Source organism: Castellaniella sp., from assembly GCF_049671645.1.
Taxonomy (GTDB): domain Bacteria; phylum Pseudomonadota; class Gammaproteobacteria; order Burkholderiales; family Burkholderiaceae_B; genus Castellaniella.
Genome location: NZ_JBATVG010000019.1, coordinates 230151 through 345493 on the forward strand (window position 1 = coordinate 230151; position 115343 = coordinate 345493).

Sequence of the window (115343 nt, forward strand, 5' to 3'; positions counted from 1 at the left end):
GCTGCTGAACCTGTGCAGCAATCTGGCGGCGGTGATCTTCTTCGCCCTGCACGGCAACATCGTCTGGGCCTATGGCCTGCCGATGCTGGCCGGACAATGGGTGGGCGGCACCATCGGCGCCCGGCTGGTGGTGACCCGCGGCCATCAACTGATCCGCGTCCTGATGGTGACGATGGCGATCATCGTGTCGGTGAAGATGATCCTGGACCAGTAGCCGGCGCGACGCCCGCACGGCAAAGCCCGCTTCATCCCCCACGGTCGCGGGCCGGAGACCGCCTGTGGCGTCTCGGCGAGCACCGTCCTATCATGATCCTTTCGGCAGACGATTCATGATCAGGTGGTTCCCATGTCCACGATACCCGACGCAGCCGCATCCGGCACATTCCTGATTGGCGGCGACATCCCCATCCACCGCCTGGGCTACGGCGCGATGCGCATCACCGGCCCCGGCATCTGGGGGGCGCCGACGGACCCGGCGGCCGCCCTGGCCACCCTGCGGCGCCTGCCCGAACTGGGCGTGAATTTCATCGACACGGCCGACAGCTACGGGCCGTTCGTCAGCGAAGACCTGATCCGCGAGGCCCTGCACCCCTACACAGGATTATTGATCGCCACCAAGGGCGGACTGCTGCGCCACGGCCCGGACCAGTGGGTGCCGCTGGGAGATCCCGGCTATCTGCGCCAGTGCGTGCTGATGAGCCTGCGCCGTCTGGGGGTAGAGCGCATCGACCTGTGGCAACTGCACCGTCTGGACCACGGCGCATCGCGCCAGGCGCAGTTGCAGGCGATTGCCGACATGCGCAAGGAAGGCCTGATCCGCCACGTGGGCCTGAGCGAGGTCCACCCGGCCGACATAGAGGAAGCCCAACGGTATTTCCCCGTCGCCACCGTCCAGAACCAGTACAACCTGGGCGAACGCAAAAGCGAGGCGGTGCTGGACTACTGCGCCAAACACAATATCGGCTTCATTCCCTGGTATCCGCTGAATGCCGGCCGCCTGGCCCAACCTGGATCGAAACTGGCGGACATCGCCCGGCAGCATGGCGTCACGACCAGCGCCATCGCCCTGGCCTGGCTGCTGAAACGGTCGCCCGTGATGCTGCCGATTCCCGGGACCGGCAGCCCCGACCATCTGGCCCAGAACGTGGCGGGCGCCCAGGTGGTCTTGAGCGATCAGGAATTCGAAACGCTGGACCGGGCGGCCGTCTGATCCGGCGCGTCCGCCCCTGCCGGACAGCCGGACCGATCATCCCTTGCAAGCGCCGGGGAGAACAGCCATCCGCCGGCGCTCGCCGGGCGAGGCCTGCCCCACACGCGGCTTATTCCGGTTCGCGCAGGCTGAGCACATCCAGGCTGACGTCGCCGCGTTCGCAGGACACCCAGGCGCTGCGGTCGGTGATGTTGATGCTCAGCGTCATGTTGCGGTCCGCCAACGCGGCCAGGGTTTTCGTGGCATCCGCATCCAGGGCGTAGACCCGCAAGTTGCCGGCGCGCGCGACCTTGTTGCGCACCCCCGCCCACCAGACGTCCACGCCGCGCCCATAGGCCAGGACCATGACCTGGCCGGCGCGACCGCAGGCCTTCAGCAGGCGGCGATCGTCGGGCAGGCCGATCTCGACCCACTGCTGCACGGCGCCCGTCAGGTCCAGATTCCACAGATCGGGTTCATCGGTATCGCTCAGGCCTCGCGTGAAGACCAGCCGCTCGTCGGCCTGCACCCACAAGGCATAGGCCAGCAGGCGCACCATCAGGCGCTCGTCGGTCTCGGACGGATGGCGCGCCACGGTGACGGCGTGGCTGCCGTAATAGCCGCGGTCGTTGTCCGCGACATTGAGTTCTGCTTTGTAGATGGTGGCGCGCAGGGCCATGATTATTTAAATGCCGTTTCGATGAAGCTGCGAAGTTTACGTGAATGCAGGCGTTCGCCGGGCATCTCGCGCAGGCGCTCCAGCGCCCGGATGCCGATGTGCAGATGCTGATTGACCTGGGTACGGTAGAAGGCGCTGGCCATGCCGGGCAACTTCAATTCGCCATGCAGGGGCTTGTCCGACACGCACAGCAGCGTGCCGTAGGGCACCCGGAAGCGGAAGCCGTTGGCGGCGATGGTGGCCGATTCCATGTCCAGGGCGATGGCCCGCGACTGCGACAGGCGCTGCACGGGCTCCTGCTGGTCGCGCAGTTCCCAGTTGCGGTTGTCGATGGTGGCGACCGTGCCGGTGCGCATGATCTTCTTCAGTTCCCAGCCCGACAGACCGGCGACCTCGGCCACGGCGTCTTCCAGGGCCACCTGGACTTCGGCCAGCGGCGGCACCGGCACCCACAGGGGCAAGTCATCGTCCAGTACGTGATCCTGGCGCACATAGCCATGGGCCAACACGTAATCGCCCAGGCGCTGGGTGGTGCGCAGCCCCGCGCAGTGACCCAGCATCAGCCAGGCCGACGGCCGCAGCACGGCCACATGGTCGGTGATGGTCTTGGCGTTGGACGGCCCCACCCCGATATTGATCAGCGTGATGCCGGTGTGACCCTCGCGCTTCAGGTGGTAGGTGGGCATCTGCGGAGTGAAGGCCAGCGGCGGGGCTTCCTGGGCAGCGGTTTCCTGCGTGACGATGTGATTGCCGGGTTCCACCAGCGCGGTATAGCCGCCCGCCCCGGTCGCCAGCGTGGCCCGCGCCCATTTCACGAATTCATCCACATAGAACTGATAGTTCGTGAACAGGACGAAATCCTGGAAATGCGTGGGCGACGTCCCTGTGTAATGCTGCAGGCGCTGCAGCGAATAATCGATGCGCGGCCCCGTGAAGGGCGCCAGCGGCCGAGGCTGGTTCGCGCGGCCGCGCCAGGTGCCGTTGACGATGGCATCGTCCGTGACCGCGAGGTCGGGCACATCGAAATGATCGCGCAGCGTATGGCCCGGGACTTCGGAGTATTCCCCCTGGGCATATTCGCCTTCCGGGAAGGCGAAATGCAAGGGGATGGGGAGATCCGACTCGCCGATTTCCACCGGCACCCGGTGATTGCGCAGCAACAGCCGCACCTGTTCGCGCAGGTAGTCGCGAAACAGCGCCGGGCGCGTCACCGTGGTCATGTAGACGCCGGGCTCGACCAGATGGCCATAGGACAGGCGGCTGTCCACGTCGGGGTAGGTGTTGATGCGGATGCGGATGGCCGGATAGCAGGCCCGCACGCGCTGGCCGACGTCCAGCGTGCCCGCGCCGTATTCCCGGAAGGCGTCGCGGATGAACGCGGTGTTGCGCTGATACAGGTGGATCAGTTGGTCAACGGCCGCATCGGCATCGTCGTAGCTGGCGAACGGGACCAGCGGCGGCAGCCGTGTCGGGCGTGGGGTATCCATGAATTTTTCCATGCGTCCGATTATGGCAGGTCTTTGTGACGCATGGAGGATGTGATGGCGGCCACATGTAGCCGGCCGCGACTCATCCGTGCAGTCTGGCGACCGCCTCATCCGCGATCGCCAGGGCCGACGTCAGGCCCGGCGATTCGATGCCATACAGATTGACCAGGCCGTCCACGCCATGATCGCGCGGCCCCTGGATGATGAAATCGGCATCCTCGCCGGTGGCCGTGGCGACCTTGGGACGTATCCCGGCGTAATCGGCATGCAGGGCATCATCGGGCAACCCGGGCCAGTACCGCCGGATCGACTCGTAGAAGCTCTTTGCGCGATCCGGATCCACGTCGTAGGCAATCTGGTCGATCCATTGCACATCCGGGCCGAATCGCGCCCTGCGCCCCAGATCCAGCGTCAGGTGGACGCCCAGCCCGCCTCCGACCGGGACCGGGTAGATCAAATGGGAAAAGGGCGACGCCGCGGACAGCGCGTAGTAATTGCCTTTTGCCAGCCGCATGGATGGAATCGAGGCCGTCGGCAGGCCATCGATCCCGGCGGCCAGCGCCGTGGCCTGCAGTCCGGCGCTATTGATCACATGCCGGGCGCGGATTTCCATGGGCTCGCCCCCCCCCACCTGCAGGACAATGCCGCCAGTCACGGCCTGCCCCGACAGCACGGGAGAACACAGCGCCAGCAGACCGCCGGCGGCCTCCAGGTCGCCCAGCAGCGCCTGCATCAGCGCGTGGCTGTCGATGATCCCTGTGGATGGCGACTTCAGCGCCACGACACAATGCAGGGCGGGTTCTTCCTGTCGCGCCTGACCGGCATCCAGCCACTGCAGATCATTGACGCCGTTGGCGGCCGCCCGGGCCGCCAGGGATTCCAGAGTGCCGCGCTGCCCGTCGACCGTGGCGACGATGAGCTTGCCGCACCGCCAATAAGGCACATTCCGCGCATCGCAATAGGCGTACAGCGCCTGGCGGCCCTGGACGCACAATCGTGCCTTCAACGAACCCGGCGGGTAGTAGATGCCGGCATGGATAACCTCGCTGTTGCGCGCGCTGGTGCCCGTGCCGATGGCGGATTCCGCCTCCAGCAGAATGGTTTCGTGACCGGCCTGCGCGCAGGCGCGCGCCACGGCCAGCCCTACCACTCCGGCCCCCACCACGACGCAATCGACTTCTTCCAGCATCAAGATCAATCCGTCAGTTGAGCATGCGACAGCGCCCGATCCGCATGCAGGACCTCCCAGCGATGCCGCGTGGGTTGCATGTGATCCACCACGAGCCTGGCCAGCGTGTCGCGGTCCTGCCGCTCGATCGCCAGGATCATCGCACCGTGTTCTTCCACCGCCTGGCTCAGCCAGCCGGCATCGACGATGCCGTACGAGCGGATGGGGTTGGAAACCTCGGTATAAAAAGCAATCGCCTTGCACAGTTCCCGATTGCCGCACAGGGCGAATAAACGGTCGTGAAACTCATCATTGAGCTGGTGGATCAAGCCGCCGTCCGCCCCCGCCGCCACGGCTGCGGCATGCCGGTCATAGGTCGCCTTGAGCGCCGCCAGGCCATCGGCCGGAACGGGCTGCGGCATGATCCGCACGGCGTCGCGCTGCAGGAGTTCACGCATGTGATAGATCTCGCGCACCTCGTCCAGCGTGAAGTCCTTGACCCTGGCCGATCGGGACGGCGGCTTGGTGACCACCCGGCGCGAGACGAGTTCCTGGATCGCCGAACGCACGACATGGCGCTTGACCGAAAAACGCTCCATGAGCGCATCCTCGGTCAGTTCCTCGTTGGGGCGCAGCCGGCCGAAGATGATGTCGGCCTCCAGGTCCCTGATGACGGTACGTACGGTCGCCGAGCTGGCGGGTTGATGGTTCATTGCTTCAACGGCCTTGGCAATTGCTGTTCACGCCAATTGTGACAGATCAGGGGCCGATCCCACCCCGAAAACCTGCTCAATGGCAACCGCGATATCGAGCAGGGCCGAATCCGAGAACGGCGCCCCCACCAGCTGATAGCCGACCGGCAATTCACCGGCGCCCCGCTTCAATGGCATGGAAACGGCACATTGCCCCAGATAATTGGACGGCTGCGTGTTGCGCGTCATGCCCAGGGCATGCGTCATCGCGGTGTCCGGATCATCGAAATCATCCACGCAGGGGGGAACCAGGGCAGCCGTCGGGCAGCCGATCACATCGACCTCGGTGAAATAGCGCTTGGCCGCCTCGATATGATGCGCACGCCGGTCGCGCAGGCGCATGAAATCCACCGCATCCACACCGACCCCGGTCGCGACGCGCGCAGCAACCACCGGGTCGATCAACGCCCGGGATGCCTCGAAGGTGTCCTTGCCCATCATGGCCAGCAGCGACACCGGCATGGACTTCGGGAAATACTCCGCACGCTCGGCCGCTTCCGTGACGACCACGTCCTGGAACTTGCAGCCAGCGGACCGCAGCGCGTCATTGGCCAGACCGACGGCGGTCTCGACCTCGGGGGACAGGCCTTCATAGAAATAATTCGCAGGCCGACCGATGACGAGCGTGTCCAGGCGCACTTCCCTGGTCGAGTGCGGCGCACGCTGGCCAAACAGTTGTCTTTCCAGGGTATCGAAAGCGACCCTGGCATCCTTGGCCGAACGCGTCAGCAAACCGATGGTATCCACGCTGGGATCCAGCGGCACGGAGCCCGCCGTCGGCCAATGGCCAAAGGTCGTCTTGAGCCCGAAAATCCCGTTGAACGCGGCCGGCACTCTGACCGATCCGCCCGAGTCCGAACCGATGGCGAATACGCACAGGCCGGCGGCACAGGCCACGGCGGACCCCGAACTGGACCCGCCGGGGACACGGTGCCGCGTCGCATCCCAGGGATTCCAGGGCGTACCCAATGTCGAGGACACCCCTACGATACCCAGACACAGCTCAACCGCCTTCGTGGTCCCCAGGATGACCGCGCCGCAACGCCGCAGCGCATCGATGAATGGACCTTCCTGAGTACCGACGACGGGCGTCAGATCGAGACGCGACCCTGCTTTCGGGGCTGGATACCCCCGCATGACGAACACATCCTTGACTGCGACGGGAACCCCCATCAAGGGCCCCAGATCCACCCCCGCCGCCCACAACAGATCCATGGCCTTGGCCGATGCCAGCGCCTTTTCGGCATCCACGTTCTGGTATGCGCCCAGCTTCTTGTCCAGGGCTTCGATGCGCGCCAGATACGCCTGCGTCGCCGCCAGGGACGTGATCTTGCCACTGCGGAAATCCCGAGCAAAGCCGGTAAGCCCACCCTCGCCGGCAGGGTCTCGTGGAATGTTCATCATGGACAGCTCTCCAGAATATTCGGCGCCGCCCTGCAGGCGGCGTCTCGGTTTGATCATTCATGCGGCTGCAGGCGTCCGCCTACAGGCCAAGATATGCCTTGCGGATCAAGGGGTCCCCCTCGAGTTTGGCGGAAGGCCCCTCCAGGACCAGCCGGCCGTTCTCCAGCACATAGGCCCGGTCGCTGAACTGCAGGACTTTCTTGATGTTCTGCTCGACCAGCAGCACCGGCAGCCCCGTGTCCGCCACGGCGCGAATCGCCTTCATCATCTGCGTCACATAGAGCGGCGACAAGCCCAGGCTGGGTTCATCCATCACCAGCATGACAGGGTCCAGCATCAGGGCCCGGCCAATGGCGACCATCTGCTGCTGGCCCCCGGACAGCGATGCCGCAGCGCGCTTCTGCAGAGCGCTGAGGTCCGGGAAAAGATCATAGACCTTCTCCAGCAGGCCGGCGCGCCGATCCCGGGGGTTCACCTGCGAGGCCCCCAGCAGCAGATTCTCGTGCACGGACAGATTGGGAAAAAGCTGCCGCCCCATGGGGACATGCGCCAGGCCCCTGCGCGCAAGCTTGTGCGGCGGCAGCTTGTCGACCCGCTCTCCCGCAAAATAGATGTGGCCCGACATGGGGTGGATCATGCCCGAGGCCGCCCGCAGAATCGTGGACTTGCCGCTGCCGTTGCCGCCGACCAGCCCGACCAGTTCCCCCTGGCGAACCTCCAGCGACACGTCAAACACCACCTGCAAAGGCCCATAGCCCAGGCTGACCCGATCGACCTTGAGCACAGGCGTGGAAGTTGATGCATTCATTCGGAATCGGTCCCCAGATAAGCTTCGACCACCTGCGGCAGCGCAATCACCTGCTGCGGTTCGCCCTCGGCGATCAGATTGCCACTGGCCAGCACCAGCACATGATCGGACAGTTTGATGATCGCTTCCATGATGTGTTCGACCATCAGGATCGACAGGCCGCTCGCGGTCAATCCTTTCAGCAAATCGATCATGGCCGCCAGGGCGGGCGGGTTGAGCCCCGCCATGATTTCGTCCAGGAACAGCACCTTGGGCTTGGTCGCCAGCGCCTTGGCCAGTTCCAGGCGTCGCAGACGGGCCAGGTTCAGGTCGGATGCCGGTTGATGCGCGCGATCGACCAGGCCCACCACTTCCAGTGCCTCCATGGCGGTCTTTTCGGCCTGCGCACGCCTGCGGTGGTGCAGGAAGGCGGGGATCAGGGCGTTTTCCAGCACCGTGAGCGACTCATAGGGACGCTCGATCTGGAAGGTGCGGCCCATGCCCTGCCGCGCCCGTTCATACGCAGGCTGACGCGTGACGTCCCGGCCGAAGAAGGCCACCCGCCCCTGCGCCATCGGCGTGAAACCAGTGGCGGCGTTGAACAGGGTCGTCTTGCCCGCGCCATTGGGTCCGATCAGCCCCAGGATCCCGCCCTGAGGCAGCGTGAAAGAAACATCGTTGACGGCAACCACGCCGCCGAACCTGACTGTGATGTGTTCAGCCTTGAGTGCGGTTTGCATAAGCCCTCCGAATCCGGTGATACAGGATTTCCCCGAGAATCCCCCGCTGGAGGAACAACATGACGATCAGGATCAGCACTCCGTAGACCAGCATATTGGCCTGCGCGAATGTCGTCCTGAACATTTCCGAGGCGCTGACCAGGATCACGGCGCCCAGCGCCGGCCCCCAGACTGTGCCGCGCCCGCCGACGATGGCCGTCAAGGCGATCTGGACTGAAAAGAACAGATTGAACAGGACGTCCGGTTCCATGAACGACAAGTAAAGGCCATAGATGCCGCCGCCCAGGGTCGTCAACCCGGCGGAGATCACGAAGGCCAGCAGCTTGGCCCGCTGGGGATTGATGCCGGCCGCCATCGCGGACTGCTCATCTTCCCGCACCGCGCGCAATTGATACCCCAGCCGGGAGCGGGCCAGGGAGATGACCACCAGCAGCGACACGGCCGCGAACCCCAGCGCCAGATAGAACTGCGTCACCTTGTTGAGCAGGTCAAAACCCATGATGGTGGGCAGCGAGATGATGAAAACCCCCGTCGCGCCGCCGCTGAGCCAGTTCTCATTGATGACGACCAGACGGATGATTTCCGCGATCGCGATGGTGGACATCGCGAAATACACCCCCTGCAGGCGGAAGGTGAGTGTCCCCCAGATGAAGGCCAGCACCATGGCGCAGCCAATCGCCATCAGGATCGTCCACCAGGGCGCCAGTCCGTAATGCTCGGCGCCGACCGCGACGAAATAGGCGCCCAGGCCCACGAACGCCACGTGCCCCAGGCTGACCTGCCCGGTCCAGCCGCCCAGGATGTCCCAGGACGTAGCCCAGCCCACGAACAGCAGGGCCATGATGGGAATCGCCAGGAATTGGGACCCCGTCAGCGGATACAGCGCCGCCGCCAGGATCAGGATTCCGAGGATGATCAGATCGCGTTTCATACTCTTTTCACCTTTTTCCCGAACAAGCCCTCGGGCTTGAGCAGAAGCACCAGCAGGAACGCCAGCAGGCCATAGGCCTCGCGATAGTCAGAGGACAGGTAGGATGCGCCCAGCACCTCCACCACCCCCAGCAGCAGCCCGCCGACGGCGGCTGCCGTGACGTTGCCCAGCCCGCCCAACACGATGACCACGAAGGCTTTCAGGGTGAACAACGACCCCGTGGACGTCGGGGTGGCATACAGCAGCGGGATGAGCGTGACGCCGGCGGTGACGGCCAACAACGTGCCCAGGCCCATGACGATGGCCTGCACCCGCTTGGTGTCGATCCCGACCAGCTCGGCCCCCAGCATGTTCTCGGCCGTCGCCCGGATGGACCGGCCTACTTCGGTGCGATGCAGCAACAGATAGAGCGCCGAGGTCACCACCAGCGTCGCCAGGCCCGCCAGCAGCAGCACCACCGACACATGGACCGACAGGAACCGCAGGGTGTCCGATGCGTATGAGGTGTAGATCGATTTCGGCTCGGTGCCGAACGCCAGCAGCAGCAGATTGCCGACGATCAGCGAAATGCCCAGGGTGACCAGCATGCTGGTTTCCTGTGAAGCATCGATGATGCGCTCCAGAACGGTCTTCTGGATGAGCACACCCAGCAGAAAACCCGCCGGCGCAATGAGGACGAGGCTCAGGTAAGGGTCCCAGCCCAGCAATCCACTCAGGAAGACGGCTGCGTACATGCCCAGGACCACAAAATCGCCGTGTGCGAAATTGATCGTGTTCATGACGCTGAAAATCAGTGTCAGGCCGATGCCGATCATGGCGTACACCATGCCGATCAGCAGGCCATCGGCAAGATTCTGGAATAAAGGAATGAGATCCGGCATGGGGTGGCTCGAATGGGTGATTCTCAGACGGGTTCAGGATGCCGCCCCGCAATTCGGCGCGGGGCGGCGCGCGCACGGCTCGGCGCGCGACTGCCTAGCGTTTATCCCAGTGAGGCACAGGGAACACGGAGGGCGAGGAAGCCAGGTCTTCCGGATAGACGGTGACATGCTGCCCGTCCTTGATCTGGATGATCAGATCGCGGATGGGGTTCTGATTCTGGAATCCGCCGTCGCTCTTGAAGACCACATCGCCGGCAGCCGTCTTCAGATTGGTCTGCAGCAGGGCCTCGCGCACGTCGTTGGGCGCCAGGGACTTGGCGCGACGCAGCGCGTCAGCGGCCAGGCGCAGTTCCTGATAGCCTTCCGCCTCGTAGAAGGACGGCTCCGCCTTGGCGCGATCCGCCAGGCGCTTGGTCAGATCGGCGGTCCCCGGGTACTGCGCGTCCTTGTTCCAGGTGACGGCCGAGGTGAAATATTCGGACGTCGGCCCCAGTTGCTGGACGAAGCTGGGCAGCGATGACGAGGTGTCCAGCGTCATGACCTTGACGTTCAGGCCCACCTCGCGGATCTGGCGCGCGATGGCCACACCGTCGGCCGCATACGTGGACATATAGAGAATGTCCGGTTTTTCCGTGACGAGGCGATTCAGGATGGGCCGGAAGTCGGTCGTGCCCTGGTTGTAGGCCTGATAACCCACCAGTTCATAGCCGCGTTCCTGCGCCAGTTTCTTGCCGGTCTCGGCCAGCGATGCCGGCCATGCGCTGTTGGCGTACACAATGGCGACCTTCTTCAGGCTGTCGTCCTTCTTCTTCAGGCTGTCGTAATAATCGAAGTACGTCGTGGCGACAATGGTGGAATTATGCTTGGCACGGAATACCCACGGCGAGCCCGGCTTGGTGATGCTGTCGTCCGCGCTGCCCAGCACGATCAGCGGCATTTCCTCTCGGGTGGCCAGGCGGGCCAGCGGCCCGGTCATGGACGAGGCGTAGGTGCCGATGATCAGCGCAACCTTCTGGTTCTTCAGGGATTCCAGCGCCGCCAGCGCGCTTTGCGCCTGGGAGGTGTCGTCCTGGGTAATGACTTCAAGCTGCTGGCCGTTGATGCCGCCGTCCTTGTTGATTTCCTCGAGCGCCACATCGATCCCGGTGCGGTATCGCTGCCCGAACTCTGCGAACGTGCCCGACAGGCTGTTGATGACGCCAATCTTCACCTGGGCCTGCGGGGCGGCGGAAAATGCCAGCAGGGTCGCTGCCACCGCAACCGCGCCCGCCTTTGAAAAAGCTGCCTTCATGGATGTCTCCCTTTGTCGACGATCGATATGGTCGCGGTCGTTCGTACTTCATCAGGAACTCCGGCGCCTCAGGGCCCTGGTTCCTTGTTTTTCCGCGAGGATTTGCGAAATCAATAATACTATTAATAATTTTTGATTTCGCAAGTTTCATCGAAAGTAAGGGAAAACCTTGATTCATGAAAGAAACGCACCGCAATGTCGCGGTGACGTCACTTTCGTCGATGCACTTCCCTGCCTGCCGCGTAGGTCGCGGCGATCGCGCGGTCGTCCCCCAGCATGGCCAGGGCGAACAACAGTTCCTCCAGCGATTCGGCGCGCGCCGTGCGGCGTTCCAGCAACGGCGTGGCCTGCGGGTCCAACACGATGAAATCGGCTTCGGCGCCGGCTTCCAGCGTGCCGATCTGCCCGGTCAGGCCCAGGTGCTTGGCGGCGCCCTGCGTCGCCTGCCAGAACATGCGCCGCGCCGTCAGGTGATGGCCCGACAGGCGGGCGACCTTGTGGGCCTCGTTCATGGTCTGCAGCATGGAAAACGACGAGCCTCCCCCCACGTCCGTGGCCAGGGTCACCGGCATGCCGAAGTCCTTGGCGGCAGCGAAATCGAACAGGCCGCTGCCCAGGAACTGATTGGACGTGGGGCAGTGCGCCGCCACCGCCCCGGCATCGCGCATGCGGCGGCGGTCGTCATCGTCCAGCCAGACGCAGTGCCCGTACACGGCGCGGGGGCGCAGCAAGCCGTAGTCGTCGTAGATGTCCAGGTAGCTGCGGTGGCCGGGGAACAGCGACATCACCCATTTCACCTCGTCCTGGTTTTCGGACACGTGCGACTGGATGAAGACATCGGAATAGCGCTGCGCCAGTTCGCGGCAGCGGCCCAGTTGTTCGGGAGTGGACGTGGGCGCGAAGCGCGGCGTCAGGGCGTACATCTGGCGGCCCTTGCCATGCCAGCGCTGCAGCAGCATTTCGCTGTCGCGCGCGCCGGATTCGGCGGTGTCGCGCAGGTATTCCGGACAATTGCGGTCCATCATGACCTTGCCGGCCACCATGCGCAGATTGCGGGCATGGCTTTCCTCGAAGAAGGCCTGGGCCGAACCCGGGTGCACGGTGCAATACACCAGGGCGGTGGTGGTGCCGCAGCGCAGCAGTTCATCCAGGAAGAACTTCGCCACTTCCTGGGCATAGTCCGGGTTTTCGAAGCGCCGTTCCGTCGGAAACGTATAGGTTTCCAGCCAGGGCAGCAGGCCGGGCGCGGGCGACGCGATCATGTCGGTCTGCGGATAGTGGATGTGCGTGTCGATGAAGCCCGGCGTGATCAGGCGGCCGCGCCAATCATGCACGGCGATGCCGGCGGGCAGGTCCCGGGCCAGTTCGTCATAGTCCCCGCACTGCTCGATCGCGCCGTCGCGCACCACCAGCAGGCCGTCCCGGATCCATACACAGGCTTCGTCCTCGGCCTTGGGGGTATCGCGGAAATACAGCAACTGGGCGCGATAAGCCTGTACATCGGGCACGGCTTGGGCGTTTGACGTCGAGGTCATGGGAGTGTCTCCTAAGGATGTTTTACGGCGCCGGCTCGGCGGCCGGTCCTCGTGTTCGAATCAGTGCGTCACCGCGAGGTCCGCCTGCCCGGCGGCGTGCGCGGCGCGATGCGCCAATTGTGTGCGCAGCCGCATCAGTTGCGCCGCCACGGCCACGGCGATCACGGCGGGTTGCTTGCCCTCGATGCCTGGTTCGCCGATGGGGCAGGTGATGCGCGCATAGCGTTCGGGCGGGATGCCGCGCGCCGCGAAGCGCTGCTGGAATTTATGCCATTTGGTGGCCGAGCCGATCAGGCCGAAATAGGCCGCATCATCGCGTTTCATGATCTGCTCGCACAGATGCTGGTCCAGGGCATGGTCATGCGTCATGACCAGGTAGCAGCTGCCGGGCGGCGCCTGATCGATGACGGCCTCGGGCGTATCGGTGGCTTCGATGATGACGTTCGGAGCCACGGTATCCGGGAAAAGCTCGTCCCGGGCATCGACCCAGGTGACGCGACAGGGCAAGGTGCCCAGGATATCGACCAGGGCATGGCCGACATGCCCCGCCCCGAACACCAGTATCTGCAAGGAATCCGGCTGGAGAGGCTCCGTCAGCACGGGGCAGCCCCGGGCATCGGAGGGATCCAGCAGACGGGCCGCCTGGAAACGGTTGGCCGGGTGCGACGCAGCCGCCGGCGCCTGCAAGCCGACCCACGGGGCCACGCCCGGCCCGCCTACGCCGACCTCGCGCTCGAACGATTCCTGGCGCTGCAGGCGCGCGCGCGCATCCAGCAGCCAAACGCGATCCGCGTCCCGCAGGCGCTCGAACAGCAGTGTCACCAGGCCACCGCAGCATTGGCCGGCCGATGCCGCCAGCGGGATGTCGCGGACCCAGCGATCCGGATGATCCGCATCGGTCAGGTGTTCGCGCGCCAGCCGCGTGGCTTGCCATTCCAACTGGCCGCCGCCGATCGTCAACCACTGATGGCCGGCCGACACCAGCATCTTGGCGCCTGCTTCCCGAGGCGCCGACCCGCGCACGGAAGCGACGCTGATCAGCACCGCGGGCTGCCGGCGGTCCAGGCACCAGAGGGCCTGATCGATCCAGGCTGTCATGCCGGCGCCTCGCTCAGGCCGTCGCGGCGCAGCGGCGCCGCAGGGCTTCGGCCGCCATCAGAATGGCTTCCGGGGTGGCCGGGGCGTCCAGGTCGGGCGACTCACGCCCATCGCCCAGCGCGGACACTGCATCGACGATCGCGTTGAAGACGCTGACGCCATGCACCAGCGGCGGTTCGCCCACCGCTTTGGAATGATGGACGGAATCCTGGTGGTTGCGAGCCTTGAACAGCCGCACGCGAAAATCGCGCGGGCAATCGCTGATCGCCGGGATCTTGTAGGTGGATGGCGCATGCGTGGTCAGGCGGCCATCGGCGCGCCAGACCAGCTCTTCGGTGGTCAGCCAGCCCATGCCCTGAATGTAGCCGCCCTCGATCTGACCGATGTCGATGGCCGGATTGATGGACGCCCCCGCATCGTGCAGGATGTCGGCCCGCAGCAGTTTCCATTCGCCCGACAGCGTATCGACGACCACCTCGGACACGGCGGCGCCGAAAGCGTAGTAGAAGAAGGGATTGCCGCGGCTGGTCGCCTTGTCCCAACTGATGCCGGGCGTCTTGTAGAACCCGTCGGACCACAGCTGCACACGGTCCCAATAGGCCTCTTCGACCAGTTGCGCGAACGGCAGGGTCTTGCCATTGACGCTGACCTGGCGCCAGGCGAAGGACACATCCTCGGCCTTGCCGCCGTATTTCCGGGCGGCGAAATCCGCCAGGCGGGCGCGTAGCGTCAGCGCGGCGTCTTCAGCCGCCTTGCCGTTCAGATCGGACCCGGTGGACGCCGCCGTGGCCGACGTATTGACGACCTTGTAGGTGTCCGTGGCGGTGACGCGCACGCATTCCAGATCCAGGCCCAGCGTGTTGGCGACGATCTGCGCGACCTTGGTGTTCAGCCCCTGGCCCATTTCGATGCCGCCGTGGTTCAGCAGCACCGAACCGTCGCGGTAGATGTGCACCAGGGCGCCCGCCTGGTTGAAGGCCGGCACGTTGAAGGAAATGCCGAATTTCACCGGGGTGAGCGCCAGGCCCTTTTTCAGGACGGGGCTATGGGCGTTGAAGTCCCGCACCGCCTGACGGCGGGCGCGGTAGTCGGAAGAGGCTTCCAGTTCGCTGATGATCGGGTGCAGCAGATTGCCCTCGACGACCTCGCCATAGGGGGTCGTATTGCGCGTATCGGTACCGTACAGATTCAGATAGCGCACATCCAGCGGGTCTTTGCCCAACTGGCGGGCCACGCGGTCGATCAGCACCTCGGTGATCAGGGCGCCTTGTGGAGCGCCGAAACCGCGAAAAGCCGTGGCCGACTGGGTGTTGACCTTGCCGCACATGGTGTGGATATCGGCGGCCGGAATGTAATAGGCATTGTCGAAGTGCGCCAGAGCGCGGCTGGCGACGGCCTCGGACAGGTCCGCCGAATAGCCGGAATGCAGGGTCATGTCCAGGCGCACGCCCAGGATGAGACCGTCCTGATCGAAGCCGACGTCATATTCAAAGTAGAACCCGTGGCGCTTGCCCGTGATCATCATGTCGTCGTCGCGGTCGGCCCGCAGCTTCACCGGCCGCTGCAGCCTGGCGGCGCAGACGGACGCCACACAGGCAAAGAGCGCGGATTGGGATTCCTTGCCGCCGAAGCCGCCGCCCAGGCGCCGGCATTCGATCTCGACCTGGTGACGCTGCCAGCCCAGGGCATGCGCCACGGCATGCTGCATTTCAGTGGGGTGCTGGGTGGAGCACAGCACCTGCATGCCGTCTTTTTCACGCGGGATGGCGTAGGCGATCTGGCCTTCAAGGTAGAACTGTTCCTGTCCGCCGCAGGAAAACTCGCCCGTCAGGCGCACCGGGGCGCCGTCCAGCGCCTTTTGCACATCGCCCTGGATCAGGCGCAGTTCGTCGGTCGTGCCGGCGCCGGCCGCCTTGGCCTGCTGAGGCGTCAACAGAAAGGGCAGCTCTTCATAGCTGACCTTCCCGAGACGCGCGGCGCGGCGGGCCTGGTCCACGGTCTTGGCCACCACCACGAACATCGCCTGCCCCACGTACTGCACGACGCCATCGGCCAGGATGGGGTCGTCGGCGACCACCGGACCGCAATCGTTCACGCCCGGGATGTCCTTGGCCGTCAGTACGGCCAGCACGCCCGGCGCCTGGCGCACGGCATCCAGATCCATGGCGGTGATGCGGGCATGGGGCTTGTCGGACAGGCCCAGCGCCGCGTACACGGTATTGCGCAATTCGGGAATGTCGTCGGTGTACACAGCTTCGCCGCTGACGTGCAGCGCGGCCGATTCGTGCGGGCTGGCCGCGCCGGCGGCCGGCTCGCCCACCACGGGGCGCGGGATGCTGTCGTTGCCGATCGCCAGCCGGTCCAGTTCGACCGGAATATTGACGCGCATGTTCATGATGGGCTCCTCAAGCAAGTTCGGCCAGATTGGCCGTATTCACCTGATGCGTCGCCAACGGCGCCCCAGGGGCGGTTTCCAGATAAAAGCGATACAGCAGATTCTGCGACGCCAGCAGGCGGTAATCGCTGCTGGCCCGCATGTCGGTCAAGGGTTTGAAATCCTGGGCGACGGCCTGCATGGCCGCCCGCGCATGGGTTTCATCCCAGGGCTGGCCCAGCAGCGCGGCCTCCACCGCACGCGCGCGACAGGGCGTGGCGGCCACGCCCCCGAAACCGGTGCGCAACTGCCGCACCAGCCCGGCATCATCCAGTTCCACGGCAAATGCGGCGCAGACGGCGGAAATATCCTGGTCGAAGCGCTTGGACAATTTGTAGGCCCGGAACTGGCGACCCGCCACCTGGACCGGCACGCGCAGGCCCTGCACGAATTCGCCCGGCTCGGCAGCGTTTTTCTGATAGGCCAGGTAGAAGTCTTCCAGCGGCATTTCCCGGACCCGGTCGCCCCGGCGCAGGATGATGCTGGCGCCCAGGGCGATGAGCGCCGGCATGGAATCGCCGATGGGTGAACCATTGGCCACATTGCCGCCCAGAGTGCCGGCGTTGCGGATCGGAAAAGACGCGAAGCGTTGACGCAGTTCAGCCAGTTCGGGGATGCGCGCCACCAGGGCATCGTAGGCGTCGTTCAGCAACGCGCCCGCACCGATGATCAGGTCATCGCCTTCCGCATGGATGTCGCGCAATTCGCTCACCTGACCGATGTAGATCAGGTGCGGCAGGTCGCGCTGCTGCTTGGTCACCCACAGGCCGACGTCGGTGCTGCCGGCCAGGATGCGGGCATCGGGGTGATCCAGGCGCAATTGCGCCAGCTGAGCCAGGGTGCGCGGCGCATGAAAGGTGTGACCATCGTGCGTGTAGGAAAACACGTCATCGCGCTGCAAGGCGGCCAGGGCTTTCGCCAGCGCGGCGCGGTCGAATGCGACCGCCGGGAGCTGATACATCTCGTCGGCCGCCCGGATGATGGGCTGATAGCCCGTGCAGCGGCACAGATTGCCCGACAGCGCGTCATCGATCTGCGCGCGGGTAGGGGCCGGGTCCTGCGGGCCATGAGCCAGGTACATGCCCCACAGCGACATGACGAAGCCAGGCGTGCAGAAACCGCACTGTGAACCGTGGCAGTCCACCATGGCCTGCTGCACCGGATGCAGCGACCCATCGGGCTGGCGCAGGTCTTCGACCGTATACAGGGCCTTGCCGTCGAGCGTGGGCAGGAACTGGATGCAGGAATTGACGGCTCGCATCGTCACGCCGCCCCGGCCGTCGGGTTCGGCCACCATCACGGTACAGGCGCCGCAGTCGCCTTCGGCGCAACCTTCCTTGGTGCCCATGCAGCCCAGGTCCTCGCGCAGGTACTGCAGCACGGTGCGGGTGGTGGGCTGATCAGTGACTTCGTGGATCTGGCCACGATACTGAAAGCGAATGGCAGTTGTCTCCATCGTGATACCTTTTTATGTTCAAGCCGGGTGTTATGGTCCAAGATAGCATCAAGCCGCGAGCCCCGGCATTCATGAACGATGATGGCGCGTATCAGGGTCGCTGATCATGGACGCCGACGCCCGCGCCGTGAATAATGGTCCGCATGAGCAAAACCCGCGATTCCATGGACACCCACCTGCTGCGCATCCTGCAGATCCTGTTGACCGAACAAAGCGTGTCGCGCGCCGCGATCAAGCTGGGCCTGTCCCAGCCCGCGATCAGCAATTCGCTGCGGCGGCTGCGCGACATCACCGGCGACCCGATCCTGGTGCGCAGCAAGACCGGCATGGTCGCCACCGAACGCGGCCAGGAACTGCTGGTCCGCGCCAACGAGGCCCTGTCCGCCATCGAACGCATCACCCAGCCGCCGGGCGCGTTCGACCCCGCGCATTCGACGCGCGAGTTCCACCTGGGCGCCCCCGACTACCTGGATGCGATGTTCCTGCCGAACATCGCTGAAATCCTGCGCCGCGAAGCGCCGCATGCCAAATTCATCGTACACCCGATCAATTCGGATTACGACTATGCCGGCGGCCTGGAAGACGGCGGCCTGGACGTGGTGATCGGCAACTGGCTGGAGCCGCCGCCCCAGATGCACATGGCGCGGCTGTTCGACGATGAAGTCGTCTGCATGGTGGGCAGCCAGAACCCCATCGCGCACCGGGACCTGAGCCTGAAGCAATACCTGGAACTGCCCCACCTGGCGCCCTTTCCCTACGTCTCCGAACGGCAGAGCTTCATCGACGGCTACCTGGCCGCCCAGGGCCTGCGGCGCAACATCCAGATGACCATCCCCTATTTCGGCCAGGTCGCCGGCATGCTGCTGCGCACCGACCTGGTCTTCACCACCGGGCGGCAGTTCGCCCAGCACTACGCCCGCTACCTGCCCATCACCATCCTGCCCTCGCCCTTCCCCTTTCCGGCCATGCGCTTCTACCTGCTGTGGCACCGCCGCTGCCATGGCGCGGCCGAGGTCATCTGGCTGCGCCAGTGCATCGTCCGGGTCGCGTCCATGCTGCAGGCCAGCCTGGGGGAACGCGGCGACACATAGGCCGCGGCTGTGGCGGCGCCCTCGATCCAGCGTGCCGATCCGCCGCCCTCCACATCAGCGCAGCTTGATAATCGTCATCAGCGCTGCCCGCTCACAGCGTAAAACCTTGTCCCTAGAATGAATCAGGCCGGTTGCGTTTGCAGCCGCGCGCCCTTCACACAAAGCCGGCCCACGAGCCGGTCGATATTCAGGAGACAAGGCTCATGAGCGAGCAGGAAACCGTTTTGCCTGCGGGGTTCGAGACCTCCGCCACACCGCACCGCATCACCCCCAATACCTGGCTGGAACAACGCTTCCAGTTGACGGCGCGCGGCACCAGCGCACGCCAGGAAACCCTCGCCGGGCTGACGACCTTCCTGGCCATGGTCTACTCGGTCTTCGTGGTCCCCGCCATGCTGGGCAAGGCGGGCTTCGATACCTCATCCGTCTTCATCGCGGTCTGTCTGACCAGCGCCTTCGGCTCCCTGCTGATGGGGCTGTGGGCCAATCTGCCCATCGCCGTGGGCTGCGCGATTTCCCTGACGGCCTTCACCGCGTTCGACCTGGTGCTGGGCCAGGGCCTGTCGCCGGCCGTCGCCCTGGGGGCCATCTTCCTGATGGGCCTGATCTTCACCGCCATTTCCGTGACCGGCGTGCGCACCTGGATCCTGCGCAACTTGCCGGCGGGCATCGCGCACGGCACCGGCATCGGCATCGGCCTGTTCCTGCTGCTGATCGCCGCCAACGAGGTCGGTCTGGTGGTGAAGAATCCCGGCCCGGGCCTGCCTGTGTCGCTGGGCGCCCTGAATGCCATGCCGGCGCTGCTGTCCATCCTGGGGCTGGCCGCGATCTTCGGGCTGGAACGGCGCCGCGTGCCCGGCGGCATCCTGCTGGTCATCCTGGCCCTGTCGGCCGTCGGCCTGATCTGGGACCCCGCCGTCACTTTCAAGGGCTTGTTCGCGTTGCCGTCCTTCGGCGGCGAACATTCGCTGATCGGCACGATGGACGTGGGCGGGGCGCTGAGCGCCGTGGTCATCCCCAGCGTGCTGGCCCTGGTCATGACCGCCGTGTTCGACGCCACCGGCACGATCCGCGCCGTGGCCGGCCAGGCCGGCCAGTTGGACAAAGACGGCCAGATCATCAACGGCGGGCGCGCCCTGACGGCCGACTCCGTCAGTTCCATCGTGTCCGCCGGGCTGGGCGGCGCACCGGCCGCGGCCTACATCGAATCCGCCGCCGGCACGGCCGCCGGCGGCAAGACCGGCCTGACCGCCACCATCGTCGGCCTGGGTTTCCTGGCGCTGATCTTCCTGTCGCCGCTGGCCGCCCTGGTGCCGGCCTACGCCACCGCCCCCGCCCTGATGTACGTCGGCCTGCTGATGCTGGGCAGCGTGCGCAAGCTGCACCTGGACGACACCGTGGACACGATGGCCGGCATGGTCTGCGCCGTGTTCATCGTGCTGACCTGCAACATCGTCACCGGCATCATGCTGGGGTTCACCACCCTGGTCATCGGCCGCGTGTTCGCCGGCGAATGGCGCAAGCTGAACGTCGGCACCCTGGCCATCGCCGTGGCCCTGGCGGTGTTTTACCTGGGCGGCTGGGCCATCTGAAGGCCCTGGCGGCGACGGGCGCACCCTGTCGGCCGCCCCGGAACCTGCGGTTCGCGACGCTTTTCAGCGCCCGGTCCGCAGACCGGGTCTCAAGGCCGGGCCGGCAGCGCCCGGCCGCAATCCCCCAGCAAATGCCTCAACCACTGATGGGAGGGCGCATGATGATTGCGCGCATGCCACAGCTGATAAAAGCGCATCGGCGGGAAATCGATGGGCGACTCCACGATGGTCAGCGGCAGCAAGCCCGCATAGTAGCGGGCGAAATGCCGGGTCGTGGTGAAGACCAGGTCGGTGCCCGGCAACAGGTACGGCGCCAGCATGAAGGACTGCGCCTCGACGCATTCCTCGCGCTGGATGCGCAAGGATGTCAGCACGGTGTCGATCATGCCGCGCTGCGTCATGGAATACGGCGTGGGCACGATATGCTGCACGCGGCGAAAATCCTCCAGCGTCAGCCCCCGCGAGGCCAGCGGGTGATCGGCCGACATCAGGCACACGATGGGATCTTCCAGCAGCACGGACAAATGCATGCGGTCGGGGGGTTCGGGCCAGTTGCCGATCACTACGTCCAGCGTGCCTTCGGCCAGGGAACGCTCGAAATCGAAATCCGGCCCCAGGGCATGCAGCACCAGCCGCGCATGGGGCGCTTCGCGCCGGAACCGCGCCACGACCGACGCGGCGAACGCCGGCGCCAGGTAGTCGGGCGAACCAATGCGAAAGACCTGCCGGCTGCTGGCCGGATCGAAGTCTTCGCCGGTCTCCAGCATGGTGTCGATGGATTCCAGCGCCGACTTCGCATGATCCAGAATCGCCAGCGCCCGGTCCGTGGGCACCATGCCGCCCTTTTCCCGCACCAGCAGCGGGTCCTGGAAAATGAGCCGCAGGTTCTTCAAGGCCACGCTGATGGCCGGCTGGGACTGATTCAGTTTCAGGGCGGTGCGCGACACGCTGCGTTCGGCCATCAGGATGCAAAAGACCTTCAGCAGATAGGTGTCCAGCATGGCGTTGCTGCGTCGTGTAGGCATCGGGATCCGTTCCTTGTTCCGGGAATGCGCTTCAGCTTATACCACTTATACGTTGTCACACCCTTCTTTTGAGGCGGGATACCCCGTAGACTTTCCATCATGACGCACTTGATGATATCCACCATGACCCTGAACGAACTTTCCGCGCTGCCGCAGTCCGAATTTTCCCGGGAGCTCGAGGCGATCTTCGAACATTCCCCCTGGATCCCGGAACGCGCCTGGGCGGCACGGCCATTTGCCGACGTGGACACCCTGCATCAAGCCATGGTGCGTGTCGTGCAGCAAGCCGCTCCGGCCGAACAACTGGCCCTGATCACCGCCCACCCGGAACTGGCCGGCAAGGAAGCCGCCGCCGGCACCCTGACCCACGCCTCCACCGGGGAACAGCGCGGCGCAGGCCTGGACCAATGCAGCGCCGAAGAGCTGCAGCGGCTGAGCGCCCTGAACACCCGCTACCGCGAGCGCTTCGGCTTTCCCTTCGTGATCGCCGTCAAGGGCCGCAATCGCTATCAGATCATGGACGCCATCGAAGAACGGCTGCACAATGACCAGGATACCGAATTCACCACCTGCCTGGACCAGATCGGGCAGATCGCCCGCTTCCGCCTGGACGCCCGGTTTGCGGCCTAAACTATCCATGGTGCCGCGAATCTGCGCACTGGCCGGATGCGTTCGCGTGTGCCGGACATTCACGGAGCCCTACTCATGAGCACAATCACCCCGACCCGCCTGACTATCGAACCCCTGACCCGAAAGGCCTTCGCGCCGTTCGGCGACGTGATCCAGGCGGACGACACCGTCCGGCACTTCACTATCAATGAAGGCAATACCGAACGCTATCACGACCTGGCTCACATCGACCCGGGCGCCGATGGCCGCGCCATCGTGTCGATCTTCCGGGGTCAGCCGCGCACACTGCCGTTCACCCTCACCATGATGGAACGCCACCCCAAGGCCAGCCAGGCGTTCATCCCGCTGTCGGGCCGCCCCTATCTGGTCGTGGTGGCCAAGGCCGAAACCACCCCCACGGTGGATGATCTGCGCGTGTTCCTGTGCAGCGGCGAACAGGGCGTGAACTACGCCCGGGGCGTCTGGCACCACCCGCTGCTGGGCCTGGAGGCCGTGTCGGACTTCCTGATCATCGATCGCACCGGCCCGGGCGACAACTGCGACATCGTGCAGATGGAAGCCCCCAGCATCATCCCCGAACTGGACTGAAAGTAGTATTGCCCCCACGCTGCGCAGCCTGCGGCCGCTTGCTGCCCCCCAAGGGGGCCCTTTTGCCTTGGGGCGGCCCGGCGGCAAAAGCTTTGCCCCCACGCCAGGCAGCCTGCATGCTGCAGGGATTCGCCAAGCACGGATCGGGACAATTACCCGGCGTCAGGCGCCCAGATATTTCTGGCGCGCGTCCGCATCGCCCTTCAGGGCGGCCGAATCGCCGTCCCAGACGATCCGGCCTTTTTCCACGATGTAATGGTGGTCCGCCAGTTGCAGCAGCGGCGCCAGGTTCTTGTCGATCAGCAGGATCGCCATGCCCTCGCGGCGCAGCAGCGCCAACGCCGCCCAGATCTCCTGGCGCACCAGCGGCGACAGGCCCTCGGTGGCCTCGTCCAGGATCAGCAGTTCGGGGTTGGTCATCAGCGCCCGGCTGATCGCCAGCATCTGCTGCTCGCCGCCCGATAGCTGATTGCCGAAATTGCCTGCGCGTTCCTGCAGGCGGGGGAACAATTCGTAGATGCGCGGCAAGGTCCAGGGATTGCGCTTTTTATGACGGTCGGCGGCCGTCGCCACCAGGTTTTCCTGCACCGACAGGTTGGGGAAGATCTGGCGGCCCTCCGGCACCAGGCCGATGCCGCGCTGCGCCACCCGGTAGCTGGGCAGATTCTGGATCTTCGCGCCCTTGAACCGCACCTGGCCCTGCCAGGCCGGATGCATGCCCATGATGCTCTTGATGGTCGTGGTCTTGCCCATGCCGTTGCGGCCCAGCAGGGTCACGCATTGCCCTGCGTCGATCTGGAGATGCATGCCATACAGCACCTGGCTGCGGCCATAGCCGGACACCAGGTCTTCGACCTTCAGCAGTTCGGCGTTCATAGAGCCCCCTTGGCGCCACGCGCCGTCCCCCCACGGGGGAATTCACACTTGGGACGGCCCGGCGTGTTCATACGGGAACCTCCTCGTCGCCCAGATAGGCTTCACGGACTTCCGCGCTCTGGCGGATGGTATCCACGTCGCCGCAGCAGATGACCTTGCCGTAGAACAGCACGCTGATCCGGTCCGCCAGGGAAAACACCGCATCCATATCGTGTTCGATCAGCAGGATGCCGTAGCGGCTTTTCAGGCGCTGCAACAAGTCCACCATCATGTCCGACCCGGTATCGCCGTGTCCCATGCCGGCCATGGGTTCATCCAGCAGCAGGATCTTGGGGTCGGCGGCCAGCGCCATGGCGATTTCCAGTTGGCGCTGCTGCCCATAGGACAGCGACATGGCCGGCGCGTCCCGCCGGGGCGACAGCCCCATCAGGTCGATGAGTTCGTCCGCGCGGCCCGCCAGCGCGGGAGTCTCCACCGCCGGCGTCCAGAAATGAAAGCCGTGCCCCTGGCTGCCCTGGACCGCCAGGATCACGTTTTCCAGCACGGTGAATTGCTGGATCACGGACGTGATCTGGTAGGACCGCCCGATGCCGGCCCGCACCCGCTGCGCCATCGACAAGGCATCGATGGATTGCCCGCCCAGACAAATGCTGCCGGCGTCACTGGGCACTTCGCCCATGATCTGACTGATCAGCGTCGTCTTGCCCGCGCCATTGGGGCCGATGATGGCGTGGATTTCGCCCGGCAGGATATCCAGATCGACGTGATCCGTGACCAGCAGGCCGCCATAGCGTTTCACCAGGCCGCGGATCGAGAGCAAGGGCTGCATGTCAGTGATCCTCCTTGGGTGAAGCGATCATGCCCCAGAGCCCGTTGCGCAGGAACAGCACGATGAGCACGATCACCGGGCCCATGATGATCATCCAGTGGTCGGTCAGGCCTTTCAGGACGTCTTCCAGCAGCAGGAAGCCGGCGGCGCCCACCACGGGCCCGACCAGGGTGCCGGCGCCGCCCAGCAGCACCATGATGATGAGCTCGCCGGAAGCCGTCCAGGCCATGTAGGCCGGCGACGCGAAAGCGGTCAGGTTGGCCAGGAAGAACCCCGCCAGGGCGCACAATTCGGCCGACAGCACATAGGCCAGCAGGCGATATCCCAGCGGCGAAGTCCCCACCGCGCGCACCCGCCGCGCATCCATGCTGGAGGCCCGCAGGATCAGGCCGAAGCGCGACCGGATCACACGGCGCAACAGCAGCAGGCTGGCGCCCAGGCAGGCCAGCAGGGCCAGATACAGGCCGACGTGGCTGCCGGTCAAGGCGCCGAAGCGGCTGAGCTGGCGGATCGGCAGGCCTTCGTCGCCGCCATACTGCTTCAAGCCCACGGCCAGGAAATAGAACATCTGCGCCAGGGCCAGCGTGATCATGATGAAGGCGATGCCATGCGTGCGCAGAGCGATCAGGCCCACGGGCGCGGCCACCGCGGCGGTCACGACCACCACCAGCAGCAGGTGGAGAACCCCGCTGTCCGCGCCGTAATGCGAGGCGACGGCGACGCAATAGGCGCCGAGGCCGATATACATGGCATGGCCGAAGCTGACCAGCCCGCCATAGCCCAGCGCAAGGTTTAGACCCACGGCGGCCAGCGCGAACACCAGGATACGGCTGAACTGCAGCAACACATAGGGGCTGTCGGTCAGGCCGGCATACACCGGCACCAGCAGCAACAGCGCGAAAATGAGGGCCGTCAGCGCGACCGGCCAGGACCAGCCGGCGCCGCGAGGCGTCGCACGCGTATTCATCATCAGGGATTCCATCCTCATCCGGCCGCCCTTAACGTTTTTTCACGGGAAACAGGCCCTCGGGCTTGATGGCCAGCACGACCACCATCAGGACATACACGGCCAGCGAGGAAATCGCGGCGCCCAGCGTGCTGGCGAGTTCCTGCGCCAGCGCCTGGCTGAGCAGCGCCGGCATGACCGTGCGGCCCAGGGTGTCGACCAGGCCGACCACCAGCGCCCCCAGGAAGGCGCCCCGGATCGAGCCGATGCCGCCGATCACGATGACCACCAGCGTCATGATCAGGATCGAATCCCCCATGCCGGGCTGCACCGACAGGATCGGCCCCACCATGGCGCCGCCCAGCCCCGCCAGGCCGGCCCCCAGGGCGAAGATGAAGGTGTTGAGCCAACCGATGTTCACACCCAGGGCCGCGACCATGCCGCGGTTGCTGGCGCCGGCGCGGATCAGCATGCCGATGCGGGTGCGCTCGATCAGCAGATACAAGCCCAAAGCCACCAGCAGGCCCACCAGGATGATCAGCAAGCGGTACAAAGGATAGGGCGTGCCCAGCACCATGATGGTGTTGCTCAGGGCATCGGGCAGGCTCATGAAAATCGGCGCCGAGCCCCAGATCATGCGCGCGGCCTCATTGCAGAACAACATCAGGCCGAACGTCGCCAGCACCTGGTCCAGGTGCGCCCGGGGATACAGGCGGGCGAAGCCGCAGCGGTCCAGCGCCACCCCCAGCGCCATGGCGCCGCCCAGGCCCGCCAGGATCGCCAGCAGGAAGGAACCCGTGTAGCCGAAGGCGGCGGCGGCGAAATACGCCCCCATCATGTACAGGGCGCCATGCGCCAGGTTGATGAAGCTCATGATGCCGAAGACCAGGGTCAGGCCGGCGGCCAGCAGGAACAGCAGGATTCCATATTGCAGGCCGTTCAGGGCCTGCATGAACAACAACTGCGGACTCATGTCCGTCCTCCGTGACGGGCGGCGGCTGCCGCCCGTCGTTCAGGGCTTGCAGAAACGCATCAAGACTTGCAGTTCTTGAAATACGCGTCGGCGTGATTCGTCAGGGGCTTCGCAATGGTCTTCAGCGACACCCGGCCCTGCGCGTCCTTGGCGACTTCGAAGGCATAGAAATCCTCGATCGGGAAGCCGTTGACGTTGAATTTGTAGGTTCCGCGCACGGACGCATAATCGGCTGCACGCAACGCATCGCGGAAGGCTTTTTTGTCGCTGACCTTGCCGCCGGTCTTTTTCAGCGCGCTGTCGATCAGCAGGGCCGAATCATAGGATTGCGCGGCGTACTGCGACGGGATGCGCTTGTATTTCTTTTCAAAGGCGGCGACGAAGGCTTCGCTGGTGGGGTTCTTGAAATCCGGCCCCCAGAACGTGCCCGCATAGGCGCCCAGGGCGGCATCGCCCAGGGCCGGCAGGGTGCTGCCATCCACCGTGGACACCGTCAGGAGCGGAATCTTGCCCATCAGGCCGAACTGCTTGTACTGCTTGACGAAATTCACACCCATGCCGCCGGGCAGGAAGACCCAGACGGCGGTGGGTTTCGCGGCCTGCAGCGCCAGCAATTCCGCCGAATAATCCTGCTGGCCCAGCTGGGTGTAGACCTCGCCCGAGATGCGGCCTTTGTAGAAACGCGTGAAGCCCTTCACCTGATCGCGGCCCGACTGGTAGTTGGGGGTGATCATGTAGACGTCTTTGTATTTCTGGTCGGTGGCGAACTGGCCCATGACCTCGGCCTGCCCGTCGTTCTGCCAGGCGGCGAAAAAGAAACCCGGATTGCATTGATTGCCCGCCAGCGGAGCCGGCCCGGCGTTGGAGCCCACGAAGGTCATGTCGGCATCGGCCAACGGCTTGGCGATGGCCATCATGACGTTGGAAAACGTCACCCCGGCCACCAGATCGACCTTGTCCTTTTCCAGGAATTTCTGCACCGCCTGCACGCCGACGTCGGGCTTGAGCTGATCATCTTCCTTCAGCAAGACGATGTCCTGCCCGCCCAACTTGCCGCCGTGTTCTTCCAGCGCCAGGTTGAAGCCATCCACCATGTCCTGGCCCAGCGCCGCGCCCGAACCGGACAGGGTGGCCAGAAAGCCGATCTTGACTTCAGCCAGCGCCGACCCCGCAGTCAGCCCCAGCGACAGGGTCAGGGCGGCCGTCAGCAATGTTTTGCGAAATGCCATGTTTGTCTCCTGAAGGATTTAATAATTTAGTTTTAAAGTATTGCCGATATTACACGAAAGTCAGCGACGTGCAACCCATGCCCTGCATGTGCAAAGCCACATGATCGCCGGGCTCGACGGCCACGGCTTCGGTCAGTCCGCCGGTCAGGATCAGAGTCCCGGCCGGGATCCCGGCGCCGCGCCGGCCCAGGTGATTGGCCAGCATCGCCACCGCATTGGCCGGGTGCCCCAGCACGGCGGCGCCCGCCCCCAGCGAAACGATCCGGCCGTTCTTTTCCATCACGGCGCCCGTGGTGCGCAAATCCAGGTCGCGTGGATCACGCATGATGCCGCCCACCACGAAACGCGAAGACGAACAGTTGTCGGCCACCACGCTTTTCAGGTCGAACTTGAAATCCCGGTAGCGGCTGTCGATGACCTCGATGCCGGCCAGCACGAAATCGGTGGCGGCCAGGACTTCGGCAATCGAGCAGCCCGGCCCTTTCAGCGGCGCCTTGGTGACGAAGACGATTTCCGGCTCGACCTTGGGGTGGATCAGATCCGCATGGCGGCACTGGCCGCCATCGGGCACCAGAAAGGTATCCGCCAGAAAGCCGAAGATCGGGGTTTCGATCCCCATCTGACGCATCTTGGCAAACGAGGTCAGACCGGCTTTCAGCCCCGCGACCCGAGCCCCCCGGGACAGCTTGCGGCGCAGGATCTCATCCTGCACGGCGTAGGCATCGTCCCAGTCCATCTCCGGGTGGTCCAGGGTGATTTTCAGGGTGTCGCGGGCCTGCAGTTCGCAGGTTTCCAGGCGCTCGGCCAGTTCGCGGATGACGGCGGTGTCCAGACTCATAGTGCCTCCTTGGCGCTACGCGCTATCCACCTCGCGGCCTGCATGTCGCTCCGATTCATCAGGCGCAGGCCAGTCCGCAGGGACTGACCTGCGTCCGGACTCATCCCCCCCAGGGGGAAATCGCGCTTGGGGCGGCCCGGCGCGCTCATGCCGCACCCCGCTGGCGGACCAGGCTCAACGCCGTGTCCTCGATCATGTCTTCCTGGCCGCCGACCATGCCGCGACGGCCCATTTCCACCAGGATTTCCCGCGCCGGGACGCCATAGCGCTTTTCAGCACGGCGAGCGAACAACAGAAAGGACCCATAGACCCCGGCATACCCCAGCGTCAGCGCATCGCGACTCAGGCGCACCGGTTCCTCCATCATCGGGAAGACGACGTCTTCGGCCACGTCCTGCACCTTGAACAAGTCCACGCCGGTTTCGATGCCCATCAGATTGCACACCGCCACCAGGGCCTCCATGGGCGTGTTGCCCGACCCCGCCCCCATGCCCGAGCAAGCCGCGTCGATGCGATTGGCGCCCGCATCGATGGCCGCCATGCTGTTGGCCACTCCCATGGCCAGATTGTGATGGCCGTGAAAGCCGATCTCCGTCTCGGGTTTCAGAGCATCGCGCAGGCGGGCGACTTTTTCCGCGACCTGATGCGGCAGCATGTGGCCGGCCGAATCGGTCATGTAGATGCAGTTGGCGCCATAGCCTTCCATCAGCCTGGCCTGTCCGACGATGCCTTCGGGCGTGTTCATGTGGCTCATCATCAGAAAGCCCACCGTGTCCATATCCAGGCTGCGGGCGACTTCGATATGCTGCTGCGAGACGTCGGCCTCGGTGCAGTGGGTCGCCACGCGCATGGTATGCACACCCAGGGCGTGAGCCATGCGCAGATGATCGACCGTGCCGATCCCCGGCAGCAGCAGCGCCGAGACCTTGGTCTTTTTCATCAGCGGAATCACGGTGGACAGATACTCCTCGTCCGTGTGCAGGGAAAAACCGTAATTGACCGACGAGCCGCCCAGGCCATCGCCATGGGTGACTTCGATCATGGGCATGCCGGCCTCGTCCAGCCCCCGGGCCACGGCCTTCATCTGGTCCAGCGTGATCTGGTGGCGCATGGCGTGCATGCCGTCGCGCAGCGTCATGTCGTGCAGGGTGACGAATTTCTGTGTGCTCATGGTGATCCTCCTTTACGCGGCCGACAGGGTGATCTCACCCTTCTGGATGCGCTCGGCGAACATTTCCGCCGTGCGCGCGGCCGCCGCCGTCATGATGTCCAGATTGCCGGCCGATTTGGGCAGGTAGTCCCCCAGGCCTTCGACTTCCAGATAGATCGATACGCGCCGCCCGTCAAAGACCGGACCGTTGACCAGTTTGTAGCCGGGCACGTAGCGCTGCACTTCGGCCAGCATCCGCTGCACCGATTCGGTGATGGCGGCTTCATCCGGATCGCCGTCGGTCAGGCAGTGGACGGTATCGCGCATGATCAGCGGCGGATCGGCCGGATTCAGGATGATGATGGCCTTGCCCCGGCGCGCGCCGCCCACGCGCTCCACGGCGCCTGCCGTGGTCGTCGTGAATTCGTCGATGTTGCGTCGCGTGCCTGGGCCGGCCGAGCGCGAGGACACCGTGGCCACGATTTCGGCATAGTCCACGGGCTGCACCCGCGACACCGCCGCCACCATCGGGATGGTGGCCTGGCCGCCGCAGGTGACCATGTTGACGTTCATCTCCTGTTGCTCGACGTGCGTGGCCAGGTTCACCGGCGGCACGCAGTACGGCCCGATGGCCGCCGGCGTCAGGTCGATCATCATGGCGCCCCGGGCGGTGACCTTGTCGCTGTTGTCCTTGTGCACGTAGGCCGAGGTCGCGTCAAACACGATCTGGATGCGATCCTCCTTCATGTGCGGCACCAGCCCGTCCACGCCATCGGCCGTGGTCTTCAGCCCCATGTCGCGCGCCCGCGCCAGGCCGTCGGACTGTGGATCGATGCCCACCATCCAGACGGGCTCCAGCACCGCGCTGCGTTTCAGTTTGTACAGCAGGTCCGTGCCGATATTGCCCGAGCCGATCAGGGCGCACCGTATCTTTTCCATGACGTTTCCTTTCCTATGCAATGAAGCGCACGCCGCAGTGGCCGATGCCGCCGATCGACACCTGCAGGCTGTCGCCCGCGACCACCGGCGCCATCGCCGCCAGCGCGCCGGACAGAATGACTTCCCCGGCCTTCAGGCCGACCCCCAACGCGCCCAGCGCGTTGGCCAGCCAGGCCACGGCATTGGCCGGATGGCCCAGCGCCGCCGCGCCCGCGCCCGTGCCCAGCAGTTCGCCGTTCTTCTCGAACACCATGCCGCAGGTGCGCAGATCCAGCCCGCGCGGGCTGACCAATTGATCGCCCAGCACGAACACGCCGCACGAGGCGTTGTCCGCCACGGTGTCCTGGATCTTGATCTTCCAGTCGCGAATGCGCGAATCGACGATCTCGAAGCAGGTGGTCACGGCTTCGGTGGCCGCCAGCACATCGCTGACACCGACGCCCGGACCGGTCAGGTCTTTTTTCAGGATGAAGGCGATCTCGCCCTCGGCCTTGGGCTGGATCAGCCCCGCCATGGAGATCGCCTCGCCGGGCGCGTAGACCATGTCGCTGAGCAGATAGCCGAAATCCGGCTGGTAGACGCCCAGCATGTCCATCACGGCCTGGCTGGTCACGCCGATCTTCTTGCCCACCACGCGGGCGCCGGCCTGAAGGCGGCGGCTGATCATCCGCTGCTGGACGTGATAGGCGTCCTCGATGCTCATGTCCGGGTGGCGTCCGGTCAGGGGCGCCACCGGCCGGCGTTCCGACCATGCCGCATGCAGTTCATCGCCCAACTGTTCAATCTGAGTCTTGTCCATGGTCGCTCGCGTCAGGCAAGGTTGAAGAAGGCTTTGGCGTTGTCCGTCAGGATGCGCCGCTTTTCCACCGCCGACAGCGTGTCGCCGTCGGTCACCAGATGGCCGATTTTCTGTTCCCCCAGGGGGTAGGGATAGTCAGAGCCCAGCATGACGCGCTCGCTGCCCATCACATCCACCAGCAGGCGCAGGGCCTTGGGATCGAAGACGGCGGAATCCACCGAAAAACGGTCGCAATAGGACGAGGGCGGATGGGGACAATCCTGGCGCACGATGTCGCGGTATTTCCAGGCGTTGTCCACCCGCCCCAGGGTAAAGGCAAATGAACCGCCGCCGTGGGCGAAGCACAGTTTCAGGCTGCGCGGCAGGCGTTCGAACGCGCCCGACAGGATCAGCGACAGAATCCCCAGCGAGGTTTCCGCCGGCATGGCGACCAGCCAGGGCAGCATCCACTGGCGCATGCGATTGGGTCCGCCCATCATGTCCCAGGGGTGCGCCAGCACGGGGATGTCGTTCACCGCGCAATGGTGCAGGAATTCGACCAGTTGGGCGTCGTCCAGATCGCGGTCGCCCACGTGATTGCCGATCTGCACGCCGACGTGCCCGTCCGCCTTGGCGCGGGACGCCTCGCGGCAGGCCAGTTCCGTATCCTGCAGCGGCACCTGGGCCAGGGCCTTCAGGCGGTCCGGGTGGCCGGCGCAGTATTCCAGGGTCAGGTCGTTCATGCGGGTCGCCCAGCCGGCGACCTTGCGGGCGTCCAGTTCGTAGCCGAACATGATCGGCGTGGCGCTGACGATCTGCACGTCCAGGCCCAGGCGATCCATGTCGGCCACGCGCAGATCCGGATCCCACAGCACGGGGATCACCGGACGGAACTCGCTGTCGCCCTTCATGATCATGCCCGCATCGGGATTGATGATCTTCAACCAGGGGGCCTGGGCCGGGTCCAGCGCCTGGGCGTCGGCCCGGCTGATGGGGGGGAAAATATGGGCGTGAATATCGATCATATGCGTTCAGATTCCTTGGAGGTCCACAGCGCCCGGCCTAGACACGCAGCGGCGATTCGCTCAGTTGCTTGTGCCAGATCGTGTAGTCCTTGCCCGGGTGCTGCGTGCCGCAATCGGGACACACGCGCTCGGCCTCGCTGACGGCGTAGAACTGCCGGAAGATCTTGGGCAAATCGTCGACCAGGCTTTCCAGCTGCTTTTCGGCGCGCCAGATCTGGGCGCCGCAATGGGCGCAATGCCACTGCATGGCGTCCCGCGCCCCTTGAGGCCGGGGCCGCTCGATCAGCAGGCACAGGCCGTTGGGGTCCGGGCGCTGCGGCGAATGGATCAGGTGCGGCGGCTGCAGGTAGACGTCGCCTTCCTTCAGGACGATGCGCTCGTAGCGGCCGCGATCCCAGACCAGCACCGAGGCCTCGCCGCGCAGCTGGTAGAAGAATTCCTCGGTGGGGTTGTCATGGAAATCGGTGCGCTGGTTGCCGCCGCCCACCATATTGATGATGTAGTTGCCGTCCTCGAAGATCGCTGCGTTGCACACGGGGGGCGACAACTGCGTGCGATGGGCGTCGACCCAGTTCATCAGGTTCTTGGGCAGTCCGTATTTCAATTCCATGAATGTCTCCTTGCGTGTGTGGCCGGGTGGTCCCGGCGCATGCCTGTCCGAGGCCCCGGCCTCCGGGGCGGGCCTTCCGCCCGGGGGCCGTCAACGCGGCGGCTTGTAGGCGACCGCCTTGATCTCGATGCGCAGATGCGGATGCGGCAGCTGGTGCACCGCGACCGTGGTGCGCGCGGGGCCGTCGTAGCCGAAGAATTCACCGTAGATTTCGTTGTAGCCGGCGAAATCCGCCATATCGACCAGATAGGCGCTGATCTCGACGACGTCTTCCAGGCCGGCGTCCACGCTGCCCAGGATGTCGCGGATGTTCTCGATCACGGCGCGGGTCTGTTCGCGGATGTCCAGCCGCATGGCGCCCATGGCATCCATGACCTCGGCCCCCGCCAGGGTGTTGTCGGCGCGGCGCGAACTGGTGCCCGACACGAACAGGAAGTCGCCCGCGCGTTTCACGTGAGGGAACTTGCCGCGCGGGGCGGCCTTGCCGGCGACGACCTTGGCCTCTGACTGACTCATGGGATGGCTCCTTTCAGGACGGGGGTGGCTGCGGGTCAGACCTTGATGCAGATGTTGGTGACTTCGGAATAGAAATCCAGGGAATTGCGCCCGCCCTCGCGGCCGATGCCCGAGCGCCGCACACCGCCGAACGGCGTGCGCAGATCGCGCAGGTACCAGGTATTGACCCAGACCAGGCCGCTGCGCATCCGCGGCGACACGCGATGCGCCCGCGACAGGTTTTCGGTCCAGATGGCGGTCGCCAGGCCGTATTCGGAATCGTTGGCGCGGGCGACGGCCTCTTCTTCCGTGTCGAAGGGCGCGACATGGCACACCGGCCCGAAGACTTCCTCGCGCAGGCAGCGCGCGTCGTCGGGCAGGCCGGTCCAGATGGTCGGACGCACCCAGAACCCCTGGTCCCGCTCATCGCCGAAGACGGGGACTTCGCCGCCGGTGACGACGGTGGCGCCTTCCTGGCGGGCCAGTTCGAAATAGGACACGACCTTGGCCTGGTGTTTTTTGGAGATCATCGGACCGATGTCGGTGGCGGGATCATCCGGGCGGCCCAGCACCAGCGCTTCCGTGCGCGCTTTCAGCGCCGCCACGAAGCGGTCGAAAATGGGGCGCTGCACCAGCACGCGTTCGCTGCACAGGCAGACCTGGCCGGAATTGGTGAAGGTGGACTTCACCACGCCATCGACGGCGGCCTCGAAATCGGCATCCTCGAACACGATGGCGGCATTCTTGCCGCCCAGCTCGAAGGACACGTCCTTGACCCCGTCGGCCACGGTCTTCATGATGTGCGCCCCGGTAGCCGACGCCCCGGTGAAGGTTACGGCGTCGATGTCCGGATGGCTGATCATGGCCTGCCCGGCGGAATCGCCGCCGAAGCCCTGCAGCACATTGAAGGCCCCGGCCGGGAAGCCGATGTCATGCGCCACCTGCGCCAGCAGGAAAGCGGACGATGGCGTTTCCTCGGACGGCTTGGACACCACGGCATTGCCCAGCGCCAGGGCAGGCGCGACCTTCCAGCTGAACAGCAGGATCGGCAGGTTCCAGGGGGAAATGGCCACGACCACGCCCAGGGGTTTGCGCACGGTGTAGTTCAAGGCCTTGCCGCCGTCGGCGGCAATGGTTTCGAAGCATTCGGTATGCGCCTGGCGCACCAGGTTGGCGAAGAAGCGGAAATTGGCGATGGCGCGCGGCACGTCCAGGGTGCGCGCCTGGCGCACGGTGCGGCCGGTGTCCTGCACTTCGGCCTGCACGAATGCCTCGAAGCGCTGCTCGATGCCCGCGGCCAGCTTTTCCAGCCAGTCGGCCCTCTGCGCCGGGGAACACCGCCCCCATTCACCCTGCAAGGCGGCCTTGGCGGCCCGCACGGCCTGGTCGACCTCGTCGGCCGAAGCCTCGCAGACCTGGTTGACGACCGTGCCGTTCACCGGATTGATATTGGCGAACCGCTTCGCGCTGTCCACGAAGCGACCGCCGATATAGTGCTGGATAGGCTGGGCCACAGTGCTTGTCTCTTGCTTGTTGTCCGTTGGGATCACTGTAGACTGGGCCGGGATTATTTTCTAATCAAAAAACCCACTCTTGAGATTCCATATTGGAATCCCAAGAATCCGTCACACACAGTTCGCGGCCAGCAAGCGGTCGGGCCGCGCGGCCCCGACCTATGCCCGCGCCCCGACTTCCCTCAACACCTGCACAAAGGTCGCCGCCGCCGGCACCAGCGGGCGGTCGGCCCGCACGCTGTAGCCGATCGTGCCGAAGGGCAGACGCACGTGGATGGGGACTTCGAACAGCACGCCCACCTGGATCAGGGGACGCGCCGCCACGCTGGGCAGCATGGCCAGGGCATCGGAGCGGGCCAGAATGCCCAGATTGGTCAACATGGACAGGGACACGATCTGATTGTCCGGGATGGGCAACTGCCGGCCCAGGAAAAACTGGTCCACCTGCTTGCGCACCGGCGAGGCATTGGACGGCACGATCCACGGGTAATCCAGCAGATCGCTCACCGCGCAGCCGGGCTGGCGAGACAGGGGGTGATTGGCCCTCGCCACGATCATCAGCTCGTCCTGGTAGATGGCGTGCGTCTCCACGCCCTCGCCGGGGTTTTCCGGCAGGCGCCCCAGGATCACGTCCAGCTCGCCCACCCGCAGCATGGGAAACAGGATGTCGTTGGTGGCCTCCTGGATCACCAGGCCGACCTTGGGGTGGCGCTGCTTCATGACGGCCACGCTTTCGGGCAGCAGCCAGGCCGAGGCGGAAATCAGGGTGCCCACCGCCACCAGGCCGCCCTCGCCGCCGCGCAGGGCCGTCAATTCCTCGCTCATGGCGCGGGCATCGCCCAGCATAGGGCGGATGCGTTCCAGCAGATGCTCGGCGAACACCGTCAGGCGCACCCCCTTGCTGTGGCGTTCGAACAAAGTAACGTCCAGCAGTTCTTCCAGCTGACGCACGATCTTGACCACATTGGGCTGCGTCATGTGCACGGCTTCGGCGGCCTTGTGCATGGAACCCAGGGTCGCCACGCGCTCGAACACCAGCAACTGCTTGAATTTCAGCTCACGGATGCGCGACAGATGATCGTCCGGCATCATGGGGCTGCCTCGCTATTTCCCCGCCGACGAGCGCAGGCTGATCACCACCAGCGCCACCCCGATCAGCACCATGCCGGCCAGCTCCAGGGCCCCGGGCTGCTCGCCCAGTTGCAGCCAGCCGGCCAGCACACCGACCACGGGCACGCCCAGCGCCGACATGCCGGCGACGCCGGCGGACAGGTGCTGCAGGGCGAACAACCACAGGAACCAGGCCAGGGCCGTGGCGATGACCGCGTTGTAGACCAATGCGCCGTAGAAGTACGGCGCCGGGTCGATGGGTTTTTCGGGCACGACCCAGGCCGCCAGGCACAAGGCCAGGGCGCCGAACAGCATCTGCCAGGCCGTCAGCGGCAAGGCATCCATGGGGTAGTCGCGCTTGATCCACTTGGCCACGATGGTGGCCAGCGCCCAGCACAGGCCGGCGGACACCGCCAGCAGCTCGCTCATGAAGTCCGCATGCAGGGTCCAGGGTTCCAGAATCAGGATCAGCCCCAGCGCGGCCAGCGCCAGCGCCAGCCACTGCAGGCCGCGCACGCGTTCCCCGAACGCCACCCAGGCCATGGGAATCACCCAGAAAGGCATGGTGTAGACCAGGATGGATGTTTTCCCCGCCCCTCCATGCAGCAGCGCAACCTGGATCAAGGCCGAAAACGCCCCGGTCTGCAGGACGCCCAGCAGGGCCACGCGCCCCCAGGCCCGAATGCGCATCGGCCGGCGCCAGACCGTCAGCACGGCCAGCAGCAACAGGGCTCCGAACAATGTGCGCAGGGCTGAAAAATCGAAAGGCCCCACATAGGCCAGCACCGATTTCATCACCACCCAGTTGTAGCCCCAGCCCACGGCCATGCCGGCCAGAGCCAGGAGCGCCAGCCGTTCGTTGCGGCGGGCAGCCGCCTGTTCGTTCGTATTCAAGATATTCCCTGTCCTTCCCAGTAACCCGGTTCATGATAATGGTTTCTGAGATCGTCAATGAAATAGCGCACCTTGGCCGGCAGATATCGTTGCTGCGGATAGACCGCCTGGATGTCATAGGCGGGCAGCGCGAATTCATCCAGCACCGTCACCAGTTCGCCGCGTTTCAGTTCGCGCTGGATTTCCCAGGTGGAGCGCCAGCCGATACCCAGTCCCTTCTGCACCCATTGATACAGCAGTTCGCCATCGTTGCAAGCCAGATCCCCCCGCACCCGCACGGCGAACGGCTTGCCGTCGCGCACGAACGTCCAGCCGCGATGCTGGCCGCCCTGCAGGTTGAAGGCCAGGCAATTGTGGCGCACCAGATCTTCGGGCACGCGCGGCACGCCATGCGATTCAAAATAGGCCGGCGTGCCGCACACCACGCGCCGGTTGGGGAACAGACGCACCGCCACGTAGTTGGGGTCCGTGACCTCGCCGATGCGGATGGCCATGTCGTAGCCTTCGCGCACCAGATCCACCACGCTGTCGGTGAAATTGAAAGACAGCGCCAGATCGGGATAACGGCGGCGAAACGCCAGGGCGTGGGGCGCCACGTGCTGCCGCCCGAAAGATGCGGGCGCCGACACCACCAGATGGCCGCTCAGCGTGCGCCGCCGCGCCATGATGCTGCCATCGGCCGCATCGAAATCCTGAATCAGCTGCTGACATTGCTCCAGGTATCGCTCGCCCAGCTCGGTCAGCACCAGACCGCGCGTCGACCGGTGCATCAGTTGCACGCCCAGGCGCTTTTCCAGGGCCGTCAAACGCCGCCCCATGACCACCGGCGTGACACCCTCTACCAGGGCGGCCGCCGCAAAGCTGCCTTTATCGGCAATCAATACAAAACTGCTGATGTCGGTGTAGCGTCCCACACTGGCCTCCGGTGGTTTAAATGGCAGTCATGTCCTTGTGCGACAGGAACTATTGAGGCGTCCGGCAATGCCGTTTCATGCGGAAATTCTACCCCAGGTTTATTGCATCAGATACTTTTAGTATCGACAGAAACGAGAGTCACGGGGATTCCTGATCCACAGGTCATTCTTTATGCTGGTCCCAAGCCCGTAGACCCGATGAATCAGATCAAGGAGTAACCATGGCTCGGATGAGAGCAGTAGACGCCGCCGCAGCGGTCCTGCAGAAAGAAGGCATCACCACCCTGTTCGGCGTTCCCGGCGCCGCCATCAACCCGCTGTATTCGGCGCTGCGCAAAAACGGCGGCTTCAAACACGTGCTGGCCCGCCACGTCGAAGGCGCCTCGCACATGGCCGAAGGCTACACCCGCGCCCACCCCGGCAGCATCGGCGTGTGCCTGGGCACGTCCGGCCCCGCCGGCACCGACATGATCACCGGTCTGTATTCCGCGTCCGGCGACTCCATCCCCATCCTGTGCATCACCGGCCAGGCCCCGCGCTCGCAGCTGCACAAGGAAAGCTTCCAGGCCGTGGACATCGAGACCATCGCCAAGCCGGTCACCAAATGGGCCGTGATGGTGCGCGAACCCGAGCTGGTGCCGCGCATCCTGCAGCAGGCCTTCCACATCATGCGCTCGGGCCGCCCCGGCCCGGTGCTGGTCGACCTGCCCTTCGACGTGCAGATGGCGGAAATCGAATTCGACATCGACACCTACGAGCCGCTGGAGGTCTACAAGCCCTCCGCCACCCCGGCCCAGGCGGCCAAGGCCGTGGCCATGCTGAACGCATCCGAGCGCCCCCTGCTGGTCGCGGGCGGCGGGATCTTCAGCGCCGATGCCGCCGATCTGTTGAAGGAATTCGCCGAACTGACCGGCGTGCCGGTCATCCCGACCCTGATGGGCTGGGGCGTGATCCCCGACGACCACCCGCTGATGGCCGGCATGGTCGGCCTGCAGACCGCGCACCGCTACGGCAACGCCAGCCTGCTGGCGTCGGACTTCGTCATGGGCATCGGCAACCGCTGGGCCAACCGCCACACCGGATCCACCGCCGTCTACACCGAAGGCCGCACCTTCGTGCACATCGACGTGGACCCCACGCAGATCGGCAAGGTCTTCGGCCCGGATTACGGCATCGCATCCGATGCGGGCATCGCCCTGCGCCTGATGATCGAAGAGGCCAAGCGCCTGAAGGCCGCGGGCCAATTGCGCGACCGCGGCGCCTGGGCTCAGGCATGCCGCGCGCGCAAGAGCGAAAAGTCCATGCAGCGCAAGACGCACTTCGACCAATCGCCGCTCAAGCCCCAGCGCGTCTACGAGGAAATGAACAAGGCCTTCGGCCGCAACACGCGCTATGTGACCACCATCGGCCTGTCGCAGATCGCGGCGGCCCAGTTGCTGCACGTCTACGGCCCGCGCCATTGGATCAACGCCGGCCAGGCCGGCCCTCTGGGCTGGACCGTGCCCGCCGCCCTGGGCGTCGTGGCCGCCAACACCGGCGACGAAATCGTGGCGCTGTCCGGCGACTATGATTTCCAGTTCATGATCGAGGAACTGGCGGTCGGAGCGCAATTCAATCTGCCCTATATCCACGTCGTGGTGAATAATGCCTATCTGGGGCTGATCCGTCAGTCGCAACGAGGCTTCGACATGGACTACTGCGTGCAACTGGCTTTCGATAACATCAACGCGCCGGAAACCGACGGCTACGGCGTGGATCACGTCAAGGTCGCCGAAGGCCTGGGCTGCAAGGCCATCCGTGTGAAAAAGGTGGAAGACATCCAGCCCGCCATCGCGCAGGCCCGCGCCTGGATCAAGGAATTCCGCGTGCCGGTGGTGGTGGAATTCATCCTGGAGCGCGTCACCAACATTTCCATGGGCAACGACATCAACGCGATCAACGAGTTCGAGGAACTGGCCGAACACGGCGCGGACGCCCCCACCGCCATCACCCTGCTGGACTGAAGCAGGACACTGCGGCCCTTCCCGACGGAAGGGCCGCCCGGAAGCATTTCAAGGAGCCACACATGCCGAAATTCGCCGCCAATCTGTCGATGCTGTTCACCGAAATCGACTTCCTGGACCGCTTCGAAGCGGCCGCCAAGGCTGGTTTCAAGGGCGTCGAATACCTGTTTCCCTACGCCTACGCCAAGGAAGACCTGGCCAGGCGCCTGAAAGACAACGGTCTGGTCCAGGTGCTGCACAACCTGCCCGCCGGCGACTGGGACGCCGGCGAGCGCGGGATTGCCTGCCACCCCGACCGCGTCGAGGAATTCAAGCGGGGCGTCGCCCAGGCCATCGAATACGCCCAGGCGCTGGGCTGCACGCAGGTCAACTGCCTGGCGGGCAAGGTGCCCGCCGGCGTCGGTCAGACCGCCGCGCACGAAACCTTCGTCGCCAACCTGCGCCACGCCGCCGCCGAACTGAAAAAAGCGGGCATCCGCCTGGTGATCGAGCCGATCAACACCTTCGACATTCCCGGCTTTTTCCTGAGCCGCACGGACCAGGCCCTGGCCATCGTCGCCGAGGTCGGTTCCGACAATCTGCGCGTGCAATACGACATCTACCATGCCCAGCGCATGGAAGGCGAGCTGGGCAACACGATCAGCAAGCATCTGGGCGCCATCGGCCACATCCAGCTGGCCGACAACCCCGGGCGCAACGAACCCGGCACCGGCGAAATCAACTACCGCTGGCTGCTGCGCCACATCGACCAGGTCGGCTATACCGGCTGGATCGGTTGCGAATACAAGCCTGCCGCCCGCACCGAAGACGGTCTGGGCTGGATCCAGGCGCTGGCCTGATTTCACCGGATAAAAACCGGCCGGGCGCCCCCATCCAGCCAAACGCCCGGCCCCCACAGCATCAACAAGGAGCATCCACATGGCTAATATCGGTTTCATCGGTCTGGGCATCATGGGCACGCCCATGGCGGCCAATCTCATCAAGGGCGGCCATTCCCTGGTCACGTTCACCCACGGCAAGACCCCGCAAAGCCTGCTGGACGCCGGCGCGAAGGCCGTCGCCAACAACACGGAAGTCGCCAAAGCGTCCGACATCATCATCGTCATGGTGCCCGACACCCCGGACGTCGAAGCCGTGCTGTTCGGCGAAAACGGCGTGGCCGCCGGCCTGTCCAAGGGCAAGACCGTGATCGACATGAGCTCGATCTCGCCCGTGGCGACGAAGGAATTCGCCAAGAAGATCAACGCCCTGGGCTGCGAATACCTGGACGCCCCGGTGTCCGGCGGCGAGGTCGGCGCCAAGGCCGCCAGCCTGACCATCATGATCGGCGGCAACCAGGCGGCCTTCGACCAGTGCAAGTCCATCTTCGAACTGATGGGCAAGAACATCACCCTGGTGGGCGGCAACGGCGACGGCCAGACCACCAAGGTCGCCAACCAGATCATCGTCGCGCTGACCATCGAAGCCGTGGGCGAAGCCCTGGTGCTGGCCTCCAAGGCCGGTGCCGACCCGGCCAAGGTCCGCCAGGCGCTGATGGGCGGATTCGCCAGCTCGCGCATCCTGGAAGTGCACGGCGAGCGCATGGTGAAACGCACCTTCGACCCGGGCTTCCGCATCAACCTGCACCAGAAGGACCTGAACCTGGCCCTGACGACCGCCCGCCAACTGGGGCTGTCCCTGCCCAGCACGGCCGTGGCCCAGGAACTGTTCAACGCCTGCGTGGCGCACGGCGGCGCGGCGTGGGATCATTCCGGCATGGTGCGGGCCCTGGAAATCATGGCCAACCACGAAATCGGCCAGTAAGCCGCTTCCGGTGCGCCGGCCCCCGGCGCACCGCCCCCTTTGCACGGACGTCCCATGACAGAGCCCCGCGATCTTCTGACCCGCATGTTCCAGGCCGCCGTGCGCGCCGCCCAGCCGGAACACTGCATCCCGGCCTTCCTGCCGCCGCGCCCCAAAGGGCGCACCATCGTGATCGGCGCGGGCAAGGCCTCGGCCGCCATGGCGCAGGCCTTTGAAAAGCACTGGCCCGCGCCCCTGGAAGGGGTCGTCGTCACCCGCTACGGTTATGCCGTCCCGTGCCAGCGGATCGAAATCCTGGAGGCTGCCCACCCGGTGCCCGACGAGGCGGGCGAACGCGCCGCGCAACGGCTATTCGACCAGGTCCGGGGGCTGACCGCCGACGATCTGGTGATCTGCCTGATTTCCGGCGGCGGATCGTCGCTGCTGCCCGTGCCCGGCGCGGGCGTCACCCTGGCCGACAAGCAGGCCATCAACCGCGCCCTGCTGAAATCGGGCGCGACGATTTCCGAAATGAACTGCGTGCGCCGCCATCTGTCCGGCATCAAGGGCGGGCGTCTGGCGGCCGCCTGCGCGCCCGCGCGGGTCATCAACCTGCTGATCTCCGACGTGCCCGGCGACCAGCCCAGCGACATCGCTTCCGGCCCCACCGTGGCCGACCCCAGCACCTGCGCCGACGCGCTGGACATCGTGCGCCGCTACGGGCTCGACCTGCCCGCCGGCGCCCGCCGCCTGCTGGAGTCCGGCGAGGGTGAAACCCTGAAACCCGGCGATCCGCGCCTGGCCCGCGTCGAAACCCACCTGATCGCCACCCCGCAGATGGCGCTGGAAGCCGCCGCGGCCGTGGCCCGCGAAGCCGGCGTCAATCCGGTGCTGCTGGGCGACCGCATCGAAGGCGAGGCCCGCGACGTGGGCAAGGTGCTGGCCGGCATCGCCTTGCAGGTCCGCGCCCACAGCCAGCCCGCGCCCGCGCCCTGCGTGCTGCTGTCGGGCGGCGAAACCACCGTCACCGTGCGCGGCCAGGGCCGCGGCGGGCGCAATGTGGAATGCCTGCTGTCCACCGCGATCGCGCTGGACGGCGTCAACGACGTCTACGCGCTGGCCGGGGACACGGACGGCGTGGACGGCCAGGAGGAAATCGCCGGAGCGCTGATCACACCCGACACGCTGGCCCGCGCCTGGGCGGCGGGCATGCCGCCCCGCGTCCACCTGGACGACAACGACGGTCATGGTTTTTTTGAACGGCTGGGCGATTCCCTGATCACCGGCCCGACGCTGACCAACGTCAACGATTTTCGCGCCATTCTGATCCTGTGACGGAACGACGCCCAAGGAGACACTGATGAAAACGATACGAGTCCTGACCCTGGAAGACGCCCGCCGCATGGCCGCCGCCGCAGAGGCCGAAGCCCGGCAGAACGGCTGGAACGTCAGCATCGCCATCTGCGACGCCGGCGGGTATCCGCTCTGGCTGCAGCGCATGGACGCCGCGCCGATCATGAGCGCCATGGTGGCCCCGGACAAGGCCCGCGCCTGCGTGCTCAGCGGCAAACCCAGCAAGGTCTACGAGGACATGGTCAACCAGGGCCGCATCGCCGCCCTGTCCATGCCGGTCGTCCCCCTGGAAGGCGGCGAACCCATTTACTACGACCGGCAAGTCATCGGCGCGGTCGGCGTGTCCGGCGTCCAGGCGGGCCAGGACGCGCAGGTCGCCCGCGCCGGCGTGACCGCCCTGGACGGCCCGGACCATCCGACCGACCCTCTGTATAAAGGACAGCAGGCATGAACCGCGAACGCCGCGCCCGTATCCTGGCGACCCTGGGCCCCGCCAGTTCCTCTCCCGAACAGATCCGCGCCCTGGTCGATGCCGGCGCCAACGTGTTCCGCCTGAACTTCAGCCACGGCAGCCACGAAGACCATGCCGAACGCTATCGCATCATCCGCCAGGTCGAACGGGACGTCGGCCGCCCCATCGGCATCCTGATGGACCTGCAAGGCCCCAAGCTGCGAGTCGGCAAGATTGCCGGCGGCAAGACCGCGCTGCAGGCCGGCCAGCCCTTCCGCCTGGACCTGGACCCGGCCGAAGGCGACGCGCGGCGCGCCAACCTGCCGCACCCGGAGATCTTCGCGGCCCTGGAGGATGGCACCGACCTGTTGCTGGACGACGGCAAGCTGCGCCTGCGAGTGGACCGCCACGGTCCCGACTTCGCCGAAACCACCGTCATGGTGGGCGGCCCCCTGTCCGACCGCAAGGGCGTCAACGTGCCGGGCGTCATCCTGCCGATTTCCCCGCTGACCCCGAAGGACCGCGACGACCTGGCCTTCGGCCTGTCGCTGGGCGTGGACTGGGTTGCGCTGTCGTTCGTGCAACGCCCCGAAGACATCATCGAGGCCCGCAGCCTGATCGGCGATCAGGCCTGGATCATGGCCAAACTGGAAAAGCCGGCCGCCATCGAACACCTGGACGCCATCATCGACCAGGCCGACGGCATCATGGTGGCGCGCGGCGATCTGGGGGTGGAATTGCCGCCGCAACGGGTTCCTGTGCTGCAGCAGCGCATCGTGCGCCATGCCCGCGCCGCCGGCAAGCCCGTGGTGGTCGCCACCCAGATGCTGGAATCCATGATCACCGCCCCGGTTCCCACCCGCGCAGAGGCCTCCGACGTGGCCACGGCCGTCTACAGCGGCGCGGACGCCGTCATGCTGTCGGCCGAATCGGCCTCCGGCCAATACCCGGTCGAAGCCGTCACCATCATGAACAACATCATCCGCGAAGTGGAGTCCGATCCATCGTGGAGGGCGAACCTGGACGCCACCCACAGCCCGGCCGAATCCAATATCCCGGACGCCATCTGCTGCGCCTTGCGCCGCGTGGCCGACCTGCTGGAACCCGCCGCCACCGTGGCCTACACGGCATCGGGCTTCAGCGCCCTGCGGGCCAGCCGCGAACGGCCCATCACCCCGATCCTGGCGCTGACCCCCGAACCGCGCACAGCCCGTCGCCTGGCCCTGGCCTGGGGCGTGCGCCCGGTGCACTTCCCCGAGCAGCTGCACGAGTCCAGCGAAATGATCCGGAGCGCCACCGACGCCGCCCGGAAATCCGGCCTGGCGGCGGTCGGCGACACGCTGATCGTCATCGCCGGCCTGCCGTTTGGCCGCAGCGGCAGCACCAATCTGCTGCACATTGCGCAAGTGCCGGAGAAATAAGCAGTATCCGCACTGGCATATAGCGGGCCCGCATCTTCGGATGCGGGCCTTTTCTTTTTGGCGACAACACCTTAGCCGACAACCCACGGCGGTCCGATACCCCGCTGCGCCCTTTAACTCTTATAGAAGACTGCCTATAATCCTAGGATTGATCTTCAGATTATCCAAGGACCATCATGACCGATCGCATTTCCAGCCATGGACTCCAGGTCGCAGCGGTGCTGCACCAGTTCCTCGAACAGGAAGCTCTGCCCGGCACGGGGGTTCAACCCGCCGCCTTCTGGGAAGGGCTGGCCGCCATCGTGCATGATCTGGCCCCGAAAAACCGCGCCCTGCTGGCCGAACGCGACCGCATCCAGGCCGCCATGGACGACTGGTACGGCAAGCATCCCGGCCCGGTCGCCGACCCGGCCGCCTACCGCGCCTTCCTGCACCAGATCGGCTACCTGAAAGACGCCCCCGCCAAGGTCGCCGTCACCACGGCCAACGTCGACACGGAAATCACGCAACAGGCCGGCCCGCAACTGGTCGTGCCGGTCATGAACGCCCGCTATGCCCTGAACGCCGCCAACGCGCGCTGGGGCAGCCTGTACGATGCCCTGTACGGCACCGACGCCATCCCCGATACCGACGGCGCCGCCCGCACCGGCGGCTACAACCCGGTGCGCGGCGCGCGCGTCATCGCCTTCGCCCGCCAGTTCCTGGACGACAGCATCGCCCTGGCCCAGGGTTCGCACCGCGACGCCACCGGCTATGCGGTCGTCGACGGCGCGCTGCAGGTCACCCTGAAGGACGGCAGCGCCACCGGCCTGGCCAAGGCCGACGCCTTCCTGGGCCACCGCGGCGATGCGTCCGCCCCCGACGCGCTGGTGTTCCTCCACAACGGCCTGCACTTTGAAATCCAGTTCGACGCGAACCACCCCATCGGCAAGACCGATGCCGCCCACATCAAGGACGTCGTCGTCGAATCGGCCCTGACCACCATCATGGACTGCGAAGACTCGATCGCCGCCGTGGATGCCGACGACAAGGTCGTCGCCTACCGCAACTGGCTGGGCCTGATGAAGGGCGATCTGTCCGAAGACCTGGTCAAGGGCGGCAAGACCATCACCCGCCGCCTGAATCCGGACCGCGAATACGTCGCGCGCGACGGCGGCACGGCCAGCCTGCACGGCCGCTCCCTGATGTTCGTGCGCAACGTCGGCCACCTGATGAGCAACCCGGCCATCCTGGACCGCGACGGCCATGAAATCCCCGAAGGCATTCTGGACGCCGTCTGCACGTCGCTGTGCGCCATCCCCGACCTGAAGGCGCGCAAGAATTCCCGCACCGGGTCCATCTACATCGTCAAGCCGAAAATGCACGGCCCCGACGAGGTTGCCTTCGCCAGCGAAATCTTCGCCCGCGTGGAACAGCTGCTGGGCCTGGCGCCCAACACGATCAAGATGGGCATCATGGACGAAGAGCGCCGCACCAGCGTCAACCTGAAAGCCTGCATTGCCGCCGCCACCAAGCGCGTAGTGTTCATCAACACCGGCTTCCTGGACCGCACGGGCGACGAACTGCACACCTCCATGCGCGCCGGCGTCATGGTGCGCAAGCACGACATGAAGTCCCAGGCATGGATCCAGGCCTACGAACTGAACAACGTGCAGACCGGCCTGGAATGCGGCCTGCGCGGCCACGCCCAGATCGGCAAGGGCATGTGGGCCATGCCGGACCTGATGGCCGCCATGCTCGAACAGAAGGTCGGCCAGCTCAAGGCCGGCGGCAACACCGCCTGGGTGCCGTCGCCCACCGCCGCCACGCTGCACGCGCTGCACTACCACCAGGTCGACGTGGTCGAAGTGCAAAAATCCCTGGAAGGCCGCCACGAGGACTACACCGATCGCATCCTGACCGTGCCGGTCACCGGCGCCCCCACCTGGACGCCCAAGCAGATCCAGCAGGAACTGGACAATAACTGCCAGGGCATCCTGGGCTACGTCGTGCGCTGGATCGACCAGGGCGTGGGCTGCTCGAAAGTCCCCGACATCCACGACGTGGGCCTGATGGAAGACCGCGCCACGCTGCGGATTTCCAGCCAGCACATCGTCAACTGGCTGCTGCACGGCGTCACCCACCGCGCGCAGGTCGAAGAAACCCTGCGCCGCATGGCCGCCGTGGTGGACAAGCAAAACGCCGGGGACGCCGCCTACGAGCCCATGGACGGCCATTTCGACACGTCCTGCGCCTTCAAGGCCGCCAGCGACCTGATCTTCAAGGGCCTGGAACAGCCCAACGGCTACACCGAACCGCTGCTGCACCACTGGCGTCAGGTGAAAAAGGCGGAACAGGCCGCGAAGGCCTGAGGCCGCGAAGGCCCCTTCGGGCCGGTCGGGCCCAGCCGGCCGGCCCTCGACGGGCCACCGCAAAAAAAACGCCGCTGCACCGGATGCAGCGGCGTTTTTTTTTGCGTGGCGCCCCAGCGTCAGGGCGACATCGGCGCCGGGATCACCCGGCCGCAGCGTTCAGGCGTCGCCCCAGACCTCGCGGGCGGTTTCCACCACCAGCCGCAGCTTGTTGCGCTGGTCCTCGACGGCCACGTTATTGCCGTGCACCGTGCTCGAAAAACCGCATTGCGGCGACAAGGCAAGCTGCTCCAGCGGCGCATGGCGCGCCGCCTCGTCGATGCGGCGCTTCAGGTCGTCCTTGGATTCCAGGGCGCCGAACTTCGTCGTCACCAGGCCCAGCACCACGATCTTGCCGGGCGGCAGATAGCGCAGGGGCCGGAAATCGCCGCTGCGGTCGTCGTCGTATTCCATGAAATACGCATCCAGGTGCATTTCCGACAGCAGGGCCTCAGCCACCGGCTCGTAGTTGCCCTCGGCCGCATAGGTGCTCTTGAAATTGCCCCGGCACAGGTGCATGGCCAGCACCATGCCCTCGGGCTTGCGCGCCACCACCCGGTTGATGAAGTTGGCGTAGCGGTGCGGCAATTCATCCGGATCGTCGCCGCGCGCCTTGGCCGCCTCGCGCATGCGTCCATCGCACAGATAGGCCAGGTTGGTATCGTCCATCTGCACATAGCGGCAACCGGCGTCGTACAGGCTGCGCAGTTCCTGGCCGTAGGCCTCGGCCACGTCTTCGTAGAAGGCGGGGTCGAGCTCAGGGTAGGCCACGGCGTCGATGCCGGCGCGCCCGCCCCGGAAATGCAGCATGGTGGGCGAGGGAATCGTGACCTTGGGCGTGTGGCCCGCCGACACCTGACCGGCCAGATACTCGAAGTCGGCGCGCTGGATGTCGCGCGCATGGCGCACCTTGCCGGTCACCAGGATCGATGGCGGCGCAAGGTGTTCCTTGCCGTCCTGCCCCGTCACGACCTTGGGGTCGTCGGTGGTCACGCCGTCGAGCTGCCGCAGGAAATCCAGGTGGAAGAACGTGCGGCGAAATTCGCCGTCCGTCACGGATTTCAGGCCGACGTCCTCCTGGAAGCGGACGACTTCGGCAATGGCACGGTCCTCGACGGCGCGCAGGGCGGCGGCGTCGATCTCGCCCTTGGCATGGCGCTCGCGCGCCTCGAGCAGATACACGGGTCGCAGGAAGCTGCCGACATGGTCGGCGCGAAACGGCGGGACGGTGCGTATGGACATCGAAGTCTCCTTGATCGGAAAAGTTCAGTGTACTTAATAACCGGCCCGACGGGCTACGCCCGGCCCGCGACGCGCCGGCCGGGGCGGCGCGGCGGCCCGATGCCCCGAAACCGGACTAGCCGCGTACCTGCTTGATCAGCGCATCCAGCCAGGCCAGCATGGTGTCGATTTCTTCGGCCGACACGTTCAGGGCCGGCATGAAGCGCAGCAGATTGCCGCGCGGGGCATTCAGCAACAGCCCCTCGGGAGCCCGGTCGCGGGCGGCTGCCACCAGGGCCGGGCCGTCGTCGCGGTCCATGATCAGCGCGCGCAGCAGACCCGCGCCACGTTCACCCTGCATTCCCCATTTTTCGGAAAGCGCCATCAGGCCGTTTGACAACCGGCGGGCGCGTTCGTTGACCGATTCCATGAAGCCGGGCGCGGCCAGAGTATCGAATACCGCCACGCCAACCGCGGTCATCAGCGGATTGCCGTTATAGGTGCCGCCCTGGTCGCCAGGTTCGAAGCAGCTGACCGCTTCGCGGGCGCACAGCGCCGACAGCGGAACGCCGCCGCCGATGCCCTTGCCCAGCGTCATGATGTCGGGTTCGATGCCGGCATGCTGATAGGCGAACATCCGGCCGGTGCGGCCCATGCCGGTCTGCACCTCGTCCACGATCAGCAGCAGCCCCTGTTCCCGGGTCAGCGCGCGCAGGCCCTGCAGGAATTCGCGGGTAGCGGGGATGACGCCGGCCTCGCCCTGAACGGGTTCCAGCATCACGGCCACGGTCTGGTCATCGATCAGCGCGCGGACGGAATCCAGATCGTTCAGGTCGGCCTTGGGGAAGCCATCGACCTGCGGAGCGAATTTCGTGTCCCAGCCCGCCTTGCCCGACGCGGACATGGTCGCCAGCGTGCGGCCGTGAAAGCTGTGGTCGAAGGTGATGATCTTGTAGGCGCCCTTGCGATGCAATTGCCCCCATTTGCGGGCCAGCTTGATCGCGCCTTCATTGGCTTCGGCGCCGCTGTTGGCGAAGAACACGCGATCGAAGCAGGACGCATCCACGATGCGCTTGGCCAGATCGATGGACGGCTGGTTGTAGAAGGCCGGCGAGGGATTGATCAGCGCACGCGATTGCCGCGACAGAGCGTCGATCATGGGAGCCGGATTATGCCCCAGGCAATTCACCGCCCAGCCCTGGATGAAATCCAGATACTGTTTGCCGGCACTGTCCTGCAGCCAGGACCCCTGGCCGCTGACGAACACCAGTTCGGGACGCGACGTAATTTCCATCAGGGCGTTGATCCCTGCACGATCAATGGTCATGGGTATGATTTCCAGTCGAAACGCCAAAAAACATTATTCTAGGCCGCTTGCGCGCGGTTCCGAAGCCAGGCGGCCCACCGGGCGCCAAACAGATTGACCGTCAGTCCGATCAATACCACACCACCGCCCAGCCACTGCCAGAACCCCAGCCGCTCGCCCAGGATCCAGTCGGCGCACAACAGCCCCACCACGGGGATCAGCAGGCTGAGCGGCGCCACGCGGGCCACCGGATGGCGCGCCAGCAAGCGCCCCCACAGCACATACCCCACCAGCGTCGCCACGCCCGACAGATACACCACCACGCCGACCCCCCGCCAGCTGACGCTCGTCAGGCCGGCCACGATGCGATCCGGCCCCTCGAAGACCGCCGAAAGCAGCAGGAACGGGATGGGCGGCAGCAAGGCCCCCCACACCACCATCGACAGCATGCGCACCTGTCCGGCGCACTTCAGGACGATGTTGCCGCAGGCCCAGCTGAACGCCGCCAGCAGCGTCAGCAGAAAGCCCACCAGGGGCACCGCGGTCGAATCCGCCCCCATGTCCAGCAGCGCCAGGCCGACGATCGCCAGGCCGATGCCCAGCACATGATGCAGCCGCACCGCCTCGTGCAGCACCAGAGCGGCGATGGCCACCGTGAAAAACGCCTGCGCCTGCAGCACCAGGGATGCCAGCCCCGCCGGCATGCCCAGATAGATGGCCAGGAACAGGAAGACGAACTGCCCCAGGCAGATGGTGGCCCCATAGGCCGCCACGTAACGCCAGGACACGGCCGGACGCGGCACGAAGAACACCGCCGGGAAGGCCACGAACAGGAAACGCAAGGCCCCCAGCAGCATCGGCGGGAACTCGTCCACCCCGAACTTGATGACGACGAAATTGGCGCCCCAGACCACAATCACGATCAACGCGGCCAGGATGTCTTTGAAAGGCATGGGGTCTCCAGCAGGGACAGGTCAGAGATGCACGGGAACCCTGCCATGCTACGGCATTTTTGACCGGGATCAGGGCGTGCCGAAGATCAATTTTCCCGGCCGCGCAAAATCGGGAGAACGACAGCGATGGCCGCCCGCCCCATGGCCGCCCCCGCATCCGATTAGAATGACCGTTCCCCTGCCCAATGACCGCACTGCCCGCCACCATGTCCCTGGCCATCCACAGCCTGTACAGCTACCCCGTCAAATCCTGCGCGGGCATCCGCCACGAACGCATCCGCGTCAGCGGCGCAGGACTGGAATACGACCGCCACTGGGTCATCGTCGACGACCGGGGCATCTTCATGACCCAGCGCCAGCACCCCCGCATGGTGCTGATCCAGCCCGCGCCCCAGCCCGATGGCGTCTGGCTCAAGGCCCCCGGCCAGCCGGACTGCTTCGCGCCGGTCACAGGAAGCGATCGGGCCGCAGTCCCGGTCGCCATCTGGGGAACGGAAACCGTGGGGGCCGACCAGGGCGACGAAGTCGCGCGCTGGCTCAGCGATTTCCTGGGCGCGCCGTGCCGCCTGCTGCATGTCCATCCCCAGGCGCACCGCCTGGCCAGCATGCGCCACGTGACGCAATGGATCCAGACTCACCCCGACTGGCCGCAATCCTTCCTGCCGGTGGACCGGCACGCCTTCGCGTTCGCCGACGGCTTTCCGTTCCTGGTCACCAACCAGCACTCGCTGGATGAACTGAACGGCCAGTTGGCGGACGGCGGCCATGACCCGGTGGATATGATCCGCTTCCGACCCAACATCGTGCTGCAGGGGCTGGAGCCCTATGACGAGGACCACCTGGCGGGGTTTCGCACCGCAGGCCTGGGATTCGCCTTCGTGAAAGCCTGCGCCCGCTGCCCCATCCCGAACGTCGATCCCCGTACCGGGGAAACCGCCCCCGAACCAGGCCGCACGCTGGCGCGGCACCGCCAATTCGAACAAGGCGTGCTGTTCGGCATGAATGCCATCGCCGCCCTGCCGGACGGCGATCATTGGCTCCAGGCGGGCGACGAAATCGAACCGGAATTCGATTTCTGATCCAGTCACGCCCCCTGCCCCGCCAGCAGGATGACAGCGCGACGATAGCCCGCGCACGCCGCCAAGGCCCGGGAGGCCGGATCCCCCGCAAGCCGGGCGATGGGCCGGCGGTCCGCATCCCTGCGCGCCATGTCCAGAAACCGGGCGGGCAGGCCGCACTCATGCACCAGCACATCGGCCTCGTTCATCGCCCGTAATTCATCGAGCGTCAAGCGCCCCGGTTCCTCCGGGAAAACCGTGATCCACGTCACACGGCGCTCCAACGGCGCCTCCCCGGTTGCCGCTGCCGCCACGCGGTTGCGCAGGCGCTGTTCCGCCCCCGTCGAATCCCCCCGGCGCAATTGCGCCAGCACAGGACCGTCATACAACCAGTCATAGAACCGACAGCGGGCCCCGGGATCCGGATAGGCTTGGCGGATGGCCTGGCGATGCTGTCCCGCCAGCGCCGCCAGCTCACCCAGGGAGGCATCGAACAGCGCCTCCATCTGTTCCCGCACACGCCGGGCCAGGACCGGGGCGACGCCCGACGAGGACACCGCGATCACCAAGGGTGATCGATCGACCACGGCGGGCACCTGGAACGAGGACAGGACCGGATCATCCACGACATTGGCCAGCACGTTGCGCTCGTCCGCCGCGGCTTTCACCTGCGCATTGACCCGGCGGTCACCGGTTGCCGCAATGACCAGCCAGACGGCAGCCAGCCAGCCGGGATCGAACGGCCCCGGCAAATGCGCCAGACAGCCGTCATCCGCCCAGTGCCGCAGCGTCGCCGTCAGGCGCGGCGCACCCACCAGGACCTTCGCGCCGCATCTCAGCAGCGACCGCACCTTGCGCTCCGCGACGCTGCCACCGCCCACCACCAGGCCCCTGCGCCCCGCCAGATCGGCGAACAGCGGATAGAGCGGCTTCATACCGGGCAGGCCGGCACAGGTTCCTGGCGGCTCCGGGCCCAGGCGACAAGAGCCGGATCCGCGAGCGCGACCACCTGACCCACCACGATCAGGCAGGGCGACACCAGATCGCAGCGGCGCGCGACCGCCCCCAGGTCCGCCAGAAGACACCGGACCGCGCGCTGCTTCGACGTCGTTCCGCACGCGACGAGCGCGACAGGCGTCGTCCCGGACAGGCCGTGAAGCATCAGTTCCATTCCCACATGTTCCGCCCGGGACAGCCCCATGTAGAACACCAGGGTGCGTTGCCGGTCCGCCGCCAAGGCCGTCCAGTCCAGATCGCGCGCATCCTCCTGGCGATGCGCGGCGATCAGGCTGACGCCCCCGGCCAGGTCGCGGTGCGTGAGCGGGATGCCCGTCGCCGCCGCGCAGCCGGATGCCGCCGTCACCCCGGGGATGATCGACACCGGGATCCCCTGCCGCCGCAATGCGATCATTTCCTCCCCTCCTCGCCCGAAAATGAAGGGGTCGCCGCCTTTCAAGCGGACGACATTGCGGCCCGCCCGCGCATGGGCGATCAGCAGGGCGTGGATGCCGTCCTGGGGCACGCTGTGCAGGCCCGCCCGCTTGCCCACGGAGATTCGCACGACATCCGGACGGCAGTGCGCCAGCAAGGCGGCCGAGGCCAAGCGGTCGTAGATCACTACGTCGGCCGCCTGCAAGGCGCGCACCCCCTTCACCGTGATCAGGTCGGGATCGCCCGGCCCCGCTCCCACCAGCCAGACATGCCCGGCGTGCCCGGAAGGCATGGGGGGCGCGGCATTCATCATGGCATCAGGCGGCATGATCGCAATCCTCCAAGACATGATCCATCGGGCGGCCCAGGCGCAGGATGCCGTCTCCGCCCAGCCGCGCGGGCCAGCAGCGGACGCGCACACCGGCATCTTCCAGGCATTCCCCCGTGTCCAGGAAGAAATGCTGCTTGTACATCGGCGAGGCCACCACCGGACGTCCCTGCAGCTCGCCGACAATGCCTCGGGCCAGCACGGCCGCACCGCTGAACGGGTCGACATGATCGATGGCGAACAGCCCCGCCTCGGTCACGAACACGGCCACCTGCTCGCCGTGCGCCCGGACGGCCACTCCGGCCTCGGGAATCAGATCCTCCCGACGGCAGACCGCCTGCCAGCCCGAGGAATCGGCCGGGCGCTCCCGGCGGCGGGAACGATTGGTTTTCATCATCCTGTCCCTCACTCGATTTCTGCCTTGACGGCCAACTCCTGACGCTCCCGCACCGTGGCAGGGCGGATCTGGCCGCGTTCCCTCACATGGACGACATGCTCGTCCGGCGCATCATCGTTGATGAGCGAACGGAAGCGCCGCAACGCCTGCTCATCCTTCAAGGTCGCCGCCCATTCGCACTCGTACCGATCGACAAGCCCCTGCATCTGGGCTTCCAGCTCCGCGCCCAAGCCCAGGCTGTCGTTCACGACGACGGCCTTCAGGTAGTCGAGGCCGCCTTCCAGGCTTTCGCGCCAGGCCGCCGTGCGTTGCAGCTTGTCCGCAGTGCGGATGTAGAGCATCAGGAAGCGGTCGATATACCGGATCAGCATGTCGTCGTCGAGATCCGACGCCAGCAGTTCCGCGTGCCGGGGCCGCATGCCGCCGTTGCCGCACACATACAGGTTCCAGCCCTTCTCCGTGGCGATGACCCCCACATCCTTGCTCTGGGCCTCGGCGCATTCCCGCGTGCAGCCGGACGCGGCCATCTTGATCTTGTGGGGCGCGCGCAACCCCCGGTAGCGCTGCTCCAGGCGAATGGCCAGGCCCACGGAATCCCGCACGCCGAACCGGCACCACGTGCTGCCAACGCACGACTTGGCCGTGCGCAAGGCTTTGCCATAGGCATGTCCGGACTCGAATCCGGCATCGATCAGTTCCCGCCAGATCGAGGGCAACTGTTCCAGACGCGCACCGAACAGATCGATCCGCTGGCCGCCGGTGATCTTGGTGTACAGGCTGTACTTGCGGGCGACCTCGCCAATGACGATCAGCTTCTCGGGCGAGATCTCCCCGCCCGGGATGCGCGGCACCACGGAATAGGTGCCGTCCTTTTGCAGGTTGCCCAGATACGCATCATTGCTGTCCTGCAAAGGGGCATGCTGAGGGGCCAGCACAAAATCGTTCCAGCACGAGGCGAAGATCGATGCGGCCACCGGCTTGCAGATGTCGCAGCCGCGCCCCGCGCCATGGCGGGCGATCAGGGTCTTGAAATCACGGATCTCGTTGACGCGGACCAAGTGGTAGAGTTCCTGACGGCTGTAGCGGAAGTGTTCGCACAAGCCATGATCGACGGCAATCCCCCGCCGCTCCAGCTCCCGGTCCAGGATCTGCTTCACCAGCGGCACGCAGCCGCCGCACGTCGTTCCCGCGCGGGTCTTCGCCTTCAGATCGCCCAAAGTGGCGCAGCCATCGGCAATGGCGCGGCACAGCGCCCCTTTGTTCACCTGATTGCAGGAGCAGATCTGCGCCGTATCCGGCAAAGCGTCCACGCCCAACGCGGGGGTGGCGTCCGCCGCAGGCGCAATCAGCGCAGCGGGCTGGGCCGGCAGGGCCAGGCCGTTCGTGAAATACTGGTCCAGCATGCCGAACGAGGCTGTATCCCCCACCAGCACGGCGCCCAACAGGCGCTTCCCATCCGCATCCATCACCAGCTTTTTATAGACGCCCGCCAGCGCATCCTCGAACACGCAACACACGCTGCCCTGCGTGCGGCCCTGCGCATCGCCGATCGACCCGACGTCCACCCCCAGCAACTTCAGTTTGGTGCTCGGCTGTCCGCCCTGAAAGACGGTGTCCGCATCACCCAGCACGTGGGCCGCGCAGACCCGGGCCATTTCATACCCGGGCGCCACCAGGCCGAACGTGGCGCCTTGCCAGCTGGCGACTTCGCCAATCGCATAGATGGCCGGGTCGGAACTGCGACAGTGATCATCGACCACGACACCGCCCCGCGGCCCGATCACCAGGCCGCAGTTGTGCGCCAGACGGTCGCAAGGCCTGATGCCCGCCGAGAAGACCACCATATCGGCCTCCAGCAGGCCCCCGTCCGAGAACTTCAAGCGCAGGGGCGAACGCAGCCCCGTGCCGATGGACGAGGTTGTCTTCGATGTATGGACATGGATGCCCAGCGCCTCGATCTTGCTGCGCAGCAGGCGTCCTCCGGACTCATCCAGCTGCGTGGCCATCAGCCACGGCGAAAATTCGACGACATGCGTATCCAGACCCAGGCCATGCAATGCGCGCGCCGCCTCCAATCCCAGCAATCCGCCCCCGATGACCACGCCCCGCCGGGCGCCGGCCGCGCGCGCCCGGATCGCCGCGACATCTTCGAGCGTCCGGTAGGGCAGACACTCCGGCCGATCCGCCCCTTTGATCGGAGGCACGAACGGCACGGACCCCGTCGCCAGCACCAGCCTGTCGTACGGATAGAACTCCTCGTCCGTGACATGGACGCGGCGCTGCTTGCGGTCGATCCAGACCGCCCTTTTGTCGCGCAGCACCGTGATGCCGTGCGTCTCGAAGAACGCCTCGTCGGTCAAGGCCAGGTCCTGCGCCTCCGCCCCGACAAAGCATTGGCTCAACTGCACGCGGTCATAGGCCAGCCTGGGCTCTCCGGAAAACACCGTGATGTCGTCGCCCAGCCCGCGCCGGACCAGTTCCTCCAGCAAGCGGTGGCCGACCATGCCATTGCCGATGACCAGCAGGCGCTTCCTGTCTGCCGAACCGGATTGCGCCGCGTCCAACCGGGCGGCCTTCATGCCGGTTCCTTGAAAACGGCCTCGCCCGCCACGGCGCGATCGGCCGCGGATGACGATGACGCGATCCAATAGGAGCCTGCCACGAATCCGGCGCCGCCCACAATATTGCCCAGCGTCACCCAACCCAGGTTCCAGGCCATGCCGCCCAGGCTCACCGTGTCCGGATGATTGCCGGCCAGCGCCAGCAACAACAGGGTCATGTTGGCGACGCTATGTTCGTAGCCGCTGCCGACAAAGGCCAGCAGGCACCAGAAGATCACCACGCAACGGGCGCTGTCGGACGTCACCCGGGCCGACATCCAGACCGCCAGGCAGACCAGCCAATTGCACAGGACGGCGCGGGCGAACAGACTGGCGGCGCCGGCGCTCATCTTGTGCGCGGCCGCCGTCATCACGAGCCCCTGCGGATCGTTCAACAAGCCGCCACCGCCGCCCATCACGAACAAGCCGACCAGCACCAGCGCGCCGCATAGATTGCCCACCCAGCTCGCGCACAGCACGGCCGCCGCCTCGGCCCAGGTCCCTCGCCCGCGGTAGCGTCGCAGCGCCATCACCATAGTGTGCCCGGTGAAGAGCTCCGCACCGGCGATCACGACCAGGATCAGGGCGATCCCAAAAGTCGCGCCCATGACCAGCAGGCGAAACGCGGGCGGGATCAGGCTGCCCAGCGTGAAGATCAGGATAATGCCCAATCCGATATAGGCGCCCGCCAGCATGCTGGCGACAAAGAATCCGCGCGGATTCCCGCGCAGATGGTGAAGCTTGGCCTCGGCCGCGCGCACAAAACCATTGATCGTGTCGTCGTACATGAGATTCTCCCGTATGTATCCATTGACACAAGGAGAGAAGCAAACAGCGTGCCAACTATTGGCCGCCGCCCCCGTCAAGGGCGAAGCCGTAGTGATCGGGAGGGGCTTATGACGCCAAGTGCGTCAAGTCGGTGCAGTGCTGCACCAGAACCGTGGCCCGGATCAGTACAAGGAGAGCTGCACGGGGTGTCGCGCCAACGGCGATTCATCGACCGGTTCCAGCTTGCTGGCCCGCACCCCCAGCAGGCGCAGCCGCCGGTCCAGCGCCACCCGCTTCAGGCACTGCCCCGCCGCCCGATGGATGGCATCGGCGTCGCCGACCGCCTCATCCAAGGTCAGATCGCGGGTCACGATGCGAAAATCGTCGAAACGCAGCTTGATGCCGATGGTGGCCCCGCGCACCCGCTTGCGCGCCAGATCCTGAGCCAGATGCTCGCACAAATCCCGGAAGATCGCCGACAGCACGGTCCGATCCCGCACCACGTGCAGATCGCGCTCGAACGTCGTCTCCCGGCTGATCGAACGCGGTTCGGATTCGACGACCACGGGCCGGTCATCGATGCCGCGCGCCACATCCAGAAGCCATTGCGCCGTGCCCAGGCCGAAGGCCTCCTGCAACTGGTCCGGCGCGGCCGCCGCCAGCTGCGCAATGGTCTCGATGCCCATGCCCTGCAGGCGGCGGGTGGCCTTGGGGCCGATGCCATTGACTTTGGACACCGGCAGCGGCCAGATGCGCCGCTGCAGATCGCCGGGGCCGATCAGCGTCACACCGTCGGGCTTGTCCAGGTCCGAGGCGATTTTCGACAGCAGCTTGTTGGGTGAAATGCCGATGGAGCAGACCAGGCCGGTCGCATCGCGAACCGCCTGCTTCAACTGTCGCGCCAGCGTCTCCGAGTCCTCCGGCATCCCCGTCAGGTCGATGTAGATTTCATCGATTCCGCGATCCTCGATCCGGGGCGCAATGGCGGCCACCGCCGCCTTGAACAGGCGCGAATAGTGACGGTAGGCGGCGAAGTTCACCGGCAACAGCACGGCATCCGGGGCCAGCCGGGCGGCTTTCATCATGCCCATGGCGGAATGCACGCCGAAGGCCCGGGCCTCGTAGGTCGCGGTGGTGATGACCCCGCGTCCCACATAATCCCGCAATCGCACGTAGCGGCCATCCCGGGGCGGTTCGCCCTGCCCGCCGATCACCACCGGCTGCCCGCGCAATTCCGGATAGCGCAACAATTCCACGGATGCAAAGAATGCATCCATATCCAGGTGGGCGATTCGGCGGGCAGGTGATTCAGGCATGTGGGCATCCTGGCGCCGACGACAGCGTCCGGCGCGATTTCCACCGGGACGATATACCCCCGACAGACAGGCACTGCTATACTAGCCGACTCTTAAGATATATTTAATATGTATCTATAACCCTGCCCTGCTCAAGGGCATTTCCCCGCCCGCGAGGACCCATGCAAGCCGAAACCCTGAAGCGATCATCCCAGAAGACCGAAACCATGCGCCTGGTGGGCCTGCAAGGCCCCAGCTGCGCCGACAAGATCGACCGGGTCCTGGCCGCGATCCCCGGCGTCTCCCAGGTCAGCGTGTCGCTGGCCGACGAAAAGGCCACCGTCACATTCGACACTGCCCAGGTCTCCACCCAGCGTCTGCAAGTCGCCGTCGCCGACGCCGGCTACGAAGCCCTGAAACCCGTCCACGGCCAAGACGGCAACTGCTGCGGCGGATGCGGCGGATAAATTCGGACAGCAGGCAGTCCCTGCGGACTGCCTGCTGCCGAATTTATCCGAGTGGCTTGCAAGCCACGAGGTGGATGCCCCGAACCAAGACGCCCCTGCGGGCTGTCATGTGCCGGAATTATCCGAGCGGGCTACCCCCGCCGATTTCACCCGGCATCCGGCTCCACCAATTCAGTCCCGGCCCGAGGCGCCCGCCGGTACGAATAGTGCATGAACACCAGCGACACACACACCGATCCATACAGCAACATGAAGGCGCTGGAATACACGCCGGTCACATCCAGCAGGACGCCGAACAGAATCGGCAGAATGAACCCGCCCAGGCCTCCGGCCAGCCCCACCACGCCCGACACCGCGCCGATATTGTCCGAATAATCATCACTGATGAACTTGAAGACGGACGCTTTGCCGATCGCCATGGCCACCCCGACGACAAACAGCAGGATCGTGAACACCGTGGCATTCAGGCCAATGTGCAGCGACACCGGACCGCTCAGGGTCTGGATCGTCATCTGCGTCTGCGGGTAGGACAGCAGGAAGAAACACACCCAGCAGACCCACATCACCCACCAGGTCACGGTATAGGCGCCAAAGCGATCCGAGAACCAGCCGCCCAAGGCCCGCAGCACCCCGCCCGGCAGGGAAAAGATCATCGCCAGAAACGCCGCCAAGGTCAGATCGAAGCCGTATTCCGCCACATAGTATTTCGTGATCCACAGGGCCAGCGCCACATAGCCGCCGAACACCACCGAATAGTATTGGCAATAGCGCCAGACACGCGGATCTTTCAGGACGGCCAACTGCTGCAGGATCCCGACGTTGCCCGTCATGCGATGCGCGGGGTCCGAATGGCTGAACAGCCAGAACAGGACTGCCGTACCCAGCATCAGCGCGGCATAGACCTTGGGCAGCATGGTCCAGCCGAATGCGCCGATCACCAGGGGGGCGACGAACATGTTCAGGGCGGAACCCGAATTGCCGGCGCCGAACACCCCCATCGCGAAGCCGCGTCTTTCCGGCGCGAACCAGCGCGCCACGTAGGGGGTCCCCACGGAAAACGTGCCGCCGGCCAGGCCGACGAACAAGGCCAGGATCAGAAACTGCGCATAGGTCGTGGCATGAGCCATCAGATACAACGGCGGCACGCAGACCAGCAAGACCAGAAAGAACACGATGCGCCCGCCAAAGCGATCGGTCAGCATGCCCAGGGGCACGCGAATCAGTGACCCGGTCAGGACCGGCGTGGCGATCAGCAGGCCGAATTGGGTTTCATTCAAGGCCAACTCGGTCTTCAGCGGCACGCCCAGGACGGAAAACATTGTCCAGACGGCAAAACAGACAGTGAAGGCGAACGTACTGGAAAACAGGACGGACAGCGCCTGGCGCGACGCGGGTCCGGATACGGTCTCTGATGACATGACGGTCTCCCGTTGATGAATCGTTTCACTCATCGCCCATCATATCCACACTGTCAGTGTCGTTATATGATTTGTGTCAGAGAAAGGCCGCATCGCACGAGCGCCGACCGCCACGGTGGTCCCGAAAGCGGCGCGGGCGCGTCCTGCGCCGCCCGTCCCGTAAAAAAGAAACAGCCCGACACATTGCCGGAGCTGTCGAACACAGAGCGGGCTGAGGCCGCCCCGGGCCCTATTGCACCGTCAGCGTGACCTTGACGTTGTTGCGCGTGGCATTGGAATACGGGCAGACGACGTGGGCCTTTTGGACCAGGTCAGTCAGTTTTGCATGGTCCACGCCCGGAGCGGAGATCTTCAGTTCCACCGCGATGCCGAAGCCCGTCGGGATGGGGCCGATGCCCACGGAACCCGCCACCTGGGTGCTGTCCGGCAGCTTGACGCTTTCCTTGCCGGCGACCAGTTTCAGGGCGCCCAGGAAGCAGGCCGAATAGCCCGCCGCGAACAACTGTTCCGGGTTGGTGCCCGGGCCGGCATCGCCGCCCAGTTCCTTGGGCACGGACAGCTTGATGTCCAAGCGGCCATCCGAGGATTTGGCGCTGCCTTCACGGCCGCCCGTGGCGGATGCATGGGCAGTGTAGAGAACGTTTTCGACTGTCATGGTGAGACTCCAGGTGGTGCGGTTCAAAAGGAAAGCCTCGGCACCACAAACGGCGGCTTGCCTGACGACGAAACAATCGGATCGCACCGGAGGCCAGGCGGATGCGCGGCCCGGCGCCGACCCGTCACCGTTTCGCCGGATGTTCTACAGCGGCGGCGCCCTGCAAGTGCGCCCGCAATTCTTCCAGATCGGCTTTCAGCACCTGGGCCTGGGCAGGCGTGCAGCCTGTGGCGCACAACACGCCCTGCGGGATGCTCTTGGCCCCCTGGCGCAAGGCCCGTCCCGCTTGCGTCAATGACACCAACACCTGGCGCTGATCCGCCTGGGCGCGATCCCTGCGCAGCAATCCCAATGCCTGCAAGCGTTTCAACAGCGGCGTCAGGGTGGCGGAATCCAGATACAGGCGATCGCCCAGCGCCGAGACGGTCAGCCCATCGGTTTCCCACAGCACCAGCATGACCAGATACTGCGGATACGTCAGCCCCAGATCGGCCAGGTGGCGGCGATAGATCTTGCCCATGGCCAGTTGCGCGGAATACAGGGCGAAACACAGCTGGGCATCCAGCGTGAGATGCGGGGGAGATGCCGCCTGCAGAGAAGGTTCATGCGTATCCATGCGTTCAATTTTAAGTAGCGTGCTATTTAATAGCAAGCTATTTTTTAAGATCTATCCCTGCCAGGCCTGATCCATCCGCACGGTATCGAATCCCCCGGCCAAGCGACGAGAACGGCTGGCGCGCTCGTACCGGCCCCAGCCTTGGCGGTGCATAATCATGGGCATCGATCCCTTCAACCTGATACAGGAAATCCGACATGATCCGCGAAATGGCCCACATCACCGTCAAACCCGGCGCCCAGGCCGACTTTGAGGCCGGCGTGCAAAAAGCCCTGCCCCTGTTCCAGCGGGCGCGCGGCTTTCACCGCCTGGAACTGCACCACGTCATCGAACACCCCGAGCAATACGTGCTGCAGATCCATTGGCAGACCCTGGAAGACCACATGAAGCATTTCCGCGAATCCGAGGACTTCCAGGCCTGGCGCGGCATCGTCGGCGGTTATTTCGCCAAGGCGCCGGAAGTCGTGCACACGGAGGTGGTGGGGGAATAAGCGGTTTTCACTTCCCGATGCAAAACCGGGAAAAGATCTCGCCCAGCAGATCGTCGCTGGTGAACTGCCCTGTGATCTCGCACAGGGATTCGTGCGCCAGGCGCAGTTCCTCGGCGAACAGATCCAGCACCTGATCGCTGTGCGAGGCGTGTTCGCGGGCCAGCAGCAGGTGTTCGCGGGCGGCCTCCAGCGCCTGCACATGGCGCTCGCGCGCCAGCCAGGGGGATTCCGCCCCCGGCGTCCAGCCGGCAATCCGCAGCAGGCGGGCGCGCAAGTCATCCAGGCCGGCGCCGGTGCGGGCGGACACTTGGATTTCCTCGATGGCCGCAGGCGAGCGCTGGCCGTTCGCCCCGCCAGCCCCCCCGGAACCCGATTCGCCTGACACGGCAGAGCTCTCCACGTCGCGGCCTGCAGGCCGCTCCGATTCGCCAGGCACAGAACCGCCCGCAGGGGCTGTTCTGTGTCCTGGCTCATCCAACAAATCGACCTTGTTCAGCACCCGCAGCACCGGCGTTCCCGCCGGCAGGCGGCGCACGATATCCGCATCCAATGGATCGTCCGGATGCCGCGCATCCTGCAGATGCAGGATCACTTGGGCGCGGGCGATTTCCGCCCAGCTGCGCTCGATGCCGATCCGTTCCACCGTATCTTCGGTATCGCGCAACCCCGCCGTATCGACGATATGCAGCGGGATGCCGTCGATGTGGATCTGCTGGATCACACGGTCGCGCGTCGTCCCGGCGATCGGCGTCACGATGGCGACGTCCTCTCCCGCCAGCGCATTCAGCAGGCTGGATTTGCCCACATTCGGCTGGCCCGCCAGCACCACGTGCAGGCCCTCGCGCAGCACCATTCCCTGGCGGGCCGTGCGCAACACGCCATCCAGCGACGCAGTCACCCCGCCCAGGCGTTCCGCCGCCTGGTATTTTTCCAGGAAGTCGATTTCCTCCTCCGGGAAATCCAGCGTCGCCTCGACCAGCATGCGCAACTGCACGATCCGTTCGCTCAGTGCGTCGATCTCGGCCGAAAACGCCCCCGACAGCGACGCCATCGCGCTGCGGGCCGCCGCCGTGGAACTGGCCTCGATCAGATCGGCCACCGCTTCCGCCTGCGCCAGATCCAGCCGGTCGTTCAGAAAAGCCCGCTGCGTGAACTCCCCCGGCTGCGCCAGCCGCAAGCCGATGGCCGCCCCGCGCGCCAGGCAATCGTCCAGCACCCGCCGCAGAACTGCCGGGCCGCCATGGCCCTGCAATTCCAGCACGTCCTCGCCCGTATAGGAATGCGGGCCGGGGAAAAACAGCGCCAGCCCCTCGTCCATCACCTCTCCATCCCGATGGCGGAACGGCAGGTAGTGCGCATGCCGGGGCCGCAGCGCCTGGCCGCACAAGGCATCCGCCCAGGCCCGCAGGTCCGGCCCCGACACCCGGATCACGCCGATCCCGCCCCGACCGGGAGCGGTGGCAATGGCGACGATGGGGTCTGTCTGCGATGCGTTCATATCAAAAATCGTTCAAAAATCTACAAACAGGCTGTGCGGCGAGGCCTGCACACAGGTCAAAGGGTCAAACCGCATGATATCGGGAAACCATACCCTGCAGACCGCACGCGGCGGTGACATGCAACCGCCCAGGAGTGCTGATCGGGAGGGGTCCGGGGCTCGCAGTCGGCCGGTGCCGAGTGCTACCGAAGGGAATCGGGGGGCTGTCGGCGGACGTGTCTGAGGCCGAAGGCCGAGTTCGTCCGCCGCCCCGATGGACGAGGTAGACCCGGGAAGCCCGAAGTGCCACCGGCTGGCGAGCCCCGGCCCCCTCCCGATCAGCACTCCGCTCAAGAACCCAAAAAATACAACGTCCTAAACAAAAGCGGCGCCCAAAAGAGCGCCGCCTCGTCACACCTATATCAGCAACATCAACTGGACGCCGACGCCGCCTTCTCGCGATCCAGGCGGTTCATGATCACCCGCTGCTGAATGATCGACACCGTATTGTTCACGCACCAGTACAGCACCAGGCCGGCCGGGAACAGGAACATCATCCCGCCGAACACCAGCGGCATGATCATCATGATCCTGGCCTGCATCGGATCCGGAGGCGTCGGGTTCAGCTTGATCTGCAGGAACATCGTCAGCATCATGAACGCCGGCAGAATGAACCAGGGATCGCTGACCGACAGATCGTGAATCCACAGCAGCCACGGCGCGCCGCGCATTTCCACGCTGCCCAGCAGCACCCAATACAACGCGATGAACACCGGAATCTGCACCACCATCGGCAGACACCCGCCCAGCGGATTGATCTTTTCCGTCCGGTACATCTCCATCATGGCCGCGTTCAGCTTCGCCTTGTCGTCACCGAACTTTTCCTTCAGGTGCTTCATGCGCGGCGCGACCAGCTTCATCTTGGCCATCGAACGATAGCTGGCGGCCGACAGCGGATAGAACACCAGCTTGATCAGCAGCGTCAGCAGCACGATCGTCCAGCCCCAGTTGCCCACCAGGCCGTGCAGCCAGATCATGAACTTGAACATCGGCTTGGCGATGATCGTCACCCAGCCATAGTCCACCACCAGATCCAGCCCGGGGGCGACCGTGCTCATCGCCCGCTGATCCTGCGGACCGACCCACAACTGGGATTCCACGGACTTGCTGGCGCCCGGCGCAATCGCGCCCACGGATTCGATCGTGCGGATGGCGAACAGATTGCCCGGCAGCGCCAATGCCTGATTGGTGCGGACCACGCCTTGCTGCGGCACCCAGGCCGTGGCGAAGTAATGCTGCACCATGCCGACCCAGCCATTGTCCGCCTGCCGGATGTAGCTGGCCTTGTTCTTGGTGATTTCGTCGAACTTCACCTTCTGGAACTTGTCTTCCGCCGAATAGACGACCGGCCCGGTGAACGTGCTGTAGAAGCCCGTCGTATTGGAAGGTTCGTGGCCATCGCGCGTCAACTGCAGATACAGCGACGGATCGACGGGCTGATCCCCCAGGTTGGTGATGTCGTTGCGCACTCGGATGTCGTAGCCGTTGTGCGACAGGATGAACGTCTTGACCACCCGGACCTGGCCTGCCGTGGCCTCGAACGAGACCTCGGTCGTGTCGCCCTTGACCACCGGCCCGTCGCCCACCAGCGCGAACGGCGTCAGGTGCGTGGGATAGCTCTGCCCCTGCGGCGCGCCCACCAGCCCCGTCTGGGCCACGTACATGTCGCCCGGCTGATCGTTCAGCAGAAACATGGCATCGCCCGCATCCTGCGGCGGCTTATGCCCCATCAGCCCCTTGAACCAGGGAATGATCCCCGTGGTGGCCTCCTGGTTCTTGTAGTCCAGCAGTTCCGCGCGGACCAGTTGCGCCCCCAGCGTGTCGAACGTCAGGTCGTACACGCCGGTCTTCACGTGCACCGGCTGGCCCACAGGCGCGGCGTCGGACGAGGGGACCGTAGTCTGCCCCGCCGCCCCTTGCGCGGCTGCCGAAGGCACGTCCTTCGAGTCGGTCGGCGCCGCCTTGTCCGCCGTCTTGGCTGTTTCCGCAGCCGGCGGCGTCAAGGAGAACAGGGACGGCTGGCCCTGGTACACCTGCCAGTTGTTCCACAACAGCAGGAGCGAAAAAGAAAAGATCATCCAGAGGATGGTGCGTCGAATGTCCATTGGCGCCTGTTTTCGAATTGGGTCGGAGCAAAAGCTCACCAGTTTAACGTAGGGTGGCTGACAGGGACTTGATCAAACATCCCTGCGCCCTTTTGATTCATCCGTGACCGCCCGATGGAGACCGTGCCGGCGGCACCGGATCATGCCCGCCCGGACACCCGGGATGGCAACGCGCGATGCGGCGAACGCCCAGCCAGATGCCGCGCGGCACGCCATGGGTCTCGATGGCCTCGATCGTATAGGCGGAGCAGGTCGGCGTGAAGCGGCACTGCTGTCCCACCCAAGGACTCAGGAAATACCGATAGAAGCGGATCGGCGCAATGAACAGGGACCGGATCAACATTTCGCGATCTTGCCCAGCAGGGCATCGGCTTCCGCGCGCACCTGGCGCTTCAGGGCCGTCAGGCTGGCAGGGGCGGGGCGGCTGACCAGCCGGAACACCAGATCACCCTCGGGCAGGCCGGCCCGGCGCAGGCGAAAGGCCTCGCGCAGGACGCGCTTGATGGCATTGCGCGTCACGGCCAGGGGCGCATGGCGCTTGGGCACGATCAGGCCCAGGCGGGCAGGCCCCAAGACGGATTCCCGAGGGCTGGAGACAATGAACAAAGCCCCTCGGGCGATACGCCGGCCCTTCAGGGCCGCCGCGTATTCCGAGGGGCGATGCAGCCGGGCCGCCGAAGGGAAATCGGTAGGCATGGCGGTCGGTTCCGGAGCCGGCGAAAGGCCGGCGGGGGGACGACGGATCAGACGGCCAGGCGCTTGCGGCCCTTGGCGCGGCGGGCGCTCAGGACGGCACGGCCTGCGCGCGTCTTCATGCGGACGCGAAACCCGTGGGTGCGCTTGCGGCGGGTAACAGAAGGCTGGAAAGTGCGTTTCATGGCGAATCCAAAAGAGCTCGGGGTTGTGGCGAGGTTGCGTTGATTTTAGGCTCGATCGCCCGGGCACCATCAACAGGCACACGCGTACCCATATCACCCAAAGCATCGAAAAGCCCATTATTTCAACAAATTTTTGACGTGCCGTCAATTACTTGTGAACTTATCCCCCGCCGCACGGGATCGACCGCCGGGCGGTCTGTGGATAACTCACCACAGGAAAGGGTAGAATCGAGGTTTCGCACGATGACCCTTATGAATGAATTCTGGCAGGCCTGTCTCCAGCAGCTGGAACAGGAACTTCCCCCCCAACAGATCAGCGCCTGGATCAAACCCCTGGTTCCGCTCGGCTACGACGAGGAATTGGCGATCCTGAGGCTCGGCGTGCCCAATCGCATGAAGCTCGACTGGGTGCGCAAGAACTATTCCACGCGCATCGAATCCCTCGCCAGCGACTGGTTTTCCCAGGCGGTGCAGGTGCAGCTCGAAATCCACGCCAGCCAGGCGCGCGCCGCTGCGGCCGTGCGCGTGCCGGCGCCCCCCGCCCAGGTCAATGGTTCGGCCGGACAGGCGGCCGCCCCCGCAGCGGCTCCGACCCCGGTCCACTCCGCGACCGACGAGGCCATGAAAGACCGGTCCCGCCTGAATCTGGATCTGACCTTCGACAACTTCGTCATCGGCAAGGCCAACCAGCTGGCGCGCGCAGCGGCGCTGCAGGTCGCCGAAAACCCCGGCGTCTCCTACAACCCGCTGTTCCTGTATGGCGGCGTGGGCCTGGGCAAGACCCACCTGATCCATGCCATCGGCAACGCCTTGCTGGCCGGCGGCAACAACCCGCGCATCCGCTACGTGCATGCCGACCAATACGTGTCCGACGTGGTCAAGGCCTACCAGCGCCGCGCCTTCGACGACTTCAAGCGCTACTACCATTCGCTGGACCTGCTGCTGATCGACGATATCCAGTTCTTCGCCGGCAAGAACCGCACCCAGGAAGAATTCTTCTATGCCTTCGAGGCCATGGTGGCGCAGCGCAAGCAGATCATCATCACCTCCGACACCTACCCGAAGGAACTGGCCAACATCGACAGCCGGCTGATTTCGCGCTTTGATTCGGGGCTGACGGTCGCCATCGAGCCGCCCGAACTGGAAATGCGCGTGGCCATCCTGCTGCGCAAGGCGCAGACCGAAGGCATCACCATGCCCGAAGAGGTCGCCTTCTTCATCGCCAAGCACCTGCGCAGCAATGTGCGCGAACTGGAAGGCGCCCTGCGCAAGGTGTCCGCCTACGCCCGCTTCCACGGCCGCGAGGTCCTGACCGTCGAGGTCTGCAAGGAAGCCCTGAAAGACCTGTTGTCGGTCTCCAACAGCCAGATCACGGTGGAAAACATCCAGAAGACCGTCGCCGACTTCTATAAAATCAAGGTCGCCGACATGTATTCGAAACGCCGGCCCGCCAATATCGCGCTGCCGCGTCAGATCGCCATGTACCTGGCCAAGGAACTGACCCAGAAAAGCCTGCCGGAAATCGGCGACCTGTTCGGCGGACGCGATCACACCACGGTGCTGCACGCGGTCCGCAAGATCACCGATCTGCGGGGCAAGCAGACCGAACTGAATCACGCACTTCACGTACTCGAGCAAACCCTCAAAGGATAATGACATGCTACTGATACAAGCAAGCCGCGATGCCATCCTCAAGCCCCTGACGACCGTGGTGGGGATCGTCGAACGGCGCAACACCTTGCCGATCCTGGCCAATGTCCTGATCCGCAAGCAAGGCAATCAGGTTGCTTTCCTGGCCAACGACCTGGAAGTCCAGATCACCACGCAGGCCGATTTCGGGGTGGGCGACGACGTCCAGTCCACGACCGTGGCCGCCCGAAAATTCCTCGACATTCTGCGCGCCCTGCCCGACACCGGGGACGTGCGCCTGTCGCTGGACGACGCAAAACTGTCCGTCCAGGCCCGCCGCAGCCGCTTCGCCCTGCAGACGCTGAGCGCGAACGACTACCCCACGGTATCCCAGGCGGAACAATGGACGGCATCGTTTTCAATGCCGCAAAAGGCCCTGAAGCAGCTCTTCAATCAGGTGCACTTTTCCATGGCGCAGCAGGATATCCGCTATTACCTGAACGGCCTGCTGATGGTTCTGGAACCGGGTCAGGTCCGGGCCGTGTCCACCGACGGCCACCGCCTGGCGCACAGCAGCATCGCGGTCGAGGGCCTGGAGGCCCAGATGGACGCCATCATCCCGCGCAAGACCGTGCACGAAATGCAGCGCCTGCTGGCCGACGACGAATCGCCGGTGCAGATCGACCTGGCGGCCGGCCAGATCCGCTTCCGCTTCGACCAGATCGAACTGGTCTCGAAGCTCGTGGAAGGCAAATTCCCCGATTACAAGCGCGTCATCCCGACCGGCTACACCCGCCATATCCAGATCCCCCGCGATGCCTTGCAGGCCAGCCTGCAGCGCGCCGCCATCCTGACGACCGACAAACTGAAAGGCGTGCGTCTGCAACTGGGCGACAACCTGCTGCGCATCTCCTCGTCCAATGCGGAACAGGAAGAGGCCCGGGAGGAACTCGAAGTCGATTACGCCCAGGAACCGCTGGACGTGGCCTTCAACGTCACCTACCTGCTCGACGTGCTGGCCAACATCAAGACTGAAGCCGTCTGCTGGTCGGTGCAGCCGGACGTCAATGCCTCGGTGCTGATCACGGTGCCCGATGACGACGAATTCAAATACGTCGTCATGCCCATGCGCATCTGATCGCCGCCCGCGCCCGACTGATTCAATCACAGGATTTCCATGTCAGAACCCACCACCCCGAACACGCCGTCCGCCGGCTACAGCGCCGATTCGATCAAGATGCTCAAGGGCCTGGAGGCCGTGCGCAAACGTCCAGGCATGTACATCGGCGATACGTCGGACGGCACCGGCCTGCACCACATGGTCTTCGAGGTGGTGGACAACGCCATCGACGAAGCCCTGGCCGGCTACTGCGATGACATCGTCGTCACCATCCACGCCGACAACAGCATTTCGGTCACGGACAACGGCCGGGGCATCCCCACCGCCATCCACAAGGACGACGAACACCACCGCAGCGCGGCCGAGATCGTCATGACCGAACTGCACGCCGGCGGGAAGTTCGACCAGAATTCCTACAAGGTGTCCGGCGGCCTGCACGGCGTGGGCGTGTCCTGCGTCAACGCGCTGTCCGAATGGCTGCGCCTGACCATCTGGCGCAACGGCCAGGAACATCAGATGGAATTCCGCCGGGGCGAACGCGTCGCCCCGCTGGCCGTGACCGGCGCGTCCGAGCGCACCGGCACCCGGGTGCAGTATCTGGCCGACTCGGAAATCTTCACCAACATCGACTACACCTACGAAATCCTGGCGCGCCGGCTGCGCGAACTGTCCTTCCTGAACAACGGCGTGAAAATCCGCCTGACGGACGAGCGCACCGGCCAGGACGAGAACCTGGCGTTCCTGGGCGGGGTCAAGGGCTTCGTCCAGTACATCAACCGCGCCAAGACCACGCTGCACGACAATATTTTCGCCGTGACGACCGAATCCGACGCCGGCGGCGTGCGCGTGGGCGTCGAAGTCGCCATGCAATGGAACGACAGCTACGCCGAAACCGTGCTGTGTTTCACCAATAACATCCCGCAGCGCGACGGCGGATCACACCTGACGGGCCTGCGGGCGGCCATGACCCGGGTGCTGAACAAGTACATCACCGACAACGACCTGGCGAAAAAGGCCAAGGTCGACACGGCCGGCGACGACATGCGCGAAGGCCTGGCCTGCGTGCTGTCGGTCAAGGTCCCGGAACCCAAATTCAGCAGCCAGACCAAGGACAAGCTCGTCTCCAGCGAAGTCCGTCCCGCGGTCGAGGACGCCATCAGCCGCACCCTGGAAACCTGGCTGCTGGAAAACCCCAACGACGCCCGCGCCGTGTGCGCCAAGATCGTGGAAGCCGCCCGCGCCCGCGAGGCCGCCCGCAAGGCCCGCGAAATGACCCGCCGCAAGAGCGTGCTGGAAGGCGCCGGCCTGCCCGGCAAGCTGGCGGACTGCCAGGAAAAAGACCCGGCCCTGTGCGAACTCTATATCGTCGAGGGCGATTCCGCCGGCGGGTCGGCCAAGCAAGGCCGCGACCGCAAGTTCCAGGCGATCCTGCCGCTGCGCGGCAAGGTCCTGAACGTCGAAAAAGCCCGCTTCGACCGGCTGCTGTCCAGCGAACAGATCACCACGCTGATCACCGCCCTGGGCACCAGCATCGGTCCTGATTTCAATGTCGACAAGCTGCGCTACCACCGCATCATCATCATGACCGACGCGGACGTGGACGGCGCCCACATCCGCACCCTGCTGCTGACTCTGTTCTACCGCCAGATGCGGGAACTGATCGAACGCGGCTACGTCTACATCGCCCAGCCGCCGCTGTACAAGGTCAAGGTCGGCCGCGAGGAACGCTATCTGAAGGACGACGGCGAGGAAGCCCAGTTCATGCTGCAACTGGCCCTGAAGGACACCGAACTGGTGACCAGCACCGGCGCCACCCCCATCCGCGACGACGCCCTGATGGACCTGGCCCGCCAGTACGTCCTGGCCGACCACGTCATCGCCCGCCTGTCGCGCGTCATGGACATCGAAGCCCTGTCGGCCATGGCCGAAGGTGTGCAGATCAGCCTGGTGGACGAATCCGCCGCCCGCGCCAGCGCCACCGCGCTGGAACAGGCCCTGCGCGATCCGGAGGCCCCGCAGGCCGTCCACGTCGAGGCCCAATACGACGAGATCGAAGACTCCTGGCGCCTGGCGGTCATCCGCCCCCACTTCGGCAATCTGCGCGTCAGTCTGTTCGACCGCAGCTTCGTGCGCGGCGGCGATTACGCCGTGCTGTCCCGCACGGCCAAGACATTCCTGGGCCTTCTGGGCGAAGGCGCCGTCGTGCGCCGTGGCACCGGCGACAAGATGAAGGAAAAGACCGTCGCCGACTTCCGCGAGGTCATGCAATGGCTGCGCACCGAGGCCGAACGCGGCACCAGCAAGCAGCGCTACAAGGGTCTGGGCGAAATGAACCCGGAACAGCTGTGGGAAACCACCATGGATCCGTCCGTGCGGCGCCTGCTGCGCGTGCAGATCGAAGACGCCATTGCCGCCGACGAGATCTTCGTCACGCTGATGGGCGACAACGTCGAACCGCGCCGGGCCTTCATCGAAACCCACGCGCTGCAGGCGGGGAATATCGACGTGTGATGGTTGTTGGATTTCGGAAAAGATGGCCAAGTGTTGTGGGAAAAATTGGCCATCCATAGGAGCAAAGGTAATGACCGCCTGATTGGCGGTCATTTTTTGACTAGAACAGCCCGAGTACGCAGCGTCCGCAGACGACCAGATCGGCCGAGGAACCGCACCACACGAAACCCTATGATCGAGTCTCGTCCTCACAGAAACAATGAATCAGAGCATACGATCCCCAACAGGCTGTCCGAACAAGGGGATCACTTCAATCACGCGCCTGCAGCGTCATCAATTGATTTTAGTAGCATATGGTAATATTTTTGTGAGCGTTATCAATCGACTCTTGCAAGGGTAGGTAGAGATACCCTAGCGCGTGCAAGCAATATCCATAATGAGAGGAATCCATGGACGGCAGCTCAAATGTTCAAATCGTAGATGGAAGTATCAACCTCCCGGTGGATAAAATAAAGCTAGGAAACTTTATTTCCGGTTTGCTTGGTCAGCCCCAGGTTCTAGATCGACGATTCGACACCCCTTTTTCGGTTGATCATGATTGGTTGATTCATCTGTGCTCCATGATCCTCCAACGAATAGCTCAACAGAACTCGGCAGAGCCCCTCACTTTTGAAACCACCATTTACTATCGCGACGGCCTATTCAGAAAAGTATCAGGCTTCGATGCCTTCACGCATTTCTCCGAAACCCAGCAAGTTGTTTGTGTAGGAATTAAATTTGATATTTCTATGCTGATAAGCTTTCCTGGAAAAGATAATCCAGAGAGACAACAACTGGAAATGACCCTTCTAACAAATGAAGAAGAGGAATTCACAGGAAATCTTCTATTAGGTGAACGCATCCGAGCTGGGCTTTTCTATATTGATATAAGGCATACGGAGCGGACGTGGGCTGATGACATACTGAATCTCATAACCAAGGAATTTCAATCAGTCCAAAGACCAGAGCCCATTCTAAAAAAGAAATTGCGGCGTTTATTCTTGCCCTTTGCGAGCCTCTTATTTCCTTTCAGCGCACTCGGCGGCTTGGTCTTGGAGTCTTGGAGCCGTTCCAGTGAGAAGGATGTGTTGAATGCAAGCGTTAGCCATCTACTGAGTAATAACGAGCTAAATCTTCCACTTTTAAACGACAAGATAGATACACTACTTCAAATCGTGGCGCTAAATATGAATAGACCGGGATTGGGTAGTGCGTTGTTGTTCCTTGCCCCACTCGTGATTGGAGTAATAGTTTTCACGCTCGGGCGTGCATTGGCTCAGCCGACACCCTCTTTTATTCTGATCACAAAGTCCAGCGAAGTTCACAAAAAGGCGGTAGAGGCGAAACAAAGCCGACGAATGATGTGGTTGTTTGGATCCATGATCCTGAGTGTTGCTCTGGGAGTTTTTGGGAATTATTTGTACGATCTTATCAAGTGATATTTGACATAAATCATTTGACACCATGAGTGGATAGGCTTGGTTAGCCTCACTGTGATGTCTCCAAAGCTGCCTTTATCTGGGGGCAAATGCTTTCTTGGAAGATCTATATAGACATTAACGCCAATGTCTGACGATACTCGGTAATCCCACATTTTCTGCTGTAGGTCTTCATAGAAAGGTAATCATCTCTTTAAATCGCAGCGAGGTTGAGTAGAATTTCCTCATAAAAGAAATCAGCAATGAAGACATCGCGCTACACGGACAGTCAGATCATAGCGATCCTCAAGCAAGCCGAAGCCGGTACACCGATCGCGCAGCTTTGCCGGGAGCATGGCGGAAGAAGTCAAGGCGTAAGCTCCCCATCAAAGTAGACGATCGAAGTTAGAACTTTCGGGCCTCCTTGAACATGGAGACCTCGATGAGGAAGAGAAAATTCACAGAAAGTCAGATTTTTGCGGTGCTCAAACAGGGTGAAGCCGGTGTGCCAGTCGCGGAGATCTGCCGGGAGCACGACATCAGCAACGCCACCTACTACCAGTGGAAGACGAAGTACGCAGGCGTCGAACCTTCAGGGTTGCGCAGGCCGCACGAGCTGGAAGCCGAGAACGTCCGTCTGAAACGCATGTACGCCGATCTGGCGCTGGAGAACGCTGCGATCAAGGATGTCTTGAGCCGAAAATCCTGACGCCGTCGGCCAGGCGCGAAGTGACCGAAGAGCTGATTGCAGCAAGACTCTCGGTTACTCGTGCCTGTCGAGTCACGGGCCTATCGCGGGCAGCGTACTAAAAGACCACAGTCGGCGTCGCAACGCGATGCTGCGGTGATTGATGCCTTGAATGGTGTGATCGAGGAACACCGCCGCTGGGGATTCTGGAAGTGCTTCCACCAGCTGCGCCTGGATGGTCACGGATGGAACAAGCAGCGAGTCCACAGGGTGTACTGCGAGATGGGGCTGAACGTACCGAATCGAACGAGAAAGCGGCTGACCGACCGTGTTCCACAGCCGCTAGATCTAGCGCATGAAGTTAACCGATGCTGGGCACTGGACTTCGTACACGACGCGCCGTACTGCGGCAGGACGTTTCGCGCGCCAAACGTGATTGACGAGGCCAACCGGGAGTGTCTGACGATTGAGGTGGAAGCATCCATCCCTTCTGCCCGTTTGGTTAGGGTTCTGGATCGGCTGATCGACTGCTATGAGGCTCCCGACGCCATACGGTGCGACAACGGCCCCAAGATATGTAGCCAAGCATTTACCGACTGGGCGCGCGACAGAGGGATCACCATCCGCTACATCCAGCCGGGCAAACTCAATCAGAATGCCTTTATCGAACGCTTCAACCGCACATACCGTACTGAGGTGCTCGACGCGTATCTGTTCTCGACGCTGGAGCTGGTACGGGCCATCACGGATAGGTGGCTGCGCGATTACAACGAATACCGTCCCCATGAATCCTTGGGGGAGCTCCCGCCGGTGCAATTCCTGCCCCGGTTAACCACGGCCCAGGATCTCTACTAGCGATTGTCAACTTGAGGGGGGAGCTTACGCAATGGATGCAGGCAACGAAGTTTGTCTACGATCCGTAGGATTGATCCAGTGCGTGGCCTTCATACCCGAGCTCGACAGACTCACGGCACGTTAAAGTACCGATCTCACAGCGAGTTGGGATAGCATCTGCGTACTAGCTAAAGGATGAGCTAGTACGCAGTGACAAGGGAAAAAGCCCATATCATAAGGACGCAACTTATAGACAATTTCCTTATAATTCATGCTAGAGTTATGATTATGTTTACGTTTTGATAAAATCTCTTTCCATTAGAGGAGTGGGTATGGCAAAAGCAAAACAAAAAAGTATCAATGATACTGACGCCGAGAAGAAGAAACCAGCACGTTCATACCTATCTCAAACAGAGGTGCCAGCGCATTCCCTCGATCAAGCTCTTTGTATTGCTGAAGCGATTTTCAATAACTATGGAGGAAAATCTACCACACCGTTGGACGTTGCTGCTGCGCTAGATTTACAGCCCAGCTCGTCACAATTCAGAATGCTCGCCGGGGCGTCCATTGCTTACGGCATAACTATCGGCGGGTATAACGCAAAAGAAATAGAAGTTACACAACTAGCTCAGCGTATATTTCGACCACAAGAAGAATATGATGATCTATCGGCGAAACGTGAGGCCCTATTAAAACCACGTGTTATCCAAGAGTTCCTAAATAAATATGCCAATTCTCCGCTCCCTCGTGAGAGCATTGGGGTAAATGTACTGATAGGACTAGGCGTTCCAGAAAACAAAGCGGAAAGAGTACAGAAATTCATTTTGGAGTCGGCTCACAGCGTCGGCCTTATCCGTACAATTAAAGATAAGCAGTACGTTCAACTAGATAAAACCGTGTCCACAAAAGTCGATGTTGACTCGTCTGGAAAAGACGTCAGCACTGAAATTATTCCTCAGATTAACCTGTCTAATGACGACCAGAAAGAGTACGTTGCTCCATCCGCTGCACCCACGCCTGCAGCAGTTGTGGACTCCCGCCGAGTGTTTATTACACATGGGAAAAATACATCATTCATTGAGCCAATAAAGAAACTTCTGGGATTTGGTGAAATGACGCCGGTAGTATCGGCCGAGAAACACACTGTGTCGCAGCCAGTGCCCGATAAAGTTTTAGATGACATGCGTAGTTGTCATGCTGCGATAATTCATGTAGATGGTGAACGCACGTTAATGGATAGCGAGGCCAAAGAACACACTGTGATCAATCCCAATGTGTTAATTGAAATTGGAGCTGCCATGGCACTGTACGGACGGAGGTTTGTTCTACTCGTCCGCAATGGGATCCAACTGCCCTCCAATTTACAGGGCTTGTTCGAAGTCCGATACGAGGGGGACAGTCTTGATGGTAATGCGACCATTAGGTTGCTTGAGGCCATCAACGATATGAAGAAAACTGCCCTCCCATCGTAGACAGGGTTCCGAATGCTTCTCCATACAAGCCCCAGACGCTAAGGTCTGTCAGTAGTCCCGCATGCAGCTCATAATATACTCGGGAGGTGCCCATGCCGCACAGACCTAAGATCCGTCAATAGTATTGTTGAGCACCGTCGCCTTACTGCTGAACGGTAATATACCCACTTTCAGCAGCAAGGCAAATGGCGCCTTAAGATCGCGAGCGGTCGCCATTCCAAAAAGTGGCATTGCAATCATTGGCCAATTATTCATGAACATTTGGCCAAGTTTTCTGTAAAGACCTCACAGAAATCCCTTATGAATCAATGAGGGCGATGGCCGACTTTTCTGGAAGCCAACATGGTTGTTGGATTTCGGAAAAGATGGCCAGATGTTGTGGGAAAAGTTGGCCATTCATAGGAGCAGAGGGAATGACCGCCTGATCTGGCGGTCATTTTTTTGGCTGTGACCGTCTCCTGCTTGGGCCCCAAGCTATCAAGGACACCCGCCAGCCGATTCCATTGACTGGACTGTGTCTGCATCATGCCCGATGTGCGTGCAAAGTGCGATCTTCTCCCGGCGGAATCTCCGTCCAGCCCTTGAAGACGCGCAAGAACCAGTTGGCGTCCTGAAAGCCGATCAGGAAGGCAATCTCGCCAGGTAAGATTGCCGAGCAGGCGAGGTAATAACTTGTCGTTCTCATGGGCTGAAGCCGTGGCATCGCTGGTTGGAAAGGTGGGAGCTCATCTTTTCCACATACAAATAAATCTACTGCTTGCGGGTTTGCCTAAGCAGCGGTATATTACGCCAACAGTAGAGTTATTTGATGAAAACCATTCATACCCTCAACGACTTGGCAGAAGTCCACACCGCAGTGGTCTTTCGCGATCAAGCACCGCAAGAACACCCTGAAGGCAACGTTCGCGCGTTGGCCATCCGGGATGTCGTGTCTTCGACCCTCGTGAGTTGGAAAGAATTGCCGCGCGTTGTTGTGGCTGAGAAGTACCGTGCGAACTGCCTGCAAGCGGGTGATGTGGTCATCCCCTCACGGGGTGACTACTACAGGGCATGGCTGTTTACCGGGGCGGACTTACCAGTTCTGCCGGTGGGTCAGTTGAACTTGATCCGACCGGCTGACGGGTTAGATGCCGGCTACTTGGTGTGGTTTCTTAACCTGCCGACCACCGGTACCAAGCTCAAGCAAATGCTGACCGGCACCAGCATCAAAGCGCTGACCAAAACGGCTCTTCAGACGCTGGAGGTGGACCTTCCTGATATGGGATGCCAACGTCGCATCGCGGAGATTGCCGAACTCGCAGTGCGGATCGCTGCCATCCGGCATCGGTTGACAGAGCTAGACACCATCGAGGTAGCCCAGATGGCCGACCTCCTTTCGCACCGTGGAGGTGACCATGCTTGATGCAGAAGCCAAGCAGGCAATCTGTCATGCACTCTGGCGCTGCTTCGACTCAGTTCGTAGCGTGGCCGATATTGGAGAGGTCCGAGATCACCTCCTGGCATTACTGGTGTTGAAGTACGCCTCTGACCGTACTGCCTACGAAGCTGGCCACGCGGTTGCGCTCGACGCGGATGCCGGATCGGTGCCGTCGTTTGAGCAACTGCTCCACGCTAAGCACATGCCCGATATCGGGCAGCGAATTGACCGGACACTCGCTGGCCTGGAGAAGCAGTACCCACTGCTGCATGATGCTTTTCACAGCGTCCGTTTTGACTCCTCCTTGCTGGGCGAACCCAAGCAAAGGCAACCCCTCATCGCTGATCTGCTGAGCTGCTTCGGTGTGCCAGAGTTCGACTTTCGAGGCGACGCAAGTACCGAAGCGGCTGGCTTTGCCTGCGAAAAGCTCATTAGCGAGGCTGCAGCTGTCGCTGGCAAGCGTGGTGCTGAGTTCTTCACCCCGCCCGAGGTTTCCCGGCTGATCGCGGAAATCCTCCAGCCCGAAGCGGGGGAACGCGTTGGTGATCCATGCTGCGGTTCTGGCACGTTGTTGTTGACCTGCAGCACCTTCGCGCGTACTCACTCTGCCAGTGGTGGATGTCAGCTGTTTGGCCAAGAGAAGAACGGCAGCACCTGGGCCCTCGCAAAAATCAACATGTTTTTGCATGGGGAGCTCGCCGCGCAGTTGGCATGGGGAGACACCCTTAAAGACCCGCGCCTGGTGGCTGGAGGCCAACTGCAGACGTTCGACGTGGTAGTTTCACACCCGCCCTTCAATGTGAAGGATTGGGGGCAAGAAGCCGCCGCAACCGATCCCTACGGGCGTTACCGACGCGGAGTTCCGCCGCGCGCTTCGGCTGACTACGCTTTCATCAGCCACATGGTTGAGACGCTCAAGCCTAGTCACGGTCGCATGGCTGTCGTGGTCTCCCATGGTGTCCTCTTCCGCAGCGGCGCGGAGCTACAGATTCGCAGGCGACTGCTGGAGGAAAGCCTCGTGGACGTAGTGATCGCGCTGCCAGCCAAGCTGCTTCCAAACACGTCCCTGCCGATTGCACTGCTGGTGTTGCGTAAGGATAAGAGCGACGGACAAGTGTTGTTCATTGACGCCAGCCGCCAGTTCGAGCACGGAAAAACCCAAAACCAGCTACGCAATGAGGACCTCGCCCGGATCGAGGCCACCTATGCAGCCAGGGCGGATGTTGAGGGCTACGCCCGCTTGGTGTCGTTTGAAGACATTCTTGAGAACAACTGCAACCTCAACGTGGCTCGCTATGTGGGCGCCGTGGAGCAGGTCTGTCAGGTGGACCTGGAGGCCCTTCGGGCAGAACGCGCACAGCTCCGGGCAGAACTGGAAGGTCTGGAGAGCAGGTTTGCCAGCCTCATCCAGGAGGTGAACCGTGCGTAACACAAAGGAAAACGACCGCTTTCGCGGCCGCTTCCTCTTTTGCGTCTTGGAGCTTGACGTCCGTCCGAAGAGGGAGCTGCCAAGCACATGTACCCAAGCGCTTACAGAAAGATCATAACACGTATGCTTAAACAGATCAAAACCCATACAGCCGGCAATCTGGCACGCATTCAGGCGCTTTCCCACGCCCGTCTGAGCAACTACCGCAGCTTCTTCGGCGCGGCTGATGATGTGCAAGCTTTGGCACTCTACCAGTGGAACGAAGAGCTCAGCGCCTGCCTATTCCGCACCATCTCCCTGGTGGAAGTTGTGCTGCGCAACCAGTTTCACAAGGCCTTCAGCCTTCGCTACGGCGTCGTGGGTGGACATGGGTCCAGAGACTGGTACAAACACGTCGATCTGGCGCCTATCGCCAGAAACAAGGTCAAGGAAATCACCCATTTCAAGCAGGGTGCACATCAACTGCCGCGCATTCCCGCCCCCTCGCCAGACGACGTCGTGTCAGGCCTGACCTTTGGCTTCTGGCCGCACCTGCTTGATCTGAAAAAGGACGCACTGCATCAAAGCATCGACTGGGGTCCAATCTTGCTAGACGCGCTGCCTGGCCATCGGCAGCGCCAAGCCTCACACTGGGCCAAGCAGAAGCATCAGGACGAACTCTTCGCCCGCCTGGACTTGTGCAACGGTTTGCGCAATCGCATCGCGCACCACGAGCCTATCTGGAAGCTGGGCGAGTTGATGACCGAAGGCCGCGCTCGCCCAAGCAAGCCCCTCGCAGTCGCGGCCCCTGCTCCGACCACCCCCCACGAGGCCCTCTCACGGCTTCATCTGCTGTACGGTCGAGTGGTCGAACTGCTGACTTGGTTATCGCCTGACTTGGCGAATCAGCACACCCGGTGCGAGCTGCACTTGCGCTGTCTGAGCCTGCTGCAGCCGACCACCTTGCAGGCCTACCGCCACGCCTTGCCCCCGGCGGAAATCGACCTCGCCACCGTGCGTAACCTTCGCGCGCTGCGCAAGGCCTTGCGTTATGCCGCGCGTCGTCAACAACCCGTACTGATCAAGGACGACCACCGCACCCTTGGTCATCTCACCAGCCTGCTACCCTGATTCCACGGCCCCCCTGAACTTCGACAATCTCGAATTCTGGCGCAGGGAGTCCACTATCATTTGCTGGGCATTGGCGGTCAGCGACGCCGACGTTCCGGCTGGGTCAGTAATTCCATCACTTCCTACTTGCTGTTGGTCATAAACATAGTCGTATGCCTACCTGCTATTTTAAGTGGGCGACTATGTCCGGTGTTTCAGGGGGCTGGTCCAATGACCGCCTGACTGAACTGCACCCCGCCCCAACACGACGGCAAGTCACGGCGTGCGATCCAGCACCAGCAAGGGATCAATACGCATCTCGAACCATGTCATGCCCCAGTGCAGGTGTGGTCCGGTCGCACGCCCAGTCGCGCCCGCCAGCCCAATGACCTGACCCTGGCTCACCACGTCACCCACATGGACATCCAGGCGGGACAGGTGCAGGAAGTTCGAGCCGATGCCATAGCCATGATCAATCAGCACCGTACCGCCGGTCAGATACAGGCCGGGATCGGCAAACACCACGCGGCCACTGGCTGGCGCCTTGACCGGTGTGCCAGTCGGGACGGCAATGTCCATGCCCGAATGCGGGGCGCCAGGGATCCCGTTATAGACGCGGCGGCTACCGAAGCGCCCTGAAACGCGACCGTGCACCGACCAGATGAAGGCTTCCGCAAAACCCGTCCCGGAATAGCTGCTTGCACGCGCCTCGGCCACCCGGGCCTGCTCGCGACGAATGCGCGCCGCAATCTGCGGCGGCGGCGACACAGTCTTGGGCGGCAGCCCGCTAACCCGCTCGACCGGCCAGTCGCGTGGCTGCACGGCCAGGTCTACGGACAGGGCTGCGCCGCCGGGCGGGGTCACGCGCAGATGGAGGGGGCCGGTGGCATCTGCCGCGACACCAAACACCACGGTGCCATAGTCGGTGACGGCGAGCGTGCGCCCCTCATAGATCACCTTGCTTTTCGGGACTACCTTGCCGATCACCATGGCCCCCTGCTGCACCCGCGCCGGGAAGACCACATCTTGGGCTGCGGCGCGGACGCTACCCACCGGTGAAAGTAGCAACAACGTCAGGCACCAGAGAATCAGCGCGGGGCGCCTGGCCCACACCGCCCTGATTTCCGGCATCCGGGCCCATCGCCTGACACAACAACGCATCGCAGAAGTGTTCAACACCATCAGAATCGACACCATGAGAACCGCCGCACCAACGGCATCAACGAGTGTAAGCCGTCTCGCCATCAAGGTCATGTTGCTCAACAACCTGGTGGAGAACCGAGATTTCCATGGCATGAGCTTCAGCCTTCCCTCGGGGAACGGCGCACCACCCGGACCTTGCCGCTGGATCCGCCACCACAGTAGAAATGATCGGCGCCATCGGATTCAAGGCCACTTACGCCCATTCCACGCGGCATTTCCAGGGATTCAAGCACCGCGCCGCTTTGCGCGTCGATCCGCCGGATCTCGCTTTGGTCGTCTTCCCACGTGCCGTGCCATAGATCACCGTCCACCCAAGTCACGCCGGTGACAAAACGATCCGTCTTTATGGATCGCAGGACGGCGCCATCCACAGGGTCGATCTGATGGATTTTGCGATCGCGGTACTGGCCAATCCACAGGCTGCCTTCCGCCCAGGCCAGCCCGGATACCGCGCCGTTTCCGGGCACCGGAATCGACCCGAGCACCGCGCCGCTGGAAGGGTCGATCTTGTCTATCCTGTCGCCCGCGATCTGATAAAGATGCGTCCCATCGAATGCGGTGCCGGCATCGCAGACGCAGTCCAGCGTGCGCGCCACGACACCGCTGGCGGGATCCATGGCGAGCAGCCTTGCCCCGGTGGCAGCCCACACCTGCTTGCCATCGAAGGTCACGCCATGTACGGCGTCGACTCCTTCGAATGGACCATACTCGCGCACCACGTCGGCCGCGGTCGTCACTGCCCGGGATCTGACGGTTGTTGTTGCCTGAGTCATCACTTGCTCCTGGTTTCGCGCCGGGAAACGGCGTGGTGAAACCACTCTATCCGATCGGTAGCGCAGCAGGGAGTAACAAGATCGTCGTGAATCCGGCCAGCGGCGGCGATAGCCAGCGCTGCGTCCGGGCGCGGCCGACAGAACGCACCCGTCCGGCCATGTGCAGCGCCGCCAGATCGCGCTGAACCGTGCGTTGGCTCGCATCCAGAGCCAAGGCAAGCGCCGACGTCGACCACGCCGCGCCATCTGCCAGCAGCGCCAGCAAGGCGGTTTGCCCATCATCGCCAGGCGGAGCCAGCACGGCCACGGGGCCTCCGTTGGCCGGCCGGAGGGCGAAGCCACACGCAGTAGCCTCGACCCCCGCCAGCCCCTTCATCACCGCCCGCAGACGGCTCATCTCGACTCGCAGGCGCACCCGATGTGACTCGTCCGGATGGCGCATACGGAACACCTCCGCGATCAGCGCATCGCGGTCCACGTCGCCCGGCCAAGCGCGCGCCAGGGAGCGCGCCAACGCGAACAGCACCGGCCGACGCGCCAGGGGTCGCCAATCGGCGCCGGCGCCGACGCGATGGCGGCAGGCGTCCACGACCAGTCCACCCGACGCAAACAGCGCTGCGACATCCTCCAGGCGCACGACCCGCTCGTCTCCCCGATCCAGCAGCCGGGCGGCGGGCTGTTCGAACACCGCCAGCGCCTGGTCCACCTCGCCCAGCAATGCCGGTATCCGCGAGCGATCCGCTACCGTCCGTGCTCGCGCCAATGCTGCCTTTCCCGCGTCTACGCGCAGCGCGCGCAGCGCCAATTCCGCCGCAAGCAGCTCGGCCATGGCAGCCAGCGGCGCAGGAAGAGCCAGAATATCAATCCGCGCCAGGGCCGCCTCGGCGCTCTGCAGACGCCCCAGCAACACCAGCTTGCGCACAGCGGTGATGCGCGCATGCATGGCATTGGTGTGATCACCCCGACCATCCAACGCGGCCGCCGCATCAGCCAGGGCGCGTGGCGACCCGCCCAAGTCACGTGCAGCCAGGGCCACTTCGGCCTCGGCGACCACGCAACGCGCCCGCGCCAATGTTTCGTGATGTCCGAAGCTGCGCCGGGCACGCAGAAGCAATTCACGTGACCGCGCATACTCGCCCAATTGCGCCATGGCGATCCCGCGCAAGGCCAGCGCCGGTGGGTCATCGCGCAGGGCGATCCGCTGCAGGGCGGCCAGCGGATCGCCTGCCGCAAGCGCGCGTGCGGAAGCGGCGATCAGGGCATCCATCTGGCCAGCATACACTGGCGGCAGGTCGCTGACGCCAGGTGATTCTCATCTCCGTCGTGCATTTTCGACGGGCTATTTCCGGCCTTCGGCATATCGGGCAAAGTTATCCAGAATGGCCTGCCAACCCGTCTTCTGTTCCTCGGTGGAATGAGTCGACTCCGCGTCGAACGACACCACCACATGGACGTCCATCCCCTTCTGGGTAAATTCGACTCTCGCCATGCGGTCTCCGAAAGAATATTCGATGACGCGATAGGGAATCACATCGGTATAGGTGCCTGCGAAATCAAACCCTGCGCTGCCGTCCTTGGCTTCCATCCGGGACAAGAACTCGCCACCCACCCGAAGATCGACAATCGCCCGGGTGGTGTGCCAGTCATCGGACGCCGCATTCCACTGAACGATCGCATCCGGCGTGGTGTAGGCTTCCCATACCTTTTCAATTGGGGCATGCACGTTCGTCTCGACAATGATTTTCATGATCGACCTCTCCAGTTCAAACGGCCAGGACGGTTGCTGATTTTCTGGTCGGGTTGTCTGCCTGTCACAGTCTCCCGACTCTCATGTTAATAGGCCGGACGACACAGCGCCGCATGTTTTCGTCACCCCCACACCGATGAAATGTCGCCGGCAAAGTCCAGAAGCACCTCTTGGTGCCCGGCACCGTGCCGCAAGCGCTGCCTGCCAGAAGGACAATCCATGCGTTCTTGCTGTCAGCCTCGTCGCCTGCAAGGGCATAGGACCCGCGCCAAGGCTTACAAGAGGATCAGGCGGGAGCCAACGGCACCAACCCATACCGGTCCATGATCGCCATCAGGGCGGCCTTGTCCGGCGGGCCGCCCGCCCCCACGACGGCCGCCACGTCCCTGAAGTACTGGGCGCCAATGTCTGGAGACATGACGATCAGTGCGCGCGCGACGTCCTGAAACGGATTCGAGAACCCATGGACCACGCCCTTGGGCGTATGCATGGTTTGCCCGGGGGTAAGATCCCGCGTATCAGCGCCGACGGTATAGCGCAGCGTGCCGTCCAGCACATAGACGATCTCTTCGTTGTCTTGGTGACTGTGCGGGGGCGGCGTGTTCGAGCCGGGTCCGACGGTCAGTTCAAAAATGCCCATGCCTGCATGCTTTGAACCATCGATGAGATAGTGGATGCTCAGTTGGCCAATGTCGATCGTGCTCATGGTTGAACTCCTGATTGGATGCTGTGACGGGATGGTTCATAATCTATATCGTTGTTCAGTCAAGATAAATACAGCTTCATTCAACAGATTGTTGCTAGGATGATGATAATGAGGGAACGCTTGGCAGCGATGAGTGTTTTTGCGCAGGTGGTCGAAGCCTCCAGCTTCTCGGCTGCAGCGATCAAGCTGGGGCTATCCAAGTCGCTGGTCAGCCGCGAAGTGAGCGCACTGGAACAATCGCTTTCGGTCAAGCTGCTGAATCGCTCGACCCGCAGGCTCAGCCTGACCGAGGCAGGGACGATCTTCTACGAGCATTGCCGCCGCGTCGTCCACGAGGCCGAGTATGCAGAGAGGCGGCTGACGCAATCACAGTCGGCGCTGGCGGGACTGGTGCGCGTGACCTGTGTGCAGGCCTTTGCGCTGCGCTACATGATGCCGGTGATCGGCGATTTCCAGCTCAGGTATCCGGAGATCCGCATCAAGCTATCCTGCAGCAACCGCACTGTGGAACTGGACGATGGAGACTACGACATTGGCATCCGCATATCGCTGATGCCAGATCCCAAGCTGGTCGCGCGCAGGCTGGCCGTGAATCGCAAGATCATCTGCGCGTCGCCGTCGTATCTGGCGCGTCGAGGCACGCCCGACACGATAGAAGAACTGGCGATGCATGACGGCGTGCTGTTCCCGCCGCTGGCCCCAAAGGGCGCATGGACTTTGGCACGCAATGGGCAGCAGTACAGTGTTCCGGTGAATGTGCGTTTCGAGACTGACGACATGGACGCCGCACATGCCGCGGTGCTGTCGGGGCTCGCGCTGAGCGCCCTGCCCTTCTATGTCGTGGCCAGCGACCTGCGTCTGGGCCGCCTGGTCCCGCTACTCGCCAATTATCAGGTGCTGCCCGATGCCGGCATCTACCTGGTCTATCTACCCAACCGCACGATGCCCAGGCGGGTACGCACGTTCATCGACTTTGTGCAGCAAAGCTTCAAACCCGTGGCGCCATGGGAAGCGGGACAATAGCGATGATTACCGAAACGCCTGCCCCCTTCGTCGTCCTGGACGCCTGTGTGCTGATGTCCACGCTGCAGCGCCAATTGCTGCTGCGCGTGGCCGATCTGGGCGTATTCCAGCCGATCTGGACCGAACGCATCGGCGAGGAATGGCGCCGCAACGCGACGCGCCTGTGGCAGATCCCGCCTGAAACGCTGGCGGAACAATGGAACGCCATGAACCAGCGCTTCCCCAGGGCCATGGAGACCAACACCGCCCCCTACGAAGTCGGCTTGCGCTACAGCGACCCGAAGGACCTCCACGTGATTGCGGCCGGCCTGGCGCGGCGAGCGCGCTGCGGCTTGCAGCGCCCTCCCGCCGTGCGGGTGATGACATGGAATCTGAAGGATTTCGATCGGTCCGAATTGCGGCGCCAGGGGCTGGATGCGTATTCCCCCGATCAATTGCTGGCCGACTGGTGGCGGGCGGACTCATCGCGCCTGGACGCCGCCGTGCAGGCCGTGGCCGCCGATTCCGTTGCGCTGGGCCGCGCGCCCGAGCCGCTGGCCGATACCTTGCAGCGCGAACGGCTGCATCGCCTCCAGCGCCTGTCGACCAAAACGCCCACGCATCTCAGCCTCTCCTAAGTCTGGCCCCGTAGCATCTCCGGCATACCATTCCCGACATCGCCGGAGGCCCACCGTGCACCATGCGCTCCACCCCGAACCTATCAGGCCCGACGCCGACCTGATCAAAGTCCCGGCCATCACGCTTTCGTTCTGGATCATCAAGATCCTGTGCACCACGGTCGGGGAAACCGGCGCGGACTATCTGGCCTTCAATGCCGGCTGGGGCCCGGGCGTGACCAGCACCGTCATGGCCCTGCTGCTGATCACCGCGCTCACCCTCCAGCTGCGCAAGCCGCATTACACCCCCTGGATTTATTGGTTGACCGTTGTGCTGGTCAGCATCGTCGGCACACAGATCACCGATCTGCTGACCGACGGCCTGGGGGTTCCCCTGACCGTCAGCACTCCGATCTTCGCCGGTCTGCTGGTCACGATCTTCGCCGTCTGGCACCGGACGGAACACACTCTGTCGATTCACGACATCGTGTCGCGCAGGCGCGAACTGTTCTACTGGGCCGCCATCCTGTGCACCTTCGCGCTGGGCACTGCGGCAGGGGACCTGGCCACCGAAGCGCTCCACCTGGGGTTTGCCTGGGGCGCCATCGCATTCGGCGTCCTGATCGCCCTGTCCTATGGCGCCTGGCGCCTGGGCGGCAATGCAGTGCTGACTTTCTGGGTGGCCTACGTCCTGACCCGCCCCTTCGGGGCCGCATTGGGGGACCTGCTGACCCAGGGCAAAGCGGACGGCGGGTTCGGCATGGGCACGTCGTGGACCAGCGCCCTGTTCCTTGCCATCATCATCATGCTGGTGACGCTGGAACAGTTCAGCGCCGACAGCAAGACCTTCGAGACCTATTGAACAATCCGGTTTATCCTTGAGCGCAAAGAACAGGAACCTCCATGCGTGTATTACTGGTCGAAGACGACCCCATGATCGGCCAGGTCGTCCACGATGCCTTGCAGGATGCCGCTTACGCAGCCGACTGGCTGCAGAACGGGCAGGCCGCGCTCGATACCCTGTCCGCGCAGCATTACGATCTGGTCCTGCTGGACCTGGGCTTGCCCGGCAAGGACGGCCTGGAAGTCCTGGACACCCTGCGCAAGCGGCAAAACCCCATCCCGGTCCTGATCATCACGGCCCGCGATACCCTGCACGACCGGCTGCGCGGCCTGGATGCCGGCGCGGACGATTACATCCTCAAACCATTCGACATGGCCGAACTGCTGGCCAGGATGCGGGCCGTCATCCGGCGCCAGAACGGCCAGGCCAGCCCCGTGCTGGGCAACGGGGTGGTCACGCTGGACCTGGCCACCAAACAGGCCATCGGCCAGGATGGCTTGCCCACGCAATTGTCCAGCCGGGAATTTTCCCTGCTGCAGGCCCTTCTGATGCGGCCCGGCGCCATCCTGTCGCGGTCCGAACTGGAAGACCGGCTGTACGGCTGGGGTGAAGAAGTCGAAAGCAATGCCGTCGAGTTCCTGATTCACACCTTGCGCCGCAAACTTGGGCACGACGTGATCCGCAACGTCAGGGGGATAGGATGGATGGTCTCAAAAAACGGCTGAACGCATCCCTGCAGTTCCGCCTGTCCTTCACCCTGTCGGTCGTCATCGTCGTCGTGGCCGGCATCGCCGGCGTCTTTTCCTTTTTCTCGACCCTGGACGAAGCCCACGAACTGCAGGACGACGTGCTCTACCAGATCGCCGAACTGATGGACCAGCAGCATCTGGTCCTGGCGCCCGGCGACACAGCTACCCACCTGGCCGATGGCGACGACGATTCCTACATCATCATCCAGCAACTGGCATCCGCCACGGCCGGGCATTCATCGCCGCATACCGAAGGCGTTCTGTCGTTGCCCGGCAACCTGGCCGAAGGCCTGCACACCCTGCAGTCGCACGGCGACACGTACCGGGTGCTGGTCAAGAGCCAGCCCGCGGGCGGGCGGGTCGCCATCGCCCAGGAAACCGACTTTCGCGACAAGATCGCGCGCGAAAGCGCCGTACGCACCCTGATGCCCTTTCTGATCCTGGTGCCGATCCTGCTGCTGATCATCACGAACCTGGTGCGCAAGATGTTCCAGCCGATCTCCGGTCTTTCCAACGAGATCGACCGGCGTTCGTTTGAAGACCTGCGTCCCGTGCCGGATCACCACCTGCCCACGGAAGTGCGTCCCTTCGTCATCGCCATCAACCGTCTGCTGATCCGGCTGGCCCGGTCGCGGGAAACCCAGCGCCGTTTCGTCGCCGATGCCGCGCACGAACTGCGCTCTCCGATGACGGCGCTATCGCTGCAGGCCGAACGGCTGGACGAAGCCGACCTGCCGTCCTCCGCCCGTGAACGGCTGTCCGCCTTGCGCCAGGGCATCCAGCGGTGCCGCAATCTGCTGGACCAATTGCTCAGCCTGGCCAAAGCGCAATCCGCCGCCGAGCCCACGGAAAGCCCGGTATCCATCCCCATGTTGTATCGCCGGGTACTGGAAGACCTGATCCCGCAAGCCCAGGCCAAAACGGTGGACCTGGGCGTGACCGAGATCCCGGATATCCGGATTCAGGCCAATGAACTGGATCTGTGCACGCTCATCAAAAACCTGGTGGACAACGCCATCCGCTACACCCCCGCCGGGGGCCGGGTCGACCTGTCGGCCCGCGTGCTGGACGACGTCATTGAGCTGTGCGTCTCGGATACCGGCCCCGGCATCCCCATCCAGGAAAGAAAACGCGTGTTCGACCCGTTCTACCGGGTACTGGGCACCGAACAGGTCGGATCGGGTCTGGGGCTGGCCATCGTCAAGACCATCGTCGCCCGCCTGGGCGCCGACATCGACCTGGATTTCTCGGACAGCGCGGCCAAGACGGGCCTGAAGGTCACGATCCGCCTGCGGCAAGCTCCGCCCGCCTGAAGACACGCACCCGGGCAGGCGGCACGTTCAGCCAGGCATAATGGCTGGATTCTTCGGCAAAGCCCGTGAACAGGCCCGTGTCGCGCTCCCATAAGGCATAGGTGAACTGCACCAGGCAACCATCCGCCGCCAGACACTGCCGCCACTGATCCACAATCGCGCTGACCACGTCGGCCGGCAGCGAGCGCAGCGGCAAGCTGGACACCACTGCATCCACCTTTTTATTGGCCGGCAGCAGTGATTCCAGGTCGGCCGCGTCGCCGCCCACCACGGTCAGGGCCGGAAACCGGTACCGCAAATGCTGCACGAAAGCGGGCGATCGTTCCACGATCCACAGGCGTCTGGCGGGGAAGCCACGATCCAGCAGGGCCTGCGTCACCGCGCCGGTTCCCGCCCCCAGTTCCACGACCAGGCCATCGCCCGACAGGGGAATCCGGGCCGCCATCTGGCTGGCCAATTGCCTGGAACTGGGCCAGATCGCGCCGACCGTCCCCGGACGAGCCATCCATTCCCGTAGAAAAAGTCCTGGCGAGACGGTTTGCACCAGTCCCGCCAGTCTACGCATGTCCGCCTGATAGCGGGCCTGATATTGGCGCAGATTCTGCACCAGTGGAATAGCGCCAATATTTCTGTTCTTCAGCATGCAGGTCTCCAGTGCCTGACAATCAAGAGACTACTCGAGCAAACTTGGGCGTGGCTTGGGTCAGAACAGAAAAAAGTATACATGCACCCATCCCGCCTGCTGGGCCGCTTCGATGGCCTCAAAGACAGGAATGGAAAGAAAGTATGGCAAGGCGTCACGCACGGTCTTCCAGACGCCGTGCAGGTCCACGGTGACATGCTGGGGCGACTGCCACAAGGACCAACGGGGCAAGAACCTGGGGGTCTGCCTGCAGTAGGCTTCGTAGCTGGCGCCAAACGCCTGGCGCAACAGGATTTCCTCTTCGCCGACGATCCAGCGAAAAATCACGCTGGCCAGCACGGCAAGCACCAGCCCGATCACCAGGCTGCCCGTCTGCAGCCCCATGCCGAAAACCGCCAGAATGGAGAATACGTACAGCGGGTTGCGGCTGACGGAATAGGGCCCCTCGGCCACCAGATCCGCGCCTTTGCGCCCGCCCAAATACAGCATGCAAGCGCAGCGCCCCAAGATGGCTAGGATCAGAAAGGCCAAACCGCCCCATTCCAGGCCCTGATTCATCCAGCCGGCTTCGGGCCAGGCGGAGCTTACCCAGGGCAGCGCGCAGACCGCGAGAACGGCCAGGACGCCCAGCGCGCGACGGCGCCTTACCTGCGCCCGGGCCAGATGTTCCCAGGTTGCATTCAAGGTCGCCGTGCGGTCGTTACTGTCGCCCCCGTCACCGGCCGGATTGTGCATCATGATGAGTATCCTGTTTGAACAAGCTTACAGCAGCCTGCCGAGCCACGATACTTTGTATTACTTAGTCAAGACTTAGGACGCCCCGCGTCTCGCGCCTCGTCTCGGTCGATCGGACGCGTGCGCCAACATTTTCTGCTGCTGGCCTTCAATCAGGAACCGCTTCAGCAGCTTATATTCCTCCGGCCCCAGGACACGAACGTTGCACTCCAGCCAGACCTCGATATCTTCAATGTCTCTTTGGGACAGCCCGGCATAGCGGATGCGCACCCGAGGTCCCTGCGAGGCGCCAGCCATCGGGATCGTGCGCCATTGATGCGAACGCCTGCCGGGCGACCAGATCCCGGACAGTCGTTCACCATGCTCACCCCATCCGGGGGCGCCGCCAGTCACGGCGGCTTGCGTCGCAGGGGTTGTCTGACGATGAGTCGTGTCTGTAAGGTCGGGCATTGCTGGCTCCTTGCAGCTGTGGCTTACGCCGCAACATGATTGGGGATGATGGATCCCTTGCAGCAATAACCATGCCAACTGGGCAGCACCTGGCGTTCCGATCGGTTGAATCAGAAAGCCATCTCAACATTCCCCTATAAATCAAGGGGGCATTCGAACTTCAGGGGGGTCTTCAGGGCACGGAATCGGGCACACCCGGAGCAAGAAACCCAGGCGACGTTACATCTGGTCCAGACACACAGTGACACGCGAAGTAACAAAAGCAGCTAAAAAGAGCGGCGCGCCACCGGACGCCCCAAACGACAAGGGCGCCAGCCGGCGAAAACGCGGCGGGCGCCCAGGCACGAAGCCGGAGACGGATCAGCGCAGTTTTGCCTGTTGCGCCTCCAGGCGACGGATGGAATCCTTCAGCGCCTTGAGCTGCTTTTGCGCATCCGCCTGCTGCTTGCTCAAGCGCGCTGCTTCCTGATGCGCGACCGTCTGCTGCGCCGCGATCTGGCGGGCCTGTTCACGCTGAGCATCCAGATCCGCCTGGAGCGCGCTGAGTTCCGCCGACCTTTCATTCAGCTGCGCCTCGGTATGGGCGTAGCTGGCCTGGAGACGGATACGGCGCAGATCCGCCTCTGCCAGACTGGCGGATTTCCTGGCGTATTGCTCGTAACGCTGTTCAGCCCGCTTTGAATCCAGAGTCTTGGTGACCTTCCAGAAATCCTTGTTGTAGAACAGCGCCGCGTAGTATTCCAGCGAATGGGTGTCGAACAGCAGGCTGGCCCCATAAGCGCCGTTGTACACCGTGCGCAATTCTGTCACGGCGCGTTCCTGGATAAGCTGTTGCAGTTGCGCCCCGGCGCCACTGGGTTGCGGAGTCGCCGCGGGCTTCACCGCAGGCGTCTGGCCGGCCGCCGGATCAAGCTTGGCCTCGGCCGCCGCCGGAGCCTCCTGCGTGACTGCAGATTGCTTCGGTACGGGGGTTGTACACGCGCTCAGGACGGTCATGGTCACAATGGCCAGGATGGCGCTGCGATGGATACTCATGGAATGCTGTCCTCTTCAGTCGTAATCAAATCCTGCGAATGCAACAGTGTATCGGATGCTCACACCGATGCCACACTGTCTCCCTGGGCCTGGATATTGTGTCTGCGCATCTTTTCCCACAGCGCCTTGCGGCTGATGCCCAGAGCGGCCGCGGTGTCCTGGCGGCGCCAGCCATGATCGTCCAACGCCCGGATGATGCGCGCCCGTTCCGTCTGATCGGTCGCGGACGACGCCGACGGCAGTTCATCCTGGGTCGTCGCCCGGCTCAGGGACGTGAACTGATCCATGATCCGCTCCAGGGCGCTTCGATCCCAGGAGCCGGTCTGCTGCACGCAGATGCCGACGCGCTCGGCCAGGTTGGCCATCTCGCGGATATTGCCCGGAAACGGCATCATGGCGACCCTGGCCAGCAGCCATTCGGGCGCCTCGGCGCTGCCCGATGGCGTCGTCAGCGCGATCAGCGCCCGGAACAGATGCTGCTTCTCCAACGGCCCCCGCGCTTCCAAGTTCGGCACTTCCAGCTCGATGACCGCCAGGCGGTAATACAAATCGCTTCGGAAGCGACCCGCTTCGGTCAGCGTCGCCAGATGGAAATGACTGGCCGACACCAGCCGGAAATCCACGGGCACCGGCGAGGCGGCCCCCAAGCGAGTGATGCTGCGCTGCTCCAGCACACGCAATAGTTTCACTTGCTGGTGCAGCGGCAGATCGCCGATCTCATCCAGGAACAAGGTGCCGCCGTCCGCCTGCTCAAAGTATCCCTTGTGCGCGCCGACCGCTCCGGTGAATGCGCCCTTGGCATGACCGAAGAAATGCGCCTCGAACAGTCCGTCCGGCACGGCTCCGCAATTCACGGCCACAAACGGCCCGCCGACACGCGAGGACAGCTCGTGCAGGCGCTGGGCGACGCGCTCCTTGCCCGTGCCCGTCTCGCCATGAATGACGACGCTGGCATCGCATGCCGCATACAGCTCGACATCCCGCATCAGGGCGCGCATGGCTGTGCACTCGGCCACCAGGGGCGTATTCCGCCGGGTGGTCTCGGGCGCCCTGGCCTGATCGACCGACTGCGCGGCTCGCAAGATCATGGCACGCAGCTCGGCGCCGGTGAACGACGGCGGCAGCGTATGCGAATAGGCCGGGGGGTAGAACCGGGTATCCTGCCCCCGCTGCTCCGCCGCAACCCAGATCACCGGCACGGCCTCGGTGCGCAGCCAGCCCTGCCCCGTGAAATGCGCATCCCCGATGACGCTGACCGAGATCACGGCCACCGCCCGCCGGCCGGGCTCCTGCGGCGGCGGCATGGGAGTGGCCGGATCGACGCGAATCGCCACAATGTCGGTACTGGCCAGGCACTGCTGGATCCGGGGCGCGATATCAGAACTCCCCTCCCAGATGAACACGTCGATGGTGTCGGGGGTGACTGTCATGCGAAAGTCAGAATGCGGTATTGATTATTGGTCATGGCGGGTTTCGATAGATTCCTATTGGACGATGTAGGGGGCGCCTGGGAGGATGTCGTAGAGTCTGACCTCGGTTTCATTCAGGTTGGCACCCAGCAGAGGCATCAGGACGTTCTGCAGCAATGGGGTCAAAAGCCCGTTTACTGCTGTCACCAGCGGGCTCAAGACCCCGCCCAGAGGAACATCAAGGCCCAGCAACCCCAGGTTAGTTTCCACCTCGCTAGGCTGTATTTGCGTCTTCCAAGGAGGGTCGCCACCGAACGGAAATGTCTTAGTGGACTTCTCTTGAATGGCCTGGGGAGGCGACCAATCCGCCCCCGACACCAAGGCGATATTTGCACGTACCTGCAACGTCACGGCACCCAGTAAAATTTTGACGAAATCGACATACTCAGGCTGAGGAAACGGATTCCCAGGATCCGATGATCGGCAGGGCACCCCATCCGGCAAAGTCCCAATGCACAGATTGGCGGTCGAAGACTTCACACTGAAATATCCCAAATGATTTTCCGAATCGATCGCGGTCAACTTGGCATCCGAGCTCGCCGTACTGATTGTGACAGGCAGCCCGCCGGACAGGATCAGCAGATTGGGGATACCAAGATCCAGCTTGATCTGGATCTGCGAGTTGCTGACGACGCATGGGTGTCCATCGTCATACACAGGAATGCCAAGACCGATTGTCGGAGGATTGACGACCTGGGCCTTCAACGACAAAAGGTCTGGCCCGATTGAAGTATCCAATGCCAACAGGTTCTTCCCGTTGGCCACAATGGCACTGGCCCCGACGAGCTCCGCCAGACTCAATTGCGTACTCAGTGCAGATGACAGGTTGGCTGCTGTCGCATAGAGCATCACTCCGTGCTCTCCCAAGAGCTTGATCGGCAGATCCCCGCTCTTTTGCTTCAGTTCATCCAGTGCGCCCACAGCAGCCTCCTGGGACCGGCCCAGCAATTTTATGTAGGCGTCAAGCACATCCCCCAACGTCAACCGCTGAAGCAGCGCCAGGTCATCCGGCGTCCCCACCCCAGCCAAAACTGTCGCCGGCAAGCCCAGCGCCTGCAGCAAACCCGCTGGCGTCGTCATCACATCGGCCAGCCCGCCGGAATCCAATACACTGATCTTCTGCGGGTCCAACCCCAAACTCGTCAAAACCAGGGGCAACAGACCAGCGCCGTCTCCCTGAGACGACGCGCCACCGCCGCCCACAGGGGGTATCGACAGCAGACGGGCCCCGACCGAGAATGTCGCCACATCAGGCCCCACCATCGCCGTGGCGACGGCGGCGGCGCTTGAGCCACTATCCGGCGAAGACGTCCCCCCGAATAGCTTCGGCAGGAAGGACACCAGATTCGAACGCGTCTCGACTCTCATGGCATTCAACGGCTGTGTGCCGGTGTATTCCGACGATGCCGTGAAGACGGGGGCCTCCAGACTCCCGGCTGAGGGCGGGTGCGGCGCGGGCTTGAACCCGCACCGGATCGCTTGAATTTCCTCGGTCCAGGGCTGCGTCTCAGACTTTCGCGCCCACCGCCCGCACTCGATCGGCTGAAGAATGTCGGCTTCCGGCACGCCATTTTGCGCCGCAACCGCCTGCGCAACCGCCTTGGCCTCCTCGCACCCTTTCCCCAGGACCTGCACCGCGCTCAACGCCGCCAGATCCGCCGCCTTCTGCAGCCGCTGCTGCACGAAATAGTTGTACCCGGCCTGCACCGACGCCAGCAGCGCCCCCAGGATCAACAGCACCGCCGCCACGATCAGGACCACGGAACCCCGCTGATCCCGGGGAGCCGCGCCTTGGAAGCGTTTCAACACAAGAAGGATGCGCCGCATGGCGGCCTTGCTGGACATCATTTGGCCTTGACGCTCTCCTCGAACCGGTCGGGGAGCGGGTGATCGAAACTATCCAGGTAGCGTTTCCAGCTGCGGCCGGCCGCCGCCCCCAGGGTCGGCAGCGCCGGGGCGGCCTGCGCGCCCGAAGCCTGATCCTCCATCAAAGTCCGGGTAGCCGGGCCGATGGCCGTGCGCGTCGTCCAGGGGCGCAGCCGCGCATGCTCCGGCTGGCCGGAGGGCGGCTGCGGCACCGCATATGGAGCAGCCTCGGACGGCTGGACGGGCGCCGGGGTGTCCGCGTGGCCGACCGGATAGCTCTTGAGCACCGTCAAGCCCGCAGCCGGAACAGGCACCAGCGGCGTATGCGCCTGGGAGAACGCCGTCGTCGCCATCGACGCGACGATCAGGGCCAGCAGCAGGGGGACGATTCTGATCATGATCAACTCCTTGTCTCCGTCATTCACCGCACCAGGCGGGGATGTTCCAAACTGGCAAGCGGCGGGGCCGCCGGGCCTGTCCGCACCGTCTCGTCGATCGGCTCCGCCGTGACCAGGGCGGCCGACTGACCGGCAGACGCGCTGCCTGCGGCCGTCGGCCCCGGGACCGCGCCTGCCCGAAGACCCACCGCCATGGCGTGGACACGATCGCGGGTCGCGCTGCCGAAGCCGGCTTTCCGCATCAACGCCTCGGCATCGGCCGGCTGATTGCGCAACAGCAGCAGAATCGCCATATTGCCCAGGATGCGCTGATCATTGGGAGCCAGTTCCGCCGCCTGACCGATGGAGAGGCCGGCTCCACCCAGGTCCCCCGCGCGCAGTTGCGCAAAGCCCAGGTCGCCCAGGAACACCGGGTTGGCGGGCTGCAGCGCCACCGCCGCCGACAGTTCCCCCACGGCCCGGGCATCCTGCCCGGATCGGGCGGCCAACAGGCCCAGGCCATGATGGGCCTGGGCGGCCAGATCCGTGCGCGTCAACGTCTGGTACAAGGCCCGGCTTTCTTCCAGTTGGCCTGTTTCCATCAAGGCCTCGGCATACAGGACATCCAGTTCCGGCGTGTGGCCGTGCCTGGCAATGGCCTGACGGGAATAGGCCAGGACGGCGTAGTAGCGCCGATCCGCCCGCGCCTCCCGCACCACATTGAGCATCATGTCGGCCTGCGAAGGCATGTTCTTGTGCGCCGCCCTGGATTCGGCGGTGCGCCGCATGGACTCCTGTTCCTGCTGATGCTGGATCAGTTCCATCGCCGTATTGGGCTGGAAGGCCGAGCAGGCGGACAGCATCAGGCACACGCTGGCCAGCAGGCCGGCGCGCCCGGCAATTCGATGAAAAAAGATCGCTTGGAATGTCATGGGAAGCCCTAGCCGGAAAGACGCGACAAGCCGCGCAGGATCGCCACGAAGCCAGCCCCGCCCGTCACAATGAGCAGCGCCGGCAACAGCGTCAGTACCATCACACCGGTCATCTTGACGGTGAGCTTGCCGATCTGCGCCTTGAGATCGAGCTTGCGCTGATCGCGCAGACGCCCGCTGAAGCGGGCCAGGGGCTCCTGCACGGCGCCGCCCTGCTCCTCAACCTGACAGAGCAGCCGGCAGATCGCCGCCAGATCGTCGTTGTCGAAATGGTTGCTCAGCCGCGCCAGGGACTGCTCCCGGGTCCGGCCGCGCGCATACATGTCCAGAGACCACTCCAGCTCTTGCGACAGCACGGGCATGACCTCGTGGAACTCATCGACGATGATGTGCAGGCTCTGATCCACCGACAGGCCGACGCCTTGCAACAACCGCAGCAGGTCGATGAACAGGGGCAGTTCCTTGCCAGCGCTCTCCATGCGTCGGCCGACACGGCGCTGGATCAGCCATTTGGGCGTCATCCACCCCACCCCGAACCCCAGGAAGCCCAGCAAGACGGGGTGGGATGCCATGCCGCTCGTGCCCAGGACAGGCCTGCCCAGGACCACCACCAGAGGCAGCAGCAGCGCCAGGGCCAGGCGGGCCATCAGAAAGAATGCCTTCGCGCGCGTCGTGCTCCGGTACCCGGCTCGCTCCACCAGAAATCGGTCTTCTTCGGCCATCAACAGCATGCCGAAGCGGCCGGCGGCCCAATTTCCCCCCAAACGGACCAGCGTGTCCAGCGACCGGCCCAAGGCCGGAGGTTCCTGCCCTTTCGGCTCGGCCACGGGGGCGCCGGCGCGGCGGCGGGCCAGCGCCTCATCCACTGCCAGGCCGCTGCGAGCCTGACGCCAGGCCAGCACCAGCCACGCGCCGCCGACCAGCAACAGAACCAACGCCAGCACACCGACCGCCAGGGAGATCAACAAGGATGGAGACAAGGCGTGCATCGTCATCTCCTTATTCCAGCTTCGAGAGGCGATACAGCCAGAACGACCCCAGAACCTGCAGGGCGAAGGCGCCGACCAGCAGCTTGCGCCCGACCGGGTCCTCCCACATTCCGACGATCAGGACTTCGTTGGTGGCGATGATCATGGCGCCCAGGCCCAGCGGCAGCAAGGCCAAAATCCAGGCCGACAGCCGCGTTTCCGCCGACATGGCGACCAGCTCGTTGCGGGCCTGCGTCAGATCGCGCATGAACGCGGACATCCGCTCCAGCACGTGGTCGGTCCGCCCTCCGACCCGGATCGCCACGCCGACGATCGCTGCCACCAGATACAGTTCATAGATGCCGTACAGCCTGGCGGTCTGGCGCAAGGCGACATCCAGTTCCACGCCGACGCTGCCCGCGCGGCGCGCCTGGCCCAGAATCTCGCGCAAGGGTTCCTCGGTGCGGTCGGACGCCGCCTGAAACGCCGCCCCCAGGCTATTGCCGACCGTCATCATGCGCACCACCATTTCCAGGAAGTCCGGCAGCTGCTGGATGATCTTGCGATGCCGCCGCGACACCCGCATCCAGATGAACAGCAGGTTCAATGGGATCAACAAGACCAGCGCGGCAAGGGCGGCGGTGGGATTCACCAGCGCCAGCAAGGCGGCCGGCAGGGCAAACACGCGCAGCGTCAGGGTGGCGTAGAAATGCCGGGTTGGCCGAATGCCGGCCCGCAGCAGGAAATTGTTCCATCCCGTCGGGCTCCCATACCAATGTCCCGATGTCTCCGCCCGGGCCGTTTCCGCGGAGATACTGGCGCCGTGCCGCTGCAACTGCCGGGCCACATACCGGGCGCTGGCCTGCCGGCGCGCAGTGCGCACGGCGAGGTGCCACGCCACCATGCCCAGCACCACCAGCAACAGGGCAGCCGCAACCAGGGCCGGAATCGCCGCCATCAGCGCCTCCGCCCCCAGAACCCGCCCCCGCTTTCCGGCGGAACATCCGGAACCGCGTCCCGGTTTCCCTGCATGACGGCGCGCCAGTCGGCCAGTTTGGGCGACTGCGGCACGATGCCCAGGCTTTTCCAGCGATCCTGCTCCTGGCCCTCGACATCCGTGTGTATTTCATGCCGGTAGAGTTCCTGGGTCGTGATCACGTTGTCCCCCATCCCCGTGATCTCGGTCACCGACAACACACGCCGATGTCCATTGGGCAGACGACCGATCTGGATGATGAAATCCAGGGCGCTGGCGATCTGGCGGCGCAGGCTCTCCTCGCTGCCCTGGTAGCCGGCGAATCCCGCCAGCATTTCGATGCGATACAGGCATTCGCGGGGTGAATTCGCATGCAGGGTGGTCATTGAACCCTCGTGCCCGGTGTTCATGGCCTGCAACATGTCCATGACCTCGGAGCCCCGGACCTCTCCGACGATGATGCGATCGGGCCGCATGCGCAGGCTGTTGCGGATCAGATCCCTGATGCTGACCATGCCGCTTCCGTCATAGCCGCCCTGGCGGGCCTCCAGGCGCACCACGTGCGGGTGATTGAGCGACAGCTCGGCGGTGTCCTCCACCGTCACGATCCGCTCGTCCTCCCGGATGAAGAACGCCAGGGCGTTCAACAGCGACGTCTTGCCGGAACTGGTTCCCCCCGACACCAGGATATTGCAGCGGTTGCGCACGGCGATCTTCAGCAGATCGTGAATTTCCTGGCTATACGTGGACAGGCCAAGCAAATCTTCCGGACGCAAGGGTTCCTTGCGGAACTTGCGGATCGAAACCTTGGGGCCATTGAGCGACAGCGGTTCGATGACGACATTCAGCCGCCCGCCATCGGGCAGGCGCGCATCCACCATCGGGTTGGATTCATCCAGACGGCGGCCCAACGGCGCCAGGATGCGGCGAATGATCCGCAGTACGTGCTGATTATCGGAAAACTGGGTCGTCTCGCGGACAAGGACCCCCTGGCGCGACACAAAGACATGCTCGTAGTCGTTGATCAGAATGTCCTCGACGGAAGGATCCTCCAGCAAATCCTCCAGCGGCCCCAGACCGGCCAGTTCCTGGGTCAGGGCCGTGGACAGCTGGCCGACCTCATGCTCATTGAGGGCGAAGCGCCGGGTCCGCACAAAACTGGCGACCTCGATGGAGACGAATTCGCTGATCGCCTCCCGCGTCCAGCGGCCGAATTCCGCCCCGAGCTCCTCGATCCGGCTAAGAAGATGCTCGTACGTCTGGCGCTTCATGTCCCGAAACTGGTCCGACTGGGGGAAGTCGTCGCCGCTGAACTCGATGGTGGGCGTCATGGTTGGATATTCCTTTGATCTGCTAGCGCAGGTACTTTGCCTTCAAGCCGCCCCACAAGGCATGCAGCCCCGCCGGCTCCTGCCGGTTGAAAGGAGACTGGGACTGCAGCAGGTGGTTCAGCAGGCGCCGCACGGCTTGCGCGTAAGGGTCCCGAGGCGCCGACTGCGCCAGTCGAGTCCCCTGGTTCAGGTGATTCCAGAGACTGAGCGTACTGTCGGGCGCTGTGCCCAACAGCTTGAGGCCGAATTTTTCGGCAATCTGCGCGGCGGACAAACCATACCGGCTGTCATAACGATTGACGACCAGTTCCAGCCGCTGCGTGTCCACACCCTGCCCCTGCAACACGGACAGATAGTCCGCCAGGGACAATATTCCGCCTAGGCTCTGGTCGGTCACCACCCAGACATGATCGGCCGCATTGCACAGATTGACGATGAACGGCAGGTTGTCCATGCCGCCGGCATCCACGACCACGAAACCGTAAAAATCATGCAGACGGTTGAACAGGGCCAGGCCATCTTTGTGCGTGATGCCGCGCATGTCGTCCAGATCCGGCGGGAAGCTCAGGATGCCCAGGCCCTGCGCATCATGCGGCAACGCGGATTCCAGCAGGGTATCGTCCAGGCGATGCAGATTGTTCACCGCATCCAGGAAGTGGAAGCCTTCCGGCGCCCCAAGATACAGCAGGCCGTCTCGTACCGGAATCCCGAGATCCAGCAGGCAGGCGCGGGCGGATGATGGCGACGGCGTTCGATACGACTCCTGCGGATTCTTGCGATGACGGTCCGCCAGCGCCTTGATCAGATGAACATGACACAACTCGGCCAAATGGGTCGCCAAGGTAGTGACCCCCATGCCCTGGCGCGCGCCCAGCAGCAGCACGCTGCGCCCACGCGCCGCGCCGCCCGTCGCTTGGGCGGGGGGCGCCTCCATCAACCGGTCCAGCGTCCGGCGGGCATCGCTTTCGTTGCCCAGATCCAGACAATCCGAGACACCCGCCCGCAGGGCCTCGACCGTCAGTATCCCGGCGTCGTAGCGGATCAAGGCCACACGGGGAATCCTGGGAAACCGCCCCGCCGCGTACTGGCACAGGCGGCGGGCCTGCGTCAGTTGCTCCCGACCCGCATCCGTCCCCGGGTCCAGATCGAAATCGATGAACACCAAACGGGGCGCATCGGGATCCGGCAGGCCGCTGGAGGATGCATCGCGATGCATCCCGACGCTGACCAGCCGGCCATGATCCGCCAGCAAGGCGGCAAGCCGCCCGCGGGTTCCCTGCTCGTGCAAGAACGCTAGAAACTGTGTGGCAAGCAAGCCGGATGCATCCATGGCGTTAGGCACTCATCTCGAAAATCCGGGCATCTGTTCGCTGCCCATGCCGCCCGTCAGGTAGAACCCCCAGGCATTGGCCGGGCTGTCCTCGCGGTCGATGTCCTCTCCGGGCAGCTTCAGCCGGGCGCCCTTGGCGATGGGACGTATCAGGTGGGGGGTCACCAGAATGACCAGCTCCCGCTCCTCCTGGGAATAATGCAGGTTGCGGAAAAAAGCCCCGATGATGGGCAGATCGCCCAGGAACGGCACTTTGTCCACATTGGCGATCGTCTGCCGGGACACCAGACCGCTGATGATGAAGCTTTCGCCATCCCCCAGCTCGACCATGGTGTCGGCTCGGCGCGTACGGATCGAAGGCAGCAGCGTCGTCTGGTCCCCGCTCCCGATGGCAACCGTATTGGTGTAGTCCAGCTCGCTGGCCTCCGGAGCCACTTTCAGGGCGATCCGATTCGATGACAACACCGTGGGGCTGACCGTCAGGCCTATGCCAAACGGCTTGTATTCCACGTTCTGGGTCCCCAGCCCCCCGGACACGGGCACGGGAATTTCCCCGCCGGCCAGGAACTTGGCGCTCTGACCCGACATCGCCACCAGGCTGGGGCGCGCCAGGATGCGCGCCATGCCATTGGATTCCAGCAACCGCAGGGTCGCCCGGAAGCGCTGCGGCGAATAGGTCACGGCAAACCCGCTGCCAGCCGACAGAGCGGCGGGCAGCAACGGCGCAGACCCGCCCCATAGACTGTCATGGCCGGCGCTGGACCCCGCGCGCCAGTCGATGCCCGCATCTTTCATGACCGAGCGGGACAATTCCACCACCTGAACGTCCACCTGCACCATGGACGAGGTGTCGACGGTGGACAGATCGGCGGCCTTGTCGCCGGCAGCCACCTGGGCGGCTCGGTGCGACAGCAAAGACGCGGACTGCCCGGCGATGACCGCCGTATCATCCGCCTGGGCGATACGGGCGTCCGGCGCCTGTCCGGCTCGCGCCAGCGCGGCATGGGCCGCGCTGATGACATGAACCCGCCACAAGGCCTGCAGGGCCCCGCCCTGATTCCAGACCCTGACCTCCGTATCTCCGGCGTGCATGCCGGTCAGCAGAATACCCCCGGCCCCTCCGCCCTCGGCTGGCAGGACCTGGACGTCGGCCACAGCGGGGTCGGCCACGGCCACGCGCTGGGGCGTGCCCGCCACCGGCATAAAACGCTGCGCCCGTTCCGCCAGACTGACTGCCTGGGTCGCGGCGGCAGCCGGCGAGCACATGCCCGCTGCCAGCAGCACCAGTCCCAGGATGGCGGGAATTCGAAGGGCGTTCAGAGACATAGGGAGTCCTTGTGCTGACGAATCAGTGTTTTCTAATAATGTTGCAAGGTGGACTGATTGCCGCGAATCACCTGCACCGTGGCGCCCTGGCCACGGGGAGCGGATGAACGGCGATCCGCCGGCGCGTCACCGGCTGCATGCTCCGAACCCGCCAGGTCTCCCAGGCTCTCTCCGGCATAGGCCAGGTTGGCGGGGTCCTGCAGCCGCAAATGATCCTCCTCGTCCAGGCCCGCGCGCGCCGATAGCACAGGCACCCGATCCGGGAACAGGTCCCGGTCCGGTTCGCTGGCGTCCTGGACGGATCGCAGCACGAACTGCAGAACGCCTTTTGTGGATGCCAGCAACAAGGTATTGACCTGTTCCTGGGGCACGGCCACGATCGCGCTGACGGGCGCCTTGGCCTGCTTGTCCTCATCCTTGGACAATTCCGGCCTGTCCATGGACCTGGCGCCGTAAGCCAGCAGCCGCACGCGCGCCATCAACAAGCGGGACTGCGTAACGCCGATCTCACCGCCTTTACTCAAGGTGAAGAAAATATCCACCAGATCGCCGGGCCGGATCGATCGCCAATCGGCGGCGGCGGCGACCGGGATATCCACCGCTCTTTGTTCCGCGTCCAGATAGCTGGACAGGCCCTTGGCCAACAGAAAGGGCATCAGCGGCTGCCCTTCGCGCAGGTCGAAGCGCAGGACCTTGTCCAGCAAGGGTCCCGCGCCAGCATAGGCGCCTGCCGGCGCGGCCTGCCATTGGGCAATCTTCAGGGACGATGCCGACAACACATCCCCCGCCTTCAGATCCCGCGAGGCCACCGCCACCGGAACCGTTTCGACGGGCTGCGCCGATGCGGGCTCCCGCTGCACATGAACGATCTGCGGCGCCGGAACCGGCGCCGGATTTTTCGCCAGGTAGTAGGCAAACGCGGCAAGCCCGGCGGCCGTCAGCAGCAGCACAACCGCCAGGAGTCTCAGCAAGGGGTTCATGGAAGAGCGCCTCCCGACGCAAGCGAAGGCGCGATGACGACGACCGACTTCGCACGCAGAGTTTCAGGAATCCAGTGTTCCGGGCTTGCATCCCCGGGCAACATCCCGCCGGATAAATCGGCAAGACGGTCCATGGTGTTGAGCAAAGGCCAGCCCTTCACGTCCAGAGCCAGATGAACGGTCAGGCAACGAAGACCCGCAGCGCCTGCGCTGACGTCCGCCGGACAGGCTCGCACTATCGTTTCCACGAACCCGGACGCCGCGCAGGCTTCCGGTGTAGCGGCGGGCCAGAACGCCTGCAACACGGCCGTACGGACGGCCACGCCGCAGGCGTACTCGCCGACCTGCTCTTGCAAGGCCTCCGATGCCGCCGCATCGTCCCCCCCGGCAGCGGACGCCGCATAGCTCTGCGACAGCCCGTGACGCGCGGCGTCCGCCGCAACGCCGATCAGGGACTGCTGCGCCCAGAACAAGGCTCCGTAGCTGACGATGGCGAAGACCAGCATCAACAGGACGATCAGAGTCAGACTCAACTCGATGGCGGCGATGCCTGACTGATCCCGAGCGCTACGGACACGATTCATGTCACGAACCCTCCTGGGCGCCAGGATAGGAAACGGCCAGATCCACGGATGCGCGGGCCTGCAACACATCGGGGACCGGTATCGACAGCAACGATCCGGCACCCAGGATCGGCAGCAGCGGACCTTTCCGGTAGTCGTAGCGCACAATCACTTCGGCCTGCTGGGAGGACGCCGCATGTGCCGCAGCGTCGGCCGGGCACAGCCCGGAGGGATCGTTATCGGCGGAACACAGCCCTGAAGACCCGTCGGACACCCGCCCCGCCGGCAGGCACACTGCGATTTCGACCCGTTCGTCTCCCGCCATGGACCTTATCCAGGAAAGCTGCCTGTCAGCGGCTGCCCGAACCCGGCAAACCCGCTCCGAGTCGTCCCGCGCCCAGGCCAGCAACATCCTGGCGCCCGAGTTGGCCGTGCGGTTCAAGGACTGCTGGGCCATGAAAATCAGGCCATAGGTCAGCAAGGCATATAGGATCAGAAAACAGATGACGAAGACCCATGCGAATTCGACGGCATAGGCCCCCGACTGATCTACAGCCCGGCTTGCAGCTGATCGCACGCGGATCCGGCGCAGGTTCGCCACGTCAGGACCTCCCGACCAGTCCGGCCAGCCAAGGGCGACCGTGCAAGGCCTGCCAGCCCAGACCGAACAACACCGCCATCGCCATGTAAGCGGCAAACGGCGTCGAGCGTGGCACGGAGAAAATCCCGAACCGCTGAAGGGCCGCGGTGTTCATGCGGCACAGGCAGTACGCCAGGGCGTGGATGCCCGCCATCACGCAGGCCAGTAAAAAAGCGGGAACCAGCCCCGTCAACCCAAGACAAAACCCCAGGCAGGCGGCAAACTTCACATCCCCCGCGCCCATGGCGCGAAACCGCCATAGAGGAAACAGCACAACCAGGGCGACCCCAGCCCCCATCAGGGCCGGCGCCCACTGCGTGGCAATGGCGTCCTGCATCCAGGGAAGAGCCCCGGGCGCAAACCACGCGCATCCCAGCAACCATATGGCCTGCAGGCAAAACGCCAGCAACAAAAGGCGATTTGGAACCCGGCGCTGACGTAGATCAGACCGGATGATGCCAGCATTCAGGCCGCAAAATAGCAGTAGCCATCCTGTCACCCCTACGAACCCCACGTGTGCCGCCTTATAGTTTTGTTGAGATTTGCACGATAAATACAACGATTGATTCAGCTTGAATCAAATAAAACTCAGCGTGCTGAAAATCAATCGATAAAAACCGGAATCAGTTCTTTGTTATAGAGAAAACAGCCAGGCCAGAGGAATCAATCAGATCCGCTGATTACTTTGCTGCTTCGGTGGCGGCACCCTCTACCTTATTGCCGATATTCGTGAACAAATCGCTTAGGTGTTCCCCCAAAGGCGTCAAGGCCGCCAATAGCGCCACTGCAATCAGCCCTGCGATCAACCCGTATTCAATCGCCGTAACGCCATCTTCTTCTTTCAAAAATGACAACATTTGTTGTTTCATTATTGTCTCCTGAAACAATATCGTGACAATTAGTAGCAAAGACTCGACTAAATGATCTGCTTGGCATGACAACAGTAACCAGAATTGCCAAGAATGAGAAAATTGTGCAATCATTTAATTAAACTGTCAAACACCGCCTTTCTGCTGCTTTTCATACGTCTAAATTTAATTGGAATTTTTAGACATATTTAATTTTGACTGTAATTCGTGGCGTTCTTTGTTCTTCTTGCTTCTTATTTCCATCTTCCCATCCGCAGAAAAGCACAATATCGGACATACTCGTGAGAAATAACAGCGGCGATAATCTTCCAACGAAAAGACAAGGTCCGTCCTCCTCGGCCGCCCGCATGACCCTGATCGGTCTGGCACTGGGCGCCTGTCTGTCGCCAGCCTGGGCAGACGGCCCCGTCCGGGGCAATCCCCTGGATAGCATCCCGTCGCTGCCCACTCCTGGCCACACCGGCCAACAACCGACTCCCACGCTACAGCCGGGCGGCGATGCCGCCGCCCAACGCCAACAGGCGCTTCAGGCCCGGCTCGGGCAGACTGTCGTGCCCCGGCACTTCAATGTCGCCGGCAACACCGTCGTGCCCCTGTCGCAGATCATCCCAATCCTCGAACCGCTGATCGGCAAATCCCTGTCCGTCTCCCAACTGATCGCCGAGGTCGGGAAGATCACCAAGATCTATCAGGACCGGGGCTATCTGCTGTCCTTCGCCCTCTTGCAAAACCAGGATTTCCGCGACGGCCTGGTCCGGGTCACCATCGTCGAAGGCTACGTGGACCGAGTCGATTTCCAAGGCGATGCCGGGCCCGCTGAAGATCGCCTGAAATCCCTGTCAAAACCGCTGCTGGACGCCAAACCGCTGACCCGGGCCACGCTGGAGCGCGCGCTCAACCTGATGCGCAAGGTTCCGGGGGTCAAGGTCCAACCCCAGATGGATCTGCCGAAGTTCGCGGGCGGGGCCACCCCGCTGATCCTGCATGTACAGCGCCACGCCTTTCGCGCCGAGGGCGGCCTGGCCGATATGGGTTCAGGGCTGCAGCCCATGGTGGGAATCGTCACCGGCAGCCTGACCCCGCTGGGCGAGCAGATCCGGCTGACCGGCGCAGTGCCCATCGGCAGCCACGACGTCAAGTACATCTCCGGCCAGATCAGTATCCCCATCGGACACGACGGATTGGAAATGATCGTGGACGGCTACCACTACGAATCCCACCCCGAGGACGGCGAACTGCAGGATGCGGGATTGAAGCGGCGGGTGGTCAATGAGCAACTGGGCGTTGGCCTGCGGTACCCCTTGCTGCTGGACAACAAGCGATCCCTGACCATTGAAGGCGGTGTGTACGCATCCCGCTCTCTGGACGAGTATCGGCGTAACAGCGACAACCTCTGGCTGAACCAGCGCACCGACCTCCGTGTCCTGCGCGCCGGATTGCGCTACCGGGATGCGGACGAAAAGCAATCCCGCAACATCGGTCTGAATATCTATCACGGACTGAGCGGCGCGGGGGCCGGCAAACGCTACGCCACGAACGCCACGCCCTCTGGCCAGCCCGTCGACCTGGCTTTCCCGGAAAAACTCGATTTCACCCGGTATGCCCTGGACCTGGAACAGACCGTCAAACTGCCGGCCGGATTCGGGATCACTTTCTCGGGCTTCGGGCAATACTCGACCGATCCTCTGCCCACCACGGAACAGACCTCCTTCGGCGCCTGGCGCTACGGTCTGGGTTATCCCCAGGGCGAACTGGCCGGCGACAAGGGTTACGGTGTGGCGCTCGAACTGAACCGCCAGTTCAAGACCGGCTGGTCCCGGGTTTCCGATATACAGCCCTACGTCAAGATCGACCGGGCACGAGCCTGGTACAACCAGGCCAATACCCGGCTCGTCTCTTCCAGCACCCCGACGCTGTCCTCCATCGCTCTGGGCGCTCGCATCACGGACAATCGGCACTATATTTTCGACGTGAACGTAGCCAAACCCATCGGGGATCCGGCCACCCACGACGATCGCCGCGGCGTTCGCGTCAATGCCAACTACTCCCTGCTATATGGCGGCTGATAGAAGCGGCAGACCGTCGAATGCGCACGCCGCCGATCGCGTTACCCGCGTTTCGGAAAATAACGGGCATTTGTAACAACCGCAAATTTCAGACAGTCTTCATTTTGCGATTTTCTTCGGATGTATTTTTTTGGCCCATGGTAAATCATTGATTACCATGGGTTTTTATTTTCATATCTGAACTATCAATCCTTTTTTGTACAGATTTTAAAACCTGGCATGAGATTTGCTTGATGAATGGCAAGAGATCACAGAAACGTGGCTCTGACCACCATATCAAGGAGATCGCCATGCGCAAACCCATACAAACCACTCCCCTGTCCTCATCCACCGTCCGCAGCATCATGCAAGTCACCCTGGTGGCCGCCGCTCTGGCGCTGACGGGCTGCGCAAGCTCTGATGACAGTGGCGGCAGCCGGCATGCGGGCAACTCGCCCATGACGAATCCGACCAACCCCGCCCTCAGCAGTGCGGGCCCGCTGGAAGGAGCGCTCAAAAACACCGGCGGCGCCGTGGACAATGCAGCCGAACTCGGGCTGGAAAACACACTGGGCGGATTGGGCAAACAGTTGGACGGACCGCTCAAGCCCGTCTACACCACCGTGGAATCGACGACCCAAAGCCTGGGCGCCCAGACAGGGTTGGGGGAGCCGCTGGATGGCACACTCAAGCAAGCGGGCGGCGCTGTCGCCGGCATTGGCGACAAAGTGGGTGAATCGGGCCTGCCCGGCGGCTTGGGTAAAGGCGCCGGGGCGCTGGTCACCGGAGTGGGCGACGCGCTCTCCTCCGCAGGCGGCCTCCTGAACAAGAATGAAAACGAACCGCACCCGCTGGCGCAAACCCTGGTCGACGCTACGGGCGGCGTGCGCGGCCTGACCAGACAACTCACGAACCAGGGAGGTTTGCTGGAACCTTTGGCCGGTGTGCTGGATGGCGGCCTGGGCGGTCCCCTGGGCCTGGACGGCAAACCCATCCTGCAGCCGGCGCTGGCCAACGCAGGACAGGCGGTGGACCAGGTGCTGCCGGTGGGCCTGCAGCAACCGCTGGATAGCGCCGGGAAAACATTGGATGGCGTCGTTGCGCCTGTCGGGGGTGCGGTAACCCAGGTCACCCAGACCATTGGAGACGGCACGCGCATCGGCGCTCCGGTCGACCAACTTCTCACCAGCATCGGCGGCAATCTGCAGCAAGTCACAGGCGGCATGGACTCAACCATTCCGCTGGGCTTGAACAGTGTCGTGGCCAGCCTGGGAGCCACCATCAGCAGCGCCGGCGGTCTGGTTCACAAGACGTCAGGCAATCCCAATCCGCTGGGCCGCACTCTGGATAACGCCACCAAGTCGCTTGTCGCGCTGACTAACGGATTGGGCGTCACCGGTGGCCAGCAAGGCGGTCTGCTGGGCGGCATCCTGGGCGGCAACGGTGGCCTGTTGGGCGGCATTTCAGATGGCGGCGCCGGCGGCCTGCTCAACGGCATCGGCGGCGGCAATGGCGGCCTGCTGGGTGGCATCGCGGGAGGTAACGGCGGATTGCTGGGCGGCATCGCAGGGGGTAATGGTGGATTGCTGAGCGGCCTCACGGGCGGCAACGGCGGCTTGCCGAGCGGCGGTCTGCTGAGCAGCATCGCGGGCGGCAACGGTGGCCTGCTGGGCGGCAACGGGGGTAACGGCGGCCTGCTCTCGCCCGTCACGGGATTGCTGAGCGGCTTGGGTGGTTTGGGCGGCAAGTGATCTGTGCCGGTAAACAAAAGGCCCCTCATGGACATGCAATTCAATCCACGGCCTGAAGCCGCTACGGCCCCAAGCGATGCGCCCACCGGCATCTCGAGTCTGGTGGGCGCCCCTGCGGATCAGTTGGCAAACATGCTGGGCCTCGTGTTTCCGGTCCTCGCCGAGATATCGATGACCGCGATGGCCCGCCACTACGGCCTTCGTCGACTCGACTTCAAGGCACTGGTCTGCATTTCCGTACTCGAGCCATTACCCACCGGACATCTGGTGAATATTCTGGGCGTCAGTCCGGGCAGTGTGACGACCATCCTGAACCGGCTGGAAGAACGGCGGCTGATCCGCAGGGACCGCAGCATGCGGGATCGCCGGGAAGTCAGCCTGTGCATGGAAGGGGATCGCGGCTTCGACCTGGTATTTCCGGAACACGCCTCGACGGCCCTGCAACACGTCCTGGCGGAAAGAGATCCCAAGGATGTCCGATGCCTTCTGGAGCTGCTGTCCGACTGCCTGGAAGCGCTGAGAGGCGGGAAGATTGCCTGAAAACAAGCGGCGGCCGGCTTCTGATGCCCTGTATGCAGGGCCAGGCGGGACATCAGATTGCCGGCGTCAGCATGAGCAGCAGCCCCCCGAGTGCCAGGCAGGGGCCAAAAGGCTGCAATCGGGACGCACGACTGAACAGAGCCAGCAGCCCCCAGGCCGCCAGGCTGATGACTGCCGACAGCAATAGCAGCAGCGGCACCTGCGGCCAACCCAGCCAGGAACCCAGCGCCGCGGCGAATTTGACGTCACCACCCCCCAGGCCGTCTCTACCGCACCACAACCGGTACAACGCCCCTGCCAGCCAAAAGATAGACCAGGCTGCCAAGCCTCCCAGGACCGCCTGCGCGGGCGACGCAAATACCCCCGCACTGTTGAACAGCAGACCGGCCAACCATAGCGGAATCGTCAGGAAGTCCGGCAGCAGACGAGTCTCCAGGTCAATCCACGCCAGTACAAACAGCATCGATCCCAGCAGCAGAGCCCCCCACATCCGAAGCCCTGGCGAAAAACAGATCGCGCACAGAACCCCAACCGCCAATCCAGCAAATGCGGACAGGCCTCGACAAGGCCGGAATCCCGTCACATCCACAGTCTGGCCCAAATCCCTGGCCAGTAAAAATGCCCGCCTGCGAAAGACGGGCCAGATCAGAACCGCCAGGCCGACGCCCGCGGCAAGCGGCAGGAATCCGTCCAGGAACATAGAGACGGGCATGCAGATCTCCTCAGATATTGGCGGCGGCTCCAGGCGCCGACCCGACACGATGCCATCCCCGCGATGTTCCCGACTTCGACCACACAAAAAGATGTCTCAAAATTTCCGCATTCCAGCGATTTGAATACGAATTTTCCATCTGGAATCAGGGGCCTCCACTCGATGCGCAGTATAATGAGGCATGCTCTCCAGCGCCCTCCCACTCGTTCCCGATTTGCTCGCTGCGGCGCCCGCGGTGGATCTGCGCCGCATCATCCGGGCCGTCGCCAGTTCCACCGCTATCGAAACCGGCCAGGCCGTCCACGAACTTGAAAGCCAGTTGCAATCCGACAGCCGCTTTCCTGCGCTGGAACTGGCCGCCCCCACTCCGGTCTGATCAAACCCCCTCATCGGGCACGATACGTTCGACCCAGGTCTTCATCAGCCGGTAATCCCCCATCAAGCCCATCTGGATGGCCTCAATGTAGCGAGGCCGATGCGATTCCCATGGGCTATAGTCCAGCGGCCCTAGACCCGCCTGCACAGCCATCACGTCCGCCAACAGACGCGCAATCCTGCCATTGCCTTCACGAAACGGATGTATCAGTATGAATTCCACGTGCGTCAGCGCGATGGCTTCAATCAGATCCTGGCGCAACATGCCAAAACAGGGTGTATACCGGGCCAGATACCGCCGATCATAATCGTCCAGCAGGGCTGGAATCCTGTCGGCCGCCGCAAACGGGAAACCGCCTTTGCTCATGTTGACCGAACGCTCGTGGCCAGCCCAGGCGTAAACATTACCCAGCCAGCGGCGGTGCCATTCCCGAATCAAGCGAACCGTGACCGGACCCCGAGGCAGGTGCTGCAGAACATGGACGTACAGTTTGCGCAGCAGCATCAGCTCCGCATGATTCATGTCATCGCGCGTGACGATACCCTGCTTGTTCTTCAGAACCTCGCCGTCCGATCCTTCCTGATAGCTGTTCTGCCACCCGCTGACCTGATATCGGCTCATCAGACAGTCTCCTGCAAAACCCACCCCTGGATTCCTCCCATTGTCCTCAATCCCGGCACGAAGGAGAATAGGGACATGAACCCAACACTTGTCCACAACCTGGCCGAACAGCCGCTAGCCATCATCGGCGACATCCACGGCGAAATCCAGGCGCTCGATGCCTTGCTGGATCAACTCGATCGCCACCCGGAACTGAAAGACAGGCGGCTGATCTTCATTGGCGACTTGTGCGATCGGGGGCCAGACAGCGTGGCGGTCATCCAGCGGGTGCGCGATCTGATCGACCAGGGGCGGGCGCTGGCCATCCTGGGCAACCACGAAATCAACTTGCTGGCTCATGACGCCAAAGACGGTTCCGGGTGGTTCTTCGACAGCAGGGAAACTCCGGACACCCCGCATTACGCGCCTTTCACACGAGCCACCGCAACCCAACGCCCTGAAATCCGCGATTTTTTCTGCAGCCTGCCGCTGGCCATCCGCATGCCGGGCCTCAGAATCGTTCACGCGGCCTGGGACCCTGTCTCCATTGACGCCATCGCTCGAGTTCCCCTGGGGAACATCCTGGAACTGATTCATGACTGGGACCTGCGCATTCAGCAGATGGCGGAGAAAAATGATCTTCGAGCGCGCTACATCGCCGAACGCGAGCGCTGGGCACGCGAACTGGAAGACCCCGACAACCCGCCTCCCTACCTGGACGCGGTCGCGGATTTCGAATCCCTCCAGCAGCGTCTCAATCCAATCAAACGCATGACCTCGGGAATCGAAGCCCGCAGCGCCCAGCCCTTCTATTCCGGCCATCGATGGCGCTATTCAGACCGCATTGCATGGTGGGACCAGGACCCCGATCCGACCCCGGTCGTCATCGGTCATTACTGGCGCCTGTTTCAGCCCCCCGGCAATCCGGATGCCTGGCGCTACAGCCGCCTGTTTCAGCACATCGCGCCCACGGCCTGGCATGGATCGCAGCGCCAGGCCTACTGCATCGATTATTCAGTCGGCGCCCGATGGAGCGAGCGCCGGCAACAAGGCCATGTCAGCACGACACGCTACCGCCTGGCCGCCCTGCTATGGCCGGAACGCCAACTGATCTTCGACGACGGGCAGGAACTGCCCACAACGTAATCCAGGCTGTGGACAAACAGAGGGAAGGCTACCCGTGCATTTCCTGGGGACAGCTTGTCAACAAGCCGCTGATTCGGCAAACAAGTGAAATGAGTCCACAATCCGTCCTCCTCCAGTCCCTAGAGTAAGTCACAGGGAAAAATCCCATAATTATTTGATTAATAAGATTTTTCTGAATTTTCCCAGTTATCCACAACCTTCCATCATTTATCTTATAGGTAAATAGAAGATTATTGGAACAAGCTGGTTCCCCAGCGGGCTCTCTCACTCGACTGCTCTCTTTCCCTACCCGAGCCTGCGTGAACCCCGCGCAAGAGACAAGCAAACCTTGCCTTCACCATCCGCGCCACTCCCCCCCTCGCCGCACAGCCCGGACAAAGAGCGGGGGCTTCCGATTCAGTCCGCGGAGGGCGCATTTTCCTGATGACAGACGGTTCCCTGTGGATAGCCAGAGGGGAACGGCCTGTGCATCCGCTGTGGATGCCATCTGCACAAGTGCGTTCTTTCGGTATGGACAGGAAAGTGTCCCCAAACAGTTCATCGGCAGATCACATGCTCTTCCACTGCTGGAAATATCATAAGTATTTAATTCTAAACGAATAAATGATTTGTTCCATTTATCCACAGGCTTCCATTAGTCTTATCAGTTAGATATTAAAGATAAGAACAAACAAAAGCGGCTCTCCTCTCCCCCCCCCTAGCTTTCACAAGCTCACCAGTTTTTCGATTGCTGCATCCAGGGTGGTATCCTGCTTGGCAAAGCACAGGCGCAGCAGCTGGTGGTTGGCATTGCGGGATGCGGGGTCTGCGTAGAACGCCGAAACCGGGATTGTCGCCACTCCTGCCTCTTGGGTCAGGCGAATGGCCAAGTCCTTTTCCAGGCCGTGGCCCAGCGCGCTGGTATCGACCAGCAGGAAGAAGGTGCCCTCGGAATGCAGCGGGCGCAGTTTGCTTGCACTCAGGCCTTGCACCAGACGATCACGTTTGCGCTGATAAAAGGCGGATAAGCCCTGGATGGCGTGGTTGGTTTTCAGGTAGGAGGCGATCCCGGCCTGGATGGGCGTGTTGACCGAGAACACGGAAAACTGATGGACTTTGCGAATTTCTTGGGATAGCGGCCCCGGAGCGCAGCAGTAGCCGATTTTCCAACCGGTGGCATGGAGCGTTTTAGCGAACGATGACACCAGGACGCAGCGGGATGCCAATGCCGGGCGAGAGGTTGGACTGACGTGTGGCTGGCCGTCGAAGACGATGTGCTCGTAGGCTTCATCGGACAAAATCAGGAAGTCGTGATTGGCTGAGATCTGCTCCAGTGCGTCCAGGTCCTCTTCACGCAGGGTCAACCCGCTTGGGTTATGCGGGAAATTCAAAATCAACATGCGGGTTTTCGGTGTCACCGCGTCCGCGATTGCGTTCCAGTCCAAGTGGAATCTGGGCCTGTCCTTTGTGGGCGGATTCATTGCTACGCGAACAGGTGCGCCGTTTGCCAGTGTCACGACGGGAGCATAAAGGTCGTAGGATGGGTCGATCAGAATGACTTCATCGCCTGGGTGGATCAGGGCCAGAATGCTGGATGTCAGCGCTTCAGTCGCCCCTGATGTTACGGTAATGTCGGTATCCGCATCGTAGCTATAGCCCTGGTGGGCGATGATTTTGTCGCGAATTGCCTGGCGCAATACGGGCACTCCGGTCATTGGGGCGTATTGATTCGGGCCCTGCTGAATGGCTTGGCATACCGCGTTCAGTAGTTCGCTGTCCGGTTGATAGTCCGGGAACCCCTGCCCCAGGTTGATGGCATTCAATTGCTGAGCCAGTGCGCTCATTTCGCTGAAGATGGTGTCACCCACCAAAGGAAGTTTTGTTTTTGGATTCATTTGTATATGTTGGATTTAGAATACTTTCTCGGGAAAATCGATGATTATTTCGGTAGGCGCGGATACAATCTGACCTAGGGAAAACTATGATTTGACTTTTCGGCAAGCGTGGTTATTCTCCCTGTTGCAATGCAATTCAAGCAGCACGCACGTCTCGCAGTAGGCTTGCCCTGTCGCTCTTCGCTACTCAGGCACGATCTGTTCCGTTTCCGCGTTCTTGATTCATTGTTGTTATCTTTCTTTTATTAGGACGTACCTGATCATGGCTCAAACGGGCAAAGTCAAATGGTTTAATGCTGAAAAGGGTTTCGGCTTTATCACTCCGGACGCCGGCGGTTCTGACGTGTTTGCGCACTTCTCCGCTATCGAAGGCCGCGGCTACCGCAGCTTGAACGAAGGGCAAGAAGTCCAGTTCGAAGTCAAGGACGGCCCCAAGGGTCCCCAGGCTGCTGAAATCCGCCCGCTGT

The 115343-nt window shown here is 63.7% G+C and carries 111 protein-coding genes (2 of these 111 cut by a window edge); 38 read left to right on the plus strand and 73 right to left on the minus strand.

The features are described from left to right. Positions 1-214: the final stretch of a TSUP family transporter gene (locus WBG56_RS09545; protein WP_424267626.1), read on the plus strand. It extends 539 nt beyond the left edge of the window; the window shows 214 of its 753 coding nt (coding positions 540-753); its start codon lies beyond the left edge, outside the window; its stop codon occupies positions 212-214. A gap of 132 nt (positions 215-346) precedes the next feature. Beyond that, a complete protein-coding gene (locus WBG56_RS09550) occupies positions 347-1210 on the plus strand; it encodes an aldo/keto reductase (RefSeq protein WP_424267628.1) in 864 nt (287 codons plus the stop codon). A gap of 109 nt (positions 1211-1319) precedes the next feature. Here the strand turns inward: WBG56_RS09550 and WBG56_RS09555 are convergent, their stop codons facing one another. The 14 genes from WBG56_RS09555 to xdhA form a co-directional block, all read right to left on the minus strand. Next, the gene (locus WBG56_RS09555; protein WP_424267630.1) at positions 1320-1868 is read right to left on the minus strand and encodes a YaeQ family protein; all 549 of its coding nucleotides are present in this window, start codon (positions 1866-1868) and stop codon (positions 1320-1322) included. 2 nt (positions 1869-1870) lie between these two features. Next, positions 1871-3355, minus strand: coding sequence for an AMP nucleosidase (locus WBG56_RS09560; RefSeq protein WP_424267632.1), 1485 nt, complete (start codon positions 3353-3355; stop codon positions 1871-1873). Between the two features lie 82 nt (positions 3356-3437). Further along, complete coding sequence (locus tag WBG56_RS09565) at positions 3438-4544, minus strand: NAD(P)/FAD-dependent oxidoreductase (RefSeq protein WP_424267634.1); 1107 nt, start codon at positions 4542-4544, stop codon at positions 3438-3440. Positions 4545-4549: 5 nt separating this feature from the next. Beyond that, the gene (locus WBG56_RS09570) at positions 4550-5236 is read right to left on the minus strand and encodes a GntR family transcriptional regulator (RefSeq protein ID WP_424267636.1); all 687 of its coding nucleotides are present in this window, start codon (positions 5234-5236) and stop codon (positions 4550-4552) included. A 27-nt stretch (positions 5237-5263) separates the two neighbouring features. Next, positions 5264-6679: an amidase gene (locus tag WBG56_RS09575; protein WP_424267638.1), complete on the minus strand. Its 1416-nt coding sequence runs from the start codon at positions 6677-6679 to the stop codon at positions 5264-5266. Positions 6680-6758: 79 nt separating this feature from the next. Continuing rightward, complete coding sequence (locus WBG56_RS09580; RefSeq protein WP_424267640.1) at positions 6759-7487, minus strand: ABC transporter ATP-binding protein; 729 nt, start codon at positions 7485-7487, stop codon at positions 6759-6761. Next, a complete protein-coding gene (locus WBG56_RS09585; protein ID WP_424267642.1) occupies positions 7484-8206 on the minus strand; it encodes an ABC transporter ATP-binding protein in 723 nt (240 codons plus the stop codon). Before WBG56_RS09585 ends, WBG56_RS09580 begins: the two co-directional genes overlap by 4 nt. Next, the gene (locus tag WBG56_RS09590) at positions 8184-9137 is read right to left on the minus strand and encodes a branched-chain amino acid ABC transporter permease (protein WP_424267644.1); all 954 of its coding nucleotides are present in this window, start codon (positions 9135-9137) and stop codon (positions 8184-8186) included. Before WBG56_RS09590 ends, WBG56_RS09585 begins: the two co-directional genes overlap by 23 nt. Continuing rightward, entirely contained in the window at positions 9134-10018 is an 885-nt protein-coding gene (locus WBG56_RS09595; protein WP_424267646.1) for a branched-chain amino acid ABC transporter permease, read from the minus strand. Before WBG56_RS09595 ends, WBG56_RS09590 begins: the two co-directional genes overlap by 4 nt. Before the next feature lie 94 nt (positions 10019-10112). Then, complete coding sequence (locus tag WBG56_RS09600; protein ID WP_424267648.1) at positions 10113-11309, minus strand: ABC transporter substrate-binding protein; 1197 nt, start codon at positions 11307-11309, stop codon at positions 10113-10115. A 209-nt stretch (positions 11310-11518) separates the two neighbouring features. After that, the gene (gene guaD, locus WBG56_RS09605; RefSeq protein WP_424267650.1) at positions 11519-12844 is read right to left on the minus strand and encodes a guanine deaminase; all 1326 of its coding nucleotides are present in this window, start codon (positions 12842-12844) and stop codon (positions 11519-11521) included. Positions 12845-12904: 60 nt separating this feature from the next. Further along, positions 12905-13942 carry a xanthine dehydrogenase accessory protein XdhC gene (gene xdhC, locus WBG56_RS09610; protein WP_424267652.1) on the minus strand — a complete coding sequence of 346 codons (1038 nt, stop codon included), beginning with the start codon at positions 13940-13942 and terminating at the stop codon, positions 12905-12907. Between the two features lie 13 nt (positions 13943-13955). Continuing rightward, positions 13956-16331 carry a xanthine dehydrogenase molybdopterin binding subunit gene (gene xdhB, locus WBG56_RS09615; RefSeq protein ID WP_424267868.1) on the minus strand — a complete coding sequence of 792 codons (2376 nt, stop codon included), beginning with the start codon at positions 16329-16331 and terminating at the stop codon, positions 13956-13958. A gap of 16 nt (positions 16332-16347) precedes the next feature. After that, a complete protein-coding gene (xdhA, locus tag WBG56_RS09620) occupies positions 16348-17832 on the minus strand; it encodes a xanthine dehydrogenase small subunit (RefSeq protein ID WP_424267654.1) in 1485 nt (494 codons plus the stop codon). A gap of 143 nt (positions 17833-17975) precedes the next feature. Here xdhA and WBG56_RS09625 point away from each other — a divergent pair, with 143 nt between their 5' ends. Both WBG56_RS09625 and WBG56_RS09630 read left to right on the plus strand, forming a co-directional pair. Next, entirely contained in the window at positions 17976-18923 is a 948-nt protein-coding gene (locus WBG56_RS09625; protein ID WP_424267656.1) for a LysR family transcriptional regulator, read from the plus strand. Positions 18924-19126: 203 nt separating this feature from the next. Continuing rightward, on the plus strand, positions 19127-20515 hold the full coding sequence (locus tag WBG56_RS09630; RefSeq protein ID WP_424267658.1) for an NCS2 family permease: 1389 nt from the start codon (positions 19127-19129) through the stop codon (positions 20513-20515). Positions 20516-20604: 89 nt separating this feature from the next. Here the strand turns inward: WBG56_RS09630 and WBG56_RS09635 are convergent, their stop codons facing one another. Beyond that, positions 20605-21540 (minus strand): LysR family transcriptional regulator, encoded by a 936-nt coding sequence (locus WBG56_RS09635; RefSeq protein ID WP_424267660.1) that lies wholly within the window; start codon positions 21538-21540, stop codon positions 20605-20607. A 123-nt stretch (positions 21541-21663) separates the two neighbouring features. Here WBG56_RS09635 and uraD point away from each other — a divergent pair, with 123 nt between their 5' ends. Next, positions 21664-22170 carry a 2-oxo-4-hydroxy-4-carboxy-5-ureidoimidazoline decarboxylase gene (uraD, locus tag WBG56_RS09640; protein ID WP_424267662.1) on the plus strand — a complete coding sequence of 169 codons (507 nt, stop codon included), beginning with the start codon at positions 21664-21666 and terminating at the stop codon, positions 22168-22170. Between the two features lie 75 nt (positions 22171-22245). Then, entirely contained in the window at positions 22246-22758 is a 513-nt protein-coding gene (locus tag WBG56_RS09645) for an ureidoglycolate lyase (RefSeq protein ID WP_424267664.1), read from the plus strand. Positions 22759-22920: 162 nt separating this feature from the next. Here the strand turns inward: WBG56_RS09645 and WBG56_RS09650 are convergent, their stop codons facing one another. From WBG56_RS09650 to WBG56_RS09725, 16 genes are all read right to left on the minus strand, one after another. Next, entirely contained in the window at positions 22921-23634 is a 714-nt protein-coding gene (locus WBG56_RS09650) for an ABC transporter ATP-binding protein (protein WP_424267666.1), read from the minus strand. 67 nt (positions 23635-23701) lie between these two features. Next, positions 23702-24463, minus strand: coding sequence for an ABC transporter ATP-binding protein (locus WBG56_RS09655; RefSeq protein WP_424267668.1), 762 nt, complete (start codon positions 24461-24463; stop codon positions 23702-23704). 1 nt (position 24464) lies between these two features. Continuing rightward, positions 24465-25433, minus strand: coding sequence for a branched-chain amino acid ABC transporter permease (locus WBG56_RS09660; RefSeq protein ID WP_424267670.1), 969 nt, complete (start codon positions 25431-25433; stop codon positions 24465-24467). Between the two features lie 28 nt (positions 25434-25461). Then, complete coding sequence (locus WBG56_RS09665) at positions 25462-26382, minus strand: branched-chain amino acid ABC transporter permease (RefSeq protein ID WP_424267672.1); 921 nt, start codon at positions 26380-26382, stop codon at positions 25462-25464. A 59-nt stretch (positions 26383-26441) separates the two neighbouring features. Beyond that, positions 26442-27611 carry an ABC transporter substrate-binding protein gene (locus WBG56_RS09670; RefSeq protein ID WP_424267674.1) on the minus strand — a complete coding sequence of 390 codons (1170 nt, stop codon included), beginning with the start codon at positions 27609-27611 and terminating at the stop codon, positions 26442-26444. 49 nt (positions 27612-27660) lie between these two features. Continuing rightward, positions 27661-28449: a 2-oxo-3-hexenedioate decarboxylase gene (gene dmpH, locus WBG56_RS09675; RefSeq protein WP_424267676.1), complete on the minus strand. Its 789-nt coding sequence runs from the start codon at positions 28447-28449 to the stop codon at positions 27661-27663. Between the two features lie 145 nt (positions 28450-28594). Further along, positions 28595-29620 (minus strand): 4-hydroxy-2-oxovalerate aldolase, encoded by a 1026-nt coding sequence (gene dmpG / locus WBG56_RS09680; protein WP_424267678.1) that lies wholly within the window; start codon positions 29618-29620, stop codon positions 28595-28597. Between the two features lie 12 nt (positions 29621-29632). Then, positions 29633-30538, minus strand: coding sequence for an acetaldehyde dehydrogenase (acetylating) (locus tag WBG56_RS09685; protein WP_424267680.1), 906 nt, complete (start codon positions 30536-30538; stop codon positions 29633-29635). 13 nt (positions 30539-30551) lie between these two features. After that, the gene (dmpE, locus tag WBG56_RS09690; protein ID WP_424267682.1) at positions 30552-31337 is read right to left on the minus strand and encodes a 2-oxopent-4-enoate hydratase; all 786 of its coding nucleotides are present in this window, start codon (positions 31335-31337) and stop codon (positions 30552-30554) included. Between the two features lie 11 nt (positions 31338-31348). Next, positions 31349-32341 carry an amidohydrolase family protein gene (locus tag WBG56_RS09695; RefSeq protein ID WP_424267684.1) on the minus strand — a complete coding sequence of 331 codons (993 nt, stop codon included), beginning with the start codon at positions 32339-32341 and terminating at the stop codon, positions 31349-31351. Positions 32342-32378: 37 nt separating this feature from the next. After that, positions 32379-32951: a 3-hydroxyanthranilate 3,4-dioxygenase gene (nbaC, locus tag WBG56_RS09700; RefSeq protein WP_424267686.1), complete on the minus strand. Its 573-nt coding sequence runs from the start codon at positions 32949-32951 to the stop codon at positions 32379-32381. Positions 32952-33041: 90 nt separating this feature from the next. Next, positions 33042-33467, minus strand: coding sequence for a RidA family protein (locus tag WBG56_RS09705; protein WP_424267688.1), 426 nt, complete (start codon positions 33465-33467; stop codon positions 33042-33044). A gap of 35 nt (positions 33468-33502) precedes the next feature. After that, positions 33503-34960 carry a 2-hydroxymuconic semialdehyde dehydrogenase gene (locus WBG56_RS09710; protein WP_424267690.1) on the minus strand — a complete coding sequence of 486 codons (1458 nt, stop codon included), beginning with the start codon at positions 34958-34960 and terminating at the stop codon, positions 33503-33505. Between the two features lie 159 nt (positions 34961-35119). Continuing rightward, positions 35120-36052 (minus strand): LysR substrate-binding domain-containing protein, encoded by a 933-nt coding sequence (locus WBG56_RS09715; protein ID WP_424267692.1) that lies wholly within the window; start codon positions 36050-36052, stop codon positions 35120-35122. A gap of 12 nt (positions 36053-36064) precedes the next feature. Next, positions 36065-36964, minus strand: coding sequence for a DMT family transporter (locus WBG56_RS09720; RefSeq protein WP_424267694.1), 900 nt, complete (start codon positions 36962-36964; stop codon positions 36065-36067). Further along, on the minus strand, positions 36961-37878 hold the full coding sequence (locus tag WBG56_RS09725; RefSeq protein ID WP_424267696.1) for a LysR family transcriptional regulator: 918 nt from the start codon (positions 37876-37878) through the stop codon (positions 36961-36963). The genes WBG56_RS09720 and WBG56_RS09725 overlap by 4 nt, the downstream gene beginning before the upstream one ends. Positions 37879-38099: 221 nt before the next feature. On the opposite strand from WBG56_RS09725, the gene gcl reads away from it, so the two are divergent. The 7 genes from gcl (at position 38100) to WBG56_RS09760 (ending at position 47239) form a co-directional block, all read left to right on the plus strand. Beyond that, positions 38100-39881 (plus strand): glyoxylate carboligase, encoded by a 1782-nt coding sequence (gene gcl / locus WBG56_RS09730; protein WP_424267698.1) that lies wholly within the window; start codon positions 38100-38102, stop codon positions 39879-39881. A gap of 62 nt (positions 39882-39943) precedes the next feature. Further along, positions 39944-40720 carry a hydroxypyruvate isomerase gene (gene hyi / locus WBG56_RS09735; RefSeq protein WP_424267700.1) on the plus strand — a complete coding sequence of 259 codons (777 nt, stop codon included), beginning with the start codon at positions 39944-39946 and terminating at the stop codon, positions 40718-40720. A gap of 79 nt (positions 40721-40799) precedes the next feature. Then, positions 40800-41684, plus strand: coding sequence for a 2-hydroxy-3-oxopropionate reductase (glxR, locus tag WBG56_RS09740; protein WP_424267702.1), 885 nt, complete (start codon positions 40800-40802; stop codon positions 41682-41684). 54 nt (positions 41685-41738) lie between these two features. After that, complete coding sequence (locus tag WBG56_RS09745) at positions 41739-42998, plus strand: glycerate kinase type-2 family protein (RefSeq protein ID WP_424267704.1); 1260 nt, start codon at positions 41739-41741, stop codon at positions 42996-42998. Between the two features lie 25 nt (positions 42999-43023). After that, entirely contained in the window at positions 43024-43467 is a 444-nt protein-coding gene (locus WBG56_RS09750) for a GlcG/HbpS family heme-binding protein (RefSeq protein WP_424267706.1), read from the plus strand. After that, positions 43464-44888 carry a pyruvate kinase gene (gene pyk / locus WBG56_RS09755; RefSeq protein ID WP_424267708.1) on the plus strand — a complete coding sequence of 475 codons (1425 nt, stop codon included), beginning with the start codon at positions 43464-43466 and terminating at the stop codon, positions 44886-44888. Before WBG56_RS09750 ends, pyk begins: the two co-directional genes overlap by 4 nt. A 176-nt stretch (positions 44889-45064) precedes the next feature. Continuing rightward, the gene (locus WBG56_RS09760) at positions 45065-47239 is read left to right on the plus strand and encodes a malate synthase G (RefSeq protein WP_424267710.1); all 2175 of its coding nucleotides are present in this window, start codon (positions 45065-45067) and stop codon (positions 47237-47239) included. A gap of 159 nt (positions 47240-47398) precedes the next feature. Here the strand turns inward: WBG56_RS09760 and WBG56_RS09765 are convergent, their stop codons facing one another. The 3 genes from WBG56_RS09765 to WBG56_RS09775 form a co-directional block, all read right to left on the minus strand. Next, complete coding sequence (locus tag WBG56_RS09765) at positions 47399-48520, minus strand: 5-methyltetrahydropteroyltriglutamate--homocysteine S-methyltransferase (RefSeq protein ID WP_424267712.1); 1122 nt, start codon at positions 48518-48520, stop codon at positions 47399-47401. Between the two features lie 115 nt (positions 48521-48635). Further along, on the minus strand, positions 48636-49826 hold the full coding sequence (locus WBG56_RS09770; protein WP_424267714.1) for an acetylornithine transaminase: 1191 nt from the start codon (positions 49824-49826) through the stop codon (positions 48636-48638). A gap of 38 nt (positions 49827-49864) precedes the next feature. Continuing rightward, complete coding sequence (locus tag WBG56_RS09775) at positions 49865-50758, minus strand: EamA family transporter (RefSeq protein WP_424267716.1); 894 nt, start codon at positions 50756-50758, stop codon at positions 49865-49867. Positions 50759-50943: 185 nt separating this feature from the next. On the opposite strand from WBG56_RS09775, the gene WBG56_RS09780 reads away from it, so the two are divergent. Then, entirely contained in the window at positions 50944-51837 is an 894-nt protein-coding gene (locus tag WBG56_RS09780; RefSeq protein WP_424267718.1) for an MOSC domain-containing protein, read from the plus strand. A gap of 5 nt (positions 51838-51842) precedes the next feature. Here WBG56_RS09780 and WBG56_RS09785 read toward each other — a convergent pair whose 3' ends face one another. The 6 genes from WBG56_RS09785 to dinB form a co-directional block, all read right to left on the minus strand. Further along, positions 51843-52751 carry an NAD(P)-dependent oxidoreductase gene (locus WBG56_RS09785; RefSeq protein WP_424267720.1) on the minus strand — a complete coding sequence of 303 codons (909 nt, stop codon included), beginning with the start codon at positions 52749-52751 and terminating at the stop codon, positions 51843-51845. After that, positions 52748-53575 carry a uroporphyrinogen-III C-methyltransferase gene (gene cobA, locus WBG56_RS09790; RefSeq protein ID WP_424267722.1) on the minus strand — a complete coding sequence of 276 codons (828 nt, stop codon included), beginning with the start codon at positions 53573-53575 and terminating at the stop codon, positions 52748-52750. The genes WBG56_RS09785 and cobA overlap by 4 nt, the downstream gene beginning before the upstream one ends. Beyond that, positions 53565-53972 (minus strand): nitrite reductase small subunit NirD, encoded by a 408-nt coding sequence (nirD, locus tag WBG56_RS09795; RefSeq protein ID WP_424267724.1) that lies wholly within the window; start codon positions 53970-53972, stop codon positions 53565-53567. Before nirD ends, cobA begins: the two co-directional genes overlap by 11 nt. 8 nt (positions 53973-53980) lie before the next feature. Further along, complete coding sequence (gene nirB / locus WBG56_RS09800) at positions 53981-56551, minus strand: nitrite reductase large subunit NirB (protein WP_424267726.1); 2571 nt, start codon at positions 56549-56551, stop codon at positions 53981-53983. Continuing rightward, a complete protein-coding gene (locus WBG56_RS09805; protein WP_424267728.1) occupies positions 56548-57360 on the minus strand; it encodes a formate/nitrite transporter family protein in 813 nt (270 codons plus the stop codon). Before WBG56_RS09805 ends, nirB begins: the two co-directional genes overlap by 4 nt. A gap of 162 nt (positions 57361-57522) precedes the next feature. Then, a complete protein-coding gene (dinB, locus tag WBG56_RS09810) occupies positions 57523-58656 on the minus strand; it encodes a DNA polymerase IV (RefSeq protein ID WP_424267730.1) in 1134 nt (377 codons plus the stop codon). A 161-nt stretch (positions 58657-58817) separates the two neighbouring features. Here dinB and WBG56_RS09815 point away from each other — a divergent pair, with 161 nt between their 5' ends. Beyond that, positions 58818-59102 carry a heavy-metal-associated domain-containing protein gene (locus tag WBG56_RS09815; protein ID WP_424267732.1) on the plus strand — a complete coding sequence of 95 codons (285 nt, stop codon included), beginning with the start codon at positions 58818-58820 and terminating at the stop codon, positions 59100-59102. A gap of 146 nt (positions 59103-59248) precedes the next feature. Here the strand turns inward: WBG56_RS09815 and WBG56_RS09820 are convergent, their stop codons facing one another. The 3 genes from WBG56_RS09820 to WBG56_RS09830 form a co-directional block, all read right to left on the minus strand. Then, positions 59249-60520: an MFS transporter gene (locus WBG56_RS09820; protein WP_424267734.1), complete on the minus strand. Its 1272-nt coding sequence runs from the start codon at positions 60518-60520 to the stop codon at positions 59249-59251. Positions 60521-60749: 229 nt separating this feature from the next. After that, on the minus strand, positions 60750-61175 hold the full coding sequence (locus WBG56_RS09825; RefSeq protein ID WP_424267736.1) for an organic hydroperoxide resistance protein: 426 nt from the start codon (positions 61173-61175) through the stop codon (positions 60750-60752). Positions 61176-61299: 124 nt separating this feature from the next. After that, positions 61300-61791, minus strand: a complete 492-nt coding sequence (locus WBG56_RS09830; RefSeq protein ID WP_424267738.1) for a MarR family winged helix-turn-helix transcriptional regulator — start codon at positions 61789-61791, stop codon at positions 61300-61302. Between the two features lie 197 nt (positions 61792-61988). Between WBG56_RS09830 and WBG56_RS09835 the strand changes: the two genes are divergently transcribed. After that, positions 61989-62282 (plus strand): antibiotic biosynthesis monooxygenase family protein, encoded by a 294-nt coding sequence (locus WBG56_RS09835; RefSeq protein WP_424267740.1) that lies wholly within the window; start codon positions 61989-61991, stop codon positions 62280-62282. A 7-nt stretch (positions 62283-62289) separates the two neighbouring features. Here the strand turns inward: WBG56_RS09835 and mnmE are convergent, their stop codons facing one another. The 5 genes from mnmE to rpmH form a co-directional block, all read right to left on the minus strand. Continuing rightward, the gene (gene mnmE, locus WBG56_RS09840) at positions 62290-63780 is read right to left on the minus strand and encodes a tRNA uridine-5-carboxymethylaminomethyl(34) synthesis GTPase MnmE (protein ID WP_424267742.1); all 1491 of its coding nucleotides are present in this window, start codon (positions 63778-63780) and stop codon (positions 62290-62292) included. Positions 63781-64190: 410 nt separating this feature from the next. Beyond that, positions 64191-65924, minus strand: coding sequence for a membrane protein insertase YidC (yidC, locus tag WBG56_RS09845; RefSeq protein ID WP_424267744.1), 1734 nt, complete (start codon positions 65922-65924; stop codon positions 64191-64193). A 97-nt stretch (positions 65925-66021) separates the two neighbouring features. After that, entirely contained in the window at positions 66022-66264 is a 243-nt protein-coding gene (gene yidD / locus WBG56_RS09850) for a membrane protein insertion efficiency factor YidD (RefSeq protein ID WP_424267870.1), read from the minus strand. Then, the gene (locus WBG56_RS09855) at positions 66261-66620 is read right to left on the minus strand and encodes a ribonuclease P protein component (RefSeq protein ID WP_424267746.1); all 360 of its coding nucleotides are present in this window, start codon (positions 66618-66620) and stop codon (positions 66261-66263) included. Before WBG56_RS09855 ends, yidD begins: the two co-directional genes overlap by 4 nt. 47 nt (positions 66621-66667) lie before the next feature. Further along, entirely contained in the window at positions 66668-66802 is a 135-nt protein-coding gene (rpmH, locus tag WBG56_RS09860; RefSeq protein ID WP_043679136.1) for a 50S ribosomal protein L34, read from the minus strand. Positions 66803-67054: 252 nt separating this feature from the next. On the opposite strand from rpmH, the gene dnaA reads away from it, so the two are divergent. The 11 genes from dnaA to WBG56_RS09915 all read left to right on the plus strand — a co-directional run bounded on the left by dnaA (position 67055) and on the right by WBG56_RS09915 (position 80409). Beyond that, the gene (gene dnaA, locus WBG56_RS09865) at positions 67055-68455 is read left to right on the plus strand and encodes a chromosomal replication initiator protein DnaA (RefSeq protein ID WP_424267748.1); all 1401 of its coding nucleotides are present in this window, start codon (positions 67055-67057) and stop codon (positions 68453-68455) included. A 4-nt stretch (positions 68456-68459) separates the two neighbouring features. Further along, positions 68460-69569, plus strand: coding sequence for a DNA polymerase III subunit beta (gene dnaN / locus WBG56_RS09870; RefSeq protein ID WP_424267750.1), 1110 nt, complete (start codon positions 68460-68462; stop codon positions 69567-69569). Between the two features lie 39 nt (positions 69570-69608). Beyond that, positions 69609-72062, plus strand: coding sequence for a DNA topoisomerase (ATP-hydrolyzing) subunit B (gene gyrB, locus WBG56_RS09875; protein ID WP_424267752.1), 2454 nt, complete (start codon positions 69609-69611; stop codon positions 72060-72062). 389 nt (positions 72063-72451) lie between these two features. Beyond that, on the plus strand, positions 72452-73480 hold the full coding sequence (locus tag WBG56_RS09880; protein WP_424267754.1) for a hypothetical protein: 1029 nt from the start codon (positions 72452-72454) through the stop codon (positions 73478-73480). 242 nt (positions 73481-73722) lie between these two features. Continuing rightward, positions 73723-73854 (plus strand): transposase, encoded by a 132-nt coding sequence (locus tag WBG56_RS09885; RefSeq protein ID WP_424267756.1) that lies wholly within the window; start codon positions 73723-73725, stop codon positions 73852-73854. A 47-nt stretch (positions 73855-73901) separates the two neighbouring features. Continuing rightward, positions 73902-74168: a transposase gene (locus WBG56_RS09890; RefSeq protein ID WP_424267758.1), complete on the plus strand. Its 267-nt coding sequence runs from the start codon at positions 73902-73904 to the stop codon at positions 74166-74168. Positions 74169-74228: 60 nt separating this feature from the next. Continuing rightward, positions 74229-75002 (plus strand): IS3 family transposase, encoded by a 774-nt coding sequence (locus WBG56_RS09895; RefSeq protein ID WP_424267872.1) that lies wholly within the window; start codon positions 74229-74231, stop codon positions 75000-75002. 311 nt (positions 75003-75313) lie between these two features. After that, complete coding sequence (locus WBG56_RS09900) at positions 75314-76453, plus strand: TIR domain-containing protein (RefSeq protein WP_424267760.1); 1140 nt, start codon at positions 75314-75316, stop codon at positions 76451-76453. Positions 76454-77261: 808 nt separating this feature from the next. Continuing rightward, positions 77262-77855: a restriction endonuclease subunit S gene (locus tag WBG56_RS09905; protein ID WP_424267762.1), complete on the plus strand. Its 594-nt coding sequence runs from the start codon at positions 77262-77264 to the stop codon at positions 77853-77855. Then, on the plus strand, positions 77848-79299 hold the full coding sequence (locus WBG56_RS09910; RefSeq protein WP_424267764.1) for an N-6 DNA methylase: 1452 nt from the start codon (positions 77848-77850) through the stop codon (positions 79297-79299). The genes WBG56_RS09905 and WBG56_RS09910 overlap by 8 nt, the downstream gene beginning before the upstream one ends. A 123-nt stretch (positions 79300-79422) precedes the next feature. Next, complete coding sequence (locus tag WBG56_RS09915; protein WP_424267766.1) at positions 79423-80409, plus strand: Abi family protein; 987 nt, start codon at positions 79423-79425, stop codon at positions 80407-80409. A 255-nt stretch (positions 80410-80664) separates the two neighbouring features. On the opposite strand, the gene WBG56_RS09920 is transcribed toward WBG56_RS09915, so the two are convergent. The 5 genes from WBG56_RS09920 to WBG56_RS09940 all read right to left on the minus strand — a co-directional run bounded on the left by WBG56_RS09920 (position 80665) and on the right by WBG56_RS09940 (position 84817). Beyond that, a complete protein-coding gene (locus WBG56_RS09920; protein ID WP_424267768.1) occupies positions 80665-81585 on the minus strand; it encodes a M23 family metallopeptidase in 921 nt (306 codons plus the stop codon). Positions 81586-81689: 104 nt separating this feature from the next. After that, positions 81690-82364, minus strand: a complete 675-nt coding sequence (locus WBG56_RS09925) for a hypothetical protein (RefSeq protein WP_424267874.1) — start codon at positions 82362-82364, stop codon at positions 81690-81692. A 46-nt stretch (positions 82365-82410) separates the two neighbouring features. Then, positions 82411-83631 carry a helix-turn-helix domain-containing protein gene (locus WBG56_RS09930; RefSeq protein WP_424267876.1) on the minus strand — a complete coding sequence of 407 codons (1221 nt, stop codon included), beginning with the start codon at positions 83629-83631 and terminating at the stop codon, positions 82411-82413. 72 nt (positions 83632-83703) lie between these two features. Further along, the gene (locus WBG56_RS09935) at positions 83704-84111 is read right to left on the minus strand and encodes an SRPBCC domain-containing protein (RefSeq protein ID WP_424267770.1); all 408 of its coding nucleotides are present in this window, start codon (positions 84109-84111) and stop codon (positions 83704-83706) included. 286 nt (positions 84112-84397) lie between these two features. Next, positions 84398-84817: a cupin domain-containing protein gene (locus WBG56_RS09940; protein WP_424267772.1), complete on the minus strand. Its 420-nt coding sequence runs from the start codon at positions 84815-84817 to the stop codon at positions 84398-84400. Positions 84818-84925: 108 nt separating this feature from the next. Between WBG56_RS09940 and WBG56_RS09945 the strand changes: the two genes are divergently transcribed. The 5 genes from WBG56_RS09945 to WBG56_RS09965 are packed head-to-tail and all read left to right on the plus strand — an operon-like array spanning position 84926 to position 89342. Next, positions 84926-85840, plus strand: coding sequence for a LysR family transcriptional regulator (locus WBG56_RS09945; RefSeq protein ID WP_424267774.1), 915 nt, complete (start codon positions 84926-84928; stop codon positions 85838-85840). Between the two features lie 2 nt (positions 85841-85842). Beyond that, positions 85843-86457 (plus strand): PIN domain-containing protein, encoded by a 615-nt coding sequence (locus tag WBG56_RS09950; protein ID WP_424267776.1) that lies wholly within the window; start codon positions 85843-85845, stop codon positions 86455-86457. A 55-nt stretch (positions 86458-86512) separates the two neighbouring features. After that, complete coding sequence (locus tag WBG56_RS09955; protein ID WP_424267778.1) at positions 86513-87298, plus strand: hypothetical protein; 786 nt, start codon at positions 86513-86515, stop codon at positions 87296-87298. Between the two features lie 41 nt (positions 87299-87339). Continuing rightward, on the plus strand, positions 87340-88005 hold the full coding sequence (locus tag WBG56_RS09960) for a response regulator (protein ID WP_424267780.1): 666 nt from the start codon (positions 87340-87342) through the stop codon (positions 88003-88005). Next, positions 87981-89342 (plus strand): sensor histidine kinase, encoded by a 1362-nt coding sequence (locus WBG56_RS09965; protein WP_424267782.1) that lies wholly within the window; start codon positions 87981-87983, stop codon positions 89340-89342. Before WBG56_RS09960 ends, WBG56_RS09965 begins: the two co-directional genes overlap by 25 nt. On the opposite strand, the gene WBG56_RS09970 is transcribed toward WBG56_RS09965, so the two are convergent. The 17 genes from WBG56_RS09970 to WBG56_RS10050 all read right to left on the minus strand — a co-directional run bounded on the left by WBG56_RS09970 (position 89308) and on the right by WBG56_RS10050 (position 105832). Then, positions 89308-89907, minus strand: a complete 600-nt coding sequence (locus tag WBG56_RS09970) for a class I SAM-dependent methyltransferase (protein WP_424267878.1) — start codon at positions 89905-89907, stop codon at positions 89308-89310. The two genes, WBG56_RS09965 and WBG56_RS09970, sit on opposite strands and share 35 nt — an antisense overlap. A 138-nt stretch (positions 89908-90045) precedes the next feature. After that, positions 90046-90723, minus strand: coding sequence for a methyltransferase family protein (locus WBG56_RS09975; RefSeq protein WP_424267784.1), 678 nt, complete (start codon positions 90721-90723; stop codon positions 90046-90048). 807 nt (positions 90724-91530) lie between these two features. Further along, positions 91531-92205, minus strand: a complete 675-nt coding sequence (locus WBG56_RS09980) for a DUF2968 domain-containing protein (RefSeq protein ID WP_424267786.1) — start codon at positions 92203-92205, stop codon at positions 91531-91533. Positions 92206-92264: 59 nt separating this feature from the next. Beyond that, a complete protein-coding gene (locus tag WBG56_RS09985) occupies positions 92265-93635 on the minus strand; it encodes a sigma 54-interacting transcriptional regulator (RefSeq protein WP_424267788.1) in 1371 nt (456 codons plus the stop codon). Between the two features lie 54 nt (positions 93636-93689). Beyond that, entirely contained in the window at positions 93690-95522 is a 1833-nt protein-coding gene (locus tag WBG56_RS09990) for a TadG family pilus assembly protein (RefSeq protein WP_424267790.1), read from the minus strand. Continuing rightward, entirely contained in the window at positions 95519-95938 is a 420-nt protein-coding gene (locus WBG56_RS09995; RefSeq protein ID WP_424267792.1) for a DUF3613 domain-containing protein, read from the minus strand. Before WBG56_RS09995 ends, WBG56_RS09990 begins: the two co-directional genes overlap by 4 nt. Positions 95939-95961: 23 nt before the next feature. Beyond that, entirely contained in the window at positions 95962-96849 is an 888-nt protein-coding gene (locus WBG56_RS10000) for a tetratricopeptide repeat protein (RefSeq protein WP_424267794.1), read from the minus strand. Between the two features lie 8 nt (positions 96850-96857). Next, on the minus strand, positions 96858-97838 hold the full coding sequence (locus WBG56_RS10005) for a type II secretion system F family protein (protein ID WP_424267796.1): 981 nt from the start codon (positions 97836-97838) through the stop codon (positions 96858-96860). 10 nt (positions 97839-97848) lie between these two features. Then, the gene (locus WBG56_RS10010) at positions 97849-98775 is read right to left on the minus strand and encodes a type II secretion system F family protein (protein ID WP_424267798.1); all 927 of its coding nucleotides are present in this window, start codon (positions 98773-98775) and stop codon (positions 97849-97851) included. Next, positions 98775-100124: a CpaF family protein gene (locus tag WBG56_RS10015; RefSeq protein ID WP_424267800.1), complete on the minus strand. Its 1350-nt coding sequence runs from the start codon at positions 100122-100124 to the stop codon at positions 98775-98777. The genes WBG56_RS10010 and WBG56_RS10015 overlap by 1 nt, the downstream gene beginning before the upstream one ends. A 22-nt stretch (positions 100125-100146) precedes the next feature. Continuing rightward, positions 100147-101454, minus strand: coding sequence for an AAA family ATPase (locus WBG56_RS10020; RefSeq protein WP_424267802.1), 1308 nt, complete (start codon positions 101452-101454; stop codon positions 100147-100149). A 12-nt stretch (positions 101455-101466) separates the two neighbouring features. Then, the gene (locus WBG56_RS10025) at positions 101467-102780 is read right to left on the minus strand and encodes a type II and III secretion system protein family protein (RefSeq protein ID WP_424267804.1); all 1314 of its coding nucleotides are present in this window, start codon (positions 102778-102780) and stop codon (positions 101467-101469) included. Positions 102781-102812: 32 nt separating this feature from the next. Beyond that, positions 102813-103760, minus strand: coding sequence for a Flp pilus assembly protein CpaB (gene cpaB / locus WBG56_RS10030; protein WP_424267806.1), 948 nt, complete (start codon positions 103758-103760; stop codon positions 102813-102815). After that, positions 103757-104344: a TadE/TadG family type IV pilus assembly protein gene (locus WBG56_RS10035; protein ID WP_424267808.1), complete on the minus strand. Its 588-nt coding sequence runs from the start codon at positions 104342-104344 to the stop codon at positions 103757-103759. Before WBG56_RS10035 ends, cpaB begins: the two co-directional genes overlap by 4 nt. A 1-nt stretch (position 104345) precedes the next feature. Continuing rightward, the gene (locus WBG56_RS10040) at positions 104346-104900 is read right to left on the minus strand and encodes a TadE/TadG family type IV pilus assembly protein (RefSeq protein ID WP_424267810.1); all 555 of its coding nucleotides are present in this window, start codon (positions 104898-104900) and stop codon (positions 104346-104348) included. A 25-nt stretch (positions 104901-104925) separates the two neighbouring features. After that, positions 104926-105477, minus strand: coding sequence for an A24 family peptidase (locus tag WBG56_RS10045; RefSeq protein ID WP_424267812.1), 552 nt, complete (start codon positions 105475-105477; stop codon positions 104926-104928). A gap of 166 nt (positions 105478-105643) precedes the next feature. Beyond that, positions 105644-105832, minus strand: a complete 189-nt coding sequence (locus WBG56_RS10050) for a Flp family type IVb pilin (protein WP_424267814.1) — start codon at positions 105830-105832, stop codon at positions 105644-105646. Between the two features lie 347 nt (positions 105833-106179). Here WBG56_RS10050 and WBG56_RS10055 point away from each other — a divergent pair, with 347 nt between their 5' ends. From WBG56_RS10055 to WBG56_RS10065, 3 genes are all read left to right on the plus strand, one after another. Beyond that, entirely contained in the window at positions 106180-107898 is a 1719-nt protein-coding gene (locus WBG56_RS10055) for a ShlB/FhaC/HecB family hemolysin secretion/activation protein (RefSeq protein WP_424267816.1), read from the plus strand. A 290-nt stretch (positions 107899-108188) separates the two neighbouring features. After that, on the plus strand, positions 108189-109628 hold the full coding sequence (locus tag WBG56_RS10060; RefSeq protein ID WP_424267818.1) for a collagen-like triple helix repeat-containing protein: 1440 nt from the start codon (positions 108189-108191) through the stop codon (positions 109626-109628). Between the two features lie 27 nt (positions 109629-109655). Continuing rightward, positions 109656-110168 (plus strand): MarR family transcriptional regulator, encoded by a 513-nt coding sequence (locus WBG56_RS10065; protein WP_424267820.1) that lies wholly within the window; start codon positions 109656-109658, stop codon positions 110166-110168. 52 nt (positions 110169-110220) lie between these two features. Here WBG56_RS10065 and WBG56_RS10070 read toward each other — a convergent pair whose 3' ends face one another. Then, positions 110221-110658, minus strand: a complete 438-nt coding sequence (locus WBG56_RS10070) for a prepilin peptidase (RefSeq protein ID WP_424267822.1) — start codon at positions 110656-110658, stop codon at positions 110221-110223. A 403-nt stretch (positions 110659-111061) separates the two neighbouring features. Here WBG56_RS10070 and WBG56_RS10075 point away from each other — a divergent pair, with 403 nt between their 5' ends. Then, entirely contained in the window at positions 111062-111256 is a 195-nt protein-coding gene (locus WBG56_RS10075) for a hypothetical protein (protein WP_424267824.1), read from the plus strand. On the opposite strand, the gene WBG56_RS10080 is transcribed toward WBG56_RS10075, so the two are convergent. After that, positions 111257-111877, minus strand: coding sequence for a Fic/DOC family protein (locus tag WBG56_RS10080; RefSeq protein ID WP_424267826.1), 621 nt, complete (start codon positions 111875-111877; stop codon positions 111257-111259). Between the two features lie 75 nt (positions 111878-111952). Here WBG56_RS10080 and WBG56_RS10085 point away from each other — a divergent pair, with 75 nt between their 5' ends. After that, complete coding sequence (locus WBG56_RS10085; protein WP_424267828.1) at positions 111953-113002, plus strand: metallophosphoesterase; 1050 nt, start codon at positions 111953-111955, stop codon at positions 113000-113002. Positions 113003-113706: 704 nt separating this feature from the next. Here the strand turns inward: WBG56_RS10085 and WBG56_RS10090 are convergent. Next, entirely contained in the window at positions 113707-114876 is a 1170-nt protein-coding gene (locus WBG56_RS10090; RefSeq protein WP_424267830.1) for a methionine aminotransferase, read from the minus strand. Between the two features lie 262 nt (positions 114877-115138). Here WBG56_RS10090 and WBG56_RS10095 point away from each other — a divergent pair, with 262 nt between their 5' ends. Then, positions 115139-115343, plus strand: the 5' portion of a protein-coding gene (locus tag WBG56_RS10095; protein ID WP_323000064.1) for a cold-shock protein. 2 nt of this gene lie beyond the right edge of the window; only the first 205 of its 207 coding nucleotides appear in the window; the start codon lies at positions 115139-115141; its stop codon straddles the right edge of the window (only 1 of its three bases is visible, at position 115343).

Bases quoted from the DNA above. Each gene is read 5' to 3' on its own strand.
- WBG56_RS10005 (WP_424267796.1), bottom strand. From the start codon at position 97,838: ATGCACGCCTTGTCTCCATCCTTGTTGATCTCCCTGGCGGTCGGTGTG.
- nirB (WP_424267726.1), bottom strand. From the start codon at position 56,551: ATGAAGGCCGCCCGGTTGGACGCGGCGCAATCCGGTTCGGCAGACAGG.
- dmpG (WP_424267678.1), bottom strand. From the start codon at position 29,620: ATGAGCACACAGAAATTCGTCACCCTGCACGACATGACGCTGCGCGAC.
- WBG56_RS09890 (WP_424267758.1), top strand. From the start codon at position 73,902: ATGAGGAAGAGAAAATTCACAGAAAGTCAGATTTTTGCGGTGCTCAAA.
- WBG56_RS10000 (WP_424267794.1), bottom strand. From the start codon at position 96,849: ATGACATTCCAAGCGATCTTTTTTCATCGAATTGCCGGGCGCGCCGGC.
- hyi (WP_424267700.1), top strand. From the start codon at position 39,944: ATGCCGAAATTCGCCGCCAATCTGTCGATGCTGTTCACCGAAATCGAC.
- WBG56_RS09935 (WP_424267770.1), bottom strand. From the start codon at position 84,111: ATGAAAATCATTGTCGAGACGAACGTGCATGCCCCAATTGAAAAGGTA.
- WBG56_RS09830 (WP_424267738.1), bottom strand. From the start codon at position 61,791: ATGGATACGCATGAACCTTCTCTGCAGGCGGCATCTCCCCCGCATCTC.
- cpaB (WP_424267806.1), bottom strand. From the start codon at position 103,760: ATGAACCCCTTGCTGAGACTCCTGGCGGTTGTGCTGCTGCTGACGGCC.
- xdhC (WP_424267652.1), bottom strand. From the start codon at position 13,942: ATGACAGCCTGGATCGATCAGGCCCTCTGGTGCCTGGACCGCCGGCAG.
- WBG56_RS09745 (WP_424267704.1), top strand. From the start codon at position 41,739: ATGACAGAGCCCCGCGATCTTCTGACCCGCATGTTCCAGGCCGCCGTG.
- WBG56_RS09750 (WP_424267706.1), top strand. From the start codon at position 43,024: ATGAAAACGATACGAGTCCTGACCCTGGAAGACGCCCGCCGCATGGCC.
- WBG56_RS09715 (WP_424267692.1), bottom strand. From the start codon at position 36,052: ATGATGCCGGACGATCATCTGTCGCGCATCCGTGAGCTGAAATTCAAG.
- WBG56_RS10090 (WP_424267830.1), bottom strand. From the start codon at position 114,876: ATGAATCCAAAAACAAAACTTCCTTTGGTGGGTGACACCATCTTCAGC.
- WBG56_RS09595 (WP_424267646.1), bottom strand. From the start codon at position 10,018: ATGCCGGATCTCATTCCTTTATTCCAGAATCTTGCCGATGGCCTGCTG.
- WBG56_RS09940 (WP_424267772.1), bottom strand. From the start codon at position 84,817: ATGAGCACGATCGACATTGGCCAACTGAGCATCCACTATCTCATCGAT.
- dnaA (WP_424267748.1), top strand. From the start codon at position 67,055: ATGAATGAATTCTGGCAGGCCTGTCTCCAGCAGCTGGAACAGGAACTT.
- mnmE (WP_424267742.1), bottom strand. From the start codon at position 63,780: ATGAACGCATCGCAGACAGACCCCATCGTCGCCATTGCCACCGCTCCC.
- dinB (WP_424267730.1), bottom strand. From the start codon at position 58,656: ATGCCTGAATCACCTGCCCGCCGAATCGCCCACCTGGATATGGATGCA.
- WBG56_RS10060 (WP_424267818.1), top strand. From the start codon at position 108,189: ATGCGCAAACCCATACAAACCACTCCCCTGTCCTCATCCACCGTCCGC.
- cobA (WP_424267722.1), bottom strand. From the start codon at position 53,575: ATGCCGCCTGATGCCATGATGAATGCCGCGCCCCCCATGCCTTCCGGG.
- WBG56_RS10065 (WP_424267820.1), top strand. From the start codon at position 109,656: ATGGACATGCAATTCAATCCACGGCCTGAAGCCGCTACGGCCCCAAGC.
- WBG56_RS10080 (WP_424267826.1), bottom strand. From the start codon at position 111,877: ATGAGCCGATATCAGGTCAGCGGGTGGCAGAACAGCTATCAGGAAGGA.
- WBG56_RS09905 (WP_424267762.1), top strand. From the start codon at position 77,262: ATGAAAACCATTCATACCCTCAACGACTTGGCAGAAGTCCACACCGCA.
- WBG56_RS09945 (WP_424267774.1), top strand. From the start codon at position 84,926: ATGAGGGAACGCTTGGCAGCGATGAGTGTTTTTGCGCAGGTGGTCGAA.
- WBG56_RS09900 (WP_424267760.1), top strand. From the start codon at position 75,314: ATGGCAAAAGCAAAACAAAAAAGTATCAATGATACTGACGCCGAGAAG.
- WBG56_RS09925 (WP_424267874.1), bottom strand. From the start codon at position 82,364: ATGACTCAGGCAACAACAACCGTCAGATCCCGGGCAGTGACGACCGCG.
- WBG56_RS09950 (WP_424267776.1), top strand. From the start codon at position 85,843: ATGATTACCGAAACGCCTGCCCCCTTCGTCGTCCTGGACGCCTGTGTG.
- WBG56_RS09635 (WP_424267660.1), bottom strand. From the start codon at position 21,540: ATGCCTACACGACGCAGCAACGCCATGCTGGACACCTATCTGCTGAAG.
- guaD (WP_424267650.1), bottom strand. From the start codon at position 12,844: ATGACCTCGACGTCAAACGCCCAAGCCGTGCCCGATGTACAGGCTTAT.
- WBG56_RS09970 (WP_424267878.1), bottom strand. From the start codon at position 89,907: ATGCGTAGACTGGCGGGACTGGTGCAAACCGTCTCGCCAGGACTTTTT.
- WBG56_RS09820 (WP_424267734.1), bottom strand. From the start codon at position 60,520: ATGTCATCAGAGACCGTATCCGGACCCGCGTCGCGCCAGGCGCTGTCC.
- WBG56_RS10020 (WP_424267802.1), bottom strand. From the start codon at position 101,454: ATGGATGCATCCGGCTTGCTTGCCACACAGTTTCTAGCGTTCTTGCAC.
- WBG56_RS09650 (WP_424267666.1), bottom strand. From the start codon at position 23,634: ATGAACGCCGAACTGCTGAAGGTCGAAGACCTGGTGTCCGGCTATGGC.
- WBG56_RS09560 (WP_424267632.1), bottom strand. From the start codon at position 3,355: ATGGATACCCCACGCCCGACACGGCTGCCGCCGCTGGTCCCGTTCGCC.
- WBG56_RS09575 (WP_424267638.1), bottom strand. From the start codon at position 6,679: ATGATGAACATTCCACGAGACCCTGCCGGCGAGGGTGGGCTTACCGGC.
- nirD (WP_424267724.1), bottom strand. From the start codon at position 53,972: ATGATGAAAACCAATCGTTCCCGCCGCCGGGAGCGCCCGGCCGATTCC.
- WBG56_RS09825 (WP_424267736.1), bottom strand. From the start codon at position 61,175: ATGACAGTCGAAAACGTTCTCTACACTGCCCATGCATCCGCCACGGGC.
- WBG56_RS09910 (WP_424267764.1), top strand. From the start codon at position 77,848: ATGCTTGATGCAGAAGCCAAGCAGGCAATCTGTCATGCACTCTGGCGC.
- WBG56_RS09775 (WP_424267716.1), bottom strand. From the start codon at position 50,758: ATGCCTTTCAAAGACATCCTGGCCGCGTTGATCGTGATTGTGGTCTGG.
- WBG56_RS09570 (WP_424267636.1), bottom strand. From the start codon at position 5,236: ATGAACCATCAACCCGCCAGCTCGGCGACCGTACGTACCGTCATCAGG.
- WBG56_RS09655 (WP_424267668.1), bottom strand. From the start codon at position 24,463: ATGCAGCCCTTGCTCTCGATCCGCGGCCTGGTGAAACGCTATGGCGGC.
- WBG56_RS09590 (WP_424267644.1), bottom strand. From the start codon at position 9,137: ATGAAACGCGATCTGATCATCCTCGGAATCCTGATCCTGGCGGCGGCG.
- WBG56_RS09760 (WP_424267710.1), top strand. From the start codon at position 45,065: ATGACCGATCGCATTTCCAGCCATGGACTCCAGGTCGCAGCGGTGCTG.
- WBG56_RS09930 (WP_424267876.1), bottom strand. From the start codon at position 83,631: ATGGATGCCCTGATCGCCGCTTCCGCACGCGCGCTTGCGGCAGGCGAT.
- WBG56_RS09765 (WP_424267712.1), bottom strand. From the start codon at position 48,520: ATGTCCATACGCACCGTCCCGCCGTTTCGCGCCGACCATGTCGGCAGC.
- WBG56_RS10085 (WP_424267828.1), top strand. From the start codon at position 111,953: ATGAACCCAACACTTGTCCACAACCTGGCCGAACAGCCGCTAGCCATC.
- WBG56_RS09885 (WP_424267756.1), top strand. From the start codon at position 73,723: ATGAAGACATCGCGCTACACGGACAGTCAGATCATAGCGATCCTCAAG.
- WBG56_RS09835 (WP_424267740.1), top strand. From the start codon at position 61,989: ATGATCCGCGAAATGGCCCACATCACCGTCAAACCCGGCGCCCAGGCC.
- WBG56_RS09565 (WP_424267634.1), bottom strand. From the start codon at position 4,544: ATGCTGGAAGAAGTCGATTGCGTCGTGGTGGGGGCCGGAGTGGTAGGG.
- WBG56_RS09965 (WP_424267782.1), top strand. From the start codon at position 87,981: ATGGATGGTCTCAAAAAACGGCTGAACGCATCCCTGCAGTTCCGCCTG.
- WBG56_RS09975 (WP_424267784.1), bottom strand. From the start codon at position 90,723: ATGATGCACAATCCGGCCGGTGACGGGGGCGACAGTAACGACCGCACG.
- yidC (WP_424267744.1), bottom strand. From the start codon at position 65,924: ATGGACATTCGACGCACCATCCTCTGGATGATCTTTTCTTTTTCGCTC.
- WBG56_RS09915 (WP_424267766.1), top strand. From the start codon at position 79,423: ATGCTTAAACAGATCAAAACCCATACAGCCGGCAATCTGGCACGCATT.
- gyrB (WP_424267752.1), top strand. From the start codon at position 69,609: ATGTCAGAACCCACCACCCCGAACACGCCGTCCGCCGGCTACAGCGCC.
- WBG56_RS09630 (WP_424267658.1), top strand. From the start codon at position 19,127: ATGAGCGAGCAGGAAACCGTTTTGCCTGCGGGGTTCGAGACCTCCGCC.
- nbaC (WP_424267686.1), bottom strand. From the start codon at position 32,951: ATGGAATTGAAATACGGACTGCCCAAGAACCTGATGAACTGGGTCGAC.
- uraD (WP_424267662.1), top strand. From the start codon at position 21,664: ATGACCCTGAACGAACTTTCCGCGCTGCCGCAGTCCGAATTTTCCCGG.
- WBG56_RS09665 (WP_424267672.1), bottom strand. From the start codon at position 26,382: ATGAGTCCGCAGTTGTTGTTCATGCAGGCCCTGAACGGCCTGCAATAT.
- WBG56_RS10055 (WP_424267816.1), top strand. From the start codon at position 106,180: ATGACCCTGATCGGTCTGGCACTGGGCGCCTGTCTGTCGCCAGCCTGG.
- WBG56_RS09805 (WP_424267728.1), bottom strand. From the start codon at position 57,360: ATGTACGACGACACGATCAATGGTTTTGTGCGCGCGGCCGAGGCCAAG.
- WBG56_RS09815 (WP_424267732.1), top strand. From the start codon at position 58,818: ATGCAAGCCGAAACCCTGAAGCGATCATCCCAGAAGACCGAAACCATG.
- WBG56_RS09695 (WP_424267684.1), bottom strand. From the start codon at position 32,341: ATGATCGATATTCACGCCCATATTTTCCCCCCCATCAGCCGGGCCGAC.
- WBG56_RS09645 (WP_424267664.1), top strand. From the start codon at position 22,246: ATGAGCACAATCACCCCGACCCGCCTGACTATCGAACCCCTGACCCGA.
- WBG56_RS09980 (WP_424267786.1), bottom strand. From the start codon at position 92,205: ATGAGTATCCATCGCAGCGCCATCCTGGCCATTGTGACCATGACCGTC.
- WBG56_RS09625 (WP_424267656.1), top strand. From the start codon at position 17,976: ATGAGCAAAACCCGCGATTCCATGGACACCCACCTGCTGCGCATCCTG.
- WBG56_RS09785 (WP_424267720.1), bottom strand. From the start codon at position 52,751: ATGAAGCCGCTCTATCCGCTGTTCGCCGATCTGGCGGGGCGCAGGGGC.
- dmpH (WP_424267676.1), bottom strand. From the start codon at position 28,449: ATGAGTCTGGACACCGCCGTCATCCGCGAACTGGCCGAGCGCCTGGAA.
- WBG56_RS10015 (WP_424267800.1), bottom strand. From the start codon at position 100,124: ATGACGCCCACCATCGAGTTCAGCGGCGACGACTTCCCCCAGTCGGAC.
- WBG56_RS09960 (WP_424267780.1), top strand. From the start codon at position 87,340: ATGCGTGTATTACTGGTCGAAGACGACCCCATGATCGGCCAGGTCGTC.
- WBG56_RS09685 (WP_424267680.1), bottom strand. From the start codon at position 30,538: ATGGAAAAGATACGGTGCGCCCTGATCGGCTCGGGCAATATCGGCACG.
- rpmH (WP_043679136.1), bottom strand. From the start codon at position 66,802: ATGAAACGCACTTTCCAGCCTTCTGTTACCCGCCGCAAGCGCACCCAC.
- glxR (WP_424267702.1), top strand. From the start codon at position 40,800: ATGGCTAATATCGGTTTCATCGGTCTGGGCATCATGGGCACGCCCATG.
- WBG56_RS10075 (WP_424267824.1), top strand. From the start codon at position 111,062: ATGCTCTCCAGCGCCCTCCCACTCGTTCCCGATTTGCTCGCTGCGGCG.
- WBG56_RS10070 (WP_424267822.1), bottom strand. From the start codon at position 110,658: ATGTGGGGGGCTCTGCTGCTGGGATCGATGCTGTTTGTACTGGCGTGG.
- WBG56_RS09780 (WP_424267718.1), top strand. From the start codon at position 50,944: ATGACCGCACTGCCCGCCACCATGTCCCTGGCCATCCACAGCCTGTAC.
- WBG56_RS10035 (WP_424267808.1), bottom strand. From the start codon at position 104,344: ATGAATCGTGTCCGTAGCGCTCGGGATCAGTCAGGCATCGCCGCCATC.
- WBG56_RS10050 (WP_424267814.1), bottom strand. From the start codon at position 105,832: ATGAAACAACAAATGTTGTCATTTTTGAAAGAAGAAGATGGCGTTACG.
- WBG56_RS09550 (WP_424267628.1), top strand. From the start codon at position 347: ATGTCCACGATACCCGACGCAGCCGCATCCGGCACATTCCTGATTGGC.
- WBG56_RS09880 (WP_424267754.1), top strand. From the start codon at position 72,452: ATGGACGGCAGCTCAAATGTTCAAATCGTAGATGGAAGTATCAACCTC.
- WBG56_RS09995 (WP_424267792.1), bottom strand. From the start codon at position 95,938: ATGATCAGAATCGTCCCCCTGCTGCTGGCCCTGATCGTCGCGTCGATG.
- WBG56_RS10025 (WP_424267804.1), bottom strand. From the start codon at position 102,780: ATGTCTCTGAACGCCCTTCGAATTCCCGCCATCCTGGGACTGGTGCTG.
- WBG56_RS09600 (WP_424267648.1), bottom strand. From the start codon at position 11,309: ATGAAGGCAGCTTTTTCAAAGGCGGGCGCGGTTGCGGTGGCAGCGACC.
- WBG56_RS09580 (WP_424267640.1), bottom strand. From the start codon at position 7,487: ATGAATGCATCAACTTCCACGCCTGTGCTCAAGGTCGATCGGGTCAGC.
- WBG56_RS09660 (WP_424267670.1), bottom strand. From the start codon at position 25,433: ATGATGAATACGCGTGCGACGCCTCGCGGCGCCGGCTGGTCCTGGCCG.
- dnaN (WP_424267750.1), top strand. From the start codon at position 68,460: ATGCTACTGATACAAGCAAGCCGCGATGCCATCCTCAAGCCCCTGACG.
- WBG56_RS09585 (WP_424267642.1), bottom strand. From the start codon at position 8,206: ATGCAAACCGCACTCAAGGCTGAACACATCACAGTCAGGTTCGGCGGC.
- WBG56_RS09705 (WP_424267688.1), bottom strand. From the start codon at position 33,467: ATGAGTCAGTCAGAGGCCAAGGTCGTCGCCGGCAAGGCCGCCCCGCGC.
- pyk (WP_424267708.1), top strand. From the start codon at position 43,464: ATGAACCGCGAACGCCGCGCCCGTATCCTGGCGACCCTGGGCCCCGCC.
- xdhA (WP_424267654.1), bottom strand. From the start codon at position 17,832: ATGGAGACAACTGCCATTCGCTTTCAGTATCGTGGCCAGATCCACGAA.
- WBG56_RS10010 (WP_424267798.1), bottom strand. From the start codon at position 98,775: ATGGCGGCGATTCCGGCCCTGGTTGCGGCTGCCCTGTTGCTGGTGGTG.
- WBG56_RS09920 (WP_424267768.1), bottom strand. From the start codon at position 81,585: ATGGTGTCGATTCTGATGGTGTTGAACACTTCTGCGATGCGTTGTTGT.
- WBG56_RS09855 (WP_424267746.1), bottom strand. From the start codon at position 66,620: ATGCCTACCGATTTCCCTTCGGCGGCCCGGCTGCATCGCCCCTCGGAA.
- xdhB (WP_424267868.1), bottom strand. From the start codon at position 16,331: ATGCGCGTCAATATTCCGGTCGAACTGGACCGGCTGGCGATCGGCAAC.
- WBG56_RS09670 (WP_424267674.1), bottom strand. From the start codon at position 27,611: ATGGCATTTCGCAAAACATTGCTGACGGCCGCCCTGACCCTGTCGCTG.
- WBG56_RS09990 (WP_424267790.1), bottom strand. From the start codon at position 95,522: ATGATGTCCAGCAAGGCCGCCATGCGGCGCATCCTTCTTGTGTTGAAA.
- dmpE (WP_424267682.1), bottom strand. From the start codon at position 31,337: ATGGACAAGACTCAGATTGAACAGTTGGGCGATGAACTGCATGCGGCA.
- gcl (WP_424267698.1), top strand. From the start codon at position 38,100: ATGGCTCGGATGAGAGCAGTAGACGCCGCCGCAGCGGTCCTGCAGAAA.
- WBG56_RS09555 (WP_424267630.1), bottom strand. From the start codon at position 1,868: ATGGCCCTGCGCGCCACCATCTACAAAGCAGAACTCAATGTCGCGGAC.
- WBG56_RS09770 (WP_424267714.1), bottom strand. From the start codon at position 49,826: ATGACCATTGATCGTGCAGGGATCAACGCCCTGATGGAAATTACGTCG.
- WBG56_RS09985 (WP_424267788.1), bottom strand. From the start codon at position 93,635: ATGACAGTCACCCCCGACACCATCGACGTGTTCATCTGGGAGGGGAGT.